This window comes from Pseudomonas sp. PSPC2-3, assembly GCF_049898265.1.
GTDB lineage: Bacteria > Pseudomonadota > Gammaproteobacteria > Pseudomonadales > Pseudomonadaceae > Aquipseudomonas > Aquipseudomonas veronii.
Genome location: NZ_JAFCXJ010000004.1, coordinates 1 through 112,331, shown reverse-complemented (window position 1 = coordinate 112,331; position 112,331 = coordinate 1). Strand labels below are relative to the sequence as shown.

Below are 112,331 nucleotides of genomic sequence, written 5' to 3'. Positions count from 1 at the left end.
CGGTGCAGACCCTGCTGCCCAAATCCGCCTCGCAAAGCAGCGAAGCCTCCTGGGACGATGTGCAGTTGGTCGACACCCTGAGCCTGCGCGTCGGCCATCGCCTGATCCAGCTGGTGGATGCGCGCCAGCAAGGCGAGCTGATCACCCGGATCAAAAGCCTGCGCAAAAAATTCGCCCAGGACGTGGGCTTTCTGCCGCCGGTGGTGCATGTGCGCGACAAGTTGGAACTGGCCGCCAACACCTACATCATCAGCCTCAAGGGCGTGGAAATCGGCCGCGGCGAAGTGTTCCCCGGCAAGTGGCTGGCGATCAACCCCGGCAAGGTCACCCATGAGCTGGAAGGCACGGCGGCGGTGGACCCGGCGTTCGGGTTGCCGGCGATCTGGATCGAGCCGAACCTGCGCGAGCACGGGCAGATCTATGGCTACACCGTGGTCGACGCCAGCACCGTGACCGCCACGCACCTCAACCACCTGCTGCATCAGCACGCCAAGGACATGCTGGGCCGTGGCGAAGTGCAGAAGCTGCTGGACAAGCTCGGCCCCGACAGCAAGGGCCTGGTCGACGAAGTGGTGCCCAAGCTGGTGTCGCTGACGGTGTTGCAGCGCGTGCTGCAGAACCTGCTCGAAGAAAACGTCTCGATCCGCGACATGCGGACCATCCTCGACGCCCTGGCCGAACACGGTGGCGTGCAACAACCGCCGGATGTGCAAGAGCTGACGGCTGTCGTGCGCGTGGCCTTGGGACGCTCCATCGTCAATCAGCTGTTTGGCAACAAAACCGAACTGAAAGTGATCGGCCTGGACTTCAACCTGGAGCAGGTCTTGATGCAGGCGGTGGGCAACGGCGGCGCGCTGGAGCCGAGCCTGGCGGACAACCTGATGCAGCAAACCACCTTGACCCTCAAGCGCCAGGAAAACAGCACCGAGCCGCCGGTGCTGGTGGTGCCCAACAAGCTGCGCCCGGTGTTGTCGCGTTTCCTGCGGCGGCGTCTGCGCCAGCTCACGGTGATTGCCCTGAGCGAAATACCCGACGACCGCACCCTGCGCATGACTAACGTGATCGGAGGCAAACCCAAGTGAGCGCTCAACGATTTATCGGCGCCAACAGCCGCGAAGCCATGAACCAGGTGCGCCTGGCCCTGGGTGAAGACGCGCTGATCCTGTCGAGCCGCATGACCGATGTCGGGGTGGAAATCCTGGCGCTGGCCGAAGCGCCGCCCACGCCCGCCACGGCGGATTTCGCCGCGTTGAGTGAACGCCTGCTGAGTGAAATCCAGGCTATGCGCCAGTTGATCGATGGCCGGGGGAAACCCTCGCCCTTGCTCAAATGGCTGCTCGACGCCGGTTTCAGCGCCAGCCTCAGCCAGGAGCTGCTCGACCACAGCCCGCCCCCGCTGCCCGATGCCACACCGGCGCGGCTCAAGGCCTGGCTGACGCAACGGCTGGACAGCCAACTGATCCAACTGGCCGATGAAGCCGAGCTGTTCAGCGCCCCCACGATCATTGCCCTGGTCGGCCCCACCGGCGTGGGCAAGACCACCAGCACCGCCAAGCTGGCGGCGCGTTATGTCATGCGCCACGGTCCCGGCCCGGTGGCGCTGGTCAGCACCGACAGTTTTCGCATCGGCGCCCACGAACAACTGAACATTTACGCGCAATTGCTCGGGGTTGAGCTGCACGCCCTGGGGCCGGATGCCGCGCTCGGGCCGCTGCTGGACAGGCTGGCCGACAAACGCCTGGTGATCATCGACACCGTGGGCATGAGCCAGCGCGACCAACGCCTGCTCACCCAAATCAACCAGTTGGGCGCCAGCGGCCGGGCGCTGCGCCTGATGCTGGTGCTCAACGCTGCCAGCCATGGCGACACGCTCGATGAAGTGGTCCACACCTACCGGGACGCCGCGCATGCCGCCGGTTGCTGCCTGGACGATTGCATCATCAGTAAATGCGACGAGGCTGCCAGGCTGGGCCCGGTGCTCGATACGTTGATTCGACACGGCTTGCGATTGAACTACCTGTCGGCGGGCCAGCAAGTGCCGGAAGACTTGCAACTGCCCGGCGCTTCGAACTTTTTGCAGCAAGCGCTGGATACGTCCCGGCCTTCGCGGTTCGTCTCGGCCCCCGGCAAGCCGACGAGCCAACGCCTGAATGCGCTGGTGCGCGGGTTGGTGGGGCAGCGCAAGGCGATGCTGGCATTGCGCGACAGTCTGATCGCACACGTCGACGGCTTCGGCCCATTGCTCGACGCCTGGCCGTTGATGGCGTTACCGACGGCGCAGCAGCCTGCGCGCTGGGACGCCTTTGTCAGCGCGCAAGCACCGTGCGCGCCCGTTACAGCGGCGAAAGCCGCCGCGACCCAGGGCAACCAGCACGTGGTGTATCGAGGTGAACGCCAACGCCTGGGCAACCTGGCCGGGCACGCTGAAGCCTTCGGCCTCCGCGAGTTGCGCTACCGCAACCGCACTGCGCGGTTGACCTTGAGTCATCTGCCGGTGGAGCTCAAAGACGGGGTGGTTCGCGCCTGGTTCGGCACCCTGCAGGACAGCCACAGCGGCCAACGCCTGGGGCAACGCTATTGGCTGGCCCGGGAACCCCATGGGTTGCATGAACAGGTCAGCGACCTCGTGCAGCAGTTGAAACATGATGAACTGGCCAGCCTGGCTGCGCGCGGCAAGACGCTGTTGCTCGACATGCACCCGCACCTGCACGCCGAACTGCAGCGGTACCTGGCCGCCGGCATCGCCGCCAGTGCCGTGCTCCTGAGCAATGCCAGTGATGACTGGGCCTTCCAGGCCCGTGCCCAACTATTGGGGCTGTTGCCGAAAAAACCCAGGGGCCATGCCGCTGAAATCCTCGAAGGCGTGCTGCACTTTTGCGCCATCACGGAAAGCCTCTGACCATGCACGATCAAGCCGCCGGCCTGCGCCATTGGGCCAGTCAGCGCCCGCTCCCCGTCGTGGATCGCACCTTGATGCTGTTCGGCGCGGCGCAGGCGGCTGTCCAGGCACACAACACCCTGGAGCGCTGGCACCGCCAAGGTCATCGCTGGGTGGGCGACCCCGCGCGCTGGCGCGTTCAGGCTGTGGATAACTATCACCGCGACCTGCCCGAACGCTGGGGCGTGTGGGTCGACAGCGACCTCGGCGCCTTCCGCCGCACGTTCGACACCTTGAGCCAGCTCCGCGAACAGAATGGCCCCCGGCAGGTATTGGCGCTGCACAGCGGGTTTTCCCAACACGGCCTGCTCAACAATTTGCGCGAAGCGGCGCAGCGGTATCTGGGGACACGATTGTTGTTGATCGACGAGACCTGCGCGCACCGCCAATCAAGCCGACCCCCACATAGCATCGGTGTCGGCCCGGCTTAAAGGGCGAACACGTCACCTGGCGTACAGCTGTTCCGCGCTTAAGCGGCCAGGGCGAGCGGTAATAATCCCGTGGATTTTCTGTCTTTCGCAGGCGCGCACGATGTATACGGCACAGGGCAAGATTAACCAGCAGGAAGTCCTCCAGCAGTACCTCCCCATGGTCCGGCGCCAGGCACTGGGATTGAAGACCCGGCTGCCTTCCAATATTGAACTGGACGACTTGATTCAAGCCGGCAGCATCGGCCTGCTCGATGCCATGACGCGCTACGACGTGAGTGTGGGCGCAACCTTCGCCACCTTTGCTTCGCAACGCATTCGCGGGGCGATGATCGACGAGCTGCGCACCCGCGATTGGGTGCCCCGCAGCGTGCGCCGTAACGCGCGGGCGGTGGAGGATGCCATGCACCGCGTGGAGCAGAATCTCGGGCGGCCGGCGCGGGAGCGGGAAGTCGCTTCGGCCATGGGCCTGACGCTGGAGCAGTACCAGAAGGTGCTCGATGACACCAACGGCAGCCAGATGCTGCCCTTTGACGATGTGGACGAAGAGCACAGCGAGGGCTCCAGTTCGCGGCTGCGCACGCCGTTTGCCGAACTGATCAACGACCGCAACCGCGCCAACCTCACCCGCGCCATCGACGCCCTGCCGGCGCGCGAACGCCTGCTGCTTGCGCTCTGTCACCACGAAAAGCTCAACCTGCGCGAGATTGGCGTGGTGCTGGAGGTGAGCGAATCACGCGTGTGTCAATTGCATGCCCAGGCGATCGCGCGACTGCAGGTCAGAATGAAGGAATAGCGCCGACGATCCAAGGTGGGGGCAGGCACGCCAGCGCCCGCCTCTAATCGACGGCGTTCCCGAGCCTGCCTTGCATCAGGGCAGGTCTTCCCCCTCGGCGTAAGCCACTTCATTGAAACTGGCGATCAGCCAGGTCAGTTCCTCACGCGGCAGGTGCGTCAGCGGCTGCAGATCGAACCGCGCCATGCGCCCGACAAACGCGGTCGGGGCCAACAACCGTTCGACCACATGGTAGTGTCGGCGGTCCAGATAATCGTCGAACAACACGATGACTGGCTTGGTCGCCCGCAGGTACGCGGTGACAAAGCAGGCAATGCGAAATCGCCCATCGATCAGGATTACATCGGGCTGCTCGAAGAACGGCTCATCCCAGACCCTCAGCGGGTAGGTGTGGAATTTCTTCCAGTGCCGGGCGTTCTTCGGCCGTGCCCATTTACCGGTCTCGCCCACATCCACCGGGTAAATCATCGGCCGTGAGGGCAGCACCGCATTGGCGATCCAGGCTTGCATGTCCTGCGCCCAACGGGCGTCGTTTTCCACCGAGATCACGGTTTTGTCCGGCATGTTGGCGGCCAGTAGGGTGGAACCGCCGCTGCCATATTCCAGAATCACCGAGGCCTGGGTGTAGAGTTTTTTCACATAGGCGGCCACTTCTGCCGGAAAGGTCACCTGGGGGGCCTGCATCGGCGCCCGCGGCAGTTCGAGCGGTTGCGGCATGGCGCTCGGGTTCCGGCAGTGCTTGAGGTACTGCGCGGCCAGGTCGCTATCGATTGTGTTGAGCAGTTGCGTCGCCACGTCAAAGGCGGCGTAGACCGTGTGCAGTAAAAAGGCCAGCTTCAGGCGCTGGTTATCGGACAGTGCTGCCATACGTGTTGCGTCCGGCAAAAACAGCGCATCGGCACACACCAGGTGAGAAGCGCGCAATTGATCCAGGCTTTGCCCTTCGGCCGGATGGCTGATGTGCTGCAGGTTATTGAGCCGGTAAAAACTGAACCCGCGCCGCGCCAGGCAGCGGCTGATCAAGCCCACATCGGCCTGCTGATCATGCGTCGGCGCGAAGTTGACCCGCGCTTGCACCAACAGCGTATCGGCGAGGGTACGTTGGCCATGTTCGATCACGGCCAGGCTGTCGTTGAGGTTGTCGAGCAACAGCCAGTCCACCGACGGCAAGCCGTTGATCGCATCCAGCTTGAGGGTGGGCACCGCCAGTTTGGCCAGTACCGCGGATGCCGCCAGCGGTGCCAATGTGGCGCTCATGGCCGGATCGAGGCAGGCGTAGAGCGTGGCGGGCTGGCCATTGCCCAGCGCCGCATGGGGGTAGTAATGCAACTCACCCAGTTGCGCCAGTTGTCGGGCATTGTCGATACGGCTGGCGGGATCAAAGGCCACCGTGGAAAACGCCGCCATTTTTTGCAACGCAACAAACTGCGCCGATGCGATCAGCGTGCCGCCGTGGTCCAGGGTCACTACTTTGCCCTGGAACTTGAAACCAAAACCCTCGTCCCTGGCCGGTGCCGCCGGGTGCTGAAGCACGACAGCGGTGGCCTCCCCCTCGAACCTGGCCAGCCCTTGCGGGTTCAATGTCAGGGCGGCAGCCGGCTGGCCCGCGCAGTAGCGCTGCCAGATAGCACGCATGGCGGTGCCGAAGTGGTTGGCGAAACGCTGGCTGTCGCACACCGGCGAGCCCATCAGTACCTCGCGCAGGTGGCTGCGGATGCGCGCCAGGCTGTCCAGGTCGTTGGCCAATTCAATGACGCGTTGCTGGTAGTGCGCCCAACTGTGCGCCACCAACTCCGGCAGACCGGCGTTGACCAAGTGGGTGGCCGAGTGGCGCCCGGCAAAGGTCGGCCCGGGGAAGGTGACCACCGGCACGCCCATCAACAGGGCTTCGCAGGTGGTCAGGCCGCCGGAATAAGGCCAAGGGTCCAGCGCGATGTCGATGCGGTTGTAGGTTTCCAGCAGGGTCTTGTGCCCCACCGGCCCTTCGATCAGCACCCGCTCCCGGGCGATACCGTGGGCAGCCATGATGCCGTGTACATGGGCGCGCAACTCGTCATTGCCAAAGGCTCCGCCCTTGAGCAACAGGCGCGAATCAGGTGCGGCCCGCAGCAATTCGGCCCAGCGCCCGAGCAGCACATCGTTGACCTTGCTCGGGTTGTTGAAGCAGCCAAAGGTGACAAAGCCGTTTGCCAGCGCGGGCAAGGGCTTGATGTCCGGTGTGTAGGGCGGCGGGTCGTAGCAAATGTAGTCGTCGGGCAGGCGGATGAGCTTTTCGGTGTAGAACGCGTCTTCCCCCTCCGGTGACTCGATGCGGTCGGTGAGCAGGTAATCGATGGCATCCAACCCGGTGGTGTTGATCAGGCCGCCGACCCACTTCACCAGCAAGGGCGCCGGCTGCAACGCCATGGTGCCCATGCGGTTGCCGGCATTATGGCCACAGAGGTCAATCAGGATATCGATGCGATCGTCGCGGACGCGCTGGGCCAACGTGACGTCGTCCATATGCTTGATCGCCAGCCATTGCTGCACCGACGCCTGGATGCGCCGGGTCAGGTGATCGCACACCTGACTGGTGCTGTAGGCGAACAACTGGAACTGATGACGCGGCAGTTTTTCCAGCACGCCCACGATCATGTTGCCCACCGGGTGCTGGCGCAGGCCGTCGGATACCAGGCCGATGCGCAAGCAACGGTCGGGCGCGCGATCGAGCACTTCGGGGCGCGGCGGCACGGCTTTGGGGCCAAAGCGCGATTGCCATTCCTTGCACACCTCGAAGATAAACTCGCGGCTGCGCTCGGGGTCGTAGTGCAGCGAGGTCAGCCGGTTGGAATACGGCAGCACGTCCTTGCGCTTGGCCAGCGCCACAGCCTTTTGATAATAGGTGTCGGCGGTGGCCAGTTGGCCGATGTCCTTGTACAGGTTGGCCGCGTTGTTCCAGTGGCTGTAATCCCCGGGTTCGCGTTCGATCAGCTTGTCGAACACCTTAATGGCTTCGCCATGGCGTTCCAGGCGATTGAGGATCAAGCCTTTGCGCGAGAGCATATGACAGTCATGGGGCGCCAACGCCAGTGCCTGATCGATATGCGACAGGGCGTTGGCGAACTGGCCTTTTTCAAAATACAGCGTGGCTAGGCGGTGATGTCCGACGGCGAAATCCGGGTCGATGCCCAGCGCCTTGTGGACGAGTTCAAGGGCACGATCCGCCTGGCCGAGCTTTTGCGCGGCCTTGGCCACCCACTCCAATGCCTGAGGCTCATCGGGCAGCAACTGCAATGCACGCTCGAAACTGGCCAGCGCTTGCTCGGGGTCGCTGTGCAGTTGCTGATTGCCCAGGTCTTTCCATGCCTGTGGGTCACGGGGGCGTTGCTCGGTGCGTCGTCGCGCCTGGGCAAGCGTATGGGCAGCAATATGGCTGGGCGCGCCGTGGCGCGGGGATCTTGGCATTCAGGAGCAGCCTTGTGCAGAGAGATACTAGGCGAAATGCTATCGCGCCACCCTCCCCACCAAAGCCCGGATAAACCCACCTCAATGCCACGATTACCAAAGATGGCGCAGCGAACGCGCACAAAAAAAGGGGCTCAGCGTGCGCTGGCCCCTTCGTACCGCACCGTCGCGATTATTGCAGCAGCGACAGCATTTGCTGCGGCATGGAGTTGGCTTGGGCCAATACCGAGGTACCTGCCTGTTGCAGGATCTGGGCGCTGGTCATGGCCGACACTTCCGTGGCGTAGTCCACGTCCTGGATACCCGAACGGGCGGAAGTCAGGTTGGTGGTAGTGGTCGAAATATTGGTGATCGCCGAGTCGAAACGGTTTTGCACCGCACCCAGGTCCGAACGCATCGAGTCCACCGTGTTCAAGGCGTTGTCGAGGGTGGTCAGGGTGCTGGTGGACTTCTTGGTCACCTCGTTTTCGGTGTCGATGCTGACGCTGGCCGTGGTGGTGGTGCCGCTGGTGGTCAGGGTCACTTCGGCCGCGTAGGTCTTGCCGCCCACGGTCAGGAAGTAGTCGCCGTCGGCGTCGGTGGACAGCGTGCCACCGGTGACCGTGGTACCGGACTTGTCGACATAGCTGGTGTTGGTCGACGTGATCGCAGTGCCCGAGGAATCCGACAGGGTGCTGGCAGTCAGGGTGGTGTCGTAGCCGTTCACGTTGAAGCTGCTCAGGCCCAGGGTCTTGGCATTGATTTCGCTGAGCTTGATGTCGATGGTTTCACCATCGTTGGCGCCGACCTGGATGGTGATGGTCTGGTCTTTGGACAGCACGTCCACGCCGTTGAACGCGGTTTGCGAGGAGATACGGTCGATCTCGTCCAGACGCTGGGTGATCTCGTCCTGGATCGATTGCAGGTCGGACTGGGAGTTGGTGCCGTTGGACGCTTGCACCGACAGCTCACGGATGCGCTGCAGGTTGTCGTTCACCTGGTCCAGCGCGCCTTCGGTGGTCTGCGCCAGAGAGATGCCGTCGCTGGCGTTACTGCTCGCCTGCGACAGGCCGGTGATCTGCGAAGTCATGCGGTTGGCAATTGCCTGGCCCGCGGCGTCATCGGATGCGCTGTTGATTTTCAGGCCCGACGACAGGCGTTCGATCGAGGTGCTCAGGCTGTTCTCCGAGGAGTTCAGGTTTTGTTGAGCGATCATGGACGTGATGTTGGTATTGATAACTGACATGGTGCAGTTCCTTTTCGTGGGTGAGCCGCTTGAACAGATGAGAGGCCCGGCGTTGATGCCATCACCGCCGTTGCCGTACAGACAAAGCGAACATCGGCGATCCGATCAGGCGTCTTTAGGCAGCCCCCAAAAAAATTTGCGCAGCCGTCCGATTTCGCCACGCAAAGTGCCTGTATTAGCCGATTTGAATCAGCACCCACCGCGTTATAAAGCCTGCCTTGGCCCACAACAGGAGTGCTGCATGAACCCCTCAACCCTGATCGGCATGCTCGCCAGCCTGCTACTGCTGACGGTGCTGCTCATGTTCAGCGCGCAACAACCCGGCTTGTTCATTGACCTGCCGGCCCTCGGCATTGTGGTGGTCGGCACGTTTGCCGCGACCTTCATCAGCTACCCGCTGCGCGAAGTGCTGCACGTCTTCAGCCTGATCAAGACCGTGGTGCGTCACGAGCGCGAATACACCCAGGAAGACATCGACGAACTGGTGAGCCTGTCGCGCCTGTGGATCGACGGCGACCTGCGCGCGGTGGAGGACGTCCTCGACCGGGTGAAAAACCCTTTCCTGCGCTCCGGCGTGCAACTGGTGATCGACAAGACACCGCTGGACGACATCCTCGACCTGCTGCAATGGCGTATCGCGCGGCTGCGTGCCAAGGAACATGCCGAGGCCCAGCTGTTCCGGGTCATGGCCAGCTATGCGCCGGCCTTCGGTATGCTCGGTACCCTGGTGGGGCTGGTGAACCTGATGTTCGTGCTGGGCGACGGCGACATGGTGACCATCGGCCGACAAATGGCCGTGGGCCTGATGACCACGCTCTACGGCGTGTTGCTGGCCAACCTGCTGTGCAAACCGGTGGCGGTGAAACTGGAACGCCGCACCGAACAGCGCGTGGTGGTGATGAACATGGTGTTGCAGGGCGTGGCGATGATGGCCAACAAACGCAGCCCAGGGCTGATGCGTGAAACCTTGAAGTCGTTCGTGGCCCATTACCAGAACGACTTGCGCGACGAACCGTTGCGCCCGGCGCGCGCCCTGATTGCATTGAAGTGGAAAACCCGGGCATGACGACCATCACCCGCAACCAGGCGGCCGCGATCGCCAGCGGCACGCCGGCCGTCGAAGACCCCGGTGGCGAAACGTGGATGATGACCTACCTGGACATGATGACCCTGCTGCTGGTGGTGACCATGGCCATGCTGGCGTTGGCCGGCAAGAGCCATGAGCTTGCACGGCACAGTGCCAAGTCCAATGGCCCCGCCGTTTTCAGCGTAAAACGCCTGACCACGCTGGACCCGCCGGGTGCGTTGTTGCTGGTGCCTCAGGCGCCGGCCCCCATTGTGGAACCTGAACCTGAGCCCGAACCCGAGCCAGAACCCGTCGCTGTCGTTGAGCCCGAGCCGCCCAAGCCCACGACGCAAGACCTGCTCAACGAACTGCCACTGGACAAGCTGGGCAATGACATCGAAGTGGTCACCAACGACAGCAGCGTGAGCTTTCGGATCAGCAGCGAAATCCTGTTCCCTTCCGGCCAGTCCGACCTCAGCCTGGGCGGCCTCGCCGTGCTGCGCCATCTGATCCCTGTACTCGACAGCGTGCCGCACAAAATCATCGTCGCCGGCCATACCGATACTCAAGACATCCGCAACTCGCGCTTCCCCTCCAACTGGGAACTCTCCGGCGCCCGCGCCGGCAGCGTAGTCCGCTACTTGCAAAGCAACGGCATCCAGCCCAACCGTCTCGCCGCCATCGGCTACGCCGACACCCGGCCCCTGGCCGACAACGCCGTCGCCGAAGGCCGCGCCCGCAACCGCCGCGTGGAGCTGATCCTGGAGCGCTGACGCGTGGGTCTTTTTTTTCCGGCGCAGAACAGTGATCATCGCCCTCCCCACCAAACCCCGAGGAAGCGAGACCATGGAATTGACGCTGGAAGCGGTTGCGCTCTTCGCACTGAAACTGGTGTACGAGACCGACGGCGGCAGCCCGGTCTTGCGTGACGATCTGGTGATGGACGGGTACGAGCGGGAAGTGTTTGGGTTACTGGTACGGCAGCGGGATTTGGCTGCGATTCAACGCAAGATCGAGGAATGCGTGGTGCAGGCGCTGGAGGCATTGGGCGGCGCCCACACGGTGCTGGGGCGGGAGTTGCGGCGGTTGGCGACTGACGTGCAAAACGTCCATCAACTCGACGCACTGCCCACGCCGCTAACCACCCTCAAGGACTATTTGAAAGACATCCTGTGAATCGGTGATCAGCGTGCCGGCCGCGGCCAAAAGCGCATGCCCGGTTAGCGCCGCCCTTCAACCGCCATCCGCACGGCCAAGCCCATCAGCACCGAGCCCATCAGCCAGCGCTGCACCACCTGCCAACCGGGCCGGGTGACGAAAAACACCGCGATGGAGCCCGCCATCATGGCAATCATTGCGTTGACGCTCACGCTGATGAAAATCTGCGTGAAGCCCAGCACCAGGGATTGCGTCAGCACACTGCCGTGGCCGTTCGGGTCGATGAACTGAGGCAGCAACGACAGGTACATCACCGCGACTTTAGGATTCAGCAGGTTGGTCACAAAGCCCATCATGAACAGCTTGCGCGGGCTATCCAGGGGCAGGTCCCGCACCTGAAAAGGCGAACGACCACCCGGCTTGACCGCCTGCCAGGCCAGGTAGACCAGGTACAACGCACCGCCGAGCCGCAGCGCGTCATACGCCAAGGGAACCGCCATCACCAATGCGGTGATACCCAATGCCGCGCACAGCATGTAAACGATAAACCCCAACGCCACCCCGCCCAGGGAGATCATCCCGGCCATGCGTCCCTGGCAAATCGAGCGGGAAATGAGGTAAATCATGTTCGGCCCGGGCGTCAGCACCATGCCGAGTGAGATCAGCGCGTAGGCAAGCAAGCTGGACATATCGGGCATTGTTTAGCTCCTGGATTTTTATTCTGCCGGCGTGAAATCCTTCGCCGACGTTGCAGTGTCAGGCGCCATGGTAGGGCGTTGAAAAGCAGGGCGTTAGATACAGATCCACGAGCAAAACGTCATACACCGGCTGGCGATTACCGACTCACTCACCCAGGACAGGCACATGATCGACTTCAACAACAAAGGCTTCTTCAAACTCAAACAAAACAACGAATACGCCGAACGCGTCGCCGCCCTGCTGCTGGACGGCGAAGAAGTGATCGATGCCTACAAAGCCATGCGCGACGGCGTGGTCTTCACCACCAAGCGCATCATCGCGGTGAACGTGCAGGGGATTACCGGCAGCAAGAAGGACTTCACCTCGCTGCCGTACAAAAACATCGTGGCGTATTCGGTGGAAACCTCCGGGACGTTCGATCTGGATTCGGAGTTGGAGATTTACTTCTCGTCGCTGGGGAAAGTGAAATTCGAGTTCACGGGGAAGACTTCGATTGTTGAAATCTCGCGGATCATTTCCAAGCACCTGCTGGCGTGATCAGCGGGCAAAAAAAACCTTGGCGTTCCAAGGTCTTTTTTATTGCCGGCCAGGGGTGTAAGGGCTTCAGAACGACGCAGGTTTTATGTGGGAGTTGTCGAGCCCCAGCGAGGCTGCGATGCAGGCGCTGCGGTCTGGCAGGTGTCACGCGGTGATCCCATCGCAGCCTCGCCGGGGCTCGACAACTCCCACATGGGGTCAGGCGATCACTCAGGTTGAAACGTCGCCAGGTAGGCCAGGATGTTGTCGATCTTTTCCTGATCGCTGATGCCCCAGAAGATCATGCGCGTGCCGCTCACCACCTTCTTCGGCGCCTCGATATAGGCCGCGAGTTTTTCCCGGGTCCAGACCACCCCGGAGTTTTTCATCGCATCTGAATACTGATAGTCGGGAGTGGTGCCGGCTGGCCTGCCGATGATGCCATTGAGTTCGGGGCCAAAGCCGCCGCGCGCGCCCTCGCCGATGCTATGGCAGCCGCCGCAGGTTTTGGCGAAGAGCTTGCCACCCGCGTCGGCATCGCCGGCGGCGCAGGCTGCGCCGGTGTTGAGGATCAGGACGAAGGTCAGTAACGCGCGGTACTTCATAAGGGCTCCACATCGGGTGATACGGGTAATTATGCCGGTTTGTCAGGAACGCATGCCCATCCAGATCACCGCTTCGGTCCACGCCGTCACCACCGGCGCCAGCGCCCTGAACCACGGGTCGTCCCGCTCGATCTGCGCGGCAGAGTGATCATGGTGGTGCTGTTCCTCCTCGACGATCGTGGCAATCGCGGCCACGGCCAGCGGGTCGATGTCACGCAATGTGTGGAGTTGATGGGCCAGGTGCCTGAGGACCACACTCTCGACCGCAACCGTGGTGGCAACAATCGCTTTGCGGCCGCACAGGCCGGTGATCAGCCCCAGTACCAGGCCGCCGAGACCGCATAGCCAGTAACTGCGGCAGCGGCGGTAACCCCGTCGTCGCAATTCGGCCTCAAGCAAGCGGACCGGGAGTGGGTGGAAAAGCGCCCGTATCGTGCAGCAGCACCCGGCAAATGCGCAACCTAGACGCGCAAAACGACCATCCATCGCTCAGCGCATATCGGATCGAACCTAATCCGCTCCGCCCCACTCCACCCTACTGAACCCTGATGGTGGAGTAAGGATCATGGCTCAGCCATCGATTTTAGTGCTGGAAGACGACGAAATCATTCGCGCGTTAATGGTGGACGTGTTGGAGGATTTCGGCGCACATGTCACCTCGTTTCCTTCGGCGGATGAAGGCATGATCTACCTGGAGCGGGCCGATGACCCGGTGGACCTGATTGTGAGTGATATCCAGATGCCTGGTTTACTCAACGGCTATGACCTGAGTCGAGTGGTGGCCCATCGCTGGCCGTCGGTGCCGGTGCTGCTGACGTCCGGTAACACCGGGCTGGCGGCGCAGCTGGGGGGATCGGTACGCTTCCTGCCCAAGCCGTGGAGCACCGAACACCTGCTCGAATGCGTACAAACCGCACTGACCCGGCAGGGCGCGTCGATGCATTGATAGCTTCGCGATATCGCTTTGCTCAACGTCACGACGGGCTGGCAGTGGGCTCCGATTTACGGTGCCCACGGTGAATGACGATTCCCACTCCTGAGTAGTCTCGTTTTGACTCAATAGGTTTATAGCGACTGCCTTCTTACCCGCTGTAAGTTCGGTTCGCGTCGACAGTGTTCGCCGCGAACCGAACTTACAGAGGAAACCGTGATGAATATTTTCTACAGCCATCTGAACTTCGAAAATTCGTTTCTGCCGACCTACTTGAACACACAGGTAGACCACCACTCCCCCTCAAAAACGCCTCCTCAGGGAGCGGCCATTGACGTCAATGGCGAGCAGTCGCCTAAAAAAGACCGCGCCGTGAGCGGGCTGGACAGCCTGGGTCGGGGAAACATCATCTGAGGCGCCCAACCAGAGGCTGCCGACCTGCAGCCTCTTCCTCCTTTCGATCCGCCCGGCCTTAACACAATACTGACATCCGCCGGGTTAACCTTCGTGATCATCCTGCGCGGAGCTTTCAACCCTATGCCTCACGCCGGCACCCTGCCCGACGTCCTCGCCGGCCCGCTGCTGCGGCGCCTTGAACCCCAGCGCCTGGTAATGTGGCTGGTGGGGACGCGGCAACTGCCTTTGACCCTCAGGCTGCACGTCGCCGAACAGAGCCGCGACATCGTGCTGGACCAAGGCCAGTGCCAAATCGTGCCGGTGGGGCGCCAGGCCTTTATCCACTTGATCGACATCCCGTTGGACGAGGCCCTGCCCCAGGACGCGCTGATCGGCTACGACTTGCTGATCGACGGGCGCGGCATCGCCCACTGGGCAGCGCACCTGCTCTATTGCGACGCGCAATCGCCGAGTTTCGTGCTGCATAGCCGTATTCATCAACTGGTCCACGGCTCCTGCCGCAAGCCCCATCACCCGGCGGACGAAGGCTTGCTGTGCGTCGATCGCCTGCTGGCCGACGCCCAGACCCCGGCCCAACGCCCGGCATTGTTGATGATGAGCGGCGACCAGGTGTACGCCGACGATGTCGCCGGGCCGATGCTGCGGGCGATTCATGGGCTGATCGCGCGCCTGGGGCTGTTCGACGAATACCTGGAAGGCGCCGTGGTGGACGACAGCGCCAGCCTCTACGGGCATCACGCCAGTTATTACCAACGGGCCGAACTGCTCCCCGCGCTGGACAGCAACGAGACCTTGCGCGAGCGTTTTTTCGGCGGCGTGAAGAAGCCGATTTTCACCAGCAGCACCGCCGACAATCATCTGGTGACCTTCGCCGAAGCGATGGCCATGTATTTGTTGGTCTGGTCCCCCACCCCCTGGACGCTGATCGCGCCACAGCCGCCGCAACTGAGCGCCGACGCGCAACAGCGTTATGCCCGCGAACAGGTGCAGATCGATCGCTTCCGCAACGGCCTGCCCGGCGCCGCGCGGGTGTTTGCCCATCTGTCCACGCTGATGATCTTCGACGATCACGACATCACCGACGACTGGAACCTCAGCGCGCAGTGGGAAGAAACCGCCTACGGCCATCCGTTCTCCAAACGCATCATCGGTAACGCGCTGCTGGCTTACCTGCTGTGCCAAGGCTGGGGCAACCAGCCGCAGGTATTTGGCCCGCTGATCAACCAGACCCAGGCGCTTGTCGCCCAGGCACCGCACAACCACCTGAACGCGGGTGCGCAGGATCAACTGATCGACACGCTGCTGGCCTTCCAACAGTGGCATTACGTGCTGCCGACCACCCCCGCGCTGGTGGTGCTCGACACCCGCACCCGCCGCTGGCGCAGCGAATTCAACCTCAAGCAACCGTCCGGCCTGCTGGACTGGGAAGCCTTGAGCGAACTGCAACAAGCGCTGCTGGACCACCCGTCGGCGATCATCGTCTCCCCCGCGCCGATCTTTGGCGTCAAGCTGATCGAGACCGTGCAAAAAGTGTTCAGTTGGTGCGGCTACCCGCTGCTGGTCGACGCCGAAAACTGGATGGCGCATCGCGGCGCCGCCCAGGTGATCCTGAATATCTTCCGCCACTCCCGCACACCGGGTAACTACGTCATCCTCTCGGGCGACGTGCATTACTCGTTCGTCTACGAAGTGCTGATCCGCCATCGCAACGCCGGCCCCAAGCTCTGGCAGATCACCAGCAGCGGCATCAAGAACGAATTCCCGCCGCGCCTGCTGGAATGGTTCGACCGCCTCAACCGCTGGCTCTACTCGCCGCGCTCCCCACTCAACTGGTTCACCCGCCGCCGCACCATGCAGGTGGTGCCGCATATCCCGGAACACGCCGAAGCCGGTGAACGCTTGTGGAACTCGGCGGGGATCGGCCAGGTATTTTTCAACGAGCAAGGCCAGCCCGAGGCCATTTACCAGCACAACGCCAACGGGAAGGCACCGACGAGGATGCGGGCGCCGAAATAATGGCCCATCGCCACACCTCGACAACCGCACAGTCGCTCTATTCAAAGCGTGCAAGCCCCGTTGTACAGTAGCGCCAGCCACGGAGTATCGGCGTCAATTTGACCGGCCTTGGGGCCCACGCAGGAAGCGCGCACATGGACGATACAGCCGGCAACAAACCGTCAACTGACCTCAATGCGGACATGTTGCATGCCGTCATGGAGCTGGTCAGCGACGGGGTCTGGGACTGGAACGCGAATACGGGGTTCGTTTACCGCAACCCGGGCTGGTACGAAATGCTCGGTTACCCCCGCCACTCCCTGGAGAACAGCGTGTTCACCTGGGAGAACATCATCCACCCCGACGACTACTCCCGCGTGATGACGGTGTTCGATGACTATATCAACCGTCGCTCGCCCTATTACCAAATCGAATACCGTTGCCGCAAAAAAGACGGCAGCTACCTGTGGATCGAAGACCGCGGCTATGTGGTTGCGCGTAACCTCGACGGCTCGGTAGCGCGCATGGTCGGCGCCCATCGCGACATCAATACGCGCAAGTGCGCGATCGAACAGCTCGAACGGCGCAACCAATCCCTTGAAGCCTTGGTTGCCGAACGCACACGCGAGTTGTCGCGGGTCAACCAGCAACTGCAGTTGCAACTGGACGAGAACCGCTCCCTGGCCGAGCGTGACGCCCTGACCCGCGTGGCCAACCGTTATCGCCTGGAGAAAGTGCTGCTGGAAGAATGTGAGCGCGCCCAACGCTTTCGCCTGCCGTTGGCCCTGGTCGCCATGGATATCGATGACTTCAAGCCGATCAATGATCGACACGGCCACGGCGTCGGCGACCAGACCCTGATGAGCGTCGTGGAGAGCCTGGAGGCCTGCGTGCGCCCCGGTGACTTGCTCGCGCGCTGGGGTGGCGATGAGTTCGTGGTGGTGCTGCCCAAAAGCACCCTGGAGAGCGCAAAAAACCTGGCCGAGCGCATTCGCCAAAGCATGAGCGAAGTCCCCACCGTGGGCGACTTCAAAATCACCCTGAGCCTGGGGGTGGTGGAGCGTCATGCGGGTGAAGGCCCCGACGCCCTGATGGCGCGGGCCGATCAGGCGTTGTATCGCTCCAAGGCGGCGGGGAAGGACATCGTCTCGGAATGAACGCGCGGGTTTGTGGCCCCGAACGGCTGTTTGGCAAGCGCTCCTTCCGATTTGGAATGACCCGGCGACTTTATTTCGTTTGCGGCCCGGCCCGGCTCACGGCTTAGATAAAAAGACGCCCGCCATTGCCGAGTCCGAGATTCATGAGCCGCGAAACCATCAGCCAGTCGATTTCCATCGTCCACCCCATCAGCCTCAGCCACGGCAAGAACGCCGAAGTCTGGGACACCGCGGGCAAGCGCTACATCGATTTTGTCGGCGGCATCGGCGTGCTCAACCTCGGGCACTGCCACCCGGCGGTGGTCGAGGCGATTCGCCAGCAGGCGACCCAACTGACCCACTACGCCTTCAACGCCGCTCCGCACAGGCCTTACATCGAGCTGATGGATCGTCTGAGTGCATTTATCCCGGTGGACTACCCGGTCAGCGGGATGCTCACCAACAGCGGTGCGGAAGCCGCGGAAAACGCCCTGAAGATCGTGCGCGGCGCCACCGGCCGCACCGCGGTGATCGCCTTCGACGGCGCCTTCCACGGCCGCACCCTCGCCACCCTCAACCTGAATGGCAAGGTCGCGCCCTACAAGCAAAAAGTCGGTGTCCTGCCGGGCCCGGTGTATCACCTGCCCTACCCCAGCGCCGACAACGGCGTGACCTGCGCCGAAGCGCTGAAGGCCATGGACCGCTTGTTCAGCGTGGAAATCGACGTCAACGATGTAGCCTGCTTCATCATTGAGCCGGTGCAGGGTGAAGGCGGCTTCCTCGCGCTGGATATCGCGTTCGCCCAGGCCCTCCGCCGCTTCTGCGATGAGAAAAACATCCTGCTGATCGTCGATGAAATCCAGTCCGGTTTCGGCCGCACCGGGCAACGTTTTGCCTTCTCGCGCCTGGGCATAACGCCGGACTTGATCCTGCTCGGCAAAAGCATCGCCGGCGGTGTGCCGTTGGGTGCTGTGGTGGGGCGCAAGGCATTACTCGACAACCTGCCCAAAGGCGGGCTGGGCGGCACATATTCGGGCAATCCCATCGCCTGCGCGGCGGCGTTGGCCACCCTGGAGGTGATGACGGATGCACAGTTGCAGGCCTGGGGCACGCGACAGGAAGAGGCCATCCTGCGCCGCTACGAAACCTGGCGCGCGCAACGCCTGTCGCCTTACCTGGGCCGACTGACCGGCGTCGGCGCCATGCGTGGCATCGAGTTGGCCCACGCCGACGGCACGCCCGCGCCCCAGCAACTGAGCCAGTTGCTGAGCCTGGCGCGGGACGCCGGCTTGCTGCTGATGCCCAGCGGCAAGTCGCGGCACATCGTCCGCTTACTGGCACCGCTGACCATTGAGCCGGCGGTGTTGGAGGAAGGCCTGGACATCCTCCAGGCGTGCCTCAAGCAACTGGACTAGTAACGCGCATCCACCGGCTTGCCGCCGTTGGGCCAGTCTTTGACCTTGTCCGGGAAGTCCGGGCGAGGTTGCCCCGAGAAATACGCCGCGACGTCCACCGCTTCCTGGTCGGACAAACCGCCCTGGCCCAACGGGAATTGCTCGTGGAAGCCGATCGGCATGTTGCGTTTGACGAACGCCGCCGCCGTGTAGGTGCGTGCCATGCCGGCGCCGATATTGAACGACTGGTCGCCCCACAGCGGCGGGTACACCCGCTCGCCGTCGGCACGCGCCAGGCCCTCACCGTTGTCGCCATGGCACACCGCGCATTGCTTGGCGTAGACCGCCTTGCCATTGGCCAGGTCCGGTTTGATCGCCGGGTCGACCTTGCCTACACCGCGCCCGGCCACCTTGTCTTCGGGGCGGGTGTTGTTCTTCATCCAGTCGAAGTACGCGACCATCGCCTGCATATCCGCCGATTGCGGCGGCAACGGTTTGCCGTTCATCGAGCGCCGGAAGCAGCCGTTGATGCGTTCTTCCAGGCTCACCACCTTGCCCGCGCGCGGTGCATAGCTGGGGAAGAAGGCCGACACGCCGACGAAGGGCGAACCGTCCGCCACGGTGCCGGCGTTGAGGTGGCAACTGGTGCAATTGAGCGCGTTGCCGACGTTGTCGGGCAGCAATGCCTTGGTTTGCAGGTGCAGGCGCATGCCGCGCACCACCTGGTCGGCGTTCGGCGCCGCGAGCAGGTCGGCCAGGCGCGGGGTTTCGAAAGTGGAGGAGTAGGTCGTGGCCGGGTTGAGCTGATCGCGCAATGTCTTGACCTGCGCGGCGCTGATCGACGTGCCCTGGTTGCCCCAGCGCGTGCGAACGAAACTGAGGATTTCAGCGACCTCCTGGTCCGCCAGCCGGGCAAACCCGGGCATGGTGTAGACCCGTGGGTGAGTGGCCGTTTGTGCGGTCTCCCAACCGGTGAGGGTGATGTGCAGCAGGGATGTCGGGTCGTTCGAGACGATGCTCGGGTTGCCGGCCAACGGCGGGAACAAGCCTTTCACCCCCGCGCCATCACTGCGGTGGCAGTCGCTGCAGAACTGCATATAACCCAGGCCGCCACGGCTGGTGAACAGGTCGGCGGGTGGCGCGGCCGGTGCGCGGGCCACCGACGGCATCGGCAGATCGTCCGGGCCGGGCGGCAGGGATTTCAGATAGCGGGCAATCGCGGTCAGGTCGTCGTCGCTAAAATGCTGGGTGCTGTGGTGAATCACATCGGCCATGTTGCCGGCGACGGTGGCAAAGCGGTTCTGCCCGGTCTTGAGCAGTTGCACGGTGTCTTCCACGGTCCACAGGTTGCGCAGGCTCAGGGCGCGCCAATGCTCGACGGTTTCGCCGGCCAGGTAATGCTGGCCGCCGCGCCCGTCATCGCTCATGGCCTTTTCCTGGAAGGCGATGCCCCGCGGGGTATGACAGGAGCCGCAGTGGCCCAGGCCCTGGACCAGATACGCGCCACGGTTGAGCTGCGCGTCACGGCCGGGGTCGGGCTGGAACGCTTGCTTGTCGAGAAAGGCGAAGTTCCACAAGGCCAGGCCCCAGCGCTGGTTGAACGGGAAGCCCATGTCCGCCTCGAGGTTGGCCTGCCGCACGGGTTCCACGCCCTGCATCAGGTAGGCGTACAAGGCGCGCATGTCCTCCTCGCTCATCTTGGCGTAGGACGGATACGGCATCGCCGGGTACAGGTTCATACCCGCAGGTGTGACACCTTCACGCATGACCCGGTCGAACTGTTCGAAGCTGTAGGCGCCAATACCGGTCTCGCGGTCCGGCGTGATATTGCTCGAATAGATCGTGCCCATCGGCGTGCTCAGCTCCAGCCCGCCGGCCATCGTGTTGCCTGGCTTGGCGGTGTGGCAGGCAATGCAGTCGCCCAATTGCGCGACATATTTGCCGTGTTCGATCAGTGCGGTATCGGCGGAATTGGCGTGCAGGGGTAGCGTCAGACCAAACGTCGCTCCCAGCAAGGCCAGGCGTGACAGAGAAAGCGCCATTGCATTAGTCCTTTAATGACCTCGCGTGGGGAAGCCCCCTCGGCGCAGGTCCGTTGTCGTTTTTATGGGTTCATCAGACCTTTGTGTTGTAACGGGTTTGGCGCTGCGGGGTTTTGATGTGGGTCAGGCTCAAACCGTAAGGGTGCCACCCATTGACCGTTGATAAGGAAACCCTTGAACACATGTACGTATTTCTGGACGTTTCGTACCATCAAGCGAGGACATACCCATGGAAACAATCAACTACACCAATGCCCGTGCCCATCTCTCCGAGACAATGGATCGGGTCAATGACGATCACATCCCGTTGCTGCTCACCCGGCAAAAAGGTGAGCCCGTGGTGATGATCTCGCTATCGGAATTCAATGCCCTTGAAGAGACGGCCCCGAACCACTCAAATACAACCTCAGTGGCTTCTGGTCTCGGCGAATCACCGCCGAACATCGCTTGGTCTATGGCATAGAGGATGATGAGACTCAGGTCTTGATGTGTCGTTATCACTATTAACGGGGAATACCTGTTGAAGCCGACTGCCCTGGTCCGCGCCTGAAAACATCCGACGCTTTTCTGCAGGGAAGCACACTGGCGCTGGCACCGTCGATACTGTCGAGCGGCGCCTGGGCGGGCGGCATGGTCATCGGCAGCCTGTTGAGCATGCGGGTTGACCGTAGGTCTGTTTTGCGGGCGCTGGCCGCGTTGCGTCGCAATAAGGGCATTGTGCTGCCTTGACCTGCCCCCCCTCCCCGCCGAAAATGCCCGACGCTTTTTTGTCCCTGTTTACTGAAGTAGTGAAATTTCAATGCCCGATTCCTACACCGCTGAATCCGCCGAAGAATCCGTAGTCGCCTTGCAATCCAAAGCTGAATACGAAAACGCCATCAATCTTTCACAGCATGTGCCAGCGGCCAAGATCATCAGCGAGATGGTGCTGGACGCGTTCCACACCTCCAAGGAAAGCGACCAGATCCGCGAGTTGCGCGTGGCCATCCGCCAGGCCCACGATGCCTTCGACGACGACAAGGCCTACGACCTGATGGGCCAGCTCAAGCAGCTCAAGGACGCCGAAGCCGCCGACAACATCGCCCTGGAAGACCTGAGCAGCAAGTTCTCGATCAGCCGCATCCTGTCCAGCTTCAAGGACGACCCGGCGTTTCAGGAGCTGGTCTACGGCCTGGCCCTCAAGGTGTTGAACCAGTCCCACCAGGCCATCAGCAACCCGAGCGCCGGCAAGGGCAAGGCCGCGCGGCCGAAGAAAGACGCCGAAGTGTTTGTGATCAGCAAGGATGGCATCAGCGTCACCCTGCCGCTGCGCACGCCGCGCTCGAAGCTCAATGTCGACCGTGAAGCGTTCGAGTTCCTGGGTTTCAGCTTCGTGGGTGAAGGCGATGACGCCGAGCTGGAAGTCGAGAGCTTTGTGGATAACGCCGGCGCCGAACAGCCGTTGAGCCGCAAGAGCGTGATCACGGCGTTGCAGCAGCAGACCGCGTTCGATGGGTACAGCATCGCGCAGCAGTAGTACCGCAGAACCCAATGTAGGAGGGGGATTGCTCCCTCCCACATTGGTTTTGTATTGGGTTAAACGCTGCGCTGGACCTGCGCCGCAAACACCTCGCGAAACCGCTCCATCTCGTGCTTGTTCCCCACCGTCACCCGCACCCACTGCGGCCAACTCTTCCATACGCGGCCGATCATCACACCTTGCGCGGCCAGTTTCTCGATCACTTGCTCCGCCGGTTGCTTCACGTCGATCATGAAGCAGTTGCTCTGCGACAGCGTGCAGGTGAACCCGCGGGCCTTGAGCCAGGCGACGGTCTCCTCGCGCAGTTGCGCGTTCAGGGCCTTGCGTTGCGGCAACAGGTTGACGTCTTCGAGGCTGGCCTGCGCGCCGAGCAAGCCGCTGCCGGCAGGGACGTTGTCGCCCCCGAACACCGCGAGGCGCGCCAGCAACGCCGGGGCGCCGATCGCCAGGCCCACGCGCGCGCCGGCCATGCCGTAGATTTTCGAGAAGGTGCGCAACACCAGCAGGTCGTCGTGTTCCTTGACCCAACTGACACAGCTGGGAGCGTCGGCGAAGTCGATGTACGCCTCGTCCACCACCAGCACGCTGCCTTGGGGTTTGTTCGCCAGCGCGTGCCGGATGGCCTCGGTGGACGTCAGGGTACCGGTGGGGTTATTCGGGTTGCACAGGTAGAGCATGCCCGCCTGGGGATCGGCGGCGAGCATCGCGGGGATGTCGTGGGCGTGCTCGGCCGTGAGGCTCACTTCCTGCACCGGCGCCCGGCTCGCCTCGGCCGCCTGGCGCGGCACCTCGTAGGACGGCGTGGCCATCACCAGGCCGCGGTTTTCGCCGGTAAACGCCAACACCGCATAGCGCAGCGCCGCCATGGAGCCGGAAAACACCGCCACCTGTGCTTCGGCAATCCCCTGCTGCCGGGCAAACAACGCGGCCAGAGCGTACATGTGGCCGTAGGGATAACGCCCGGCCGTAGCAATCGCGTCCTGCATCGCCTCGCGGGCGGCGCCCGAGGGGCCGTAGGGGCTTTCGTTGTAGTTGAGCCGCACCTTCTCAGCCTTTGCCGGTGGTGGGCTGGCGACTGCCCAGTCCAGGCGCCCCAGCAAGGGCAAGGCCGCGCCCAAGGCGAGAAGGGACCGACGACTAACGCTGACCATGGTGACAACTCCTTGTACGCGGGTAATGGATTCGCACAGCTCGTACAGTGAGGTATGACGAGAAAGGCGCCGGCCGATTTAATCCCGCGCCCAAGAAAAAGCCCCGCGCTTCTCACGAAGGCGGGGCTTGTTCACTGCTTGGAACCACTCAGGGCGCGTAGGTCAGCAACAGCTCTCTCGGCACCTGGAAATCCAGGGACATCATCACGCTGAGCGCGGTGATGGTGAAGATCGAGAACACGAACAGCTTGCGTGCCCAGACGGTGTCGTCCACCGCCTTGTAACCGGTCCAGGCCATGTACAACCAGTACATGCCCATGGCGGCGGCGACGGCAAGGTAGCTCATGCCGGCGTAGCCACTGAAGGTCAACATCAAGGTCGCCACGAGGAAGGCCAGGATGTACAGCAGGATGTGTTTCTTGGCCACCTGGATGCCGCGCTTGACCGGCAGAACCGGAATCGACGCAGCCAGGTAGTCGTTGAAACGGAAGATCGCGATGGCATAGGAATGCGGCATCTGCCACAGGCTGAACATCACCAGCAGCACCAGCGCGGCCATGTCGAAGCTATTGGTCACAGCCACATAACCAATCACCGGCGGCATCGCCCCCGACAGACTGCCCACCAGCGTGCCGTGAACCGACTTGCGCTTGAGGTACAGGCTGTAGAGGCCGACGTAGATGACAAAGCCGATCACGGCAAACAGCGCCGCCAACGGGTTGGCCACCTTGTACAACAACACCACGCCGGCAACACCCAGGACGGTCGCGAACAGCAGTGCCAGTTTCAGGGAGATAAGGCCCTGGACCAGCACGCGATTCTTGGTGCGTTCCATCTTGATATCGATGTCGCGGTCGATGCAGTTGTTGAACACACAACCGGAAGCTACCACCAGGGACGTGCCGATCATGGCGGCCAGGAAGATGGCCAGATCGACATGTCCCTTGGAGGCCAGGAAGAAGCCGCCTGCCACAGAAAGCACGTTACCGAAAATGATCCCCGGTTTGGTGATTTGGATAAAGTGCTTAAGCGACATCGGGTCTTACCTCACTTCGCCATCATGTAGGTGTGGATGCTGAACATGATCCACAGCGACAGACCAACCAGCAGAACGATCACCAGGCCTGCGAACACGAACGCAATCACGTTCTCGCGCTGGGCCTCGGAGCGGTCCAGGTGCAGGAAGTACACCAGGTGAACCAGGACCTGAATCACCGCGAACGCCAGGACGATCATCAAGGTGATCGACTTCGGCAAGGTTGGGTACATCACCAGGCCGAACGGGATCAGGGTCAGGATGACCGACAGGATGAAGCCGATAGCGTAAGTCTTTACGCTGCCGTGACTCGCATCATGGCTGTCATGGGAGTGTGCATTAGCCATTACAGGGTCCCCATCAAGTAGACGACGGTGAATACGCAGATCCAGACCACATCCAGGAAGTGCCAGAACAGGCTCAGGCAGTTCAGGCGAGTCTTGTTGGTGTTGGTCAGGCCGTGTTTATTGACCTGATACATCATCATCGCCATCCAGATCAGGCCAGATGTCACGTGCAGACCGTGGGTCCCCACCAGCGTGAAGAACGCCGACAGGAAGCCGCTGCGGCTAGGGCCGTAGCCTTCGGAGATCAGCAGGTGGAACTCGTTGATCTCCATGCCGATGAAGCCCAGGCCGAACAGGAAGGTCAGGCCCAACCAGGTCAGTACGCCCTGCTTGTTGCCCTTGTAGAAGGACAACATGGCGAAGCCGTAGGTGATCGAACTGAACAACAGCAAGGCGGTTTCGCCGAGCACGTAAGGCAGTTCGAAGATGTCGTGGCCCGCCGGGCCACCCGCTACGTTGTTTACCAGTACCGCGTACACCGCGAAGATCGACGCAAACAAGATGCAGTCGGTCATCAGGTAGAGCCAGAAACCGTAGACGGTTACCGGGCCCGAGTCGTGGTGATGGTCATCGTGCCCATGGTCATCGACATGGGCGTGTCCAGCATTGGTCACTAAGTTCGACATGGTTTAAGCCTGTTCCAACGAGGTTTCTACACGGTTGGCCGGGATCTTCTTCTCGGCCACCAGGCGAGCGTGCTGCTCGGCTTCGATGCGCTCGATCGTTTCGACCGGCACCATGTAGCCTTGATCATCACGTGCAGCGTGGACAATGAAGTAGCCGATGGTGCCCACCAGGCTCACGATTGCCAGCCACCAGATGTGCCAGATCATCGCGAAACCGAACACGGTCAACAGCGCACCCATCACCACGCCAGTGGCGGTGTTGTTTGGCATGTGGATCGGTTCGTAGTGCTTAGGCCGCTGGTACGCAGTACCGTCTTCCTTGGCTTCGGTGAACGCATCGATGGTGTTCGCGGTAGGAATCACGGCGAAGTTGTAGAACGGAGGTGGCGACGAAGTCGACCATTCCAGGGTGTGGCCGTTCCATGGGTCGCCCGATTCGCACATGTTCTGCTTGCGATCACGCACGCTGACATACAGCTGGATCAGTTGGCAGGCGATACCCACCGCAATCAGCACCGCACCGATCATGGCGACGTACAGGTACGGCACCCACTCAGGGTTGGTGGTGGCGTTCAGACGACGGGTCATGCCCATGAAGCCCAGTGCATAGAGCGGCATGAACGCGACGAAGAAGCCCGAGATCCAGAACCAGAATGCAGCCTTGCCCCAACCCTCGTGCAGCTTGAAGCCGAACGCTTTCGGGAAGAAGAAGCTGAAACCAGCGATGTAACCGAATACCGCACCGCCGATGATCACGTTGTGGAAGTGAGCGATCACGAACAAGCTGTTGTGCAGCACGAAGTCAGCACCCGGGATGGCCAGCAGTACGCCGGTCATACCGCCGATGGCGAAGGTCACCATGAAGCCCAGTGTCCACACGACCTGGCTGGTCATACGCAGACGGCCGTGGTAGATGGTGAACAGCCAGTTGAATAGCTTCACCCCCGTCGGGATCGAAATCAGCATCGTCGCCAGGCCGAAGAAGGCGTTGACGCTGGCCCCCGAACCCATGGTGAAGAAGTGGTGCAGCCACACCATGAAGCCCAGTACCGAGATCGCACCGGAGGCGTAGACCATCGAGTGGTGACCGAACAGGCGCTTGCCGGTAAAGGTCGAGATCACTTCGGAGAAGATACCGAACGCTGGCAGGATCAGGATGTACACCTCAGGGTGACCCCATGCCCAGAACAGGTTCACGTACATCATTGGATTGCCACCAAGTTCGTTGGTGAAAATGTGGAAATCCAGGTAACGGTCAAGCGACAGCAGTACCAGCGTAGCGGTGAGGATCGGGAACGAAGCCACGATCAGCACGTTGGCCCAGGTGCAGGTCCAGGTGAAGATCGGCATGTCCATCATCTTCATGCCAGGGGCGCGCATTTTCAGCACGGTGGCCAGGAAGTTGACCCCCGTCAGCGTCGTCCCGAGCCCTGATAACTGTAGCGCCCAGATGTAGTAGTCCACACCCACGCCCGGACTGTATTTCAGGCCCGACAATGGCGGATACGCAACCCAACCGGTCTTGGCGAATTCGCCGACGCCCAGGGACACGTTGATCAGCACCACGCCAGACACCAGCAGCCAGAAGCTCAGGGAGTTCAGGAACGGGTAGGCAACGTCGCGGGCACCGATCTGCAGCGGCACTGCAAGGTTCATCAGGCCGGTGAAGAAAGGCATCGCCATGAAGATGATCATGATCACACCGTGAGCGGTGAAGATCTGGTCATAGTGTTCAGGCGGCAGGTAGCCTGGCGCGCCCTCAGTGGCCATGGCCAACTGGGTACGCATCATGATGGCGTCGGCAAAACCACGCAGCAGCATGACCATGGCAACGACGATGTACATCACACCGATTTTCTTGTGGTCGACCGAAGTCAGCCACTCAGTCCACAAGTAGGTCCACTTCTTGAAGTAAGTGATACCCCCAACCAGTGCCAGACCACCCAGCGCGATCATGGCGATGGTAATCATCACAATCGGCTCGTGGAACGGGACCGCATCCCAACTTAATTTACCAAACATCGTTTACTCCTCTGCCCCAGCAGTTGAATGCGAGCCCGTGTCAGAACCTTCAACCGCAGCCACTTCTTTCTTCTCGTGCTTGACCGGCTTGCCTGGTTTCATGCCTTCGTACTTGTCGACGACTTTCTGAAACAGGTCAGGCGTGTAAGTGGAGTACAGCGCGACTGGGTTGTTCTGGCTTGGTTTGGCAAGGGCTTCGTATTCAGCTTGATCAAGCTGTTTAGGTGCGGCCTTGACTTCGGCTACCCAGGCGTCGAATTCTTCCTGGCTCGTCGAGATCGCTTTGAATTTCATGCCGGTGAAACCTGCGCCGCTATAGTTGGCGGAGATGCCGTCCATTTCAGCTTTCTGGTTGGCGATCAGGTGCAGCTTGGTCTGCATGCCGGCCATCGCGTAGATCTGGCCACCCAGGCCTGGGATGAAGAACGAGTTCATCACAGTGTCGGAGGTGATCTTGAAGTTAACCGGGGTATGTTCCGGGAACACGATCTTGTTGACGGTGGCGATACCCAGGTCCGGGTAGATGAACAGCCACTTCCAGTCCAGCGCGACCACTTCGATATTGATCGGCTTGACCTCGGAGTCCAGCGGACGGTACGGGTCCAGCGCGTGGGTGGACTTGTAGGTCACATAACCCAGGGCAATGATGATGAGGATCGGAACCAGCCACACCGCGATTTCAATCTTGGTGGAGTGCGACCACTTCGGCGCGTAAGTCGCCTTGGTGTTCGACGCGCGGTATTTCCAGGCGAAGGCGAAGGTCATGATGATCACAGGGACCACGACCAGCAACATCAGCAGGGTGGCAGTGATGATCAGGTTGCGTTCATCCAGACCGACCTGTCCTTTTGGGTCGAGCAAGGACCACTTGCAGCCTCCCAGCATTAACATCATGCCAAGCAGCGGCAAAAAGCCTAGTAATCGGGGGTACCTGTTTTTACTCATCTCACGACCTCTAAAGCAGCTTGCGCAATGCAGTTGGGTTTTGATCGCCAACACTTCACCCTGCCAAGGGTTGGCATTTCTCTTCGATTGAATAAGAGCCTGCCCGTGCGCCCTAATTGGACGGTTCGCGGACCTGCGGTGAGTTCTTATTCGATTTCGTGGTTAAAGGCCTTGTTACAGACCAATTCCATTTGGTGCGGATAGTTGAAAGGCTGCCGGAACCTGGGGTCGCACAGAGCCATCCATCTGCCCCTCGACCGCTCCAATGCTCAAATATTGAACAGCACCGGACATTCAGTGCGGGCGATTGTAGTTAGCTAGCGATGTATAAACCATGTCTTATAAAGAAATAATTTTTATCGATTCCAGCAATAATCCTTCACCTATTTTGCAAAGGTTCGCGATCTTATCGCGTTGGATTCTCAACAAAAACCACAAAAAATGCCGTGTTATAGGGCAAACTGCCACACCCCTTACCCGCCGTAAGGGCCTGAAAAAGCGCTCCAAGCCCCCATAAAACAGGGCACTCGCTGACCACCGAAAGCCGCGAACGGCGCGCTATTCGCGGTGTTGCTCAAACGATGAACTGACAGCACACATTAACGGCCATGGGCAAATTCACGCGGCGTTGCGAGGGCTCGGAAACGCCCTGCGACAGCGCCTATGTGACAACATGTCGCACACTGCGCGCCGTCAAAATTGTCCCGCGTCACTGTCCCTTCAAAAATCCCTACAAACAAAAACGCCCCGGTTTTCCTTTAAGAAAGGCCGGGGCGTTTCAATGAATGGCTCAGGCTTTGCGTTGGCGATTGCGATTGCGATAGATACCCAGGGGCACCAGGATCACCGTCAGCACGAACGCCACCAGCGCCCATTGCGCCAGCGACAGGCCGAGCACCGGCGGGTACGGCGTGCTGCAGAAGCCGTCGACCTGGAATACCAGCGGAAACACCTTGGCCAGGGGCAGGCCGTCAACGATCGGTTGCAGCACATCCACGCCGCAACTGACCTCAGGGAAGAACTGGGTGTACACATGGTGACCGGCAGCCGCCACACCGCCCAAGGCACTGAGCACCACCAACCCTTCAAACAGCGTGATCGCCCCTTTGTTGCGCATAGCCGCACCAATAAACGCAAAAACGGCAATCAACAGCAAGGCATAGCGCTGCAGGATACACAGCGGGCACGGCGCTTCGCCCAACACCACCTGCATGTACAGCGCACCGCCGATCAGCGCCAGGCAGATGATGCCCAGCAACACCAGAAAGCGCCGCTCCCTGCCTAAACGCAATTCGTCACTCATCTCCGTATCCCTTTGTTTGGTTGTGCCTGTGGCGGCAAGTTTACACACAGAGAGTGGTTTAAACAGAAGGGGGTTAACGGCGGATTAATACGCCACTTGTAGGAGCGAGCTTGCTCGCTCCTACAGGTGTATGGGTGTGGGTGTGTGGGGGGACCGAAGAAGTCGTAGCGGCTTTGTTTTTCGGGTACGCCCAAGGCTTTGAGGTGGCGTTTAATATGCCACTTGTAGGAGCGAGCTTGCTCGCGAAAAACTCAAAGACGCTGCGGTCATCCAGGATGCAGGCGTTATCGTTGACGTTCTTCGCGAGCAAGCTCGCTCCTACAGGTGTGTGGGTGTGGGGGGGTTATTCGAGGGCGGCGGCCGGGCCGAAGAAGTCGTAGCGGCTTTGTTTTTCGGGTACGCCCATGGCCTTGAGGTGGCGTTTAATATGCCACTTGTAGGAGCGAGCTTGCTCGCGAAAAACTCAAAGACGCTGCGGTCATCCAGGATGCACGCGTTATCGTTGACGTTCTTCGCGAGCAAGCTCGCTCCTACAGGTGTATGGGTGTGTGGGCGGGCCGAAGAATTCGTAGCGGCTTTGTTTTTCGGGTACGCCCAAGGCTTTGAGGTGGCGTTTAATATGCCACTTGTAGGAGCGAGCTTGCTCGCGAAGAACTTAAAGACGCTGCGGTCATCCAGGATGCACGCGTTATCGTTGACGTTCTTCGCGAGCAAGCTCGCTCCTACAGGTGTATGGGTGTGTGGGTGTGGGGGGGTTATTCGAGGGCGGCGGCCGGGCCGAAGAATTCGTAGCGGCTTTGTTTTTCGGGTACGCCCAAGGCCTTGAGGTGGCGCTTGACTGCGGCCATGAAGCCTTTAGGGCCGAGGAAGTACGCATCCAGGTCGCGCTGCTCAGGCAACCACGCCGCCAGTTGTTCCTGGCTCAGCAGGCCCACGGTGTCGCCTGCCGGGCTCACGCCATCGTCCTCGTCATAGCAGTAGAAGCGCTTGAGCTGCGGATGCTTGGCCGCCAGGGCGTCGACCCATTCCCGAAACGCATGCACCCCGCCGTTACGCGCGCAGTGGATAAAATGCACCGGACGCTGGGTGGCCAGGGCCGCTTCGAGCATCGGCAGTGTTGGCGTGATGCCCACCCCGCCGCTGATCAGCACCAGCGGTTTATCGCTGGCGGCCAGGGTGAACTCGCCCGCTGGCGGGAACAGGTCGATCGTCGCGCCGACCTGCAATTGATCATGCAGGTAGTTGGACACCCGCCCACCGGCTTCACGCTTGACGCTGATGCGGTATTGGCCGGCATCGCTGAGGGCCGACAAGGAATAGTTGCGGCGCACTTCTTCGCCATCGAGCAGCAGCGTCATACCAATGTACTGACCGGGCTCGGCGGCGAGGATCGGGCCGTTGTCCAGCGGAGCGAAATAGAAGGACGTGATTTCGGCACTTTCCTCCACGCGCTTGACCAGCTTGAACGGCCGCGCACCCCGCCAGCCGCCCGGCGCCTGGGCTTTCTCATCATAGATCGCAGCTTCGGCGCCGATCAGGATGTCCGCCAACTGACCGTAGGCCGCGCCCCAGGCGCTCATCACCTCGGGAGTGGCAATCTCGCTGCCCAACACTTCGGAAATCGCACGCAGCAGGCAGGCTCCCACGATCGGGTAATGTTCCGGCAGGATCTGCAAGGCCACGTGTTTGTTGATGATCTTCGCCACCAGATCACCCAGTTGATCCAACTGGTCGATATGTCGTGCATACATCAACACACCATTGGCCAGGGCACGGGGCTGGTCGCCGCTGACCTGGTGCGCCTGGTTGAACAGCGGGCGCACCTCCGGGTACTCGGAGAGCATCATGCGGTAGAAATGGGTGATCAGCGCTTCGCCGCCGCTTTCCAGCAGGGGCACGGTGGATTTGATGATGGCACGGTCTTGGGCACTAAGCATGGAGCCTCCTGGGCTTCTTTACTGATTGCCTTGGAGTACTCAGTATTCATGCCAACTAATAAATCGTTTGATTTCAATCAGTTAAATTACCAGTAGTCAGTATGACCTCCTACGTCTTATAGTCATAAGGACTACAAGGAGTCATTATGACTGCGCAATCGCTGCTCACCACCCTGCTCCCCCTGGTCGCCGACCTGTCCCGCGAACTGCCCGAAGGCGAGCGTTACCGCCGCCTGTTGCAAGCCATGCGCGCCCTGCTGCCGTGCGACGCCGCCGCGCTGTTGCGCCTGGACGGTGAGTCGCTGGTGCCGCTGGCAGTGGACGGCTTGAGCGCCGATACCCTGGGCCGACGCTTCAAGGTCAGCGAACACCCGCGTTTCGCCGTGCTGCTCGGCAGCCCCGGCCCGACGCGTTTCGACAGCGACAGTGAATTGCCCGACCCCTACGACGGCCTGGTGGACGGCCTGCACGGGCACCTCGAAATTCACGACTGCATGGGCTGCCCGCTGTATGTCGATGACAAACCGTGGGGCCTGCTGACCCTGGACGCCCTCGACACCGAGCGCTTCGAACGGGTCGAGCTGGATGCCCTGCAAGCCTTCGCCAGCCTCGCCGCCGCCACGGTCAACGTCGCCGAACGCATCGAACACCTGGCATTGCGCGCCGAAGACGAACGCCAGCGTGCCGAGATCTACCGCCAGGCCAGCGGCCAGCAGCACAAAGAGATGATCGGCCAGAGCAAGCCCCACAAGCGCCTGGTCGAAGAGATCAACCTGGTGGGCGGCAGCGACCTCACCGTGTTGATCACCGGCGAAACCGGGGTCGGCAAGGAACTGGTGGCCCAGGCGATCCACGCCGCGTCGTCCCGCGCGGACAAGCCGCTGATCAGCCTCAACTGCGCCGCCCTGCCGGAAACCCTGGTGGAAAGCGAGCTGTTCGGCCACGTGCGCGGTGCCTTCACCGGCGCGCTGAACGAGCGCCGGGGCAAATTCGAACTGGCCAACGGCGGCACGTTGTTTCTGGACGAAGTCGGCGAGCTGTCGTTGACGGTGCAGGCCAAGCTGCTGCGCGTCCTGCAAAGCGGCCAGTTGCAGCGCCTGGGCTCGGACAAGGAACATCAAGTGGACGTGCGCCTGATCGCCGCCACCAACCGCGACCTGGCCGAAGAAGTGCGCAACGGCCGCTACCGTGCCGACTTCTACCACCGCCTCAGCGTCTACCCGCTGCAAGTGCCGGCGCTGCGCGAGCGCGGGCGCGATGTGTTGCTACTGGCCGGGTTCTTTCTCGAACAGAACCGTTCGCGCATGGGCCTGGGCAGCCTGCGCCTGACCAGCGACGCCCAAGCCGCGTTGCTGGCCTACAACTGGCCGGGCAATGTGCGCGAGCTGGAACATTTGATCGGACGCAGCGCACTGAAAGCCCTGGGAAACTGTCGCGAACGTCCGAAGATTCTCAGCCTGAGCGCCCAAGACCTGGACCTGCCCGACGTCAGCGCAGCGCCGATCGCCCCACCACCCGAAGTCACCGCCATCGCCGGCGGCGACCTGCGCCAGGCCACCGAACACTACCAGCGCCAAGTCATCAACGCCTGCCTGGAACGCCACCAACACAACTGGGCCAGCACCGCCCGCGAACTAGGCCTGGACCGCGCCAACCTAGGCCGCATGGCCAAACGCCTAGGCCTCAAATAACCCAGATCCCCCAATCAAACCCAATAAATACTGAAATACTGAAATGCTGAAATGCTGAAATGCTGAAAATGTGGGAGGGGGCTTGCCCCCGATAGCGGTGGGTCAGTCACTTATTTGTAGCTGACCCACTGCTATCGGGGGCAAGCCCCCTCCCACCTAAAGCAACACCCTCCCACCTAAAGCAATCCCCTCCCACCTTAACCCCCCTTCCCACCTCAGACTTGCTTCGCCCTGAACACCGCCTCCCCCGCCTGAACCACCCTAACCCTACGAAACACCAACACATTCCCCACCATCACCAACACCAACCCCACCAACGCCGGCGCAGTCCACTGATACCCCTCGGCAAACGCCGACACATTCAGCGCCACCACCGGAAACAACACCGTGCAATACGCCGCCCGCTCAGGCCCCATACGCCCGACCAGCGTCAGATACGCCGTAAACCCAATCACCGACCCCGGAATCACCAAATACCCCAACGCCCCGACATACCGCGCACTCCAGTCCATCTCGAACGGAATACCGCGCACCACGCAATAGGTCGCCAACATCACCGCACCATATGCCATGCCCCAGGCATTGGTAGTCAACGGCCGCAACCCCGCCTTCTGCTGCAGGCTCGAAAGCATATTGCCAGCCGAAAAACACATCGTCCCCAACAGCGCCAAACCCAGCCCGAGCAAGGTCTGCGGGCTCGCGGTGTGCCCCGCCAGCTCCGGCCAGAACAACAGGCCCAAGCCCAGCAAGCCAAGGCCGCCGCCCATCAACACATTGCGCGCGACCCGCTGGCCAAAAAACACCCGCGCATTCAGGGCATTCCACAGCGTCGCCGTAGAAAACACCACCGCCACCAGCCCGCTGGGAATCCACTGGCTGGCCGTGAGAAAACACATGAAGTTCACACAGAACAGGCACAACCCCTGGGCCAGGCAGATCAGATGCCCGCGCCGGTTCATCACCTGCAACTTGCGGCTGAGCAGCAACAGCACAAACAACACCAACGCCGCCAGGGCGAAGCGATAGACGATCGACACGGGAATCGCCACCACGCCCAGTTGCCACTTGAGGGCGATCCAGGTGGTGCCCCAGATCAGCACGGTGAGTAAATACAGGAAAAGGTTCATAACAGGCTCCGCTGGTTGAGCCACAGTGTCGCCTTCAAGCCATGGCCGGCGCTTGCAGATTCTTGCGCTTTTGTCGCACGGCGGGCTCACAGCGCCAGCGGCTCGGAGTAGGATGCAAGGCGTCGGAGAGTACACATCATGTCAGCGTTGGAATCCCTGCAAGTCTTTCAAGCCCTCAACCGCTCGCCCCACGCTCGCCTCGAAGCCTGCGCCGAGCTCGGTGACGGCTTGTCTGCGGCGTTGTGGAGCAACCACCACGATTCCCAGGACTACCAGGCGCCCGGCCATCACACCTTGTCCTGCTACATCGGCGGCGGCACCGGCACGTTTCGTCGCGACCAGCCGGGCACCAAGGGCGGGCCCGACAAGTTGTGCATCCTGCCGGCCGAGCATCAGTCGGCCTGGGTGATCAACGGCGACATCCGCCTGGCCCATGTGTATTTCAGCCAGGCGCAATTCGCCCTGGGCTGCATCACCCTGCTCGACCGCGAACCGCGCGCGCTGCAACTGCAGGAAAGCACCTTCCTCGAAGACCCCAGCCAGGCGCAACGCTTTCACCAGTTGATCGCCCTCAACTGGCACGAGCCCGCCGAACGCCTGCTGACCAGCAGCCTGGCCCATGAAATGCTCAGCCACACCTTGCTCAGCCAAGTCGGCGCGCGCGACGGGCTGCGTTTGAAAGGCGGGCTGGCGGCGCATCAGCGGCGGTTGTTGGTGGACTACATCGACCAGCACTTGGATGACCCCATCAGCCTCGGGCAATTGGCCGGGATGTGTGCGCTGTCGGAATACCATTTTGCGCGGATGTTCCGCCAAAGCTTCGGCCTGCCGCCCCATCAATACCTGCTGGCCCGGCGCCTGGCCCGCGCGCAGAACCTGCTGCGCAGCGGCAGCCTGCCCGTGGGTGACATCGCGTTGATGTGCGGCTTCTCCAGCGCCAGCCACTTCACCCATCGCTTTCGCCAGGCCATGGGCGCGACGCCCGGCGAATACCGTCAGGCGTTCTGCGCTTAAACCATCAAGCCCAACGTCTTGGCCTTGGCCACCGCCTGGGTGCGTCGCTCCACGCCGAGCTTGCTGTGGATGCGCCGCGCGTGGGTCTTGACGGTGTGCAGCGAGATAAACAAGCGGCCGGCGATTTCCAGGTTGGAGTTGCCCAGGGCGATCAGTTGCAGCACCTCCAGCTCGCGTTGGCTCAGCGGGTTGTCCGCCGTGCCGGTCGGCGAGGCCTGCGGTTCCAGGCCCAGCTCACTCAACAGCCCGGGCGAGCGTAAACGCAGCTCGCGGATCGCTTGCTGCACCTGGCAACGCCCTGCCAGTTCCAGGCCGTGTTGCAGTGAACGACGCGCCATCGCCGGTTCGCCCAGTTGCCAGGCCACCTCTCCAAGCACCAGGTGCAATTCGGCCTCCAGGCACAGCATGCCGCGTTGGCGGGAAGCGTCCAGCAGTGCGTTGAGCCGCGCCAGCGGTTGATCGGCGACGCCCAGTTTGACCTCGGCCAACACCAGCAGGTATTCAAGACGCGGGATCAATTCCAGCGTGGCCGGCGGCGCCTGCTTGGCGTCGGGCCCTCGGAAATGGCGGAGCACCCGGCGCAGCGCTGCCACCGTCAATTCGGCGCGACCCTGTTGCAACCAGAAGTGCCCGCTGACCAGCAGCAACACCGCGCGGTACACCGTGTCCGGCACCTGGCGCTGCTGCATCAGGCGCTCGGCCTCGCGCAACTGGATAAAGGCCTGGGCGTAATCACCGTGATTGGCCGCCAACAGCGCAAGGCCCAGGTAGCCATACAACACGCGCTTGTCCTGGCTGTGCAGGCACATGTTCAAACCCGTCTCGAAGCACTCGGCAGCCAACGCGTCCTGCCCCTGGCGCAGGGCCAGATGCCCACGCCGCAAGGCGATGCGTCCGACCAGCGGCCCAGCCTTCAGCCGCTGTTTGAGCAACATCGCCTGCACCTGCTCCAACAGGTTTTGCGCGCGGTACGGCGCGCCGCGCTGTTCGAGCAATTGCGCGTGATCCAGCTCCAGCAGGGCTTCGAGCAACAGCGAACCATGGGCCCGCGCCAGGCACAGCGCTTCGCGGTTCAGGGTCTGGGCCACCTCCAGCTCACCGCGCAGCAAGGCTTGCTGGGTCAACCCCGACAGGCACATCAGACGTGATGTCCACGCACTGTCGGGCAACGCCTGCAAGGCCTCGAGGAAATGCTCGCGAGAACGTTGCGCATCACCCGCCAGATGCAGCAACCACCCCCACTGCGCCTGCCAGCGCGCCAACAACAGGCGTTGCTGCGGCGCCGACGGTTGCGGGGCGAAACGCGCCAGTTGGCCGATGCACAACGCGGCCTGCTCGAAGCGCCCGGCGAACAGCAACGCGGCCGTGACCAGCCCCACCAACTGCGCGGAACACAGCATCAGCTCGTCACCGTGTTGTTCATGCAGGCGCAACAACAGCACGGCATTCTGCTGGCGGAACAGGTCTTCGAAGCTGAAGTGCTGCAACAGGCTGACGGCCACTTCGTATTCTTCGGCCAGCAGCGCCTGCTCGAACGCGGCTTGCCAGTCGCCCTCGGCGCTGAACCATTGGCAGGCCCGTCGGTGCCAGGAGCGTTTGGCCGGCCAGGGCTCATCCCGTATCAACTGCGCAAGCGGCGCGAAGACTTGCAGCCAGTCGGCGGCATCGTCCCAGGACTGGATAAATGCGCCGAGCGCCTGCAAGTCCCGCAGGTACTGAGCGCCATCGCCAAAGCCGAACAGGTGCTCGCACAAGCCCGCATTGAAACGCGGCAAATGCGCCAGCACCCGCCAGGCTTCCTCCAGTTCCGCCGGCAAGGTGCTGAACAGCTCGTGTTGCAGGTAGTCGAGCAAGGTCTTGTCGGGATGGCCGTCGCCGAGCAAGGCGATGCGAACCCCGGCGCACCAACCGGCGCTGAACCGCATCACGCGCTCGATGCTGTGACCCGGCGTCTCGCCGAGCAGGGCCTGGACTTCCTCGGCGCTGAAGATCAACTCGGCCGCGCTGCATTCCAGCAGCTCATCGTCGAGCAGCAGCCGCGGCCAGTTGCACCCAGGGCGCCGCCGCGCACCCAGCCACCAGGTCAGCGCCGGGTGGCTGGCGCTGAGCAGGCGGTCGAGCAAGGCGTCCAGCTCGGGCGCGGGCAGCCGGCTGAAATCATCGAGAAACAGCCACGCCGACGTCTGCCAGCGGCTGAGATCCTGCAACAGCGTGGCTTCATCGGTAAACGCCAGGCCCAGGTTGTGCGCCAGGCGCCGGCACAAATCCAGCGGGCTTAGCGGCACGCCATTGAGCGGTAGCCAGTACACCTGACAACCCGCCGGCGCCTGCAAGGCGCACTCGGCGAGCAACGCGCTCTTGCCACTGCCGCCCGGGGCACAGAGCAACTTGACCCGCGCCTGCGCCGCCAACAACGGCTCGGCCAGGCGCGGGCGCAACAGATGATGGGCGGACAGCCGTGGCATGAATCCAGGACGGTCCAGGCAGCGTGTCATGGCGGTCATTGCTGCATCCTGCGTTTTTATTGTTATGCAACCTGACACCTACCCTAGCCCCGTGCTCAGCGAATATTGAAGAAGTATTCAACGCAGTGATTAATAGCCATGCACAAAACCCAATGTGGGAGGGGGCTTGCCCCCGATGGCGGTGGATCAGTCAGCTCTCTGTAGCTGATCCACCGCTATCGGGGGCAAGCCCCCTCCCACATTAAGATTGCATTTCAAACAGGCATCAACGCACGCCCGAAGCCCTCAACGCCGCCGGCGTGTAGTCCGCCGCCTTGGCCGCAAACCCGAACACAAAACTGCTCTTCTCCTCATTCTTCATGCCCAGGGCGATGTAGCGTCCGGCGATGAGGTCGTACAGGGTTTCCACGGTGTAGGCCGGCACCTGATGGTCGTAGTAGAACTGTGCATGACCTTCGGCGACACGCCACAGTTGGCCGCGGCCGTCATAGTGATCCACCAACGCGACCTGCCAGCTGTCTTCGTCGATGTACATGTGGCGCTTGGCATAGATGTGCCGTTCGCTCGGCTTGACGGTGCCGACCACTTCCCACACGCGGTGCAGCTCATAGCGGGTCAGGTCCTGGTTGATATGCCCGGCCTTGATGATGTCGTCGTACTTGAGGTTCGGCGAATCGAGCTTGTAGCTGTTGTAGGGGATGTACATCTCTTTCTTGCCCACCAGCTTCCAGTCATAGCGATCGGGGGCGCCGGAGAACATGTCGAAGTTATCCGTGGTACGCAGGCCGTCGGACGCGGTGCCCGGGCCGTCGTAGGACACTTGCGGCGCCCGGCGCACACGGCGCTGGCCGGCGTTGTAGATCCAGGCCAGGCGCGGTTCCTTGACCTGGTCGAGGGTCTCGTGGACCAGCAGCACGTTGCCCGCCAGCCGCGCCGGGGCCGTTACCGATTGCTTGAAGAAACTCAGCACGTTGGCGGCCTTGGCGGCGTCGATATCCGGGATCGCCTGCGGCACCGCGACTTCTTCTTCAAAGCGGATCGGCGTGTAGCTGCCGTTCGTCTGCGGGGTGGCCTGGGTGATGATGCGCCGCAGGTTGCCGCCGTGGTAACGGGTGATGTGGTTCCACAGCACCTCCACGCCATTCTTGGGGATCGGGAACGCGTAGTAGCGGTTGCCGGTGAAGTTCTCCAGGCCGTTGCCGTCGTTGATCGCATGCACGTTCAGCGCGCTGCGCTTGATCGACTCGTAGATATCCGGCGGCAGGTTGACCGTGCGGTGGCTCGGGTACACCGGGATCTTGTAGGTCTCCGGGTAACGCTTGAACATCGCCACCTGGCCGTCGGAGAGTTTGTCCTTGTATTTGTCGACGGTCGCGGCGGTGATCACGAACAGCGGTTTTTCATTGGCGAACGGGTCGGCGAGGAAGCCCTTGCTGTCCACCGCACCGGCATTTTTTGGAATGCCGCCGGTCCAGGCCGGGATCGAGCCATCGGCGTTGCCGGCCTTTTCGGCGCCGACCGGGGTCAGGCTGGTGCCGAGCTTGGCGGCTTCTTCGGGCGACACGGCCGCCATGACGTTGGCGGCCAACACACTCAGGGCCATCACAGCAATTAACTTACGCATAGAGTCTTGTCCTTCTTTAAGCCAAATCAGAAGTTCACGCCGAAGCTGAGGGCGAGGAAGTCGCGGTCGGTCAGGGTGTTGTAGTCGCCACCAAAAAAGTCGGTGTAACTCAGGCTGGCGGTGTAGGTGTTGCGGTAGTCCGCATCGACGCCGACGCTGATCGCCTTGGCGCCCTGGTTGAACAGGCCGTTGGGGCCGTAGCCGTTGACGTCGTGGGACCAGGACAGGTTGGGCTTGAGGTTCACCCCGGCAAACACGTTGTTGTAGTCGAGGATGGCGCGGGCACGATACCCCCAGGAATTGGCCGTGACGAAACCGTCGGTGTCGCCACCGTAACCATAGGCGCCGTATACCGAGTCGCGGCCGTAGCGCAGTTTGCTTTTCGCTTCCAGCCCGCCGACGTGGACGAAGGCGGCCTCTCCCACCAGGGTCAGGCGTTCGGCCCCCAGTACCTGGTCGAAGAACTGAGTCATGGTGCTCTGGATCTGGGTGATTTCCTTGCGCCGGTAACCGGCGTTGTCAGCGCCGAACGAGCTGTGGATCGGCGAGGCGGTGTTGCCGGCAATCGGGTTGATCAGGGCCAGGGTCAGGTCGGTGGTGTTGAGTTGCACCGGCGCATTCGGGCGGTAGCTGATTTCCCCGGTCCAGGCCGTGCCGGTGGGCAGGGTGGTGGAGAAGCTGGCGCCGTACAGGCGAATGTCTTCCGGGTAATCGAGATAGTACTGGCCACGGCCGAGCATGGTGCTCTGGGCCAGGGCCGAGCCGGTGCCTGGCGCAATGGCGTTGGCAGCGTTGACGATGCGCCCGATGGTGGCCAGGTTGGTGTTGGCGGTGAGGGTGCCGACGGTCGGCGTGCGGCTGTGGTAGTTCATGAAGTACAGGCCGTACTCGGTGTCGTCGCCCAGCCAGCGCAAGGCCGCGCCGAATTGGCCGCCATCGCGGGCATCACGGTCCTTGGCGCGCTGCACCACGACGCCTTCACGCGTGACCTCAAAGCCCTGGCCGAACGCTGCGGCCACCGGTTGCAACGGCGCAATCGCCGGGCTGCCGACCGTGTAGTTACCGTTGCAACCGTGGGCCGCCACGTCGCCACCAAAGAACGTGCCGCAGTTATCCAGCACGGTGTTTTCCCAGTTCAACTGGTAGAAGCCTTCTACCGTCAGTTGGTTGGTCAGGCTTTGGGAGGCGAACAGCATATTGACCGGTATCAGCCCTTCCTTGATCTCGGCGCCGGGGCGGCGGAAGGCCGATACGTCGATGGGGTTGATGCTGTTGATGGAGTTACCGATAAACGTACTCTCGCCCCAACTCACCACCTGCTTGCCGACGCGCACGTTGCCCGGCAGGTCGGCGATGGAATAGTTGTGATAGACGAACGCATCCAGCAGCTCGTAACCGGAGGAGCGCGCACCTTCGTCGCGATGGTGATTGCTGATCTGCTTGAACTCGCGGTCTTCGTCCTGCAGTTCGAAGTCGTACCAGTACTTGCCGCGCACGAACACGCCGCTGTCGCCGTACTTGAGTTCCAGGTCGTGGATGCCTTTGAAGATCTTGGAGAAGGTCTCGCCCTTCTTGAAGTTCAGTCGCCCGTCATCCCCGGTGGAAGCCTGCCCCGTGCCGCCATTGGACACGCCCACCAGTTTCTTGTCGGCATCGCGCATGCCCCAGCTGGCGCCGACCGACAGCGAGGAATCGAATTGCCCTTCGATCTCGCCGATGTTGAACGAAACAGCCTGTGCCTGGGCACAGCATCCCAACGCAACCGCGGCGGCCAGCGCCTGCGGCGTGAAGATGGCGCGCATTGTTGTTTTTGTCATGCGTCTTCCCCGGTGAGTGACAGAAGGCCCCACCCTACTGCCGCCCTTCGGGAGCGATAAGCGCACCAAGGAGGTATTCGTGTTGTCGCCCGAAAGGATTAACGCCGCTCTGGCGCGGCTCTGCGCGGGGGCATGCGCCCCATGGATGGCGGGTTATCAGGCCGGTGGATGGCGCCAGGGGGTGACTGTTGTCATATCCGTAACAGTCCTTGTCCTGAAGCGCTATTACTCATTTTGTTACAACCCTCTATTCTTGCCTGGCTTTCAGGGCAAACGGCCCGCTCCCACCTTCGGGAGAACAGCTGAAATTCGACGGATTGGCTACTGTATTCAATCTGTTACCGGTGTTCACTGACGTTGAGTCTGTCGCTCCTTGATCCAACGTCTTACTTCGGCCGCTGCTTTGCAGCGGCCTTTTTTATGCCTGAAAAAAAGCGGGGCGCCGTCAGCGCCCCGCAGTATTGAAGGTGTATCCGGCAATGATCAGAGGCTGAACTTCTGCAAATTGGCCATCATCTCCTTCAAAGCCTCGATAGTGTCCTTGGGATGCACCGCGCCTTCGAAGTCACAGATCTGTTGCCAGTGCGCGGCCACGTCGTCCGGCGAGAACCCGGCTTCCGGGTCGAAGCCCACACCCAGGCTGCGTTCCCAGCGGGTCTTGCCGATCCAGCCGCCGCCCACTTCGAACAAGCCTGAGGTTTCCTGGCACGCCTCGCTACCCAGGTACACCACCAGCGGGCTGACCAGTTCCGGCTTGAGGCGCTCGAACACCTGCGGCGGGATCAGGCCTTCGGTCATGCGCGTGCCGCCGGTGGGGGCGATGGCGTTGACCAGGATGTTGTTCTTGCGCCCTTCCAGCGCCAGGGTGCGGGTCAAGCCATACAGGCCGAGCTTGGCCATGCCGTAGTTGGACTGCCCGAAATTGCCGTAGATGCCCGACGTGGACGCAGTAAAAATCACCCGCCCATAGCTTTGTTCACGCAGATGAGGCCAGGCGGCGCGGGTAACTTTGTAGGCACCTTCGACATGCACCCGGTAAACCAGGTCCCAGTCGCTGTCGTCCATTTTGTGGAAGGTCTTGTCGCGCAGGATGCCGGCGTTGTTCACCACCACGTCGATACGGCCGAAGGCATCCAGGGCGTTCTGTACGATTTTCTCGCCGTCGGTGACGGAATCATGGTTGGCTTCGGCGATACCGCCGGCTTCGCGGATTTGTGCGACCACACGGTCGGCCGCCGACGCATTGGCGCCCTCGCCCTGGGTGGAACCGCCGAGATCGTTGACCAGCACTTTGGCCCCGTGCCTGGCGAACAGCAGCGCATGGGCCCGGCCCAACCCGCCGCCGGCACCGGTGACGATCACGACCTTATCCTGGAACTGCACTGACTCACTCATACCGAACTCCAATGGCGACGATGGGAATGGCTCGAGTGTCAGGCACGGCGCCTGCGGTCACAATAAATACGGCCACGGCTGAATGGTGCGCGATAAGGCAGCAGGATGATCGCCTGTTTCAGGAATAGGCCATGCGCGGCGGCGCGTGCGCGATCTGCTGTCGAAACTCCAGGTAATGCTTGAGCACCTGCACCGGCGCTTCGATCTGCGGGTAGTGGCCGATATTGGCCAGCAATACCGTGTCGGCGTGGGGCACCAACTGGCGGTAACGCTCGACCATGTGCGCGCCGGAAATCGGGTCGAACTCGCCGTCGATCACCCGCAGCGGCACGTCGCCACGTTGCAGGGCGCCCACCCAACGCTCACGCAGGCGACGGCGCTGGGGAATGTAGTTGATCAGTTTATGCAGGATGCGCGGCCCGTCATTGCAGTCGATCAGGCTCCAGAAATCATCGAGGGCGCTCTCACTGGGGCGGGTCTGTGCGCCGAAGATCTGGCTGAAGCTGTCGGACAAGGCATTGCGCCCAAATGTGCGACCGATCATCCAGCCCAAGGGGCTGAGCAGCAGTTTCTGCACCAGGGCCAGGCGATGGGTTTCGGGGAACAACCCGCCATTGAGGAACACGCAACTGGCCATCTGGAAGCGGCCTTCGTGATGCCGCGCCAATAACTCCTGGGCGACGCTGTCCCCGTAATCATGGGCCAGCACATGCACCGGTTGTCGCACATGCAGGTGGTCGAGCAGCGCCTGTTGCAGATCCGCCTGTTCCAACAGGCAATAGTCGTGATCCAGCGGCTTGGCCGAATCGCCAAACCCGAGCATGTCGCAGGCGATCACCAGGTTGCGCTGGGCCAGGGGCTGCCACAGGTAATGCCAGTCCCAACTGGCGGTCGGGAAGCCATGGATCAGCAGCAGCGGCTCACCCTGCCCGGCCACCCAATAGCGAATGGTGTGGCCACGAAAAACAAAACTCTGGCCGCACTTGCGCCAGGCTCTGAGCGGAATTTCGGCGAGAGGCATCAACTTTTATACCCTGGATCTTGCAGGTCCAATTTACGCAGCAGCGCCGGCCAGGCCAGCGCGCCCCCCATACCTTGGGCGCTCTTTGTGACAGCCGCCACCATCGCCCTGGCCCCGGCGAGAATCTGCGGGTCGATGGCGATCAATTCAACCCCGCCGTTGCGCGCAAGCACTTGGATATCACAGGCGCGCTGAAAGGTGAACATCATCAAGAAGGTGTCGGCGATGGTCGCGCCGCAGGTCAGCAGGCCATGGTTGTGCAGCATCAGGAAATTGTTGTCGCCGAGGTCGGCCTGCAAACGGGCTTTTTCCTCGTGGTTCAGCGCCACGCCTTCGTATGCGTGATAGGCCAGGCTGGACAACACAAACAAGGACTGCTGGCTGATCGGCAGTACGCCCTGCTTCTGCGCAGACACCGCAACCCCCGCCGCCGTATGGGTATGCAACACGCACTCCACGTCGTGGCGCACTTCGTGGATCGCGCTGTGGATGGTGTAGCCGGCCGGGTTGATGTCGTAGGGGCTGTCCATCCGTTTGTTGCCGGCCTGGTCGACCTTGATCAGGCTCGACGCCGTGATCTCGTGAAACATCATCCCATAGGGGTTGATCAGGAAATCATCGGTGCCCGGCACCTTGGCCGAGATATGCGTGAAAATCAGATCATCCCAGTCGTGCAGGGCGACCAGGCGATAGCACGCAGCCAGATCGACGCGCGTCTGCCATTCGGCGGCGCTGACCTGATCTTTGACACTCTGTGGCGATACAACGGGGGCTAGGCTCACGGCAACGACCTCCTTGACGCACTTTCTTATTATTTTTTAAGTGAAGGGTCAGTGTAGTCAGACGTCGTGGCGCAGGTAGTTGCCTTCGCAGCCAGCTTGATGGCCGCACGAGTCAGCCATGAGAATAGTTTAAATCTGTCCAAGTCGCGTCAGAGAAGTGCCGCCAACAAAGGCGCGGCAAACAGGTTGAGCAGCCCCGTCAACACCATCATCAGGCCTGCGACAGAGCCCTCTTCGCCCCCCACTTCATGGGCCCGGCTCACGCCCGCGCCGTGCGCGCCCACCCCAAACAATGCCCCGCGTGCCAAAGGCGTGCGCAGCGGCAGCCACTTGAGCAGCACACCCCCGAGCATGGCGCCGAACACGCCGGTGAACATCACGAACACCGCCGTCAGTTCCGGCACGCCGCCGAGGTCAGAAGACATCGGCATGGCAAACGGTGTGGTGATCGAACGCGGCACCAGCGACATCGTCACCGCACTGTCCAGCGCCAGCGCCTTGGCCAGGCCGAACGAGGTGCCGATGGACGCCGCGCTGCCGGCCAGCATCCCCAGCAGCAAGGCCGACCAATACCGCGCCAGCAAACGTCGCTGCTGCCAGATCGGCACCGCGAACGCCACCGTCACTGGGCCCAGCACCAGCATCAGCCAATGGGTGTCGCTGGCGTATTCGGCATAGGCGGTGTGCATCGGCACGGCCACCGCGAGCAGCAGCGCGGGCACCAGGATCAGCGGCGACAACAGGTAGCGCCCGGTCCGACGGTAGATCCAGCGACTGAAGAAATACGCGCCCAGGGTCAGGGCAAGCCAGAACACTGGCATCAGTTCAAGCTTCATGGCGCAGCTTCCAGCGACACACCAGTTCCACGGTGAAGGCCGTCACCAGCATGACCGCCAGGGTGCTGAAGCCGATCACCAGCAGAATCCGCCAACCGTCATTGCGCACCAGGCCGCCGTAGTCCAGCAGGCTCATCAAGGCCGGAATAAAGAACAACAACATTTCCGCCATCAACACGCCCGCCCCCAGTTGCAGGGCCGCCGGCTTGACCAGACCGGTGGCGAAAGCCGCCAGCAACAGGCCCAGGCCCATCACCCCACCGGGGATGGGCCACGCCAACCAGGCCACCAGTTGCGTACCGAGCAGGTAGATGGCCAGCAGCACGACCAATTCAGTCAGCAGACGGCCGACGTGTTTGAAGCTTAAACGTTTCATGGGCTTTGGGTCCTCGTAGGCCTCCATTTTAGAGAGACCGCTTCCATCCCCACAGCGAATTGTTAGACTGCCAACTATTCCAAACTGGAATCGTACCCATGGAATTCAAACAGCTGCGCAGTTTTGTCGAAGTCATCCACCGCGGCGGTTTTACCCAGGCCGGGAAAACCCTGCACATCAGCCAGTCCGCCGTGAGCAAACAGGTCGCACAGCTGGAACACAGCCTGGGCACGCCGTTGCTCGACCGCATCGGCTCGCAGATCCGCCTGACTGCCGCCGGCCAGGTTGTGCTGCAACGCGCCGAAGCCATGCTGCGCCTGCAGAATGAGTTGCTCAGCGAGCTGGACGACATGCAGCACCTGACCCGTGGCGAGTTGCGCCTGGGCTTGCCGCAGTTGGGCGGCGATACGCTGTTTGCCGACTTGTTCGCCGAGTACCGCCGGCGCTATCCGAACGTCACCATCCAGTTGCTGGAGGGCGGCAGCCGCAGTATCGAGCAGGCGATTTTGAGCGGCGAGCTGGAAGTGGGCGGCAGCTTGAAACCCAGCGACCCGGCATTCGCCTGGCAAGACTTCTGCGATGAACCGCTGGATGCCTTGCTGCCGATGAACCACCCCTTGGCACAGAACGCCCAGGTGCGCCTGGAAGAATTGGCAGACACACCGTTCCTGATGTATCAGCGCAGCTTTGTCTTGAACGACCGCTTGACGCAGGCGTGTCAGCGAGTGGGCTTTACGCCGAAGGAAGGAGGCCGCAGCGGCCAGGCGGATTTTCTCGCCGCCCTGGTCGCGGCCGGTCAAGGCGTGGTGCTGTTGCCCAGCGTGGTCGCTCGCGGGCTGGTGCGGCCCGGGGTGGTGCGCCTCACGCTGAAGGCGCCCGACTTCCTGCGCTGGGACATCGCGTTTGTCTGGCGTGAGGGCGCCTATCTGTCGAAAGCCGCCCAGGCCTGGCTGGCGTTGTTGCGGGAGTTCCCAGTCAGCCGCGCAGGGCAGTGATCAACTTGGCCAGCCAGGGCTCGGCGTCGGTTTCCGGGGTGACGCTTTCGCTGGCGTCCAGGCGCAGCATCGGCTGCACTTCGCGCACGCCCAACTCACTGAACAGCTCACGCATGTGCTCGCCGCCAGCGCAGAAGGTATCGCCATAGCTGGCGTCGCCCAGGCCGATGACCGCGCCCGGCAAACCGCGCCAGGCTGCGGGCAACTGGTCGCGAATGCTCGAATACAGCGGTTGCAGGTTGTCCGGCAGTTCGCCCATGCCGGTGGTGGACGTCACCGCCAGCAACGCCTGCGGGGCAAAGGCCAACACGTCCGCCAGGGTCGCGCGCGGGTTGTGCCAGGCCTCGAAGCCGGCCGATGTAAGGATGCCGGCAGCGTGGCGGGCGACTTCTTCAGCCGTGCCGTACACCGAGCCGGAAAGAATGGCGACTCTCATCAATACTGATCCTGTCATTGAGCGAAAGCCTGGGATATTACCAGCTGGGGCAAATATTTCGGCGCGTGCCGTGCAACATTCAAGACTTGCCATAAACTGGCAGTTCAAGCACACGCCAGGGACCGCGCAATGATTAACGCCAAGCTGCTGCAAATGGTCGTCAACGCTTCCAACGACGGGATTGTCGTGGCCGAGCGGGAAGGCCGGGACAAACCGCTGATCTACGTCAACCCGGCATTCGAGCGCCTGACCGGTTACACCCTGGACGACGTCCTGTATCAGGACTGCCGCTTCCTGCAGTCTGGCGACCGTGACCAACCGGCGCTGATGGCCATTCGCGAAGCACTGGACAGCGGCGGCGCCTGCCGGGAAATCCTGCGCAACTATCGCAAGGACGGCAGCCACTTCTGGAACGAGCTGTCGCTTTCAACGGTGTACAACCATGCCGACAAGCAGACCTATTTCGTCGGCGTGCAAAAGGACGTGACCTTGCAGGTCAAGGCCCAGCAGCGCGTCGCGCAATTGGAGGCGGAGTTGGCGCAGGTCAAGGCCGAGCTGGCAGCGATCAAGGCGACGAGCGGATCTAACAAAACTTAGAAAATGATGTCTTTAGAGCGGATAATGGCGTTTTAACACTCTCCCCCTTGAGCAAGATCAATGCAACGCGACGCGCTTCTGACTCAGGACGAGTTGGATTTCATTCAGGACATGCAGCACAACCCCCAACTCAACCTGCGGGATGCATCGTCGAGCCTGACCGTCAACGGCGCTGCGCAGCTTCGCGATTTGCTCACTCGGCTGGCCGCCCACGATCACGTCACCCTCCAGGCGCAATTCGACAACCAGCAACTCACCTTCCCGCTGCAGTTGGTGGAAGACGAGTTTCATGCCGTGCATTTACGCCTGGGCGTACCGAGCATTTTTGAAGACGGGCCGATGATTCGTCCGTGGCGCCTGGCTCTTGAAACGCCAGTGGCGCTGGAAAATGTCAGGGGCAACCCGAGTGCGCTGTGGGTGCATGAGGTTTCGTTCAAGGGTGTGCTGGTGGAGATCCGTGGCCGGATCAAGACGCCGAAGACCTTTGCCCTGTGGTTCAGCCCTTCCGGCTATGAACGCATTGCACTGCGCGGCACGCTGGAGCGAGAAACCGCACGGGGACTGTTTGCCTATCGCCTGGGCCAGAACAACCCGGATGAGACCGAGCGCCTGCGCCAATTCATCCTGCACCAGCACCGCCTGGTACATCCGCAGATGCACGCCTGATCTTCAGGTATCCAGGTTACCGCTGAGAAATTGCTGCAAGCGCCGTTGCATCAAGCGTCCTTCATTGCCCAGGCAGCCAACGGCGGAGCCCGTCAGATCGGCCTGGGCCAGGTCTGACGCGGCACCGGCAAGAAACAGCGGGCAATCGAGGGTCAACGCCAGGCGGTTCAAACGCCCGGCCAACGCTTGGGTGTGTGAGTAATTGGAGAAGAGGACCAGCGCCTCGGGTTGCGTCTTTTCACACACCAGCGTCAATTCATCGAAAGGCTGCCCCATCCCCAGCACCTTCACGGCCAGATCGTCTCGACCGATCAACAGCCCCGCCACCAGCAATTCCAATTTACGGCACTCGCCGGGAATGGCCGCGAGCAACACCCGTGGCGCCGCTGACGCACACGCCAGTTGCAAACGCTGCAACACCCGCACCCGCAGGAAGTTGTCGAAGAACAGCCATTCACTGGCTTGGCCGAAGCGCCCCTGATGACGCAACAGGTCGTTCCAAAGAGGCATCAGGATGTCCTGGAACGCGACGTTGAGCGGGTAGGTGGCGATCACCTGGTTGTACAGTTGCTCCAGTTGACGATCATCGAACGCGCCCACGGCCAGCACCAGGCGCGCCTGCCATTGCGGCCATTCGCCTAGCTCGACCGTGTCGTGCTCGACACGCACGGCGGCGGCCTGCTGATCGTCACGCGCAAGGATCTTGCCCACTTTGCTCACGGCCACGCCACGCTCGATCCAATCGACAATGCGATGAACCGTTTGAATATCGGCCCTGGAGTACAGACGATGCCCGCTTTCGGTGCGCGTGGGTTGAATCAGGCCGTAACGCCGCTCCCAGGCACGCAGGGTGACCGGGTTGATGCCCGTCAATCTCGACACGTCACGAATCGGAAACAACTCATCGGAATCGGCAGGGCTGGGGGCGGTAGATTCGCGAACAGGAGCAATGATTTCGGGCATCAGAGGTCATGAACGTCCGTTTGAAAGTGAGTCCCATTTAACGCCTTTACCGCGATGTATATCAAGGTGTGTACCTAATGGACCAATGCTGCTGGTGTATTTCTGCAAAACAGGAATAATCCTTGCTTACCGATAAAGCGTCGCTGCAACACCCCCGCAGCGTCGTCTGTGTGCCACCTACCCGGTTCAGCGCACCCGTTCTATTTGGAGATACACAATGTCTACCTCACCCGTCACCCTGATGGTTGCGCGCCGCGTGGCCAAGGGCCGCTACGAAGAGTTGATGGCCTGGCTGCGCGAAGGCGAGCGACTGGCCACTGACTTCCCCGGCTACCTGGGCTCCGGCGTCCTCGCACCACCGCCCCTTGATGATGAATTTCAGATTATTTTCCGCTTCGCCGACGAAAAAACCCTGCATGCCTGGGAATTTTCCGCCTCACGCAGCGCGTGGCTGAGCCGGGGCAGCGAGCTGTTTGCCGACCCGTCCGAGCATCGCGTGCGTGGCATCGATGGCTGGTTCGGGGCTGCGGGTACACGGCCGCCGCGCTGGAAACAGGCGGTGGCGATCTGGCTGGCGTTTTTCCCGGTGTCGTTGCTGTTCAACTTCGGCCTGGGGCCATTGCTCGGCGGGCTGGACCTGTTCAGCCGCGTGCTGGTCAGCACCTTGGCGCTCACTCCGCTGATGGTCTACTTGTTCATTCCACTCTCGACCCACCTGCTGGCCAACTGGTTGCACCCTTCGCCGCCACGCGCCAAGGCCAGCGAAGCCGCGGCGTGAGTACAGGGGGGCTCGTCACTGGTATGATTTGACCCTGCCAGCGACTTGAGCCTCCCATGACTGCAACGAACGCCCCGATCCTGATCACCGGCGCCGGCCAGCGCGTCGGCCTGCATTGTGCCGAACGCCTGCTCGACGAGGGCCACTCGGTGCTTTTCAGCTACCGCAGCGAACGCCCCGGCGTGCAGGCGCTACGCGAGCGTGGTGCGATCGGCGTGTTTGCCGACTTCTCCAGCGAAGCCGGGATTCTTGCGTTTATCGCCGAGTTGAAGCGTCATACCCAAAGCCTGCGCGCGATCATCCACAACGCTTCGGCCTGGATCGCGGAAACCCCAGGCGACGAAAGCCGTGCCTTTACCGACATGTTCAGCGTACACATGCTTGCGCCGTACCTGATCAACCTGCATTGTTCACCCTTGCTGCATCGCTCTTCACCCGCCGACATCGTGCATATCAGCGATGATGTGGTGCGCAAGGGCAGCCGCCAGCACATCGCCTACTGCGCCACCAAGGCCGGGCTCGACAGCCTCACGCTGTCGTTTGCCGCGCAGTTTGCGCCGCTGATCAAAGTCAACGGCATCGCCCCGGCGATGGTGATGTTCAACGAAGGCGACGACGCGGCCTACCGTACCCAAGTACTGGCCAAGTCGGCACTGGGCATCGAGCCCGGGCCCGAGGTGATTTACCAGAGCGTGCGTTACCTGCTGGACAACCCCTACGTCACCGGTACCACCCTGACCGTCAACGGTGGGCGGCATATCAAGTAAGCCGTTTGTGAGGATGTTGTATGACCTTATCCCTGCCCCACCACTATCGCGAGATCCTTAAAGGCCTGGGTGAAGACCCGGAACGCGAAGGCCTGCTCGACACCCCCAAGCGTGCCGCCAAAGCCATGCAATACCTGTGTCATGGCTACGAGCAAAACCTCGAAGAGATCGTCAACGGTGCGCTGTTCGCCTCCGACAATGACGAGATGGTGATCCTCAAGGACATCGAACTGTACTCGCTCTGCGAGCACCACCTGCTGCCCTTTATCGGCAAGGCTCATGTGGCCTATATTCCGACCGGCAGAGTGCTGGGCCTGTCGAAGCTGGCGCGCATCGTCGACATGTTCGCGCGGCGCCTGCAGATCCAGGAAAACCTCACGCGGCAAATCGCCGACGCCATCCAGGACGTGACCCAGGCCTCCGGCGTGGCGGTGGTGATCGAAGCCAAGCACATGTGCATGATGATGCGCGGCGTGGAAAAACAGAATTCAACCATGAACACCTCGGTGATGCTCGGCGCGTTCCGCGAGTCGAACACCACGCGCATGGAGTTCCTGCAACTGATTGGACGGAGCAAGTAGCAATGCCACAACTTCAACCAGGCATGGCGCGCATCCGGGTCAAGGACCTGTGCCTGCGCACCTATATCGGCATCAACGAGGATGAAATCCTCAACAAGCAGGATGTGCTGATCAACCTGACCATCCTGTATGCCGCCCAGGACGCCGTGCGCGACAACGATATCGACCACGCGTTGAATTACCGCACCATCACCAAGGCGATCATTGCCCACGTCGAAGGCAACCGCTTCGCCCTGCTGGAGCGCCTGACCCAGGAACTGCTGGACCTGGTGATGAGCAACGAGTCGGTGCTGTATGCCGAAGTCGAAGTGGACAAGCCCCACGCGCTGCGCTTTGCCGAGTCGGTGTCGATTACCCTGGCGGCCAGCCGCTAACCCCTGGATTTACGTGAGCCCTATGACCGATCAACAACGCCTCGAACTCGAAGCCGCCGCCTTTCGGCGGCTGGTCGCACACCTGGACAGCCGCAAGGATGTGCAGAATATCGACCTGATGAACCTCGCCGGCTTCTGCCGCAACTGCCTGTCCAAGTGGTACAAGGCCGAGGCCGACGAGCGCCAGATCGCGCTGAGCCTCGATGACGCGCGTGAAGTGGTGTACGGCATGCCGTATGCCGAGTGGAAAGCCCAATACCAGCAAGAAGCCAGCGCCGAACAACAGGCGGCGTTCGCCAAAGGAAAACCCCATGACTGACCTGAACACCCTGCGCGCCAGCCTCGACAGCGGAGAACATCTCTTCGCCGACACCTTGGCCTTCGTTGCCGCCGGTTACGACTACCAGCCGCAAGCCTTCACCAACGGCACCGTGGAAAACGCCGCCGGGCAGAACGAAGGTTCGTGCAAAACCCTGGGCCTGGCCTTGCTGGAAGGGTTGAGCGACCAGCACGCCTTGTTGGCGTTTGGCGAGCATTACCGTTCGGTGGTCGCCACGCCTGAGGGCAGTGACCATGGCAATATTCGGGCGTTGATCGCGCATGGGTTGGCGGGGGTGAAGTTTGACCAGCAACCTCTGACTCGCCGCTGATCCAACGTGCAAACCCGATTTAATGTGGGAGCTGGCTTGCCTGCGATGGCGGCGGTAAATCCTGCATAGACGTTGGCTGATACACCGCTATCGCAGGCAAGCCAGCTCCCACAGTGATTGGATTACCAAATTGAGATAGCGATGGATCATCAAATCCCGCGCATAAAAAACCGGCTTTCGCCGGTTTTTTCATTTCAGCGGGTTCAGACCTAAGCGTTCTGCAAACCGTCGAGGTAACGCTCGGCATCCAGGGCCGCCATGCAACCGGCGCCGGCCGAGGTGATGGCCTGGCGGTACACGTGGTCAGCCACGTCACCGGCGGCGAAGATGCCTTCGATGTTGGTCGCCGTGGCATTGCCTTCGCGACCGCCCTGCACCACCAGGTAACCGTCTTTGGCGTCCAGCACGCCTTCGAACAACGAAGTGTTCGGCGTGTGGCCGATGGCGATGAACACGCCGTCGACTGTCAGCTCGTCGAAGCTGCCGTCGTTGTTTTTCAGGCGCGCACCGGTCACGCCCATGTTGTCGCCGAGGACTTCATCCAGGGTGGCGTTGAGCTTGAGGATGATCTTGCCTTCTGCGACACGCGCGTGCAGCTTGTCGATCAGGATCTTCTCGGCGCGGAAGGTTTCGCGACGGTGAATCAGGGTCACGGTGCTGGCGATGTTGGCCAGGTACAGCGCCTCTTCCACGGCCGTGTTGCCACCGCCGACCACAGCGACCGGCTTGTTGCGGTAGAAGAAACCGTCGCACGTCGCGCAGGCGGACACGCCCTTGCCCATGAACGCTTCTTCCGACGGCAGGCCCAGGTAACGGGCGCTGGCGCCGGTCGCGATGATCAGCGCGTCACAGGTGTAGACGCCGCTGTCGCCGGTCAGGCTGTAAGGCTTTTTCGAGAAGTCGACCTGGTTGATGTGGTCAAACACGATCTCGGTTTCGAAGCGCTCGGCGTGCTCTTTCATACGCTCCATCAGCACCGGGCCGGTCAGACCGTGGACGTCGCCCGGCCAGTTGTCGACTTCAGTGGTGGTGGTCAACTGACCGCCCGCTTGCATGCCGGTGATCAGCAGTGGCTTGAGGTTGGCTCGGGCAGCGTAGACGGCAGCGCTGTAACCGGCAGGGCCGGAACCGAGAATAATCACTCGCGAATGACGGGTATCAGACATGACTCGCTCCTGTCGACCGCCCGGACAACAAGGCGGCTGGAATAAAAAAGGACCGCGAAGCACTTGGGGAAGGCTTGAACTCGCAGATCCTGAAAATAATGGGTGCAGCGTATAGAGGGGGGCAAGATTAAGGAAATACGGAATAACAATCCAGCTCATAGGCAGTATCTATGCAGCAGGCCCAGCTGATCGACGCGTTTGTTTCTGCTGATGTCCTGGCATTGCGCGTGCTTTCGTCCTGAAGGCAAAGCCGGTAAGGTCGGCGCGTTCGTCATTCTGCTCGGAGTTCTCCATGCCCGCCCCTGTTCTTTCCGGTCCGCAATACCTGCGTGAAGGCCTCAAACTGGTGTTGAGCCCCGGCCTGCGCCTGTTTGTGCTGCTGCCGCTGGCGATCAACCTGGTGCTGTTCGTCGGCCTGATCTATTTCGCCGGCCATCAGTTCAGCCTGTGGGTCGACGCGTTGATGCCGACGCTGCCCGGCTGGCTGAGTTTCCTCAGCTATATCCTGTGGCCGCTGTTCGTGGTGCTGGTGGTGTTGATGGTGTTTTTCACCTTCACCATGCTCGCCAATGTCATCGCTGCGCCGTTCAACGGTTTTCTCGCGGAGAAAGTTGAGGTGGTGGTGCGTGGCACCGACGATTTCCCGCCGTTCAGTTGGGCCGAGCTGGTGGCGATGGTCCCGCGCACCCTGGCGCGGGAGATGCGCAAGCTGGGCTACTTCCTGCCGCGGGCCATCGGCCTGTTTATCCTGTCGTTCATTCCGGTGGTCAACCTGATCGCCGCGCCGTTGTGGCTGCTGTTCGGCGTGTGGATGATGGCGATTCAATACATCGACTACCCGGCCGACAACCACAAGCTGGGCTGGAACGAAATGCTCGCCTGGCTGCGCCAGAAACGCTGGCAGAGCATGAGCTTCGGCGGCAGCGTCTACCTGGTGCTGCTGGTGCCGGTGGTCAACCTGCTGATGATGCCGGCGGCGGTGGCCGGGGCGACGTTGTTCTGGGTGCGCGAGCAAGGTGCCGAGACGGCGTTGAACACACCGCGATAACGGTACGCTGGCCGGTCGACCGTTGCCGGAACTGATTGTTTTTTGAGGCCACACAACCTGAGCCGACCTTGGGGCAACCGAGGTCGGCAACCAAACCCGTGACAACAGGAGCCTCATAATGATCAGCACGCTTCCCAACCTGCCAACAAACACAGGACTCAGGATCGACCCGTCTCCCATCGGGCCATCCCGCACCCCACCCAGCGTCCCGCCATCAAAACCAGGACCCAGGTTCGGGCCAATGCTTCCCGACTTTCCATTCAGGGACCAGAATACAAAACCACCAGGCCTGCCCGGCCCGCTTCCCGACTTTCCATCCAGGGACCAGAATCCAAAACCACCAGGCAGGCCCGGCCCGCTTCCCGACTTTCCATCCAGGGACCAGAATCCAAAACCACCAGGCAGGCCCCGCCCGCTTCCCGACTTTCCATCCAGGGACCAGAATCCAAAACCACCAGGCAGGCCCGGCCCGCGTCCCGACTTTCCATTCAGGGACCAGAATACAAAACCACCAGGCCTGCCCGGCCCGCTTCCCGACTATCCATCCAGGGACCAGAATACAAAACCACCAGGCAGGCCCGGCCCGCTTCCCGACTTTCCATTCAGGGACCAGAATACAAAACCACCAGGCCTGCCCGGCCCGCTTCCCGACTTTCAATCCAGGGACCAGAATACAAAACCAACAGACAGTAGCTCGATCAGCGTGCCCCCAAACGCGAACGGGACTCTGAACCCTGGCGACCGTGAATTCGGCCCGCAAAATAAAGTGCTCGGTGTGCAAGATACGAGCTATGTCACGCCGTCTAAAATCACCTTCTGAGCCCCCCAGGCCAGCGATCTGCACAGAGCCGAAGGGCTCTGTGCTTAAAGGATTGGCGCATTGCCGCCTGCCGCCAATGCCCGTCATAAATCCATCATCTGTATGACACATCGGCGACACAGCCCACAGCGACACTGTGGGTCATGACGACAGCTTCGCTTCACATCACTCTGATTACCGAAACCTTCCCGCCAGAGATCAACGGGGTGGCCAATACATTGGGTCGCCTGTGCGAGGGTTTGCGCGCGCGCGGCCATCAGGTCGAACTGGTGCGCCCGCGCCAAGGCATTGACCAAAGCCGCCCCAGCGACAACGAATTGCTGCTGTGCCGCGGTTGGCCGCTGCCCGGCTATCCAGGCCTGCAATGGGGCCAGTCGTCGATGCACAAGCTGCTGCGCCGCTGGACACGCCAACGCCCGGACGTGCTGTATATCGCCACAGAAGGACCGCTCGGGTTGTCGGCACTACGTGCAGCGCGTCGCTTGGGGATCAGCGTGGTCAGCGGTTTTCACACCAATTTCCAGCAGTACTCGAACCAGTACGGCCTGAGCATGTTGAGCCGCGTGGTCACGCACTACCTGCGCTGGTTTCATAACCGCTCGACCTTGACCCTGGTACCCAGCGCCAGCCAACGCCTGGAGCTGGAGCGCCGCCACTTCGAACGCCTGGGGATGTTGTCGCGCGGGGTCGACAGCCAGTTGTTCCACCCGGCCAAGCGCGATAACGCCTTGCGCGAAAGCTGGGGCCTGGGCAATGACGATATTGCAGTGCTGCACGTCGGGCGCCTGGCGCAGGAAAAGAACCTGGGCATGCTCAAGCGCTGCTTCGATGCCTTGCGCAGTACTTATCCACAGCGTCGCCTGCAACTGATCGTGGTCGGCGACGGACCGCAACGCGCGTTGCTCGAGCACGACCTGCCGCACGCCATATTCTGCGGCACCCAGCGCGGCGAAGAACTGGCGCGACACTACGCCTCGGGAGACCTGTTCCTGTTTCCCAGCCTGACCGAAACCTTCGGCAACGTGGTGTTGGAAGCCATGGCCTCCGGGCTCGCGGTGGTGGCATATGACCAGGCGGCCGCGACCCAGCATATCCGCCACGGTTACAACGGCGTGCTGGCGATGCCCGGCGATGAGGAAGCGTTCTGCGACGCGGCCAATTGGCTGCTGGAAGATCGCGAGCATTTGCGCAGGGCCCGCCTCAATGCGCGCCATCATGCCAGTCACCAGGGCTGGCCGGCGATCATCGAGCAGTTCGAGAACCAGTTACGCGATGTGTGCGCAGAACCGTTGGCTGCTCCAACGCAGCCTTATGTTCGTTGAACGATCTGCGAATAACGTCAGTTAGTTCGCCTTCCCTCCAGCCTTCCCCCTGAATAACGGCTTCAACATTAGGATTTTTTACCTGAAGCCATCGGAGTCGGCGCGCCACAACAGGATATTTCCGGAACGTCGCGCGATTTATCGCCACCTACATGACACCTGCCAAGGAAGAGGTGTCTGTCTCTGGACGCACTCAAAAAAGGCAGGTCATTCATGATGACACATTAATTAGAGAGCACTATGTCGACACTGATAAATGGATCAATGGCGCTGCGATTCCAACCGTTCAACACGCCCACTCAAGGGCCGACAGACACCTGCCCATCCAACAGCGCCCAGAACGATCACGGACGACCGTCACACCCACAACCCTATAACGCGAACCACGGCTGGAACCGCCCGCAGCCGGCACGTCCGGGCAACCAGTGGCAACGCCCGCAACCGTCGCGCCCTGGAAACGATTGGCAGCCGCCACAGAACGACTGGCAGCGCCCGCCACAGAACGGCGGCTATCGCCCGCAACCCACACACCCTGGAAACAACTGGCAGCCGCCGCAGAATGACTGGCAGCGTCCGCCGCACAACGACGGCTATCGCCCGCAACCCACACGCCCGGAAAACAACTGGCAGCCGCCGCAGAATCAATGGGAACGTCCGCACAACGGCGGCGGCTATCGCCCACAGTTCACTGACCGCCCGTCAACGCATGACGGTCAAGCATCCTACGCCACCACGCAATATGCAGCGGTCCATTCCGAACGGGCGGAAGATGCCTACTACGGTTAATCCGGATAGGCCAACAACAAGACAATAGGCCTTGAAAAACCCAACGCGCTGAAAACCGGCGGGAGGCCGGGCGCTGTCTACCCGGCCTCCCGCCCGAGCTAGCGGACCGTGTTGCACACCGATTGCCATAGGTTGCGCAAGGTTTACTCGATATTTCCCCCTGGAACGGCGAACGGTGGATGACCAATCATTGATACCTGCTGCTAACGCAGGTCCCTTAGATCAATGGAGACCCTGAGATATGGCAATTTACGGAATGGGAGTGCGCAATGGCATCAACATGCCAACCGCAGAGTGGACGCGTCAGCAACAATGGCTGGATCAGTCTCGAGCAGCACCGCCCACTTATGACCAGGCTGCGCGCCAAGACGGGCACAAGACCGATCACCGCCAGGAGCTGCGCAAGTCAGTAGAGTATTGACCGCTCCAACTGAACAGCTCCCGGTGGCAACCACCGGGAGCCCGGCCCGTTACACCAGGGTCGTCAACGCCTCTCGACTGAACGGCAGGATGTCGCCCTCGCGGTGTTCGCGGACCTTCACCGCCCAATCCGGGTCCACCAGCAGGGCACGGCCGACGGCGACCAGGTCAAACTCATCGTTGTTCAAACGCTCCAGCAGCTTCTCCAGGCTGGCCGGTCGCGCAACCTTGTCAGTGTTGACCATAAACTGCAGGAACTCGCCATCCAGGCCGACGCTGCCGACAGTGATGGTCGGCTTGCCGGTGAGCTGGCGGGTCCAGCCGGCCAGGTTGAGGTTGGAACCTTCGAACTCCGGCTCCCAGAAGCGCCGGGTGGAGCAGTGGAAAATATCCACGCCGGCGTCGGACAGCGGCTTGAGAAACTCGCCCAAAGCCTCGGGGGTTTGCACCAGGCGCGCGGTGTAGTCCTGCTGCTTCCACTGGGAAAAACGCAGGATGATCGGAAAATCCGGGCCGACGGCGGCACGGATGGCCTGGATCAGTTCGATGGCAAAACGCGAACGGTTGGCCAGGCTGCCGCCGTATTCGTCGCTGCGCTGGTTGCTGCCTTCCCAGAAGAACTGGTCCACCAGGTAACCATGGGCGCCGTGGATCTCCACGCCGTCCATGCCGATGCGCTGGGCGTCCCTGGCCGCCTGGGCGAAGGCGGCAATCACGTCCTTGATGTCCTGATGGGTCATGCCGTGGACAACCACGTTGCCATCCTTGAGTTTTTCCATCGGTCCGTAGGCCGGTACGCTGGCATCCGGCTCGGTACCGATGCGGCGCACGCTGCCCACATGCCACAACTGCGGGACGATCTTGCCGCCTTCGGCATGCACGGCATCGACCACTTTCTTCCAGCCCGCCAGCGCCGCTTCACCATAGAAGTGCGGGACATTGGGATAGCCGTTGGACGCCGGGTGATCGACCACGGTGCCTTCGGTGATGATCAGGCCCACACCCGCCGCGGCGCGGCGGCGGTAGTACTCGATGACTTTGGAATTGGGGACACCGCCCGGGGAAAACGAACGGGTCATCGGCGCCATTACCACACGACTCGACAGTTGCAGCGTTCCGAGGTGGAACGGTTTGAACAAGGCTTGGACAGGCATGGCAACACTCCACGAAAGACGGTTTTTATGATGCCGATAATATGGCGCGTGCAGCGTGCTGAGTAGCACTATTGATCAGGGTGATTAAGGCTTAGAAATGCCGGACACCTGTAGGAGCGAGCTGGCTCGCGAAAATCGTCAACGATAACGCGTTCATACTGGATCAACGCGGTGCGCCTGGATTTTTCGCGAGCACGCTCACGCCTACAGGTCAGGGGATCAGCTCAGGGCTTTTTCGATGGCCTGGACGACGGCCGGATCATCCGGTGCCGTTCGCGGCGAGAAACGCGCAAGCACCCGCCCGTCTTTGCCCAGCAGGAATTTCTCGAAGTTCCAGGTGATGTCCCCAGGAAACTCGGCGCCCTCGCCCGCCAACAAGCGGTACAACTGGTGACGCTCAGGGCCGTTCACATCGAGTTTGCTGCCCAGCGGAAAGCTCACCCCGTAATTGAGGCTGCAGAATTCCTGGATGTCTTTCTCGGTCCCCGGTTCCTGGCCCGCAAACTGGTTGCAGGGCAGGCCGAGTACGGTAAACCCCTGGTCCTTGTACTGCTGATAGAGGTTTTCCAACGCCGCGTATTGCGGGGTCAAGCCACATTTGGAGGCCACGTTGACCACCAGCACAACTTTGCCCTTGAAGGGCGCCAGTGGCAGCTCTTGTCCGTCCAACGCTTTGAGTTTCAGGTCGTGGAAAGCACTCATGACGAACTCCAGATATCCCATGTTCTTTGCATTGCGGCTCTTCGAGATTACAACCCGCAAGCCTGCAATCATAGACGCCGATTACAAAACTCGCCTGCGGATCACTGCGCGGTCGGCCACGGCAAAATCGGAATCGCGGTAACGGCGTTCTGCGGGCTGCCTTCGATCAGGCGGTCGCTGTAGACCAGGTACACCAGGGTATTGCGCTTCTTGTCGAGGAAGCGCACCACCTGCATGGTCTTGAACACCAGCGACGTGCGTTCCTTGAACACTTCGTCGCCATCCTTGAGTTCTCCCTTGAAGCGGATCGGCCCGACCTGGCGACAGGCAATCGACGCCTCGGAGCGGTCTTCGGCCAGGCCCAGGCCGCCTTTGACGCCGCCGGTCTTGGCGCGGGACAGGTAGCAGGTCACGCCATCGACCTTGGGGTCGTCGAAGGCTTCGACCACGATCCGGTCGTTGGGGCCGACAAACTTGAACACCGTCGACACCTGGCCGATCTCTTCGGCCGACGCCAGCAACGGCATGGCCAACAGCAGGCCGAGCAATCCCTTCATCACACGCATCGTGTATTCCTTTCGTTTAAACCAGAATCAGGTTGTCGCGGTGGACCAGTTCCGGTTCCGCCATGTAACCCAACAGACCGACAATCGCCTCAGACGACTGCCCGATGATTTTCTGCGCTTCCAGCGCGCTGTAGTTGGCCAGGCCGCGGGCGATCTCACGACCGTCCGGCGCCACGCACACCACCATCTCGCCACGGCGGAAGCTGCCCTGCACCAACTTGACGCCCACCGGCAGCAGGCTCTTGTGACCCAGGGACAACGCCGCCACGGCACCATCGTCGAGTACCAGGGTGCCGCGGGTCTGCAAATGCCCGGCCAGCCACTGCTTGCGCGCGGCCAGCATGCCGCGTTCCGGCGACAGCAGCGTACCGATGCGCTCACCGGCCTTGAGGCGGTCGAGCACGCGCTCCAGGCGCCCGCCGACGATGATCGTGTGGGCTCCCGAACGCGCCGCCAGGCGCGCCGCACGCAGTTTGGTCTGCATGCCGCCACGGCCCAGCGCGCCGCCGACGCTGCCGGCCACGGCGTCCAGCGCCGGGTCATCGGCGCGGGCTTCGTAGATCAATTTGGCGTCGGGGTTGGTGCGCGGGTCGGCGTCGAACATGCCGTCGCGGTCGGTGAGGATCACCAACAGGTCGGCTTCCACCAGGTTGGCCACCAGAGCGGCCAGGGTGTCGTTGTCGCCGAAACGGATTTCGTCGGTGACCACCGTGTCGTTTTCGTTGATCACCGGGATCGCCTTGAGCTCCACCAGCGCGCGCAACGTACTGCGGGCGTTGAGGTAGCGCTTGCGGTCGGACAGGTCGTCATGGGTCAGCAGGATCTGCGCGGTGTGAAGGCCGTGCTCGGCGAAGCTGGATTCCCAGGCTTGCACCAGGCCCATCTGACCGATGGCGGCAGCGGCTTGCAGTTCGTGCATCGCGCTGGGTCGCGCGGTCCAGCCGAGGCGGCTCATCCCGGCGGCAACCGCTCCGGACGAGACCAGCACCAACTCGACGCCGGCCTCATGCAAGGCCACCATCTGCTCGACCCACACGCTCATGGCTGCGCGATCCAGCCCTTTGCCATCCGCCGTCAGCAACGCACTTCCGATCTTTACGACCCAGCGCTGCGCACCTGTCACTTTGCTCCGCATCATCTTCAACCTTAGTTAGAGGGCGGGACGCGACCCAGCGCCGCCCATAACGTTATTCGTGACTACATTCGTGACTGCAGGTATCCCCAGATACCAAAACGCCGCTCGAGTGAGCGGCGCTTAAGTTTACTGCAACGAATCAGTCGCGCACGTAAATGATTTCCGGACCGTCTTCATCATCCACGTCTTCTTCGTCCCAATCATCGTCGCCGATGTCATGGACCGACTTCACGCCGCTGCGGCGCAAGGCACGCTGGTCGTCCAGGGCTTGCAGCTGGGCGCGGGCTTCGTCTTCGATGCGCTGGTCGAGCTCGGCGAGTTCGGCCTTGAACACCGGGTCGGCCGCCAGGCGGTCGGCGCGGTCTTCCAGGTAACGCATGATGTCGCGGGTCAGGCGTTCGGTGCCTTCTTTGGCGATGGCCGAGATCACGTAGACCGGACCGGTCCACTCCAGGCGATCGACGATTTCCTTGACGCGCTCCTCGTGCTCTTCCTCGAGGATCTGGTCGCACTTGTTCAGCACCAGCCAGCGATCACGCTCAGCCAGGGACGGGCTGAACTTGGTCAGTTCGTTGACGATCACTTCGGCGGCGTCCGGTGCGCTGGTGTCATCCAGCGGCGCCATGTCGACGAGGTGCAGCAGCAAACGGGTACGCGACAAGTGCTTGAGGAAACGGATACCCAGGCCCGCACCTTCGGAAGCCCCTTCGATCAGGCCGGGAATGTCGGCGATCACGAAGCTTTTCCAACGGTCGACGCTGACCACGCCCAGGTTTGGCACCAGGGTGGTGAACGGGTAGTCGGCGACTTTCGGCTTGGCGGCCGAGACCGAGCGGATGAAGGTACTTTTGCCGGCGTTCGGCAGGCCCAACAGGCCCACGTCGGCCAGTACTTTCATTTCCAGTTTGAGGTCACGCTGCTCGCCCGGCTTGCCTGGCGTGGTCTGGCGTGGCGCACGGTTGGTACTGGACTTGAAACGGGTGTTACCCAGACCGTGCCAGCCGCCCTGCACAACCATCAGCTTCTGGCCGGCCTTGGTCAGGTCGCCGATCACTTCCTGGGTCGCGGAGTCGATGATCGTGGTGCCGACCGGTACGCGCAGCACCATGTCTTCACCTTTTTTACCGGTGCAATCGGTGCTGCCGCCGTTGGAACCACGCTCGGCATCGAAGTGCCGGGTGTAACGGTAGTCCACCAGGGTGTTGAGGTTTTCGTCGGCCATCATGTAGATGGAACCGCCGTCACCGCCGTCACCGCCGTTGGGGCCACCGTTTTCGATGAATTTTTCGCGACGGAAACTCATGCAACCGTTACCGCCGTCGCCTGCTTTTACTCGGATGGAAACTTCATCAACGAACTTCATAACAAAACGCCTCTCGCCGCACGGACGAGCTTAAGAAACCAAGACATAAGACTCTTGCAAAAATGAGCGCAGCGACCTCAATCAACGACCGCGAATCCAGCGCTTGAGCTCATTACAAACAGCTTTGCAAGAGACTCACTCCACAAACGAAAAAGCCCCGTCGCGAGACAGGGCTTTTCCAGCAACTACGTAATTATGCCGCGACGACGTCAGTCTTCGGGACGATGCTCACGTAACGGCGACCGAAGGCGCCTTTTACTTCGAACTTGATCACGCCGTCGATTTTAGCGAACAGAGTGTGATCTTTACCCATGCCAACACCGTAACCGGCGTGGAATTGGGTGCCGCGCTGACGCACGATGATGTTGCCCGGAATGATAACCTGGCCGCCATACATCTTCACGCCAAGGCGTTTGGCTTCTGAGTCGCGACCGTTACGGGTACTACCACCAGCTTTTTTGTGTGCCATGAGTCAATTCTCCTAGTGAGGAATTAGGCTGAAATTAAGCCTGAATACCGGTGATTTTGATCTCGGTGTACCACTGGCGGTGGCCCATACGCTTCATGTGGTGCTTACGACGACGGAACTTGATGATGCGGACTTTATCGTGACGACCTTGGGAGATCACTTCAGCCACAACGGTAGCGCCAGCAACAACTGGAGCGCCAATGTTCACGTCATCGCCATTGGCGACCAACAGAACGCGATCAAAAGTCACGGAGTCGCCGGTAGCGAGTTCCAGTTTTTCGATCTTCAGGTATTCACCTGGGGCGACCTTGTATTGCTTGCCACCAGTAACAATTACTGCGTACGACATGGTATTTCTCCGATAATCCTGCTCACCCAGCGCTTTATAAGAAGAGGTATTGGCTGGCATGGCTGCATGGGATGGACGTCCCGAATGCAATTGCGTAAGGCAGGTGCTGCCCAGGAAGTTCAGGGTGCGCGATTGTACGCAAGGCGCGGATACGTTGCAAGAGGCCGTCTATCGCGCCTTGACACTGCGGGGTCAGGGTCCTAGCATGCCGCGCAACCCTTCTGGAGCGACTGTCGCTGATGCAACCCCAAGCTTTCTACCGCGCGGTCGCGGACGATTTTAGCGCCGTCGACGGCATCATCAAGCAGCAGCTGACGTCTAAAGTGCCGCTGGTCTCCAAAATTGGCGACTACATTACGTCGGCGGGCGGTAAACGCCTGCGTCCTTTATTAGTGTTGCTGTGCGGCAAGGCCCTGGGCCGCGAAGGCGATGACCTGCGCCTGCTGGCCGCCACCATCGAGTTCCTGCACACCGCGACCCTGCTGCACGACGACGTGGTCGACATGTCCGGCATGCGCCGTGGTCGCGAGACCGCCAACGCGATGTGGGGCAACGCCCCGAGCGTGCTGGTCGGCGACTTCCTGTACTCGCGCTCGTTCGAAATGATGGTCGAACTGGGCTCGATGCCAGTGATGAAGATTCTTTCACAGGCCACGCGCATCATCGCCGAAGGCGAAGTGTTGCAGTTGTCGAAGGTGCGTGACGCCAGCACCACCGAAGAAACCTACATGGAAGTGATTCGCGGCAAAACCGCGATGCTCTTCGAAGCCTCGACCCACAGCGCCGCCGCCCTGTGCCAAGCCACGGCCGAGCAGGCCGAAGCCCTGCGCACCTTCGGCGACCACCTGGGCGTGGCGTTCCAACTGGTGGACGACCTGCTCGACTACCGTGGCGACGCCGAGACCCTGGGCAAGAACGTCGGCGACGACCTGGCCGAGGGCAAGCCGACCTTGCCGCTGATCTACACCATGCGCGAAGGCACGCCGGAACAGGCGGCCCTGGTACGCAAGGCGATCCAGAAAGGCGGGATCGAAGACCTGGAAAGCATCCGCGCCGCCGTGGAAGCCTCCGGCGCCCTGGACTACACCGCCCACCTGGCGCGTGACTACGTGGCCCGTGCGATCAAGTGCCTGGACGCCCTCCCCGCCAGCGAATACCGGGACGCCCTGGTCGAGCTGAGCGAGTTCGCGGTCGCGCGCACGCACTAGAAATACCAAATGTGGGAGGGGGCTTGCCCCCGATAGCGGTGGATCAGTCAACTTATGCTTAGACTGAAATACCGCCATCGGGGGCAAGCCCCCTCCCACATTTAGTTTGTATTACCAATCCAAGACCGCGCCCTGTCTTCCTACAATTCCCTATATAATGTGCGACTTTAGCCATCCTGACCTTTAAGGAGCTTTAGTGAGCACGTTGCCACCCTGCCCGAAATGCAATTCCGAATTCACCTACGAAGACGGCGCCCAACTGATCTGCCCGGAATGCGCCCATGAGTGGTCCGCCACTGGCGAGGCCGAAGTGGCCAGCGATGAAACCGTGAAGAAAGACTCTGTAGGCAACGTCCTGCAGGACGGCGACACCATCACCGTGATCAAAGACCTCAAGGTCAAGGGCACCTCCCTGGTGGTCAAGGTCGGCACCAAGGTCAAGAACATCCGCCTGTGCGACGGCGACCACGATATCGACTGCAAGATCGACGGTATCGGCCCGATGAAACTCAAGTCCGAGTTCGTCCGCAAGGTCTGATCCTGCTGCTTCCATCCCGCGCCCGCCGCGGGATGGCGTTTCGCCCTGGCTGTTGATCCCTCGCACGACCCACGCAGAAAAATCCGCAAACCGCCAATAGGCACTTGCTATTCTACGAATAAGAATTATTCTCATTGAAACCCATCAAGGAGAACGACATGACTTATTTGATAGATGCCTGGCTGGACCGCCCACACCCTTACCTGCGCATCCTCCATCGGGAAACCGGGGAAGTCTGTGCGGTGCTGGAGGAAGAAGCGCTGAACGAACTGCAGGACCAGGGCGACCTGGACGTGAATGGCCTGAGTTCCAGTGAACCCGGTGTACTGAAGGAAGTGGTGCGCAACCTGTTTCTGTTCTGCTATGCCCGAGCATTGCGCCCGGCGACGGAACTCAATGGCAAGTTTCACCCATGAGCGACCGCGCAAAACCCTGTAGGAGCGAGCTTGCTCGCGAAGAACGCACAAGCAACGCGTTCATCCAGGATGCTCGCGTCATCGTTGACGTTTGTCGCAAGCAAGCTCGTTCCTACAGGTAATCAAAAGCAGGTCTTACAGAACGTCGAGCAGCTCGACGTCGAATACCAGAACGCTGTGCGGCGGAATGCTGCCAACGCCTTGAGCGCCGTAAGCCAGTTCGCTCGGCACGAACAGGCGCCATTTGCTGCCGGCATTCATCAGTTGCAGGGCTTCGGTCCAGCCGGCGATCACGCCGCCAACCGGGAATTCCGCAGGCTGGCCGCGCTCGTAGGAGCTGTCGAACACCGTGCCGTCGATCAGGGTGCCGTGGTAGTGAGTACGCACTTGGTCTTCACGGGTCGGCTTGGCGCCTTCACCGGCAGTCAGCACTTCGAATTGCAGGCCGGAAGCCAGAGTGGTGATGCCGTCACGCTTGGCGTTTTCCGCCAGGAACGCCAGGCCCTCGCCTGCAGCCGCTTCCGCCTTGGCAGCCGCTTCGGCTTGCATGATTTCGCGGATGACCTTGAAGCTCGCGGCCATTTGCTCTTGATCAACACGGCTTGGCTTGCCGGCGAACGCGTCGGTCAGGCCGGCCAGGATTGCGTCCAGGCTCACGCCCGGTGGCGGGTTGTCGCGCAGTTGGTCGCCCAACTGACGGCCGATACCGTAGCTGACGCGGGTTTCGTCGGTGGACAGATTAACTTCGGACATGAAGAGGCTCCGCTGTAGGGCAGCGCTGAAAACACGGTTTTCCCGCACCGCCCAGAACTAAAAGGGCCAGCAGACTAGCACAGAATGCGCGTGCGGAATGAGCCCCGCCCACGTCATGCCTGCCTGGCGCCGATGCTCGGTGATGCAGGGCCCCGTACATCGCGCGGACTAATTAATCGTTTCAGTTTCCCCTGCGCCCGCCGATATGGCCTAAACACCTTGGCTGGCTCAAACAACAACACCGTCCAGCAGACAAACATCATTTTTGCGGAGCACTCGATGAACAGCTGGTTCGGTAACATCAGCGTCAACCTCAAACTGGGCCTGGGCTTCGGCCTGGTGCTTGTCCTCACCTCGATCCTGGCGCTGACCGGCTGGACCAGCCTCGGCGGCCTGATCGACCGTAGCAACTGGATGAGCGACATCACCCAGCTCAACGCCTCCCTGACCAAGCTGCGCATCGTGCGCCTGCAATACATGCTGGCCAACGGCGATGAAAGCGTGGCGCAGAACGTACAAACCAGCCTGGATGCCTTCGCCGCCCAGCAGCAAACACTCCTGGACAGCTTCAAGAGCCCGGACAACGTCAAACTGCTCAACGAGCAGAAAGCCGTCATCACGGCGTATCAGCAATCGCTGAACAAAATGCGTGAGGCCTACCGTACCGGCAATGCTGCGCGCCAGGTCATGGGCGATAAGGCCGACATCGCCAACGCCCAGATCGACGCACTGGACAGCAGTGTGCAGCAGACGCCCGACAACCCCGAGCGCTTCACCCAGTACCAGGCCGTGACTCATGCCAAACAAGAGTTCCAGTTGGCCCGCTACGAAGTGCGCGGCTACACCGGCAACGTCAACGCCGACACCGAAGCCCGCGCCGCCGCCCAGATCGAAAAAGCCATCAACGGCTTGAAAGGCCTCGGCGCGGCGTTCGGCGGCAGCCAACAGGTCGCGCTCAGCGCCCTGGAAAGCGCGCTCGGCGCCTATCGCAGTGCAGTGCAGAACTACAAGGCGGCTAACGCCAATATCGTCGCCGCGCGCGCCGAAATGACCACCCAAGGGGCGGATATCGTCACCATCAGCGATAAGCTCTACGACATCCAGCTCGCCCGCCGCGACGCCGAAAGCGCCCAAGCCCGCAGCCTGCAATTGATCAGCACGCTGCTCGCGTTACTGGTCGGCATCGTCGCGGCACTGGTGATCACCCGCCAGATCACACGCCCGATCCAGGAAACCCTGGCCGTGGTCGAACGCATTGCCTCCGGCGACCTGAGCCACAATATCCAGGTCACCCGCCGCGATGAGCTGGGCGTACTGCAACAAGGCATCCAGCGCATGGGCACGACCCTGCGCGAGTTGATCAGCGGTATTCGCGATGGCGTAACCCAGATCGCCAGCGCCGCCGAAGAGTTGTCGGCCGTGACCGAACAAACCAGCGCCGGGGTGAACAGCCAGAAGATCGAAACCGATCAAGTCGCCACCGCCATGCACGAAATGACCGCCACCGTGCAGGAAGTCGCACGCAACGCCGAGCAAGCCTCCCGGGCCGCTGCCGATGCCGATGGCCAAGCCCGCGCAGGCGACAAGGTGGTGGCCGAAGCCATCGCCCAGATCGAACGCCTGGCCGCCGAAGTGGCGCGCTCCACCGACGCCATGAGCCATCTGCAACAAGAGAGCAACAAAATCGGCAGCGTGATGGACGTGATCAAGGCCGTGGCCGAGCAGACCAACCTGCTCGCGCTCAACGCCGCGATTGAAGCAGCGCGTGCCGGTGAAGCCGGTCGCGGCTTTGCCGTCGTCGCCGACGAAGTGCGTGGCCTGGCCCAGCGCACGCAGAAATCCACCGAAGAAATCGAAGGCCTGGTGGCCGGCTTGCAGAACGGCACCCAGCAGGTGGCCGCGGTGATGAACAACAGCCGCAGCCTCACCGACAGCAGCGTCGAACTGACGCGCAAGGCCGGCGTATCCCTGGAAAACATCACCCGCACGGTGTCGAACATCCAGTCGATGAACCAGCAGATCGCAGCGGCAGCCGAAGAGCAAAGCGCCGTGGCCGAAGAAATCAGCCGCAGCATCATCAACGTGCGTGACGTGTCGGAACAGACCGCCACCGCGAGTGACGAGACGGCCAAGTCGAGTGTGGAACTGGCGCGCTTGGGCAGCCAGTTGCAGCAGATGGTCAGCCACTTCCGGGTGTAAAAACCAAAAAGCCGCCTCGGTCTGCACCGGGGCGGCTCCACTTCTCAGACCTTAGCGGTCATCGAAGCTGTCTCGCAGGAATGTCCATGCGTGATAAACACGCAAGGCATTCATGACGAGGTTCCACGCACGTCGTGCAAACTTAGACATACTCGGCCCTCCATGAGTTGGGCCTTACCTCCAGCGCACTTACCGGAACATGTGAGCCTTTGGATGCACGTCAGTGCTCCTGTGAGGCGGCTGGGTTTATGGTCCTCTTGCATGAATCCGGCACGGATTACTAGCCCGTGGCAGTCGGTCCAAAATTTGCGCGCGAACCCAGCCAACCTACCTCACGATGAACGCAGAACGAGGGCGATACTAGCTCAGTCCCCTACGCCAAGGTGTGACAAGCAACGGCCAATTCCCCTTAAAAGTTGTTGCTGTTTTTTGCGGGGCTCAAGTAAAAGACCACCTATCGTCAGGCCTTGCATAAAGCCCCGAAGCGGCAGTAGTATCGCCAACACGTCAGTGCTTCCTGTGAGATCGCAACCCCAGCCGCAAACCGGGTTTGCACAAAAAAACCGCCCTACTAAGGCGGTTTTTTATTGCCTGCGATTTACCCCTCAGCCCTCGCCTTCCTCGACAAACACCAGCCGATTGCCAAACGGATCGTGGATGCTCATCTCCCGCGAACCCCAGGGCATTTCTTCAACGCCTGGCTTGGCAAAACGATAGTCCTTGCCCTGCAATTGCTGCTGATAGGCGTCTACACCCTGCGCCTGAATCCGCACCGCCGCACCCGGCGATGCATCGCCATGGTGCTCGGACAAATGCAGCACGCACTCACCCAACGACACCTGCAGGTACAACGGAAAATTCGCCTCGAAGCGATGCTGCCAATCGACCTTGAACCCAAGGAAGTCGACATAAAACTCCAACGCCTTGGCCTCGTCGAAAATCCGCAGGATGGGGGTGACTTTTCCTAAGTGCATGGCAACCGCTCCGTGTGTAAGAGCGCCCACTATAGAGTCGAAAACCCAGCCCGCAAATCCCCACTGCGCGCCAGGAACCGCCCCGGCCGCTGACCATTCGGCTGCCCGTCGCTGTAGCTCAACACGCCGTTGACCCACACGCCATCAATCCCTTCTGCCGCCTGCTGCGGCGCCTTGAAATCCGCCACATCGCGCACGCGCAGCGGATCGAACAGCACCAAGTCGGCCCAGTGCCCTACACAGATTTCGCCCCGCTCCGACAAGCCGAATCGCGCCGCCGACAAGCCGGTCATCTTATGCACCGCCGTGTGCAGCGGGAACAGCCCGACGTCCCGACTGAAGTGGCCCAACACCCGTGGAAACGCGCCCCACAAGCGCGGATGCGGGAACGGATCTTCGGGCAACCCATCCGACCCGACCATCGACAGCGGATGCGCGAGGATACGGCGCACATCCGCTTCGTCCATGCCGTAATACACCGCCCCCGCCGGTTGCAGGCGACGGGCCGCGTCCATCAGCGAAACATCCCACTCGGCGGCGATCGCCTGCAAGTCGCGCCCGCCCATTTCCGGGTGCGCTGTCGACCAGGTGATGGTGATGCGAAATGCATCGGTGACTTGCTTGAGATCCAGGGTCGAAGAACTCGCCGCATAGGGGTAACAATCACACCCCACCGGATGGGTTTTCGCCGCCTGCTCCAGCGCCGCCAACAGCTGCGGACTACGCCCCCAGTTACCCGCACCGGCACATTTGAGGTGGGAAATGATCACCGGCACCTGAGCATGCCGACCGATCAGAAACGCCTCGTCCATGGCCGCCAGCACCGGCTCGAACTCACTGCGCAGATGGGTGGTGTACACCGCGCCGAACGCCGTCAGTTCTTCGCTCAGTTGCAGCACTTCATCGGTCTCGGCATTGAACGCGCTGGCGTAGGCCAGGCCGGTGGATAAGCCAAGGGCGCCATCCTCCAGGCTTTCGCGCAACTGCGCGCGCATCGCGGCGATTTCATCGAAAGTGGCGCTGCGATGCAGGTCGTCCATATGGTTGCTGCGCAGCGCCGTGTGGCCGATCAGCGCCGCGACGTTGACCGCCGGCTGGGCGCGTTCCACGGCGGCGCGGTAATCGGCAAAACGCGGATAGGTGAACGCTTCACGCGGGCCCAGCAGGTTCATCGGGTCCGGCGGCTCACCGCGCAAACTCACCGGCGAGGCGCTGATGCCGCAGTTGCCGACAATCACCGTGGTCACCCCCTGGCTGAGCTTGGGCAGCATCTGCGGCTGACGGATCACCACCGTGTCATCGTGGGTGTGTACATCGATAAACCCCGGCGCCAACACCCGGCCGCGGGCGTCGATCACCTGCGTGGCCAGCGCGGCCGACAAGTCGCCGATCGCCTCGATACGCCCGTCGCGCAGCCCCACATCGGCGACATACCCAGGCGTGTTGCGGCCATCCATGACCAGCGCCTGGCGGATCAGCGTGTCGTACTGCATATCAGTCTCCCAGTGGCAGGCTGTCGGGCCCACCGCGATAGTCGTCGAGGGCCAGCTTGATGCGGCGCAGGCGTTCCTGGTTGTCGTCCGGCATGGCCAGCGCCAGCTCGGTGGCGAGCAGGTCGATGGCCAGCAGCATGCCGTAGCGCGCCGCCGTGGGTTTGTAGATGAAGCTGGTTTCGGCCGGTTGCAGCGCCAGCACCACATCCGCCAGCCCGGCCAGGGGTGAAGCGGCCAGGGTGATGGCGACGATGGGCGTGTCGTAGTTGCGCGCCAGGGCCACCACGTCCAGCAACTCCGGGGTGAGGCCGCTGAGCGAACAGACGATCAGCGCCTGCTCGGGCCCCAGCGTCGCCGCCGTGACGCGCATCATCACCGGGTCATGGCAGGCGGCAATCGGATAGCCCAGGCGCACCAGACGCACTTGCAACTCCTCGCTGCACAGGCTCGACGGGCCGCCCATGCCGAACGCGTGGATCATCCGCGCCTTGCCCAGCAGGCTGACCGCATCGACGAAGCCGGCCTGATCGAACCCCGACAGGTGCCGGCGCAACGTCGCTTCGATATCGCCGAGAATCTGCCGATGAAACCCCGACTGCTCAGGCTTGCCCGCCGGGTCGAGGAAGCGGCTGCCCACGCCACTGGCCTGGGCCAGTTGCAGGCGCAAGTCGCGCAAATCCCGGCACCCGACGCTGCGCGCAAACCGCGACAACGTGGCGGTGCTGACCTCGGCGCGTTGGGACAACGCCTCCAGGCTGGCCGACGCGGCAAAGCCCACGTCATCGAGCATCAGCTTGGCGATACGCCCTTCGCCGGCACTGAAAGACGCCTGGCGGGCGCGGATCTGGTAGAGGATGTCCATGGAGGCTCCGGGTTACAGGACGCAGGACAGACCATACGTCAGACCGAAGGCGACCAGCGAAATCAGGGTCTCCAACACGGTCCAGGTCTTGAAGGTCTGGATCACAGTCATATTGAAGTATTCCTTGATCAGCCAGAAGCCGCCGTCGTTGACGTGGGAAAAGATCACCGAACCCGCCCCGGTCGCCAGCACCAGCAATTCAGGGTGTGGATAACCCAGGCCCAGCGCAACCGGCGCAACCACCCCGGAAGCGGTGGTCATGGCCACGGTGGCCGAGCCGGTGGCGATACGCATCAACGCGGCGAACAACCAGCCCATCACCAGCGGCGACAGGTTGAACGCGTGGGCCAGGCCGAGGATTTCGTTGGTCACGCCGGCGTCCACCAGAATCCGGTTCAACCCGCCGCCCGCGCCCACCAGCAAGGTGATACTCGCGGTCGGCGCCAGGCATTCGTTGGTGAACTTGAGGATCGACTCGCGGTTGAAACCCTGCGCCAGGCCGAGGGTCCAGAAACTCACCAGGGTCGCCACCAGCAGCGCGATCACCGAGTTGCCGATAAACAACAGGAACTGGTTGAAACCGCTGCCGGGCGTGGAAATCAGATTGGCCCAGCCGCCGATCATCATCAGCACCACCGGTAACAGAATGGTGCCCATGGTCAGGGCGAAACTCGGCAAACGGCTGCGTGGCTCGCGCTCGATGAACTGGCGCTCCAGCGGGTTTTCCGCCGGCAGGTGAATGCGCGGCACGATGAACTTGGCGTACAGCGGGCCGGCGATGATCGCCGTGGGAATGCCGATCAAAATCGCATAGAGCACGGTCTGCCCGACCGAGGCGTTATACGCCAGCACCGCCATCATCGCCGCTGGGTGCGGCGGCACCAGCGCATGCACCACCGACAGGCCGGCAACCATCGGCAAGCCGACCATCAGGATCGACACCCCCACACGCCGCGCCACGGTAAAGGCGATCGGCACCAGCAACACAAAACCGACCTCGAAAAACAGCGGCAGCCCCACCAGAAAGGCAATGCACACCATCGCCCAATGGGCGTTGCGCTCGCCGAACCGGTTGATCAGCGTGCGCGCCACCTGCTCGGCGCCGCCGGATTCAGCCATCATCTTGCCGAGCATGGTGCCCAGCGCGACCACCAGGGCGATATGCCCCAGGGTTTTGCCGACGCCCGCTTCGTAAGAGCCCATGATGGTGTCCGCCGGCATCCCGGCCATCAGCGCCAGGCCGATGGACACCAGGGTGATGACGATAAACGGGTTGAGTCGGTAACGTGCAATCAGCACGATCAAAGCAATGATGGCGATGGCGGCGTATGCCAATAGCCCGAAGCCCGGTGATGCGGCCATGCGGTACTCCTCGGAAAGGGTCACGTCGAATTGGTTGTGAAACTCATAAATCATTACCGAGGAGCATTTTCAATTTTTATGAAAGTAATTTTCGCCCACAGATAAGCGCTGTCGCGTTGGGACATGCCCAACGGCCGCGCATGAAAATTCGGGGGGTGTTCTTACATCAAATTCAGAAAAGACCGGAAACTCAACGCGCACGCTTGAGTCTTAAAATGCGCCCCCACGAACATCCAGGACACTCGATCATGACCCGCACCTCTCTCACCGCCTGCGCCCTGCTGCTCGCCCTGTGCGGCAGCGCGTCGGCCGCCGACAACGCCGCACTGAAGAAATGCATGGACAGCGCCAACACGACCGTGGACATGGTCAAGTGCAACACCCAGCAGGCCAAGGTGCAGGACAAACGCCTGAACACCGCCTACCAGACCGCCCTCGCCGCCCAGGAAGGCGCGCGCAAGCAGCAATTGCAGGACGTGCAGCGCCTGTGGATCAAATACCGCGACGCCAATTGCGCCTTTGCCGGCAGTGCCACCGGCGGCAGCATCGATCAGGTCAACGGCTCCGCCTGTGTGCTGGACATGACCCAGACCCGCGCCCAGGAACTGGAAGACCTGGTCGGGCCGTAATGAATGAAAACCCTCGCCCTCCCGTAGGAGCGAACTTGCTCGCGAAAATCGTCAACGATGACGCGTGTTGCCTGGATAGACGTGGCGCTCTCGGGTTTTTCGCGAGCAAGCTCGCTCCTACAGGGGTTGCGGTCAGTCGTGATGGACCTTGGCGCGCTTGAGCAGCTTCTTGCAGCGCTCGGACAAATGCAGCACGCGCAGATGCTTGCCGGCCTTGCTGTAACGCTCGCGCAAGGTCATCAGCGCGGCAATCGCGGAGTAGTCGACAACGCTCAGGTGGCGGCAATCCAGCGTCACCGCGGCCGGGTCGTTGGCCGGGTCGAATTGATTCAAAAACGGCGTGGTCGAGGCAAAGAACAACGTGCCATGCACGCGGTAGAGTTTGCTGCCGTCCGCTTCCAGATATTCATCGGCGTACAGTTCACGCGCCTGTTGCCAGGCGAAGTTCAGCGCCGCGATCACGATCCCGCAGAGCACCGCCGTGGCCAGGTCGGTGAACACGGTGATCACGGTCACCGCAATGATCACCAGCACGTCATTGAGCGGCACCTTGTTGATCACCCGCAGCGACGCCCAGGCGAAGGTCTGCTGCGACACCACGAACATCACCCCGACCAGCGCCGCCAGCGGGATGCGCTCGATCAGCGGTGACAGAAACAGAATGAACAACAGGATCATCACCCCAGCCAAGACCCCGGACAAACGCCCGCGCCCGCCGGAGCTGAGGTTGATCACGGTTTGCCCGATCATCGCGCAACCGCCCATGCCGCCGAACAGGCCCGAGACCATATTCGCCGCGCCCAGGGCCATGCTTTCGCGGTCGGGGTAGCCGCGGCTCTCGGTGATTTCGTCGGTGAGGTTGAGGGTCAACAGGGTTTCCAGCAGGCCGACCATTGCCATCAGAAACGCGTAGGGCGCGATGATGCCGAGGGTATCCAGGCTCCAGGGGATCTGCGGCAGTGCGAAGCTCGGCAGGCCACCGGCGATGTGGGCCATGTCGCCCAGCGTGCGCGTCGGCAAGCCCAGCAGGTACACCGCCAGGCCCACGCCGAGGATCGCCACCAGGGCGGGCGGCACGGCACGGGTCAGGCGCGGCAACAGGTAGACAATGGCCATGGTCACCAGCACCAGGCCGCTCATCACATACAGCGGCGTGCCGCTGAGCCAGGTATCACCGCTCTTGAAATGCTCCAACTGCGCCAGGGCGATGATGATCGCCAGGCCGTTGACGAACCCCAGCATCACCGGGTGCGGCACCATCCGCACCAGCTTGCCCAGGCGCAGCAGGCCGAAGACCAGCATGATCAGCCCGCCCAGCAGCACCGTCGCGAGCAAATACTCCACCCCGTGTTGCACCACCAGCGCGACGATCACCACCGCCATCGACCCTGCGGCGCCAGAGACCATCCCCGGCCGCCCGCCGAACAATGCCGTGAGGGTGCAGATGATGAACGCGCCGTAGAGCCCCATCAGCGGGTTGAGATGCGCCACCAGGGCAAAGGCGATGCACTCGGGCAGCAAGGCAAAAGACGTGGTGAGGCCGGCCAGGGCGTCGGCGCGAAGACGGGTGAGGTTCATGAGGTACCGGGCATTGCGGGGAATAAGGCAGGGAATGGTACGGAAATGCGGGCGGTGGGGCCAGTGAAGCGTCAGGGCAGATTGACCGGGATGCCCCGTTCGCGGGCAAGCCCACTCCCATGGTTTGATCGGTGCACCCGTTATCGAGGTGTGAACACCGTCAAATGTGGGAGTGGGCTTGCCCGCGAAGGGTGCACCACGGTCTCACGCCGACATCAGACCATTTCGCGGCGAATCCACTCCACCACCGATGTGCGCTTGGGCGCCCACCCCAACAATTCACGGGCATGCTTGCCGCGCACCCGGCTGTTGGAACCCAGGCCGTAGTTGGCCATTTCATAGCCCCATTCGGCTTCTGCGGCGGCCAACGGCCAGTCCTGCGGCTTGCCCAGGTTCAGGGCTTCGGCGATGGCGGTGGTCATGTCGATGAACGCCGCTTCACCGCTTTCCACGAAGTAGAACGTGCCCGGCACATTCTTCTCCAGCGCCAGCAGATAGAGCGCGACCACGTCCTCGATATGCACATTGGACCAGATGTTCTGCCCCGTGCCGACATGGCGCACCACCCCGCTCTTGCGCGCCTGCTTGAGCAAGCGCGGCAGTTGCACGCTGTCGCGCTTCACGCCCAGGCTGTGGCCGTAGATCAGGGTGTTGCAGATCACCGCCGAGTTCACCCCGTCTTGGGCGGCTGCCAGGATCAGGTTGTCGATGGCGACACGTGCGGCCTTGTCGACGGTCGGTTCCGGCAGGTGGTCTTCGACGTAGATGACATCGCTGGCCTTGCCGCCCGATGCATCGCCGACGATGCTCGAACCACTGGTGTGCAGGAACGGTTTGTTCGAACCTTTCAAGGCGGCCAACAGCGTTTCCACCGCCGCGCGATGGTCGCTGCTGGCGGCGTTGATCACCGCGTCGGCCTGCCTGGCCTGTTCGGTCAACACCGCACGGTCATCCAGGGTGCCGATGACCGGGGTGATGCCCAGGGCCGTCATCTCGGCGGCTTGCTCGGCGCTGCGCACCAGGCCCGTCACATGGTGGCCGGCCTTGACCAGGCCGGTGGCGATGGAGCCGCCGATAAATCCGGCGGCGCCGGTAACGAATACGTTCATGGAGGTCTCTCCTGACTGAGTAAGTGATGGGCCCAGTATCAAGCCCCCATCCCTGGCGAATAAGACCGTGTTGCCCAATTCAATCTTGCGCGCAGGTCACGAATCAGCAGGCGTACCGCGCCAGCTTGGCCTGGATAAAGTCCAGGAAGCATTGGATGCGCAAGGCCAGTTGCGAGTTGCGGTAAAACACCGCGTGGATCGGCTGGCGATAACCGCTGTTGAAGGCTTCCAGCAGCGGCACCAGGCGCCCGGCGTCGATGTCGTCGCTGGTCATGAAGTTCGACAGGCAGCCAATGCCCTGCCCTTCGAGCGCCAGTTGGCGCACGGTTTCACCGCTGGACGCGGCAATGCCGGGCTCGATCAGCCAGCGGTCACCCGCCACGTGGCGCAACGGCCAGTGGTTGAGCGTCTCGGTCTGGGTGAAGCCGAGCAAGGTGTGCTCGGCCAACTCGGCGACCGTGGTCGGCGTGCCGTACTGCTTGAGGTAAGCGGGGCTGGCGAGGATATGCAGCGGGGTGCAGCCCAGGGACCGCGCATGCAGGGTGGAATCGGCCAGCGCGCCGATGCGAATCGCAATGTCGGTGCTCTGCTCCAACAGGTCGATGATCAAGTCATCGCTGTTCAACTCCAGCTGGATCTCTGGGTACAGCCCGCGAAACTCGGCGATGTACGGCACGATCCCATGCAGCATGAACGGCACCGCGGCGTTGATGCGCAAGCGCCCCGCCGGTTTCTTCTGGCGCGACGACAAGCGCTCCTCCAGATCATCCATCTGCGCCAGGATCACCTTGGCCTGTTCGAAGAAGTACTTGCCCTCCTCGGTCAGGTCCATGCGCCGCGTGGTGCGGTTGATCAGCGTGGTGTCGAGCTTGGCTTCCAGGCGCGACAAGGTGCGGCTGACCGCCGACGGCGTCTGCCCGACCTGCTCCGCCGCCGCCGAAATCGAGCCGCACTCAATCACGTTGACGAAGATCTGTAGCTCATCGGATCGGGCTTTCACAGGCTGTCCTCTTTCTCGGTTCAGCGCAGCTTACACCGAGAGGTCGAACACCTGCGCCAGATGCTGCTCGTAGCGCGCCACATCGGCGTCGATGGCCGGGCGCTTCATGACGTCCACGCAGAGGAACGTCGGCAAGGCCGTCATGCCGAGGAACTCATTGGCCTTGTGAAACGCGAAGTACACCGCGTCCACGCCTTTGCCTTCAAAGAAATCGCTCGGGTCGTCGAAGGCTTGCTGCGGGGCGTTCCAGGTCAGCGACAACATGTATTGCTTGCCGTGGATCAGGCCGCCGCTGCCGTATTTCTGCGAGGCGTCGGAACGGGTACGGCCATCGCTGGCGTAGAGGCTGCCGTGGCCTTCGGTGAAGACTTCGTCGATGTACTTCTTCACGATCCACGGCGCGCCCATCCACCAGCCGGGCATCTGGTAGATGATCACGTCGGCCCAGAGGAATTTGGCGACTTCTTCGGCGACGTCGTAGCCTTCATCGATATGCGTGACCTTGACGTCGATACCGCCACGGTCGAGCACAGCCACGGCGGCGTCATGCAGGGTGCTGTTGTAGCGACCGTCGGAGTGGGCGAATTTTTTACCGCCGTTGAGCAGCAGGACTTTTTTCATGGAGGGAGCGCCTTGAGATTAAAAATGTCTGAAGGCAGGGTATCGATGTGCCTTGCGCGGAATAAGCCTTGGCGCGGCAAAATACATTTGACTAAAAGTCACGAATCAAACTCTATTGTTGCCTTTATCCACTGATCAACAGATGCGCGCCCAACAGCGCCATGCCGATAAAAAACACCCGCTTGAACAACACGGCACTGATCCGTTGGCGCAACGCCTGCCCCAGCCACATGCCCAACAAGGCCGGCGCCAGCGCCAACAACGAGGCATTGATCTCGCCGCCGCCGAGGCTGCCGCTCCAGGCCAACCCGGCCGCCAGCGCCAGTGTCGACACGCTGAACGACAGCCCCAACGCCTGCACCAACTGATCGCGATTCAACCCCAGCGCTTGCAGATACGGCACCGCCGGAATCACGAAGACGCCGGTGGCCGCGGTGATCAGGCCGGTGACCAGCCCACACACCGGCGCCAACCAACGCTCGGTCGCGGGCGTCACCTTGAATGCGGGCAGGAACAGCCCACTCAACGCATACACCAGCAAGGCCGCGCCCAACGCGCGCACCACCCCGGCGCCACTGCCCATTCCCAGCCACAGCGTGCCCAACCCGGTGCCGAGGACAATCAACAGCAACAGCGGCCACAAGCGCTTGAGCAACACGCTCAAGTGGCCGCCGAAGGCCAGTTGCCAAAGGTTGGTCACCGTCGAAGGGATGATCAGCAACGCCGCAGCCTGCGCCGGCAACATAGCCAGGCCGAGCAAGCCCATGGCGACGGTGGGCAGGCCCAGGCCGATCACACCTTTGACGGTGCCGGCCAGCAGGAAGGTGCCGATCACCAGCAGGGTCAGGGCGGGGCCGAGGTTTTGGTAGAACGCGAGGAAGGTTGTCATCGGCCGAGTGTGGGGCTTTTCGCTGGGCGCGAAAATTCACCATATACTGAGGCAGCCTCTTGTTTTGCATGAGGCTGATGCCGCCATCGCGGGCAAGCCCCCTCCCACTGTTGAAATGCATTCCAAGTGTGGGAGCGGGCTTGCTCGCGATAGCGCCAGTCCAGCGAAAGGAAATCTTCCAGCCATGCACTTTGACCTGATCGACCTGCGCCTCTACCTGCACGTCCTCGATGCCGGCAACATCACCGCCGGCGCTGGCCGCAGCCACTTGTCCCTGGCCGCCGCCAGCGCGCGCATCCGCGCGATGGAAGCTGCGCTCGGGGTTGAATGCCTTGAACGCGGCCGCCGTGGCGTCACGCCGACGGCTGCGGGCCAGGCCTTGGCGCGTCATGCCCGGCTGTTGCTGCAACAGGCCGAGCACCTGCAACAGGACCTGGCGGAATACGCCAACGGCGTCAAAGGCCAGGTGCGCCTGCTGTGCAACACCACCGCCCTCAGCGAATACCTGCCGGAACTGCTGGCGGATTTCCTGCGCGACCACCCCAACCTGGACATCGACCTGCAGGAACTGCCCAGCCTGCGCATCACCCAGGCCTTGCGCCAGGGCACCGCAGACCTCGGGATCATCTCCGACGCGGTGGACACCCACGGCTTGCAGACCCTGGCGTTTCGCGACGATCCGCTGGTGCTGGTCATGCCGCTGGAGCATCCGTTGGCGGCAAGTACGGTGAGTTTTATCGACAGTCTGCATTACGACTATGTGGGCCTGGCCGCCCACAGCGCGCTGGCGGTGTACCTGGAAGAACAGGCGTTGCACGCGGGGTTTCGCTTGCACACGCGGATCCGCGCCGAGGGTTTTGACGGCGTGCTGCGCATGGTCGCACGCGGTGCGGGCCTGGGGATCGTGCCCCAGGCGGCGCTGGCGCGCTGGCCGTGGGCGCAGCGCGTCAAGGCCCAGCCGTTGCGAGAAGCTTGGGCCTGTCGAACGCTGCTGTTATGCGCGCGCTCGTTCGAACACCTGCCGGGTTATGCCAAGGCCTTGCTCGACGCCTTGGCCCTGCCCTTGCGGAAAAACCCGTAATACACCGCCGACAGAATCAGCAGGAACGGCACGCCGAACACCAAGGTCATCTTGAACGCATCGGTGAAATACGTAGTGATCATCACCGCGCCCATCAGCACCAGGCCCAGCAGCGTGCTGTAGGGAAACAGGCGCAGCTGGAACGACAACTTCGCCCCACCATGACGCTTGCGATAACGGCGGAAGAACAGGTGCGTCAGGAAGATCATGAACCAGGTGAAGATCGCGCCGAACATCGAGATCGCCATCATCAGCGTGAACGAGCTTTCCGGGTAGACCACGTTAAGCAAGGTCGCCAGGCCGATGCCCGAGCTGGACAGCAACAAGGCGTTCAGCGGGATGCCGCTCTTGCTCAACGCACCCATGGACGCGGGCGCAAAGCCGGCGCGGGACAGGCTGAACATCATGCGTGTGGTGATGTAGAGCTGGCTGTTCATCGCTGACAGCGCCGCGATCAGGATCACGAAATTCATCACCCCGGTGGCGCCGGGAATGCCGAGGGTCTGCATCACTGTGACGAACGGGCTCTGCGTCTGCCCGGCCTGGTTCCACGGCACGATGGCCAGCATCAGCGCCAGGGTCAGCAGGTAAAACACCACCAGGCGCACGATGGTCGCGCGAAAGGCTTTCTTCACCGCCTGCTCCGGGTCGGCCGCTTCACCGGCGGCGACGGCGATCATCTCTACGCTCAAGTAGCTGAAGATCGAGACGATCACTGCGATCCACATACCGCTCAAGCCATGCGGGAAAAAGCCGTCGTGGGCCGTGTAGTTCTGCACCCCGTACTGCGGGTTGCCGGAGCCGAACACCACGTACACCGCGAGGAGGATGAAACCGACGATGGCGCTGATCTTGATCGTCGAAAACCAGTATTCGAAGTTGCCGAAGGTTTTCACGCTGATGGCATTGAGCAGGATCAGCACGCTGGAGAACGACACGATCCACACCCACTCCGGCACGTTGGCGAACCAGTACTTCATGTACATCGCCACCGCCGTGACCTCGGCGCCCACCGCCAGCACAATCGCCGCCCAATAGGCGTAGCGCACCAGGAACCCGGCCAGCGGGCTAATGTAGAACTCGGCGTAGGCCCCGAAGGAGCCGGAGGTGGAATGGGCCACCGTCATCTCCGCCAGGCAGCCCATCAGCAGCAAGGTGATCAACGCTCCAATGGCGTAACTCAGCAGCACGCTGGGCCCGGCATAACCGATGGCATAGGCGCTGCCCATGAACAGCCCGGTGCCGATGGCGCCACCGATGGCGATCATGCTCATCTGGCCGGAAGTGAGCTGGCGCCTCAGGCCCAGTTCGCGGTGGGTGATTTCTGCAAAGCCGTCGTTTGGCGTGGTCACGTGGTGTGCCCCTTATTGTTGTGATTGCACGATTTGTCTGTTGCCGCAGATCCCCTGTGGGAGGGGGCTTGCTGGTGATAGCAGTCTTTCAGTTGATACCTAGGTGACTGATCCGCCGCCATCGGGGGCAAGCCCCCTCCCACATTGAGCCTGCGTCAGGCACTCAGTGGATGAACACTGCAGACCCCATATAGCAGTCTTTCAGTCGATACCTCGGTGACTGATCCGCCGCCATCGGGGGCAAGCCCCCTCCCACATTGAGCCTGCGTCAGGCACTCAGTGGATGAACACCGCAGACCCCATGTGGGAGGGGGCTTGCCCCCGATGGCGGTGTGTCGGTCGCCGGATTCACACGCTGATACAGCGCTATCGGGAGCAAGCTCCCTCCCCCCATTGTTGTCTGTGTTTATTCAAGTGACGCTGTTACGGACCTTGAATTGCGCCTGGTCCCAGGTGCGGTTGTCGAGGATCTCACCGAGGATTTCCACGGCGTCCCACACTTCGGTAAAGCAGGTGTACAGCGGCGTAAAACCAAAACGCATGATGCGCGGCTCGCGGTAGTCGCCAATCACTCCACGGGCAATCAGTGCCTGGATCACCGCATAACCTTCAGGGTGTTCAAAACTCACATGGCTGCCGCGTCTGGCGTGCTCGCGCGGGGTGATCAACACCAGGCCATGGGCGGCGCAGCGGGCTTCGACCAATGCGATAAACAGGTCGGTCAAGGCCAGGGATTTACTGCGCAGGCTGGCCATGTCGGTCTGTTCGAAAATCTCCAGGCCGCACTCCACCATGGCCAGCGAGGTGATCGGCTGGGTGCCGCACAGGTAACGGGCGATGCCGGCACTCGGTGCATAACGCGTCTCCATGGCGAACTGCCGGGTATGCCCGAACCAGCCCGACAACGGCTGGCGCACCACGTCCACCAGCGCCGGGTTGACCCACACGAACGCCTGGGAACCAGGGCCGCCATTGAGGTATTTGTAGGTGCAACCGATCGCATAATCGGCGCCGGCCCGATGCAGGTCGATGGGCACCGCACCTGCCGAATGCGCCAGGTCCCAGAGGCTCAGCGCGCCGCACTCGTGGCTCAACGTGGTGAGCGCGTGCATGTCGTACATGTAGCCGGTCTTGTAGTTGACGTGGGTGAGCATCACCACCGCCACGTCCGGGTCGATGGCCTGGGGCAGTTCGTCCGGGCTGTTGACCAGGCGCAGCGAATAGCCCTGTTGCAGCAGTTCGGCGAGGCCTTCGGCGATGTACAGGTCGGTGGGGAAGTTGCTCGCTTCGCTGACGATCACCTTGCGCTGCGGCGCGCGTTGGCGCTGCACGCTCAAGGCGGCGCTGAGCACCTTGAACAGGTTGATGGAAGTGGTATCGGTGATCACCACTTCGCCCTCCCCCGCGCCGATCAACGGTGCCAGGCGATTGCCCAGGCGCTGGGACAAGTCCGCCCAACCCGCGCTGTTCCAGCTGCGAATCAAGCCATTGCCCCACTCCTCGGCGATCACCTGCTGCGCCCGCGCAAGCGCGGCCACCGGACGTGCGCCGAGGGAGTTGCCGTCGAGGTAGATCACCCCCTGCGGCAAGGCGAACTGGTGACGCAGCGGCGCCAACCGGTCCTGGTCGTCAAGGGCTTGGCAATGGCTTCGAGTGATCATGGGCTGTCCTGGTTTTTATAAGTGAAGATGCCGTAAATAATGAGCGAAGTTTTAGAGAATTTTCGTGCAAAGTTGTGGGCAACAGGCTAATTAAGCTGTAGGAAATTCGAAGTTCAACCGAAAACACGCGGATTTATTCTAAGCATGATTCTCGACGCCACCGACCTGCGCCTCCTGCATTTCCTGCAACAGGACGGCCGTATCAGCAACCAGGAACTCGCGGAAAAAGTCGCGCTGTCGCCCTCCGCCTGCCTGCGCCGTCTGCGCCTGTTGGAAAGCGAAGGCATCATCAGCGGCTATCGGGCGGTGTTGAATGCCGAGCGGTTGGGGATCGAACTCGAGGCCATCGTCCACCTATCGGTGCGCCAGGACGTGGAGGACTGGCACGAGACGTTTATCCAGAAGGTGCAAGGCTGGCCGGAAGTGGCCAGCGCCTACGTGATCACCGGCGCCAGCAACTACGTGCTGCGGGTGCAGGCGCGCAACCTCAAGCACTTTTCGGACTTTATCGTGAACCACCTGAACCGCACGGCGGGGGTGATGGATATCCGTTCGGAGATCGTGTTGCAGAAGATCAAGGATCGCGATGAAGTGTTGGACCTGGTGCTGCGCAAATAGTCAGCCACACCACAAAACAATGTGGGAGGGTGGCTTGCCCCCGATAGCCGTGTGTCAGTCACTTAAATGCTTACTGATCCGCCGCTATCGGGAGCAAGCTCCCTCCCACATTTTTTGACCGCGTTGATCAATCTTCCAATGCACGCACGCGCTGCATGCGCTTTTGCTCCAGCGGCGCATCGGCAAGCTGCACCTCGAAGTCAAAATCGATCTGCGCAAAACGCCCTTCCACACCCAGTTCCCGCGCCAGGTGCTGATCGTCGCTGAAGCGAATTTCGGCAATCAATTCATCCCGTGTCGCGTAGGCAAAATCATCGTGCAGGTACGGGTCGTCCGACAGGTTGATCTGCGTGGTCAGGTGCCGATGCCCCGGCGCCGAGATGAAGAAGTGAATATGCGCCGGCCGCTGCCCGTGGCGTCCCAGTTGATCGAGCAACTGCTGGGTCGGCCCGGTCGGCGGGCAGCCATAACCCGACGGCACGATGCTGCGAAAACGGAAGTTGCCGTGGGCATCGGTCTCGATGCGGCGGCGCAGGTTGAATTCCGACTGCGCGGTGTCGAACCAGGAGTAAGTGCCGCCGGTATTGGCCTGCCACACATCGACAATCGCCCCGGCCAACGGTTTGCCCTGCGTGTCCCGTACCTGGCCGCGCATGAACAGCGGCACGCCCGGGTCCTGGCCGTCGTCCAGGCGCGCTTCGTATTTCGACAGCGGCGCCCCCGCCACATACAGCGGGCCTTCGATGGTGCGCGGGGTGCCGCCGGTTTTGCCGGTTTCTTCGTCGGCGGCGTCCATCAACAGGTCCAGGTAATGCTCCAGGCCAAGCCCGGCGGCGAGCAAACCGGCTTCCTGGTGTTGACCCAATTCGTTGAGGTAGTTGACCGCCGCCCAGAACTCTTCGGGGGTGACTTCCAGGTCTTCGATGATGTTCACCGTGTCCCGCAGGATCCGGTAGATCAGCGTCTTGGTGCGCGGGTTGCCGCTTTCGCTGCGGTGGCCGCTGGCTTCTTCGAGAAACTGTTGGGCATGGGCAGTCTGGGACAGTCGGATGGACATGGTGCAATCCTCATCTTGTAATTATTGGGGATAAAACAGGCTCAGCGGTCGTCCGCGTGGATCGACGACGGGTGCCGGCACAGCGCATTCACTTCGATGGCCATGTAGGGATAAAGCGGCAGTTGCATCAGCAGGTCGTGCAGTTCCTGCACGCTGTCGACATCGAACACGCTGTAGTTGGCGTAGAGCCCGGCGATGCGCCACAGATGGCGCCATTTGCCCTCTTGCTGCAGGCGCTGCGCCAGGGCTTTTTCGTCGGCCTTGAGGCTGGCGGCACGTTCGGGGTTCATGTCGACGGGCAGGTGTACGCTCATTTTTACGTGGAACAACATGGCAGGCGCCTCTTAGTGGTTGTCACGACGGAAGAACGCCAGGCGCTCTTCATCGATGGCCAGGCCCAGGCCCGGTGCGGTGCTGACATGCAGCTGGAAATCGCGGTACACCAGCGGCTCGGTGAGGATGTCTTCGGTGAGCAGCAGCGGGCCGAACAGCTCGGTGCCCCACGCCAGTGTGTCCAGGGTGAGAAACGCATGGGCCGAGGCCAGGGTGCCGAGGCCGCCTTCGAGCATGGTGCCGCCGTATAGGCCGATCCCGGCCGCTTCGGCAATCGCGGCCGTGCGCAACACCGCGCGCGGGCCACCGTTCTTGGCGATCTTGAGGGCGAACACCGAAGCCGCGCCTTCGCGGGCCAGGTTGAAGGCGTCCTCGACACATTCGATGGATTCGTCGGCCATGATCGGCGCCGGGCTCGACAGCTGAAGCCGGGCCATGCCAGCGCGGTTGTTGCGCGAGATCGGCTGTTCGATCAGGTCGATAGCGTTGTCGCCGAGCACCTTGCAGGCGCGCAGGGCAACGGCTTCATCCCAGGCCTGGTTGACATCGACGCGCACGCTGGCGCGCTCGCCCAGGGCTTTTTTGATCGCTATCACATGGGCCAGGTCGGCACTGACCTCACCGGCGCCGATCTTCAATTTGAAGACGCGGTGACGGCGCAGGTCGAGCATCTTCTCGGCTTCGGCAATGTCCTGCTCGGTGTTGCCGCTGGCCAGGGTCCAGGCCACCGGCAACGCATCGCGCACGCGGCCGCCGAGCAGTTCGCTGACCGGCAGGTGCAGGCGTTTGCCCAGCGCATCGAGCAACGCGCTTTCGATGGCGGACTTGGCGAAGGTGTTGCCGCGAATGCTGCGCGCCAGGCGCAACATGGCGGCATTGATGTTGTTCGCGTCCTGGCCGATCAGCAGCGGGGCGAAGTGGCGGTCGATGTTGATCTTGATGCTGTCGGGGCTTTCGTTGCCGTAGCTCAGGCCGCCGATGGTGGTGGCTTCGCCGAGGCCTTCGATGCCGTCGGCGCAACGCAGGCGGACGATCACCAGGGTCTGGTTCTGCATCGTGTGCATCGCCAGCTTGTGCGGGCGGATAGTGGGGAGGTCGACGATGATGGTTTCGATCGACTCGATGGCACAAATCGGCATGGCTATACCCGTTGGGTTCTTTATAGATTTGAGCCGATTCTGTGCCGCATTTTTCGTGGCTTCCAATATAGAATTGGTCTCGCACAATACCTTCAAGGTATCAAAGGAGCTGTCATGGAACTGCGACATCTGCGCTATTTCCAGGTGCTGGGCGAAACCCTCAACTTCACCCGCGCCGCCGAACGCCTGCACATCGCCCAGCCGCCGTTGAGCCGGCAGATCCAGCAATTGGAGGATGAATTGGGCGTGATACTGCTCGAGCGCGGCCGACCGCTGCGGCTGACCGAGGCCGGGCGGTTTTTCTATGAACACGCCACTGTGCTGCTGGAGCAGTTGGGCAAAGTCTGCGACACCACCCGGCGTATCGGCCAGGGCGAGAAGACCTGGCTGGGCATCGGCTTTGCGCCGTCGACCTTGTATGGCGTGCTGCCCGAGCTGATTCGGCGGCTGCGCAACCACGACGCGCTGGAACTGGAACTGGGGCTGTCGGAAATGACCACCCTGCAGCAGGTTGAAGCGCTCAAGGCCGGGCGGATCGACGTGGGCTTCGGGCGGATTCGCATCGATGACCCGGCCATCGTCCAGCGGGTGCTGGTCGAGGACCGTCTGGTTGCGGTGTTGCCCGCCGGCCACGCCTTGCTGGGCGCGCCCGCCACCCTCGCCCAATTGGCCGCCGAGCCGTTTGTGCTGTACCCCGGCAACCCGCGGCCCAGTTATGCCGACCATGTGATCGCGCTGTTCGACGCCCACGGATTGAGCCTCAAGGTGGCGCAGTGGACCAACGAGTTGCAGACCGCCATCGGCCTGGTCGGCGCGGGCATGGGCGTGACGCTGGTGCCGGCGTCGGTGCAGGTGCTGCATCGCGCGGACATCGGCTACACGCCGGTGGTGGAAGCCACCGCGACCTCGCCGATTATTCTCAGCCAGCGGGTGAATGATCAGTCGCCGGGGCTGAATCATTGTTTGCAGTTGGTTGAAGAACTGATCTGAAATCTCCCAGGCACTGCAAATCTAATGTGGGAGGGGGCTTGCCCCCGATAGCGGTGTGACAGCCCACACATCTACTGACTGACACACCGCCATCGGGGGCAAGCCCCCTCCTACATTTGATCTGCGGTGTTTTTTAGACAGTGCGCAGGCGCTTGCGCTGCAAAGTTTGGCTCGGCGACTCATCGAACAGCTTGCGATACTCCGCCGAGAACCGCCCCAGGTGGGTGAAGCCCCAGCCCAGGGCAATCTCGGAGATGGTGCGGGTGGAGCCGTGTTCGAGGATCTCCTGGCGCACCGCCCCCAGCCGATACTTTTTCAGGTAAGCCATCGGCGACAGCGCGAAGTATTTGCGAAACGCATCGAACAGCTTGAACCGCGAGACCCCGGCGGCGGCTTCCAGGTCTTCCAGATGCACCGCTTCGCGGGCGTTGTCGTGAATGTGCTGGCGGGCGCGGATCAAGTAGTGCGGCAGCTTCACGCCAAGCACGTCGCGCAATTCCTCTGAATAATTATTCGGCTGGGCAAGGATCAGGCCCTTGATCAACGAGCTTTCCAGGTCGCGGGTAAACGCCGCCTGCTCGTACAACTCGCTGCTGCGCGCAAGCTCTGCGATGAAATAACGCGCCATGCGCCACCACGAGGCCGGGGCGCCGTCCACCGCGTCCATCACCGGTTCGAAACGCAGCGGCGCCTCGATCGGCCGTTGCAGCAAGCCTTCCAGCGACTCGCTCATCGCCGCCCGCGTAATCACCACCTGCAACTTGCGGCAATCGCCGGAAATCGCCAGCACCTGGTGCTCGTTGGGCGAGATGATCACGCCTTGATCGCGGTTGGAACTCAAGCGCTCGCCGTTCTTGCTCAACTCCTGCTCGCCCACCAGAGGCAGGCTCAGGCTGTAGCTGCTGAAGTGTTCGGCGTCCTCGATGTCGATGGTCACGTCGGTGCCGTATTCGATCACGCCCAAGGTGGTGGCGCGGGACTTGAACACGTTGGCGCTGTGATGGAAACGCAGGCGTTCGGGCGTGGCCGTCGCCAGGCGGTGCGGCCCGCAGATGCCGGACATCCAGCTGCGGGCGCCCTCCAGGTCGAAGCGTTCGATACGGATATCGCGTGTATGGCTACTCATCAGGCTGCACCCACGGCGGTTAGGCGGTTGCGCGCTCTGGCGGCGCGTCGTGACAGATCGACAGCAAGTTCTGCGCCACGGCGGCAGTCTCACTGCTGGGTGGATAACAACGCTCGACTATGTGGATAAACCACCGACTTCTGCGCGCACCGCCCTGCATGACAGTAGCGCATCGCGTCACCGCCCTGCACCGGCGTGGGTATTTCATGCCCAACTATCCGGCCCGCCTTCGCCCATTAAGCGGATAGCTTGCCGTCTCGGCGCAGTCGCTTAATGGCTGACCCGTTCAGCCATTATCAAAAGGTGCGTCCCATGAGTGGTGCAAGAAGCGTCGAGCAATGGAAAAGCTTCATCGACAGCTGCCTGGATTTCCGCCCCGCCGATGAAGTGTTCCGCATCGCCCGCGACATGTTCACCGAGCCGCAATTGTTCGACCTGGAGATGGAACTGATCTTCGAGAAGAACTGGATCTACGCCTGCCACGAAAGCGAACTGGCGAACAACCACGATTTCGTGACGATGCGCGCCGGGCGCCAGCCGATGATCATCACCCGCGACGGCGACGGCCAGCTCAACGCGCTGGTCAACGCCTGCCAACATCGCGGCACCACCCTCACCCGCGTCGGCAAGGGCAACCAGTCGACCTTCACCTGCCCGTTCCACGCCTGGTGCTACAAGAGCGACGGCCGGCTGGTGAAGGTCAAGGCGCCGGGGGAATACCCGGAAGGTTTCGACAAGGCCACGCGCGGCCTGAAAAAGGCGCGCATCGACAGCTACAAAGGCTTTGTGTTCATCAGCCTGGACGTGAACGGCACCGACAGCCTGGAAGACTTCCTCGGCGACGCCAAAGTGTTTTTCGACATGATGGTCGCCCAGTCCGCCACCGGTGAGCTGGAGGTGCTGCCGGGCAAGTCCGCCTACACCTACGACGGCAACTGGAAGCTGCAGAACGAAAACGGCCTGGACGGTTATCACGTCAGCACCGTCCACTACAACTATGTGGCCACGGTGCAGCACCGCCAGCAGGTCAATACCGCGAATGGCACCGCGGCCGGCACGACGCTGGACTACAGCAAACTCGGCGCCGGCGACGCGAATACCGACGACGGCTGGTTCGCCTTCAACAATGGCCACAGCCTGTTGTTCAGCGACATGCCCAACCCCACGGTACGCTCCGGCTACGCCACCATCATGCCGCGCCTGGTGGCAGAACACGGCCAGCCAAAAGCCGAGTGGATGATGCATCGCCTGCGCAACCTGAACATCTACCCGAGCCTGTTCTTCCTCGACCAGATCAGCTCGCAGTTGCGCATCATCCGCCCGTTGGCGTGGAACAAGACCGAGATCATCAGCCAGTGCCTGGGGGTGAAGCACGAGTCCGACGCCGACCGGGAAAACCGCATCCGCCAGTTCGAGGACTTCTTCAACGTCTCGGGCATGGGCACGCCGGACGATCTGGTGGAGTTTCGCGAGGCCCAGCGCGGTTTCCAGGGCCGCCTGGAGCGTTGGAGCGATATATCACGCGGCAGCCACCGCTGGGCCACCGGGCCGACGCCGAACAGCGAAGCCCTCGGCATCCAGCCCGCCATGACCGGCACCGAATTCACCCACGAAGGCTTGTACGTCAACCAGCACCGCAACTGGCAGCAGTTCCTGCTCAACGGCCTCGACCAACGCGCGCTGAAGCTGCGGGAGGTGGAATGATGAATGCGCCATTGCAGTACCGGATCGAGCAATTTTTCTATCGCAAATCCGAGCTGTGCGACGCCCAGGACTGGGACGCCTACGTGCAGCTGTTCGACCCGCAGAGCGAATTCCACCTGCCGCAATGGGACTCCGAACACGTCTACACCCGCGACCCCAAGCGCGAAATGTCGCTGATCTATTACGCCAACCGCTCGGGCCTGGAAGACCGCGTGTTCCGCCTGCGCACCGGCAAGGCGGCGTCGGCCACGCCGATGCCGCGCACCTTGCACCTGATCCACAACGTGCGTATCGCCGAGCAGGCGGACGGCACGCTGGAGGTGCGCTTGAACTGGCACACGCTGTTCTATCGCCTGGCCACGTCGGAGCAGTTCTACGGCCACGCGACCTATCGCCTCAAGCCCCATGGCGACAGCTGGCTGATCACCCGCAAGCACGCGTTGTTGCTCAACGACACCATCAACTCGGTGCTGGATTTCTATCACCTGTAACGCTGGCGAACGCCCCTTGTAGGAGCGAGCTTGCTCGCGAAGGACGTCAACGATGACGCGGGCATCCTGAATGTACGCGGCGTCCTTGAGTTTTTCGCGAGCAAGCTCGCTCCTACAGGGGTTCACACATGAACCCACGGAGTACTGGGGATGAATCACAAAGTGGCCTTCAGTTTTGCCGACGGCAAGACGCTGTTTTTCCCGGTGGGCGCGCATGAAATCCTGCTGGATGCGGCCCTGCGCAATGGCATCAAGATTCCGCTGGATTGCCGCGAAGGCGTGTGCGGCACCTGCCAGGGCCGCTGCGAGAGCGGCGAATACAGCCAGGACTATGTGGACGAGGACGCCCTCTCCAGCCGCGACCTGCAACAGCGCAAGATGCTCAGTTGCCAGACCCGGGTGAAGTCGGATGCGACGTTCTACTTCGACTTCGATTCCAGCCTGTGCAACGCGCCGGGGCCGGTGCAGGTGCGCGGCACGGTGAGCGAGGTGCGGCAGGTCTCGACCGGCACCGCGATCCTGCAAGTGCAGCTGGACCAGGCGCTGGACTTTCTGCCGGGCCAATACGCCCGCCTGGCGGTTCCGGGCACCGACAGCTGGCGCGCATATTCCTTCGCCAACCGGCCGGGCAATCAGCTGCGGTTTCTGATCCGCCTGCTGCCCGACGGGGTGATGAGCAACTACCTGCGCGAACGTTGCCAGGTCGGCGATCCGCTGCTGATGGAGGCGCCGCTGGGTGCGTTCTACCTGCGCCATGTCAGCCGACCGCTGGTGCTGGTCGCCGGCGGCACCGGGTTGTCGGCGTTGCTGGGCATGCTCGATGAACTGGCGGCCAACGCCTGCGAACGGCCGGTCCACCTGTACTACGGCGTGCGCGGCGCCGAGGACCTGTGCGAAGCGGCGCGCATCGAGGGTTACGCGTCCACGCTCGCGGATTTTCGCTACACCGAAGTACTGAGCGACCCGCCGCCCGCATGGTCCGGCAAGCGTGGCTACCTCACCGAGCATTTCGACCTGGCCGAATGGCGGGACAGTTCGGCCGATATGTACGTGTGCGGGCCCCCTCCGATGGTCGAATCCATCCAACAATGGCTGGTGGATCAGGCACTTGATGGCGTTCAGTTGTATTACGAAAAGTTCACGCAGAGTAATATCTGACCCCTCAGCACTTCTGAGGGGTTGGGCGCGGCGTGCAATCAACCCCGAGAAAAACAAGTAGAAGGGAATGTTAATGGCGGATGACATGATTAACCCGGTAGGCCTCAAGCGTGGCCTGAAGAACCGGCATATTCAGCTGATTGCCTTGGGCGGCGCGATCGGTACGGGGCTGTTCCTCGGCTCGGCCGGCGTGCTCAAGTCGGCGGGGCCGTCGATGATCCTCGGCTACGCGATTGCCGGTTTTATCGCGTTCCTGATCATGCGCCAGCTCGGCGAGATGATCGTCGAGGAACCGGTGGCCGGTTCGTTCAGCCACTTTGCCCACAAGTACTGGGGCGGTTACGCGGGCTTCCTGGCGGGCTGGAACTACTGGGTACTCTACGTGCTGGTGGGCATGGCCGAACTGACGGCCGTGGGCAAGTACATCCAGTTCTGGTGGCCGGAGATTCCGACCTGGGTCAGCGCGCTGGTGTTCTTTGTCGCGGTGAACCTGATCAACACCCTGAACGTGAAGTTCTTCGGTGAGACCGAGTTCTGGTTCGCGATCATCAAGGTGGTGGCGATTGTCGGCATGATCGTGCTCGGCTGCTACCTGTTGTTCAGCGGCACCGGCGGCCCGCAAGCGTCGATCAGCAACCTGTGGAGCCACGGCGGTTTCTTCCCCAATGGCGGCATGGGGTTGTTGATGTCCATGGCGTTCATCATGTTCTCGTTCGGTGGCCTGGAGCTGGTGGGCATCACCGCCGCCGAGGCCAACGAGCCGCGTAAAGTGATCCCGAAAGCGATCAACCAGGTGGTGTACCGCATCCTGATTTTCTACGTCGGCGCGCTGACCGTGCTGCTCTCGCTGTACCCGTGGGATCAACTGCTGCAGACCCTCGGCGCGTCGGGCGATGCCTACAGCGGCAGCCCGTTTGTGCAGATCTTCTCGCTGATCGGTAACGACACCGCCGCGCACATCCTCAACTTTGTGGTGCTGACCGCGGCGCTGTCGGTGTACAACAGCGGCGTGTACTGCAACAGCCGCATGCTGTTCGGCCTGGCCGAGCAAGGCGACGCGCCGAAAGCGCTGATGAAACTCAACAAACAAGGCGTGCCGCTGCGGGCCCTGGCGATTTCGGCGCTGGTGACGCTGCTGTGCGTGGTGGTCAACTACGTCGCGCCGCACAGCGCGCTGGAGTTGCTGTTCGCGCTGGTGGTCGCCTCGCTGATGATCAACTGGGCGCTGATCAGCCTGACCCACATCAAGTTCCGCAAGGCCATGGCCGAGCAAGGCGTGGTGCCGTCGTTCAAGACCTTCTGGTTCCCGTTCAGCAACTACCTGTGCCTGGCGTTCATGCTGATGATCATCAGCGTGATGCTGGCGATTCCGGGCGTTCGCGATTCGGTGTATGCGATGCCGGTTTGGGTGGGGGTGATCTACATTGCCTACCGCTTGCGGATCAAAAACGCGAAAGTGGCAGTGACGCAATAACCTAGGTGGGAGGGAGCTTGCTCCCGATGGCGGTGTGTCAGTCAGTGGATGTGTTGGCTGTCACACCGCTATCGGGGGCAAGCCCCCTCCCACATTTGGTTGCATTCCAAATGAAAAGCCCCGGTGATCCGGGGCTTTTTGTTTAGAGCGTGGAACGTACTCGCCACAGCTCGGGGAACAGCACCGTGTCGAGCATCTTGCGCAGGTAACCCACGCCCTCGGTGCCGCCGGTGCCGGGCTGGAAGCCGATGATCCGTTCCACCGTGGTCACATGGCGAAAGCGCCATTGGCGGAAGGAGTCTTCCAGGTCGATAAACTTTTCGGCCAACTGGTACAGGTCCCAATAACGGCTCGGGTCGCGGTAGACCTCGCGCCACGCCGCTTCCACGGAGGCATCGTGAACCGTCGCCGCCGTCGGGTCGCGTTCGGCGCGTTGCGGGTCGATCGTCAGGCCGGCCTTGACCATCAGGTTGATCGCCTCGTCGTACAGCGACGGCGTGGCGATCGCCACTTGCAGTTCTTGCAACAATTGCGGGCGATGGGCGTGGGGCCGCAACAGCGCCGGGCTTTTGTTGCCGAGGATGAATTCAATCTCACGGTACTGGAACGACTGGAACCCGGACGATTGGCCGAGGAACGGGCGAATCGCCTTGTACTCCGACGGGGTCATGGTCGCCAGCACCGCCCAGGCGTGTACCAGTTGATCGAAGATCCGCGAGACCCGCGCCAGCATCTTGAACGCCGGCGGCAACTCGCCCAGGCGCAGGTGTTCGCGGGCGGCCTTGAGTTCGTGGAGCATCAGTTTCATCCACAGCTCGGAGGTCTGGTGCTGGATGATAAAGAGCATCTCGTTGTGGTCCGGCGACAGCGGGTGCTGGGCGCTGAGGACTTTGCCCAGGTCCAGGTAGTCGCCGTAGCTCATGGACTCGGAAAAATTCAACTCGGCGTTATGCCATTCTTCCGGCGGCTGGTAATCCTCTGAGAAGGGACATTGGCTCATCGTGCGGGCTCCACAAGCGGGCGCAGGATTGCGCGGACAGGGCTGGCATCGAGGTGGGCAAACCGCAGCGGCAGCGCGATCAGTTCATAGTCGCCCTCCGGTACGTCATCGAGCACGATGCCTTCGAGTATCGCCATGCCATGGCGGGCCACGGCGTTGTGGGCATCCATGGTCTTGGACTGTTGCGGGTCCAGGGACGGCGTGTCGATACCAATCAGGCGCACGCCCAGGCTGGCGAGCAGCTCGATGGTCTGCGGGGCGATGGCGGTGAAGTTCGCATCCCATTCGGTCAGCGGCGCCTGTGGATAAGTGCGCAGCAACACACGTTCCGGCAAGTTATCCACACGCCCTTGCAACTGCTGCGGCTGCACCAGCGCGCCGCTGTCCAGGCAATGCAACACGCGGCACGGGCCCATGTACACGTCCAGCGACACCTCGCCGATCGGCGCGCCGTCCGCGCTGTAATGCAGCGGCGCATCGACATGGGCGCCGGTGTGCGGCGACAAGGTAACGCGCCCGACATTCACCGGGCACTCCGGGCCGAACTGCCACACGCGCTCTTCCTGGAACGGCGTATCCCCCGGCCAGGTCGGGGTCGCCGTACTCAAGGGCGGGCTGATGTCCCACCACGTTTTTATTGGGTTCATATCAAGGCTCTCGGTCGTGACTGAAGTGAATGATACGAGGGCCAGCCGTGAATTTTCTTGCGAATTCCTGCGACAAGCGGGAAATCTTTCGCACTTAATGCGAGGAAATGGCTTATCTACGCTCGAAAGTGTCGCCGAGCCACAGTGACGCTGCCACCGAGGGTTAATGTGGGAGGGGGCTTGCCCCCGATGGCAGTGTGTCAGTTGACACATGTGCTAGCTGATCCGCAGCCATCGGGGGCAAGCCCCCTCCCACATGAACTGCACTTGGCCTGAGCAGTGGTATTCGCCTGCGCTTCTGGGCATCCCGATGTCGAGTTCAGACCATTGACCCTGCCTGCGACGCTATAGGGTTCGACTCTCGTTCACTTGCCTCGGAGTCATCATGTCCAAGCCCATCACCGTACTGCGCGACACCCACCCCTTGCCGGTCCTGGATGCCTGCAAATGGGAAAAGCTCGAAGGCGACCCGCACACCGTCAACCTCAACGCCTACACCAGCGAAGACGGCAGCAAGATCATGGGCACCTGGATCTGCACACCGGGCAAGTGGTACGTGGAATACGTGAAGTGGGAATACTGCCATTTCCAGGAAGGCTACTGCGTGATCACCCCAGAAGGCCTGGAGCCGATCCATTTGCGCGCGGGAGATATTTTTGTGGTGGAGCCGGGGATGAAGGGAACGTGGGAAGTGGTCGAGACGGTGCGTAAGTATTTTGTGTTTGCCTGAACCGCAATAAATAGTGGCGAGGGAGCAAGCGCCCTCGCCACAGGCGGTGTCTATTTGGGCTTGCGGTAGCTGTTGATGATCGCCGAGAAGTCCTTGCCCCCTTCCCCGCGCTGGCTCATCGATTGATACAACTGCTGGGCCACAGCGCCGAGGATCACCGGCTGGTGCGCCTGGCGCGCAGCTTCGGTGGCCAGCCCCAGGTCCTTGAGCATCAGGTCGGCACCGAAACCACCGGTATAACCCCGCGATGACGGCGCGGTTTCGATCACGCCCGGCCACGGATTGTACGTGTCGGAACTCCAGCAGCGCCCGGTGGAGCTGTTGATGATGCCAGCCAGCACCTGAGTGTCGATGCCCAGCGCATCGCCCAGGGCCATCGCTTCGCTGACGCCGACCATGCTGATGCCCAGCAGCAGGTTGTTGCAGATCTTGGCGATCTGGCCGGTGCCGACCTCGCCGCAACGCACAATGTTGCGGCCCATCTGCGCCAGCACCGGTTGCAGGGTGGCGAACAAGTCCGCGCTGGCGCCAACCATGAAGGTCAGCGTCCCGGCTTGCGCGCCGCCAGTGCCGCCGGAGACCGGCGCATCGGCGACGGCCACGCCTTGCTTGGCTGCCGCCGCCGCGACATCGCGGATGGTCTGCGGGTCGATGGTGCTGCAATCCACCGCCGGCACGCCTTGGCCGATGCCGGCCAAAACGCCGTCTTCACCCAGCCAGACACTGCGCACATGGGCAGCGGCCGGCAGCATGGTAATCACCAACTCGGCACCGGTGGCCGCATCGCGCGGTGAACCGCTGATGCTGCCGCCCAGTTCGGCCAGTTCCTTGAGTACCGCCTGGTTCAGGTCGAACAGGTTCAGCGCGTGGCCGGCCTTGATCAGGTTGCGGGCCATGGGCGCGCCCATGTTGCCCAAGCCGATAAATGCAATCTTCATGCTCGTCTCCCGGAATCAGCGCAGGTTGATGGTGGTGTTGACGCCATCGTTGACCGTGTCGTCATCGAACCAGCGGCTGGTGACGGTTTTGGTCTGAGTGTAGAACTGCACCACTTGCTTGCCATACGGGCCGAGGTCGCCGAGCTTGGAACCGCGCGAACCGGTGAAGCTGAAGAACGGCACCGGCACCGGGATCGGGATGTTGATGCCGACCTGGCCGACGTCGATTTCGCTCTGGAACTTACGCGCCGCCGCCCCGCTCTGGGTGAACAGGCCGGTGCCGTTGCCGAATGGGTTGGCGTTGACCAGCGCGATGGCTTCATCGAGGGTGTCGACTTCCAGCACCACCAGCACCGGGCCGAAAATTTCCTGGGTGTAGATCTGCATGTCGGTGGTCACGCCCGAGAACAGCGTTGGGCCGACGAAATTGCCTTGCTCGAAGCCCGGCACCTGGATGTCACGCCCGTCCAGCTCCAGCTTGGCGCCTTCTTTCACGCCGCTTTCGATCAGTTCCAGAATGCGCGCCTTGGCACGCTTGGAAATCACCGGGCCGACATCCGTGCCGGCTTCGCTGCCGGCATTGACCTTGAGCTTCTGCGCCAGCGCCTTCAGATCGGGCAGCCATTGCTTGGAAGCGCCCACCAGCACCACCACCGAAGTGGCCATGCAACGCTGGCCCGCCGCGCCGAAACCGGCACCGACCAAGGCGTTGAGGGTGTGTTCGCGGTTGGCATCCGGCAGCACCACCGCATGGTTCTTGGCGCCCATCATCGATTGCACGCGCTTGCCGTGTTTGCCGGCCAGGTCGTACACATGGGTGCCCACGGCGGTCGAACCGACGAACGACACTGCCTTGATGTCTTTATGCGTGCAGAGCGCATCCACCACGTCCTTGCCGCCGTGTACCACGTTGAGCACGCCGGCCGGCACACCGGCTTCCAGCGCCAGCTCCACCAGCAGCATCGTGGACAGCGGGTCTTGCTCGGAAGGCTTGAGGACGAAGGTGTTACCGCAGGCAATCGCCATCGGGAACATCCACAGCGGAATCATCGCCGGGAAGTTGAACGGAGTAATCCCGGCGCACACGCCGATGGGTTGGCGCAGGGTGTAGGTATCGACACCACCGGCGACGTTTTCAGCAAACTCGCCCATTTGCAGGGTGCCGATGGAGCAGGCGTGCTCCACCACTTCCAGGCCACGGAAAATATCGCCCTCGGCATCGGCAATGGTCTTGCCCTGCTCGGCGCTGAGGACCACGGCGATGCGCTTGGAGTGCTCGCGGATCAAGGCTTGCAGCTTGAGCATGATACGCATGCGTGCGCCGATCGGAGTCAGCTTCCAGGTCTGGAAGGCACGATGGGCGGCGTCGATGGCAGCGTTGACTTCTTCAGCGGTGGCAAACGGGACTTTGGCCAGCACTTGCTGGGTCGCCGGGTTGACGATGTCTTGCCAGTGGGTGGTCTTGGACTCGACCCATTCACCGTTGATCAACAACTTGACCTGTTGCACGGAAATATCGGCAGATGCGTTCATGTGGTCTCCAATTTGTATTTATAGGCAGAGAACCAAGGCGTTGAATCGCCTTGAGGATGAGGCGTTCGGACTGTTTTTGGAGTATAGATGTGCAAACTTCTAATAAGAACGCACATAAAAGCCGGTCCAATATGCAAAAAAACATCACATCACTGGGTTCCCTGAACTGGGACGACCTGAAGTTTTTCCTCGAAGTGGCCCGCACCCGCAAGGCCAGCGTCGCTGCCAAGCGCCTGGCGGTGGACTACACCACCGTGTCGCGGCGCATCAGTTCACTGGAAGTATCACTCGGCACCCTGCTGTTCGAAAAATCCCGGACCAGCGGTTTCGTCCTCACCAACGAAGGCCAGCGCTTGCTCGGCTACGCCGAATCCATCGAAAGCACCTTGCACATGGCCTGCGAACAAGTCTCCGGCTCCGGCGTGGCGCTGTCCGGGCATGTCCGCATGGGCTGCACCGAAGGCTTCGGCAGCTTCTTCGTCACTCCGCAGTTGAGCCACTTCGTCGACACCTACCCGGCGATCTCGGTCGACATCCTGCCCCTGCCCCACTTCATCAGCCTGTCCAAGCGCGAAGCCGACATCGTCATCGCCCTGGAACGCCCGGAACACGGGCCGTATGTGTGCTGCAAACTGTGCGACTACAAGTTGCAGCTGTACGCGACCCAAGACTACCTCGACCAACACCCACCCATCCACCGCCCGACGGATCTGGCCGAGCATCCATTCATCAGCTACGTCGACGACCTGGCCTTCAGCTCGGAGCTGTTGTACCTGGCCAACGTAGTCCCCGGCGCCAGCGCCAGCCTGCGCAGCACCAGCGTGATCGCGCAGTACGTGGCGGCGCAGCAAGGACGGTCGATGGCGATTCTGCCGTGCTTTTTGGCGGCGCAGGATCCACGGCTATTGCCGGTGCTCGGGGAGCAGATTGCGGTTACGCGGCAGTTTTGGATGTATTGCCGGGAGGACTTGAGGAAGTTGAAACGGATTACGTTGTTGTGGGACTACATCAGGGAAGTGACGGAGCAGAATCGGGGGTTGTTGATGGGGGAGACGCGGGAGATGCGGTTTGCGGATTAAAGGGCCAGCAACGACGATTCGCTTTAAATTGCAGGACGATTCCTAGAGAATCTCCACCCTATTGCGCCTTAGGGTTCGAGTCACTAGCCTCCGTACTTCGCTGAAATCAGCGAACGGGTTTAGCGACCCGAACCCGGACACAGCCCCCAACGGCAGGAGCTTTGTGCTCTTCGTTCTCGTGTTATGGCGGCTGTGCGTGGGAGATCTTCGGGTCTGCCGGGTCCTGGGTCCGGTTCGCTAACCTGCGTACAGCTGCCACCCTTTCATGTTTAGCGACATGAATGGGTGGTTCCTAAAACTCCCAGGTATAGATCATGACCAAAATCGTCCCCGACCCACCGCTTTCTGCCTTCACCACCCTCGGCGTCGTCACCTTCGGCGACTACGGCGAAAACGAAAAACCACTGTTCCGCGTCAACGCGGGCATGCCGCTCGGCGAGGCGCTGGAACACGCCTCTACCCTGCTTTACTACGCCAAGAAACTCGCGATGGAAGCCGCCATGGATGTGCGCGGCGAGCGATACGCCTGGGCGGCGCATTATCTGTGTGAGATGGGCAAGGCGGTGGTGGATGACTTGACGCAGGCGCTGACGCCGAGCAGTTAAGCGAACACTGTACAAATGTGGGAGGGGGCTTGCCCCCGATAGCGGTCGGTCAGACAGATGCATGCTGACTGACACACCGCTATCGGGGGCAAGCCCCCTCCCACATTTGATTGCATTTCACGCATTGGAATGGGCGAAGTCGCTTAGTCGGTACTTACCACAATCGACACCCGCCGATTCTCGGTGCGCCCTGCGGCGGTGTCGTTGGCGGCCACCGGCTGGCTGCTGCCCAGGCCGCGCAGTTGGATATTTTCCTCCTTCATCCCCACGCGGGTCAGCACCGTGGCCACGCTTTTGGCGCGGCGCAGAGACAGTTGCTGGTTATAGCTCTCTTTGCCCGAGGCGTCGGTGTGGCCGTCTACCCGCACGCGGTCGATGCCCACGCCCAGCAACGCCTTGCCGATGCGCTCGACGATTTCCGTGCTGGGGGCGTTGAGGCTTTCGACGTCGCTGCCGAACAGCACTTTGCCCGACAGGCCGAACGCCCAGCCGTCGTCGGTCAGTTCGAAGCCTTGCTGCTTGAGGACCGCGACTTGCGCCGGGCTCAGGCCTTTGGGAGGGGGTGTCTGGCAGCCGCTCAGGGCCAGCAGGGCCACAAATAAGGTGATAAACACAACGCGTGCAGTCGAGAACAAGGGATCAACTCCTGTGGTGAACGTTGACGACGGGGAGCTCCGCCTCCGCCGTTTGCTGGCCGCCCAGTGACAACCGTTTGGCCTGGTACATCGCCGCATCGGCGGCGTTGAGCAGGGCGCCGGGGGTGACGCCATGATCGGGGTAGATGGCGATGCCGATACTCAGGGAGGTCAACACGTGGGTGTCGCCCGGCACCGGGATCGGTATGTCCATGCTGGCAATGATCTTGTCGGCGATGCGCTGGGCATCTTCCACCTTGTGCAGCGGCGAGAGCAGGATGGCGAACTCGTCGCCGCCCAGGCGTGCCACCAGGTCGTCTTCGCGCAATTGCGCGCGCACGCGCGTGGCAACCGCCACCAGCACCGCATCGCCGGCGGCGTGACCGAAGTTGTCGTTGATGTCTTTGAAGCGGTCACTGTCGAGAAACAGCACCGCCACCCGCTCGTTGGCCTTGGCGGCGCTGCGCAGGGCACGGATCAGGCGGCCTTCGAAGAACGCGCGGTTGGGCAGGCCGGTCAGGCTGTCGTGATTGGCCTGGTGGGCAAGGCTTTCGTTTTCGCTTTGCAGGTGGTTTTGCCAGGCTTGCATTTCTTCCAGCAGGGCATTGAAGTCGTTGCCCAGGCTGTCGAGTTCGGCGATTTGTGCCCGTGGCACGCGGCGGTCGAAGTCGCGCTCGATGCGCGCGGCGTGGGCCACCGCCGCGAGGCTGTGCAACGGCCCGGTAATCCCCTGCAACAGGCGCCGCGCCAAATGCACGGCGACCCAGGCGCTGAGGACGGTGCAGATCAGAATCCCGGCCAGGCCGCTGAGCAAAAAGCGCAACAGGCTGCCGCCGTGACCGGTCAGGTGAATGCTGCCGATGGTGCGCCCCTGGTGAACGATCGGCTGGCTGATCGGCTGTTCGAGCAGCGAATGGGCCAGTTGCAGCTCGACCCGGGACAACATCCCGGTGTCCGGCCGCAGCCACTGCGCCAGCAGCCGGCCGTTGGCGTCGAAGACTTGGGCCTGGGCCACTTCTTCGGTGGAGGCGATCAGGCTGAGGGCTTCGGTGGCCGCCGCACGGTCGTTGAACACCACCGCCGCTTCCACGGTGTAATTGATGGAGCGTGCGATCAGGTGCAGGTTGTGCTCGGCATACACGCGCAGCGCCAGCACCCCGAGCAAGGTCAGGGACACACTGGCCAGCGTCACCGCCACCAACGCCAGGATCAAGTGCCCGCGGCCGATGACCGAGCGCAGGGTCGGTTGCGCTTTCGTCCATCTCATGACGCAGGCGCTCGACGGCGCGACAGCTGCAACACGCTGGGGTGAATACGCACGCCGCTGCGGGCCACGGAGTCGAGGTTGACCTCGAACGACACCTGCTCATCGCCCACCCGCAGGCAGAACAGACTGCCGACGGTGCATTGGTCGCCGCCTTCGCTGATGCTCAGCACCGGGTGGCCCATCAATGACGCAAACAAGCGGCTGCGCTCATCGGTATTGAGTTCGCCGATGTACACAGCGTCGCAGGCATTGACGATATCGGGGTTGTCGGCCAGCAGGCGCTGCACCACCACCGGGCGACCGGTGGCTTGGGTGGTGCCTTTGACCAGGTCGTCGGTGTATTGGGTCGGCCCGACGACGCACAGGCGCAGTTGCGCCGGTTCCACCGGCCAGCGCGCATAACTGAGGATACCCAGCACCACCTGGGTCACCGCCTGGGCACGGGAGTCGGCCATGCCCACGGGGCTGGCCGTCTGGGCAAAAGCACGCGGCGCGAGCAGGCACAGCACGGCCACCAGTAACATGCGTCTCCAGCTCAAGCGATGCTCTGTGGACGAGACAGCCACGTTCATGCAGCGATTCTCTCAGGTGTCAACGAGGGGTGATGCCGCAACGATAGCACAGCGGCGGAAAGCCCCGCGAGGCTACGCCTCGAAGGGTCCCGCTATTTTTTCAGAAAAATATGACACTCAAATCCGAAATACCAAATGACCGATCAGTCAGGTTTCCCGGGCTCATGCCCCAACTCCAGCATCAACCCGCTCAAGCGCTTGACCTTGCGCCGCACGGCTTCTTCGAACACCCCGCCGCGTGGCTCGATCAGGCTGAACCAGCGCTTGGCGCGGGTGATGCCGGTGTAGATCAGTTCTTTGGTGAGCACCGGGTTCAGCGCGTCCGGCAGGATCAACGCGGTGTGGGTGAACTCGGAGCCCTGGGATTTGTGCACGGTCATGGCGTACACGGTTTCCACATCGTTGAGCCGGCTGGGCAGCACAAAGCGCACGCCGCCCTGGCCGTCGTTACGCGGGAAGGCCACGCGCAACACGTGGGGGCCGCCGGCGCTTTCGGGCAATTTCAGGGCGATGCCGATGTCGCCGTTCATCAGGCCCAGGCCGTAATCGTTGCGGGTCATCAGCACCGGGCGGCCTTCGTACCACTGCTCGTCGCCGTCGATCAGCCGCGCTTTGCGCAAGGCGGCGGTGATGCGCAGGTTCAGCCCTTCCACGCCCCAAGGTCCCTTGCGCACGGCGCAGAGCAGTTGGAAGGCGTCGAAGGCGTGCAGCAGTTGTTGCGCCCAATGGGTCCAGGCGGGGTCGTCACGCGGGGTGTCGAGAGACGGGCGCGCGGCGTGCAGCAGGTTCAGGTAGGCACGGTAGCCCTCGGCACCATCGCCCGGCCCGTCCAGCACCAGGCGTTCCAATGCGTGGTCGTGTTCGCCCTTGAGGCTGACGCAGAACAAGTCGCGGTGGCTGCCCGCGGCCAGTAACCGTCGGGCTTCTTCGGCGTTCTGCTGGTTGACCCAACGCGCCAGTTGGCCGATGCCGCTGCCTTCGCCGAAGCGCCGCGAGTAGCGCAGCATCACCACTTGTTGGGCCAGCGGGTGGCTGCCATCGAGGTCCTCCTGCAGGCCGCTGTTGCCCAGGTCTTCACCGCTGACCGCTTGCAGCCATCGGCGGGTGTCGGCGCTGTACCAGCCGGCCTCGGCGTCGCGGCACAGGTCGCCGAGTACGGCGCCGGCCTCGACCGAGGCGAGTTGGTCCTTGTCGCCCAGCAGCACCAAGCGTGCGTGGGGCGGCAAGGCGTCGAGCAGGTTGGCCATCATTTCCAGGTCGATCATCGAGGCTTCATCCACCACCAGCACATCCAGCGGCAATGGATTGCCCAGGTGATGACGGAAGTGGCGGGTGCCCGGGCGGCTGCCGAGCAGGCGGTGGACGGTGGTGACCTGGGTCGGGATTTTTTCCCGCACGTTGTCAGGCACATTCAGCGACAGCACTTGCTGGCTGATGGACTCGGTAAGCCGTGCGGCGGCTTTACCAGTGGGCGCCGCCAGACGAATGCGCAACGGGCTGCCGGCTTCCACGGCCGGCGCCTGCAACAGCGCGAGCAAGCGCACCACGGTGGTGGTCTTGCCGGTGCCGGGGCCGCCGGTGACGATACTGAACGCCCCGCGAGTGGCCAGGGCGCAGGCGAGTTTCTGCCAGTCGATCACGCCATCGGGCGGCGCTTGGTCGAACAGGCCGTTCAGGCGCTGGGGCAGATCGGCGGCGAGGCTTTCTGCTGTGGCCAGGCGCAGGCGCAAGGCCGTGTCGATGCGCCGTTCGTAGGTCCAATAGCGGCGCAGGTACAAGCGTTTGCCAGACAGCACCAACGGGCGACTTTGCGCGGCCTCGCTGCCGTCGACGGCCAACGCGACCAAGGGGCTGGCGGCCAGGGCGTGGCACCAATGCGCGCCGTCCAGGCCCGCGAGCAGTTGCGACGGCAGCAGCATGGTGCCGGTTTGCAGGTCGCCTTCCGGCGGCAGGGACAGGGCGAAATCCGGTGCCTTGAGGGTCTCGAACAGGTCCAGGCACACATGGCCGTGGCCCAGTTGATGGCTGGTCAGGGCCGCGGCCAGCAACACCAAGGGGTCGGCCTGCGGGTCGAGTTCGTGCAGAAAGCCGACGAACGCCTTATCCAGCGCGCGCAGCCAGCCACGCTCGACCCAACGCTCGAACAGTTGCACCAGATCGGCGGCGCGGCTGAGGGGCATCAGTGCCTCCAGCGGTAACGGCGACAGGCTCATAGCAACACTCCTTGTTCCCAGGCGGGCTCAGCCTTGGGCGGTAACGATTGGCCTTGGAACATCAGGTCCAGGCTCTCGATCAGCGCCCGTGGCGGCCGCGTGAAGTACGCCCCCTGGCTGGCGGCCCGAGTGCCGCGCAGGAACAGATAGAGCGCGCCGCCGACATGGCGGTCGTAGTCGTAATCCGGCAGGCGCGCCTTGAGTTGGCGATGCAGGGCCAGCAGGTAAAGCACGTATTGCAGGTCGTACCGATGCTCAAGGATCGACTGTTCCATGGCGTCCTGGGTGTAGGCCGAATCATCGGGGCCGAGCCAGTTGGATTTGTAGTCGGCCACGTAGTAACGGCCGTCGTGCTCGAAGGTCAGGTCGATGAAGCCCTTGAACATGCCGTTGAGCAACACCGGTTCCGCTGCGACGCGGGAGACGCCGTTGTGGGTGTACTGGCACACCAGCTTGTCGAGGGCGAGCACGTCGACTTTATGGCTGGCGAACCAGAACTCCATTTCGATCTGGTAGTGCTGCAGGCCACTGAGCGTGACCTGATCGTTATCCAGCGGCAGCGGTGTTTGCAGCAGATGGCCGAGCCAACCGCTGAGGGCGATGATCCAGCCTTCCCAGTTGCGGCGGTTGCAGCGCGCGCCCACGGCCTTTTCGATAGCCTGCGGGGTCACGTCGAAGCCGTCTTCGCCCGCCCACTCCAGCAGACCATGGAGGAAGGTGCCGGGGTTAGGGCCGCGTGGGAAACGGTGAATATCGCTGCCGGACGCAGCCGCTTCACGCGGTGCGTCAGGGTCGAGGCGTTCGTCGTCGAACAGCTTCTGGGCTTGTGGGCTTTCCGGCGCTTCAAGGTTGGCGGCGCTCATGCTGTCGCCGATGCGCAAGGCGCTGTAGGACGCGATCCACCAGTTTTCCGCAGCCTTGCGTTTGGGCAGCAAGGGCGCGAGCAGCGTGGCTTCGTTACGCGGCGGGTGGAAAACGCTGGCGTGGGCTTCGGGCATCGGCGCGTAATGCACGGCGGCACAGCCTGCCTGCAGGTCCAGCAACCAGCGCGCCAGGCCGGCGGACTCCGCCAACGCGGCGCCGGCACCGAGCAAATAGCCCAGCGCCGACAGGTGCAGCACCGAGCTGCTGTTGTTGCCGCGCTTGAGGTCGGCAATGCCCAGCCAGCACGCATGTTTGGCGCGGGTCAGGGCGACGTAGAACAGACGCAGGTCTTCCGCCAGGCGCTCGTCATCGGCCTGGGCGATCAACTCGGTGGTCGGGCGCAGGCTCACCTGCGACTTGCCGTTGGCATCGTGGTAATGCAGCGGCAAGCGGCTGCCATCCACCGGTTTGGCCGAGCAGATGAAGGGCAGGAACACCAGGTCGTATTCCAGGCCCTTGGATTTGTGGATGGTCACCACCTTGACCAGTTGCTCGTCGCTTTCCAGGCGCAGGATCTGTTCTTCACCGGCCTGCCCCGACAGCGCGAGGTGTTCGGCCAGGTGGCGGATCAAGGCCTGTTCGCCGTCCAGTTCGGAGGCCGCCTGTTGCAGCAGTTCGCTGAGGTGCAACAGGTTGGTCAGCACGCGCTCGCCATCGCTGCGGGCGATCAGGGTTTGCGGCAGTTTGAAGTCGTGAAGCAGGCGACGCAGCATCGGCAGCACGCCTTGGCTGCGCCAGATCGCGCGGTAGCCACGGAACTGCATCACGCGGCTTTCCCACGCCAGTTCGTCCTGGTTCAGACGCTCAAGTTCCGGCAGTGACAGGTTCAAGGTGACGCAAGCCAGCGCGGCGCGCAGCGGGCGTTCGACGTCCGGTTCGGCACAGGCCTTGAGCCAGGCCAGCAGGTCGTGCGCCTCTTGGGCGGCGAACACCGAGTCCTTGTCCGACAGGTACACGCTGCGCACGCCACGGGCGGCCAACTCACCGCGCACGGCTTGGGCTTCCTTACCGTCGCGCACGAGGATGGCGATGTCCGACGGCAACACGCCATCGAAGCTGCCGTCGGCGTGTAGGAAACCAGCGCGGCCTTGCTGCCCGCCGTTGAGCAATTCGACAATCTGTGTGGCGCAGGCAGCCGCCAGTTGCTGGCGATAAACCGCGTTGGAAATCGGCTGATCGGTGGGCAGGTGCCAGAGGTTCAGCGCGGGCAGCGTCTGACCATCGACCTGCAGTTGCTCCTTGCGGCCTTGGGACAGCACCGGCTGGAACGGCACCGGGTTTTCGCCACTCGGCTTACGGAACAGAAACGCGCCACGCCCGGTTTCCGCACGCTGGAACACATGGTTGACCGCCTCGACCATCGCGTGGCTGGAGCGGAAGTTGGTGCCCAGGGTGTGATGCCGGCCGGTGGTGGATTGGCGCGCGCGCAGGTAGGTGTAGATGTCGGCGCCACGGAAGGCGTAGATCGCCTGCTTGGGGTCGCCGATCAGGAACAGGCCGCTGTCGAGGTGGTTTTCTTCGATGCGGTAGATGCTGTCGAAGATGCTGTATTGCACCGGGTCGGTGTCCTGGAACTCGTCGATCAGGGCGACCGGGAACTGTTCGCGGATCACGCTCGCCAGACGCTCGCCGCCGTCGCTTTGCAGGGCGGCGTTGAGGCGGATCAGCATGTCGTCGAAGCCCATTTCGGCGCGCCGGCGTTTTTCATCTTCGAAGCGTTTGCCGACCCACGCGGCGGCGTGTTGCAACACGGCGGCGTCGGGGGTGGGCAGCGCATCCAGGCTGGCCTTGAGGCTGGCCATGGCGTCAATGCCCGGGTGGTGCGGCGGCTCGCCCTTCCAGGCTTCGGCCATGCCGTCCGGGGTCAGGCGGGTGAAGCCGGTGCCGATGTCCAGTTGTTCGAGGGATTCGTCTGCGGCCCAAGCACTGATCTTTTCGAACCAGGGTTCGAAGTAACGCGCTTGCATCTTGCGCCCATCGACGGCTTTGGCGGCGACGGCTTGCAGGCAGATCTCGCGCAACTCGTCGGCCCATTGCTGCCACGGCGCCTTGAGGGCGACCAGGGCGGCGCGGCGTTCTTGCAGGCACGCAGTGATCAACTCGGCCGGTTCGCGGCTTTCGCCGCTGGGCCGTTCGCTGCCGAACAGCGCGCGCACCCGTGGCATCAGCGCGGCCGGGCCACCCCAGTTGTTGCGCACCCAGTTGAGCGCATCGTCGTGCATCGGGTAGCAAAACAGCCGCCAGTAGTCGCGCAGCACTTCGCCGAGCAGGTCGCTGTGGTCGGTTTCCAGGGTCTGGGTGAACAGGCTGCCGCTGTCGAAGGCGTGTTCGCGCAGCATGCGCTGGCACCAACTGTGGATGGTCGAAACGGCGGCTTCGTCCATCCATTGCGCGGCGATGTCCAGACGGTTGGCACAGGCCGGCCATTGCGCAGGCGGGTATTGATCGCGCAGTTCGGCGATCAGGGCGTCGGGCTGTTGGATCTCATCGCGAAAGAACCGCGCGGCTTCGGCCAGGCGGATGCGGATGCGTTCGCGCAGTTCCTTGGTGGCGGCGTCGGTGAAGGTCACCACGAGGATCTGCGGCGGCAGCAGTTCGCGGCCGAAGCCGGCGTCATCGCCACCGTGGCCGAGCACCAGGCGCAGGTACAGGGCGGAAATGGTGAAGGTCTTGCCGGTGCCGGCGCTGGCTTCAATCAGCTGGCTGCCTTTGAGCGGGAAGGCCAGGGCCAAGGGTTTGCTGCTCATGCGCCGGCCTCCTCGCCAGTGAGTGATCGCCAGGCGGCGTTGATCAGGGGCCGGTACAAGGTTTCGCACCAACCTTCGAATGCTTCGCTGGCCACCAGGGCCGCATAGTCGGGGAATTGCCGGGTCAGCGCGGGGCTTTCGCGGCGTTCGCCATCGGTGTTGATGCCATCACCTTCGTAGGCTTTGCTCGCGGCCGCCGCGGCTTTGGCCGGGTCGGTCTGACCGAGCCAGGCGAACGCAGTTTTAACCGCGACGGGCAGCGGTTTGGCCATGCCGACGTGCCAGGCCAGCAGCAGGTCGCCGAGGATGTCCTGGGCGCTGGAGGGTTCCAACGGGGCCAGCAACAAGGTGTCGTCGCTGGCCACCAGCGCGGTACTCAACGGCAGGCCGCAGGCGCAGGCCACCAAGTGGTTGACCCACGGGCGAATCAGCCGATGCCACTTGCGGGTCTTGATCGAGCCGATGCTGTTGGGGATGGTGGTGACGCTCAACAATCCGCCATCACTGCGCCGATGCAGGCCGCTGATCCAGCCTTCGAGCTGAATGCCTTGATGCTCGAAACTGATCGGTTCCGCGCCGGTGTGCGGAGTGGGCCAGAGGGCCAGCAGTTGTTGATAGCGTTGCAGCAGGCCGGGCAAGGGCTCGATCAGTTCGTTGCGCAGACACTCGCCGAAACCGACCATCGGCAGCAGGCCGCTGCCTTGCAGGCGACGGGCCTGGGCGGTGAGCGCCTGGTCGACATGATCGGGCTGGCTCAGCGCGGCGTTCAGCAGGCTGTCGCTCAGGCTGTAGCGTTGCAGGGCGTCGAGGACAAAGGGTTCCTCATCGGCCAGCGGCACTTCGGCAGCCTCGAAGAATACTTTCAGACGCTGGCTGAAGAAGTGTTTGACCGGGTTGCGCAGGAAGTCCTGCAACTGACCGAGGCTCAGGGGTTCTTCCTGTCGATGGGCCGCCAGTTCGGTGTTGTCTGGCGGCGCATCCGTGACTTCGTGCAGCAACTGCCATTCGCGGGCGTAGCTGAACAGCGGGTCACCGGCGTGGAAATAGCGCGCACTGAAGGGTTGGAGCGGGTGTTCCTGGGTCATCGCGTCAAGCAGCGGTGCGTCGCTTTGGCTTGGCTGCCAGCCGCTGGCGAGATGATCGCGCAGTTGGCCGATCAATACCGATGCCGGGCGCTCGCTGTTGTCGCGAATGCTGCGGCCGACCCAGCTGATGTAGAGCTGGTCGCGGGCTGACAACAGGGCTTCGAGCAGCAGGTAGCGGTCGTCTTCGCGGCGTGAGCGGTCGCCGGGGCGGTAGTCGCTGCCCATCAGGTCGAAATCCAGCGGTGGTTGGGCGCGTGGGTAGTCGCCGTCATTCATGCCGAGCAGGCAGACCAGCTTGAACGGGATCGCGCGCATCGGCATCAGGGTGCAGAAATTGACAGCTCCGGCGAGGAAGCGCTGGGACAGGCGCCCTTGGTCCAGACCGGCTAGCCATGCCTCGCGGACTACGGTGAGCGGTAACTCGTCCTGCAGGCCGACGGATTCGCAGGTTTCCAGCCAGGTTTCGCGGAGCTGTTCGAGCTGGCCCAACAGGTAGTCGTCGTGTTCGCTGCTGGGCAGGAAAAACAGCTGCATCAAGCGTTGCAGGCGCTCGCCCCATTCTTGCGGAGCCGCAGGTTGCGACAAGGCTTGGTGGGCGTCGCTGAGTGCGTCGAGCAACGCGACCAGCGGGCCGATCAAGGCGGCGTCGAGGCCGCCGATTTCGTCGTAGGGCTCGATGCCGTCACAGGCGACACCCGTGCCCACGGCATAACCGAGCAGCATACGGCGCAAACCAAATCGCCAGCTGTTTTGCTCCAACTCGTGGGGTAGACCGAGACCGGCGCGCTGTTCGGCATTGAGGCCCCAGCGGATGCCGGCGCCTTCGATCCAGCGATGCAGCGTCGGCAGGTCGCGCTCCTTGATGGCGAAGCGTTCGCGCAGGGCCGGGACGTCGAGCAGGTCGAGGATTTCACTGACCGGGAAGCGGCTGTCGGGGAGCTTGAGCAGGTGTTCGACGGCGATCAACAGCGGGTCGCGCCCGCGTTGGCCCTGGTCGGTGAGGGTGAAGGGGATGAAGCGCGGATCATTGCGGTCCAACTGGCCGAACACCGCGCGAATGTGCGGCGCGTAACTGTCGACGTCGGGGACCATGACGATGATGTCGCGGGGACGCAACGCAAGATCGGCGCTGAAGCGTTGGAGCAATTGGTCGTGGAGGATTTCCACTTCGCGTTGGGCGCTGTGGGCGATGTGAAAGCGGATCGAGGTATCGCGCTGCAGATCGACGGCGGGCCAGAGGTCGCGGGTTTCGTTAAGCGGGCGCAGTTCGAGGATATCGTCCTGGAGCTGGTTGAGCAGTGTGGTCGGCTCGCTGTCGCTGAACAGGTCGATGCGGCCGTCGCGGAAGGCTGCGCGGTAGCTGTTGGGATCGTCGTAGCTGTCGAGCAGGCTGATGTAGTCGCGACCTTGTTTGCCCCAGGCGGCAAGCAACGGGTGAGCATGCTGGTGCAGGGTTTGCGGGTCGATGGTGACCGGCATGCCGGCTTTGCGTGCCTGGCGTTTGTATTCGTTACGCAGCAAGTCCTTGTCGGCCACGATGTCGGACCAATGGTGGCGACAGGGGTTGTGGACGCAGAGCAGGACCTGACTGAAGCGCGCCAGGCCGGCGAGCGCTTCGAGTGCTTGGGCGGGCAATGAGGAAATGCCGAAAACAATCACACGGGAAGGCAGCCCTGGCGGCGCTTGCTCAAGGCTATTGATCCGTTCGATAAAGCGCTGATGCACACCGGCACGGCTTTGCGCCATGCCGGCTTCGCCCACATCCAGCAGCAGGGCGCGCCATAACTCGGCTTGCCAGCAGTTGGCGGGGTCGAGGGGTTTGGATTCGCCGCGGCCGTTACGCAGTTGATGGCGGCCGGCGGCCCAATCTTCCAGCCAGTCGGCGCGGTAGACCTGGTATTGGTCGAACAGGTCGGCCAATCGCTCGGCGAGTTGGTAGCGTTTGCGCAGGTCGGAGTCGTCCGTGAGGAAGCGCTGCAGCGGCTCGAAGTGCGGTTGATTGATCAGCTCGGGGAGCAGGCGCATCAGGCGCCAGGTCAGCGGGGCTTTATCGAGCAGGGATTTGGGCGGGATCTCGTCGCGCCCCAGGACCATGCGATAGAGCTGCCACATGAAGCTGCCCGGCAGTTGCACGTCGATCGCCGCAGCAATGCCGCAGCCACCCATGTCGTCATCTTCCGGATCTTCGGCCAGGGCCAGCTTGAGCCATTGGGCGATGCCGTTGCTCTGGACCAGGGCGATTTCATTTTCCAGAGGGGCCAGGGGATAACGACGCATCCAACTGACCACCAGGCTGCGCAGTTCGTCCAGGCGGTTACCGTGAACCACCATGAATCCTGCGCTGAGAGGCATCGCATCCGGCATAACGGCTTCCTTGGCAAAAGCAAAATCGAGGCATGGACTTTAGCACTGAAGGCCGTCCGATGAGCCACTTGACCCTTTCCGACCGCCCAAAACAAAACCCCTGTCTGCGCGAGCAAACAGGGGTTCTGGAATTTAATCTTGACGATGACCTACTCTCACATGGGGAAACCCCACACTACCATCGGCGATGCATCGTTTCACTGCTGAGTTCGGGATGGGATCAGGTGGTTCCAATGCTCTATGGTC

At 62.2% G+C, this 112,331-nt stretch carries 105 protein-coding genes, 1 rRNA gene and 2 pseudogenes (1 of these 108 running past the window's edge); 48 read left to right on the top strand and 60 right to left on the bottom strand.

Annotated features, from left to right (window positions below; translation table 11 throughout):
* From flhA to ACP7E3_RS10430, 4 genes are all read left to right on the top strand, one after another.
* Positions 1–1,082 carry the 3' portion of a flagellar biosynthesis protein FlhA gene (gene flhA, locus ACP7E3_RS10445; RefSeq protein ID WP_046382123.1) on the top strand. The gene continues 1,015 nt to the left of window position 1, outside the view, so only the last 1,082 of its 2,097 coding nucleotides appear in the window; its start codon lies off the left edge, out of view; the stop codon is at positions 1,080–1,082.
* The gene (locus tag ACP7E3_RS10440) at positions 1,079–2,899 is read left to right on the top strand and encodes a flagellar biosynthesis protein FlhF (protein ID WP_426123057.1); all 1,821 of its coding nucleotides are present in this window, start codon (positions 1,079–1,081) and stop codon (positions 2,897–2,899) included. Before flhA ends, ACP7E3_RS10440 begins: the two co-directional genes overlap by 4 nt.
* A gap of 2 nt (positions 2,900–2,901) precedes the next feature.
* Positions 2,902–3,369 (top strand): hypothetical protein, encoded by a 468-nt coding sequence (locus tag ACP7E3_RS10435; RefSeq protein ID WP_108524560.1) that lies wholly within the window; start codon positions 2,902–2,904, stop codon positions 3,367–3,369.
* A gap of 100 nt (positions 3,370–3,469) precedes the next feature.
* Positions 3,470–4,162, top strand: a complete 693-nt coding sequence (locus ACP7E3_RS10430; protein WP_046382120.1) for an RNA polymerase sigma factor FliA — start codon at positions 3,470–3,472, stop codon at positions 4,160–4,162.
* 75 nt (positions 4,163–4,237) lie between these two features.
* On the opposite strand, the gene ACP7E3_RS10425 is transcribed toward ACP7E3_RS10430, so the two are convergent.
* Together ACP7E3_RS10425 and ACP7E3_RS10420 are read right to left on the bottom strand one after the other, a co-directional pair.
* Positions 4,238–7,606: a tetratricopeptide repeat protein gene (locus ACP7E3_RS10425; protein ID WP_079444665.1), complete on the bottom strand. Its 3,369-nt coding sequence runs from the start codon at positions 7,604–7,606 to the stop codon at positions 4,238–4,240.
* 172 nt (positions 7,607–7,778) lie between these two features.
* Complete coding sequence (locus ACP7E3_RS10420) at positions 7,779–8,831, bottom strand: flagellin (RefSeq protein WP_046382119.1); 1,053 nt, start codon at positions 8,829–8,831, stop codon at positions 7,779–7,781.
* 241 nt (positions 8,832–9,072) lie between these two features.
* Between ACP7E3_RS10420 and ACP7E3_RS10415 the strand changes: the two genes are divergently transcribed.
* From ACP7E3_RS10415 to ACP7E3_RS10405, 3 genes are all read left to right on the top strand, one after another.
* Positions 9,073–9,897 carry a motility protein A gene (locus ACP7E3_RS10415; protein WP_046382118.1) on the top strand — a complete coding sequence of 275 codons (825 nt, stop codon included), beginning with the start codon at positions 9,073–9,075 and terminating at the stop codon, positions 9,895–9,897.
* Positions 9,894–10,670, top strand: coding sequence for an OmpA/MotB family protein (locus ACP7E3_RS10410; RefSeq protein WP_261755591.1), 777 nt, complete (start codon positions 9,894–9,896; stop codon positions 10,668–10,670). Before ACP7E3_RS10415 ends, ACP7E3_RS10410 begins: the two co-directional genes overlap by 4 nt.
* 73 nt (positions 10,671–10,743) lie before the next feature.
* Positions 10,744–11,073: a hypothetical protein gene (locus ACP7E3_RS10405; RefSeq protein ID WP_017846741.1), complete on the top strand. Its 330-nt coding sequence runs from the start codon at positions 10,744–10,746 to the stop codon at positions 11,071–11,073.
* Between the two features lie 44 nt (positions 11,074–11,117).
* Here ACP7E3_RS10405 and ACP7E3_RS10400 read toward each other — a convergent pair whose 3' ends face one another.
* Entirely contained in the window at positions 11,118–11,753 is a 636-nt protein-coding gene (locus ACP7E3_RS10400) for a LysE family translocator (RefSeq protein WP_046382117.1), read from the bottom strand.
* A 166-nt stretch (positions 11,754–11,919) separates the two neighbouring features.
* Here ACP7E3_RS10400 and ACP7E3_RS10395 point away from each other — a divergent pair, with 166 nt between their 5' ends.
* Positions 11,920–12,291, top strand: coding sequence for a PH domain-containing protein (locus ACP7E3_RS10395; protein ID WP_017846739.1), 372 nt, complete (start codon positions 11,920–11,922; stop codon positions 12,289–12,291).
* 206 nt (positions 12,292–12,497) lie between these two features.
* On the opposite strand, the gene ACP7E3_RS10390 is transcribed toward ACP7E3_RS10395, so the two are convergent.
* Both ACP7E3_RS10390 and ACP7E3_RS10385 read right to left on the bottom strand, forming a co-directional pair.
* Positions 12,498–12,875: a c-type cytochrome gene (locus ACP7E3_RS10390; protein WP_057005269.1), complete on the bottom strand. Its 378-nt coding sequence runs from the start codon at positions 12,873–12,875 to the stop codon at positions 12,498–12,500.
* A 42-nt stretch (positions 12,876–12,917) separates the two neighbouring features.
* A complete protein-coding gene (locus tag ACP7E3_RS10385) occupies positions 12,918–13,259 on the bottom strand; it encodes a demethoxyubiquinone hydroxylase family protein (RefSeq protein WP_236255062.1) in 342 nt (113 codons plus the stop codon).
* Between the two features lie 181 nt (positions 13,260–13,440).
* On the opposite strand from ACP7E3_RS10385, the gene ACP7E3_RS10380 reads away from it, so the two are divergent.
* The 5 genes from ACP7E3_RS10380 to ACP7E3_RS10360 all read left to right on the top strand — a co-directional run bounded on the left by ACP7E3_RS10380 (position 13,441) and on the right by ACP7E3_RS10360 (position 18,769).
* Positions 13,441–13,821: a response regulator gene (locus ACP7E3_RS10380; RefSeq protein WP_017846735.1), complete on the top strand. Its 381-nt coding sequence runs from the start codon at positions 13,441–13,443 to the stop codon at positions 13,819–13,821.
* Between the two features lie 204 nt (positions 13,822–14,025).
* Complete coding sequence (locus tag ACP7E3_RS10375; protein WP_046382114.1) at positions 14,026–14,220, top strand: hypothetical protein; 195 nt, start codon at positions 14,026–14,028, stop codon at positions 14,218–14,220.
* Between the two features lie 123 nt (positions 14,221–14,343).
* Positions 14,344–16,239: an alkaline phosphatase D family protein gene (locus ACP7E3_RS10370; protein WP_426123051.1), complete on the top strand. Its 1,896-nt coding sequence runs from the start codon at positions 14,344–14,346 to the stop codon at positions 16,237–16,239.
* Between the two features lie 134 nt (positions 16,240–16,373).
* A complete protein-coding gene (locus tag ACP7E3_RS10365) occupies positions 16,374–17,375 on the top strand; it encodes a sensor domain-containing diguanylate cyclase (RefSeq protein WP_046382112.1) in 1,002 nt (333 codons plus the stop codon).
* Between the two features lie 143 nt (positions 17,376–17,518).
* Positions 17,519–18,769, top strand: a complete 1,251-nt coding sequence (locus ACP7E3_RS10360) for a 2-aminoadipate transaminase (RefSeq protein ID WP_169866047.1) — start codon at positions 17,519–17,521, stop codon at positions 18,767–18,769.
* On the opposite strand, the gene ACP7E3_RS10355 is transcribed toward ACP7E3_RS10360, so the two are convergent.
* Entirely contained in the window at positions 18,766–20,790 is a 2,025-nt protein-coding gene (locus tag ACP7E3_RS10355; protein ID WP_426123048.1) for a c-type cytochrome, read from the bottom strand. The genes ACP7E3_RS10360 and ACP7E3_RS10355 overlap by 4 nt on opposite strands.
* Positions 20,791–21,019: 229 nt before the next feature.
* Between ACP7E3_RS10355 and ACP7E3_RS10350 the strand changes: the two genes are divergently transcribed.
* The 3 genes from ACP7E3_RS10350 to ACP7E3_RS10340 all read left to right on the top strand — a co-directional run bounded on the left by ACP7E3_RS10350 (position 21,020) and on the right by ACP7E3_RS10340 (position 22,306).
* Positions 21,020–21,253: a type II toxin-antitoxin system Phd/YefM family antitoxin gene (locus tag ACP7E3_RS10350; RefSeq protein WP_227778728.1), complete on the top strand. Its 234-nt coding sequence runs from the start codon at positions 21,020–21,022 to the stop codon at positions 21,251–21,253.
* Positions 21,220–21,297, top strand: a complete 78-nt coding sequence (locus ACP7E3_RS10345) for a type II toxin-antitoxin system YoeB family toxin (protein ID WP_141123716.1) — start codon at positions 21,220–21,222, stop codon at positions 21,295–21,297. The genes ACP7E3_RS10350 and ACP7E3_RS10345 overlap by 34 nt, the downstream gene beginning before the upstream one ends.
* A gap of 292 nt (positions 21,298–21,589) precedes the next feature.
* The gene (locus tag ACP7E3_RS10340) at positions 21,590–22,306 is read left to right on the top strand and encodes a hypothetical protein (RefSeq protein ID WP_046382109.1); all 717 of its coding nucleotides are present in this window, start codon (positions 21,590–21,592) and stop codon (positions 22,304–22,306) included.
* A gap of 59 nt (positions 22,307–22,365) precedes the next feature.
* On the opposite strand, the gene ACP7E3_RS10335 is transcribed toward ACP7E3_RS10340, so the two are convergent.
* From ACP7E3_RS10335 to cyoA, 6 genes are all read right to left on the bottom strand, one after another.
* Positions 22,366–23,460: a pyridoxal phosphate-dependent aminotransferase gene (locus tag ACP7E3_RS10335; RefSeq protein ID WP_169881800.1), complete on the bottom strand. Its 1,095-nt coding sequence runs from the start codon at positions 23,458–23,460 to the stop codon at positions 22,366–22,368.
* A gap of 148 nt (positions 23,461–23,608) precedes the next feature.
* Positions 23,609–24,496 carry a heme o synthase gene (gene cyoE, locus ACP7E3_RS10330; RefSeq protein WP_017846726.1) on the bottom strand — a complete coding sequence of 296 codons (888 nt, stop codon included), beginning with the start codon at positions 24,494–24,496 and terminating at the stop codon, positions 23,609–23,611.
* A gap of 11 nt (positions 24,497–24,507) precedes the next feature.
* Positions 24,508–24,843, bottom strand: a complete 336-nt coding sequence (gene cyoD / locus ACP7E3_RS10325) for a cytochrome o ubiquinol oxidase subunit IV (RefSeq protein WP_017846725.1) — start codon at positions 24,841–24,843, stop codon at positions 24,508–24,510.
* Positions 24,843–25,469 (bottom strand): cytochrome o ubiquinol oxidase subunit III, encoded by a 627-nt coding sequence (locus tag ACP7E3_RS10320; RefSeq protein WP_017846724.1) that lies wholly within the window; start codon positions 25,467–25,469, stop codon positions 24,843–24,845. The genes cyoD and ACP7E3_RS10320 overlap by 1 nt, the downstream gene beginning before the upstream one ends.
* A gap of 3 nt (positions 25,470–25,472) precedes the next feature.
* Positions 25,473–27,491, bottom strand: coding sequence for a cytochrome o ubiquinol oxidase subunit I (cyoB, locus tag ACP7E3_RS10315; RefSeq protein WP_126588798.1), 2,019 nt, complete (start codon positions 27,489–27,491; stop codon positions 25,473–25,475).
* Positions 27,492–27,494: 3 nt separating this feature from the next.
* Complete coding sequence (gene cyoA, locus ACP7E3_RS10310) at positions 27,495–28,436, bottom strand: ubiquinol oxidase subunit II (RefSeq protein WP_026139992.1); 942 nt, start codon at positions 28,434–28,436, stop codon at positions 27,495–27,497.
* A 27-nt stretch (positions 28,437–28,463) separates the two neighbouring features.
* Between cyoA and ACP7E3_RS10305 the strand changes: the two are divergent.
* Positions 28,464–28,753 (top strand): annotated as a pseudogene (locus ACP7E3_RS10305) (hypothetical protein).
* 473 nt (positions 28,754–29,226) lie between these two features.
* On the opposite strand, the gene ACP7E3_RS10300 reads toward ACP7E3_RS10305, so the two are convergent.
* Both ACP7E3_RS10300 and hmpA read right to left on the bottom strand, forming a co-directional pair.
* Entirely contained in the window at positions 29,227–29,739 is a 513-nt protein-coding gene (locus ACP7E3_RS10300) for a disulfide bond formation protein B (RefSeq protein ID WP_426123046.1), read from the bottom strand.
* Positions 29,740–30,494: 755 nt separating this feature from the next.
* A complete protein-coding gene (hmpA, locus tag ACP7E3_RS10295; RefSeq protein WP_017846720.1) occupies positions 30,495–31,676 on the bottom strand; it encodes an NO-inducible flavohemoprotein in 1,182 nt (393 codons plus the stop codon).
* Between the two features lie 146 nt (positions 31,677–31,822).
* Between hmpA and norR the strand changes: the two genes are divergently transcribed.
* Positions 31,823–33,367, top strand: a complete 1,545-nt coding sequence (gene norR, locus ACP7E3_RS10290) for a nitric oxide reductase transcriptional regulator NorR (protein ID WP_057005278.1) — start codon at positions 31,823–31,825, stop codon at positions 33,365–33,367.
* 215 nt (positions 33,368–33,582) lie between these two features.
* Here norR and ACP7E3_RS10285 read toward each other — a convergent pair whose 3' ends face one another.
* On the bottom strand, positions 33,583–34,494 hold the full coding sequence (locus ACP7E3_RS10285; RefSeq protein ID WP_057005279.1) for a DMT family transporter: 912 nt from the start codon (positions 34,492–34,494) through the stop codon (positions 33,583–33,585).
* Between the two features lie 138 nt (positions 34,495–34,632).
* Here ACP7E3_RS10285 and ACP7E3_RS10280 point away from each other — a divergent pair, with 138 nt between their 5' ends.
* A complete protein-coding gene (locus ACP7E3_RS10280; protein WP_177030646.1) occupies positions 34,633–35,508 on the top strand; it encodes a helix-turn-helix domain-containing protein in 876 nt (291 codons plus the stop codon).
* Here ACP7E3_RS10280 and ACP7E3_RS10275 read toward each other — a convergent pair.
* From ACP7E3_RS10275 to ACP7E3_RS10240, 8 genes are all read right to left on the bottom strand, one after another.
* Positions 35,505–38,012: a LuxR C-terminal-related transcriptional regulator gene (locus ACP7E3_RS10275; RefSeq protein ID WP_426123043.1), complete on the bottom strand. Its 2,508-nt coding sequence runs from the start codon at positions 38,010–38,012 to the stop codon at positions 35,505–35,507. The genes ACP7E3_RS10280 and ACP7E3_RS10275 overlap by 4 nt on opposite strands.
* Positions 38,013–38,238: 226 nt before the next feature.
* Complete coding sequence (locus tag ACP7E3_RS10270) at positions 38,239–39,597, bottom strand: DUF1329 domain-containing protein (protein WP_046382101.1); 1,359 nt, start codon at positions 39,595–39,597, stop codon at positions 38,239–38,241.
* A gap of 26 nt (positions 39,598–39,623) precedes the next feature.
* The gene (locus ACP7E3_RS10265) at positions 39,624–41,414 is read right to left on the bottom strand and encodes a DUF1302 domain-containing protein (RefSeq protein WP_177033826.1); all 1,791 of its coding nucleotides are present in this window, start codon (positions 41,412–41,414) and stop codon (positions 39,624–39,626) included.
* A 483-nt stretch (positions 41,415–41,897) separates the two neighbouring features.
* The gene (locus ACP7E3_RS10260) at positions 41,898–42,809 is read right to left on the bottom strand and encodes an SDR family oxidoreductase (protein ID WP_017847774.1); all 912 of its coding nucleotides are present in this window, start codon (positions 42,807–42,809) and stop codon (positions 41,898–41,900) included.
* A gap of 118 nt (positions 42,810–42,927) precedes the next feature.
* A complete protein-coding gene (locus ACP7E3_RS10255) occupies positions 42,928–43,830 on the bottom strand; it encodes an alpha/beta fold hydrolase (RefSeq protein ID WP_057005282.1) in 903 nt (300 codons plus the stop codon).
* The gene (locus tag ACP7E3_RS10250) at positions 43,830–44,612 is read right to left on the bottom strand and encodes a class II aldolase/adducin family protein (protein WP_426123042.1); all 783 of its coding nucleotides are present in this window, start codon (positions 44,610–44,612) and stop codon (positions 43,830–43,832) included. The genes ACP7E3_RS10255 and ACP7E3_RS10250 overlap by 1 nt, the downstream gene beginning before the upstream one ends.
* Positions 44,613–44,761: 149 nt before the next feature.
* Entirely contained in the window at positions 44,762–45,448 is a 687-nt protein-coding gene (locus ACP7E3_RS10245) for an LrgB family protein (RefSeq protein ID WP_017847771.1), read from the bottom strand.
* A complete protein-coding gene (locus tag ACP7E3_RS10240; RefSeq protein ID WP_046488242.1) occupies positions 45,438–45,824 on the bottom strand; it encodes a CidA/LrgA family protein in 387 nt (128 codons plus the stop codon). The genes ACP7E3_RS10245 and ACP7E3_RS10240 overlap by 11 nt, the downstream gene beginning before the upstream one ends.
* Before the next feature lie 98 nt (positions 45,825–45,922).
* Here ACP7E3_RS10240 and ACP7E3_RS10235 point away from each other — a divergent pair, with 98 nt between their 5' ends.
* Complete coding sequence (locus ACP7E3_RS10235; RefSeq protein ID WP_046382098.1) at positions 45,923–46,819, top strand: LysR family transcriptional regulator; 897 nt, start codon at positions 45,923–45,925, stop codon at positions 46,817–46,819.
* Here the strand turns inward: ACP7E3_RS10235 and ACP7E3_RS10230 are convergent.
* On the bottom strand, positions 46,800–47,255 hold the full coding sequence (locus tag ACP7E3_RS10230) for a flavodoxin (RefSeq protein WP_169866124.1): 456 nt from the start codon (positions 47,253–47,255) through the stop codon (positions 46,800–46,802). The two genes, ACP7E3_RS10235 and ACP7E3_RS10230, sit on opposite strands and share 20 nt — an antisense overlap.
* A gap of 129 nt (positions 47,256–47,384) precedes the next feature.
* Between ACP7E3_RS10230 and ACP7E3_RS10225 the strand changes: the two genes are divergently transcribed.
* Both ACP7E3_RS10225 and ACP7E3_RS10220 read left to right on the top strand, forming a co-directional pair.
* Positions 47,385–47,852: a PAS domain S-box protein gene (locus tag ACP7E3_RS10225; RefSeq protein ID WP_017847767.1), complete on the top strand. Its 468-nt coding sequence runs from the start codon at positions 47,385–47,387 to the stop codon at positions 47,850–47,852.
* Positions 47,853–47,912: 60 nt separating this feature from the next.
* Positions 47,913–48,518 carry a hypothetical protein gene (locus ACP7E3_RS10220; protein ID WP_017847766.1) on the top strand — a complete coding sequence of 202 codons (606 nt, stop codon included), beginning with the start codon at positions 47,913–47,915 and terminating at the stop codon, positions 48,516–48,518.
* A 3-nt stretch (positions 48,519–48,521) separates the two neighbouring features.
* Here the strand turns inward: ACP7E3_RS10220 and ACP7E3_RS10215 are convergent, their stop codons facing one another.
* Positions 48,522–49,481, bottom strand: a complete 960-nt coding sequence (locus tag ACP7E3_RS10215) for a MerR family transcriptional regulator (RefSeq protein WP_177033829.1) — start codon at positions 49,479–49,481, stop codon at positions 48,522–48,524.
* Between the two features lie 217 nt (positions 49,482–49,698).
* Between ACP7E3_RS10215 and ACP7E3_RS10210 the strand changes: the two genes are divergently transcribed.
* Genes ACP7E3_RS10210 through ACP7E3_RS10185 form a run of 6 tightly spaced genes read left to right on the top strand, consistent with a single transcriptional unit; the run spans position 49,699 to position 52,631 of the window.
* Positions 49,699–50,259: an antibiotic biosynthesis monooxygenase gene (locus tag ACP7E3_RS10210; protein ID WP_046382095.1), complete on the top strand. Its 561-nt coding sequence runs from the start codon at positions 49,699–49,701 to the stop codon at positions 50,257–50,259.
* 56 nt (positions 50,260–50,315) lie between these two features.
* On the top strand, positions 50,316–51,026 hold the full coding sequence (folM, locus tag ACP7E3_RS10205; RefSeq protein ID WP_046382094.1) for a dihydromonapterin reductase: 711 nt from the start codon (positions 50,316–50,318) through the stop codon (positions 51,024–51,026).
* A 20-nt stretch (positions 51,027–51,046) separates the two neighbouring features.
* Positions 51,047–51,607, top strand: a complete 561-nt coding sequence (folE, locus tag ACP7E3_RS10200; RefSeq protein WP_017847762.1) for a GTP cyclohydrolase I FolE — start codon at positions 51,047–51,049, stop codon at positions 51,605–51,607.
* Between the two features lie 2 nt (positions 51,608–51,609).
* Positions 51,610–51,981, top strand: coding sequence for a dihydroneopterin triphosphate 2'-epimerase (folX, locus tag ACP7E3_RS10195; RefSeq protein WP_026140129.1), 372 nt, complete (start codon positions 51,610–51,612; stop codon positions 51,979–51,981).
* 22 nt (positions 51,982–52,003) lie between these two features.
* On the top strand, positions 52,004–52,300 hold the full coding sequence (locus tag ACP7E3_RS10190) for a DUF1244 domain-containing protein (protein ID WP_017847760.1): 297 nt from the start codon (positions 52,004–52,006) through the stop codon (positions 52,298–52,300).
* The gene (locus ACP7E3_RS10185; RefSeq protein WP_017847759.1) at positions 52,293–52,631 is read left to right on the top strand and encodes a HopJ type III effector protein; all 339 of its coding nucleotides are present in this window, start codon (positions 52,293–52,295) and stop codon (positions 52,629–52,631) included. Before ACP7E3_RS10190 ends, ACP7E3_RS10185 begins: the two co-directional genes overlap by 8 nt.
* Before the next feature lie 209 nt (positions 52,632–52,840).
* Here ACP7E3_RS10185 and trxB read toward each other — a convergent pair whose 3' ends face one another.
* A complete protein-coding gene (gene trxB, locus ACP7E3_RS10180; RefSeq protein WP_017847758.1) occupies positions 52,841–53,797 on the bottom strand; it encodes a thioredoxin-disulfide reductase in 957 nt (318 codons plus the stop codon).
* A gap of 292 nt (positions 53,798–54,089) precedes the next feature.
* Here trxB and cysZ point away from each other — a divergent pair, with 292 nt between their 5' ends.
* The 4 genes from cysZ to ACP7E3_RS10160 all read left to right on the top strand — a co-directional run bounded on the left by cysZ (position 54,090) and on the right by ACP7E3_RS10160 (position 58,194).
* A complete protein-coding gene (gene cysZ / locus ACP7E3_RS10175; RefSeq protein WP_017847757.1) occupies positions 54,090–54,845 on the top strand; it encodes a sulfate transporter CysZ in 756 nt (251 codons plus the stop codon).
* 963 nt (positions 54,846–55,808) lie between these two features.
* The gene (locus ACP7E3_RS10170; protein ID WP_017847755.1) at positions 55,809–56,987 is read left to right on the top strand and encodes a glycosyltransferase family 4 protein; all 1,179 of its coding nucleotides are present in this window, start codon (positions 55,809–55,811) and stop codon (positions 56,985–56,987) included.
* A 264-nt stretch (positions 56,988–57,251) separates the two neighbouring features.
* Positions 57,252–57,773 carry a hypothetical protein gene (locus ACP7E3_RS10165; RefSeq protein ID WP_426123033.1) on the top strand — a complete coding sequence of 174 codons (522 nt, stop codon included), beginning with the start codon at positions 57,252–57,254 and terminating at the stop codon, positions 57,771–57,773.
* A gap of 241 nt (positions 57,774–58,014) precedes the next feature.
* On the top strand, positions 58,015–58,194 hold the full coding sequence (locus tag ACP7E3_RS10160; RefSeq protein ID WP_032804636.1) for a hypothetical protein: 180 nt from the start codon (positions 58,015–58,017) through the stop codon (positions 58,192–58,194).
* A 49-nt stretch (positions 58,195–58,243) separates the two neighbouring features.
* Here the strand turns inward: ACP7E3_RS10160 and ACP7E3_RS10155 are convergent, their stop codons facing one another.
* The 7 genes from ACP7E3_RS10155 to rplU form a co-directional block, all read right to left on the bottom strand.
* A complete protein-coding gene (locus tag ACP7E3_RS10155) occupies positions 58,244–59,347 on the bottom strand; it encodes an NADH:flavin oxidoreductase (protein ID WP_426123031.1) in 1,104 nt (367 codons plus the stop codon).
* 219 nt (positions 59,348–59,566) lie between these two features.
* On the bottom strand, positions 59,567–60,049 hold the full coding sequence (locus ACP7E3_RS10150; protein WP_017847752.1) for a glutathione peroxidase: 483 nt from the start codon (positions 60,047–60,049) through the stop codon (positions 59,567–59,569).
* Between the two features lie 101 nt (positions 60,050–60,150).
* On the bottom strand, positions 60,151–60,615 hold the full coding sequence (locus tag ACP7E3_RS10145) for a CreA family protein (protein WP_017847751.1): 465 nt from the start codon (positions 60,613–60,615) through the stop codon (positions 60,151–60,153).
* Between the two features lie 16 nt (positions 60,616–60,631).
* On the bottom strand, positions 60,632–61,750 hold the full coding sequence (gene proB, locus ACP7E3_RS10140) for a glutamate 5-kinase (RefSeq protein WP_057005288.1): 1,119 nt from the start codon (positions 61,748–61,750) through the stop codon (positions 60,632–60,634).
* Between the two features lie 139 nt (positions 61,751–61,889).
* Entirely contained in the window at positions 61,890–63,113 is a 1,224-nt protein-coding gene (gene cgtA, locus ACP7E3_RS10135) for an Obg family GTPase CgtA (RefSeq protein ID WP_017847749.1), read from the bottom strand.
* A 193-nt stretch (positions 63,114–63,306) separates the two neighbouring features.
* Entirely contained in the window at positions 63,307–63,582 is a 276-nt protein-coding gene (gene rpmA / locus ACP7E3_RS10130) for a 50S ribosomal protein L27 (protein ID WP_007901871.1), read from the bottom strand.
* A 34-nt stretch (positions 63,583–63,616) separates the two neighbouring features.
* On the bottom strand, positions 63,617–63,931 hold the full coding sequence (gene rplU, locus ACP7E3_RS10125; protein ID WP_017847748.1) for a 50S ribosomal protein L21: 315 nt from the start codon (positions 63,929–63,931) through the stop codon (positions 63,617–63,619).
* A gap of 239 nt (positions 63,932–64,170) precedes the next feature.
* Here rplU and ACP7E3_RS10120 point away from each other — a divergent pair, with 239 nt between their 5' ends.
* From ACP7E3_RS10120 to ACP7E3_RS10110, 3 genes are all read left to right on the top strand, one after another.
* Entirely contained in the window at positions 64,171–65,139 is a 969-nt protein-coding gene (locus ACP7E3_RS10120; protein WP_017847747.1) for a polyprenyl synthetase family protein, read from the top strand.
* Positions 65,140–65,335: 196 nt separating this feature from the next.
* A complete protein-coding gene (locus tag ACP7E3_RS10115; RefSeq protein ID WP_017847746.1) occupies positions 65,336–65,677 on the top strand; it encodes a zinc ribbon domain-containing protein YjdM in 342 nt (113 codons plus the stop codon).
* A 158-nt stretch (positions 65,678–65,835) separates the two neighbouring features.
* Complete coding sequence (locus ACP7E3_RS10110) at positions 65,836–66,093, top strand: hypothetical protein (protein WP_003194088.1); 258 nt, start codon at positions 65,836–65,838, stop codon at positions 66,091–66,093.
* Between the two features lie 135 nt (positions 66,094–66,228).
* On the opposite strand, the gene ACP7E3_RS10105 is transcribed toward ACP7E3_RS10110, so the two are convergent.
* The gene (locus ACP7E3_RS10105; RefSeq protein WP_017847745.1) at positions 66,229–66,846 is read right to left on the bottom strand and encodes an FKBP-type peptidyl-prolyl cis-trans isomerase; all 618 of its coding nucleotides are present in this window, start codon (positions 66,844–66,846) and stop codon (positions 66,229–66,231) included.
* 84 nt (positions 66,847–66,930) lie between these two features.
* Here ACP7E3_RS10105 and ACP7E3_RS10100 point away from each other — a divergent pair.
* Positions 66,931–68,190, top strand: a pseudogene (locus tag ACP7E3_RS10100) (methyl-accepting chemotaxis protein); the annotation flags it as partial.
* Positions 68,182–69,045 carry a methyl-accepting chemotaxis protein gene (locus ACP7E3_RS10095; protein WP_372340286.1) on the top strand — a complete coding sequence of 288 codons (864 nt, stop codon included), beginning with the start codon at positions 68,182–68,184 and terminating at the stop codon, positions 69,043–69,045. The pseudogene ACP7E3_RS10100 and the gene ACP7E3_RS10095, both read left to right, overlap by 9 nt.
* Before the next feature lie 605 nt (positions 69,046–69,650).
* Here ACP7E3_RS10095 and ACP7E3_RS10090 read toward each other — a convergent pair.
* From ACP7E3_RS10090 to ACP7E3_RS10075, 4 genes are read right to left on the bottom strand one after another with little or no spacing between them, the layout of a single operon-like run.
* The gene (locus ACP7E3_RS10090) at positions 69,651–70,019 is read right to left on the bottom strand and encodes a glyoxalase superfamily protein (RefSeq protein ID WP_017847743.1); all 369 of its coding nucleotides are present in this window, start codon (positions 70,017–70,019) and stop codon (positions 69,651–69,653) included.
* A gap of 29 nt (positions 70,020–70,048) precedes the next feature.
* Positions 70,049–71,512: an N-acyl-D-amino-acid deacylase family protein gene (locus ACP7E3_RS10085; RefSeq protein WP_426123025.1), complete on the bottom strand. Its 1,464-nt coding sequence runs from the start codon at positions 71,510–71,512 to the stop codon at positions 70,049–70,051.
* A 1-nt stretch (position 71,513) separates the two neighbouring features.
* The gene (locus tag ACP7E3_RS10080) at positions 71,514–72,374 is read right to left on the bottom strand and encodes a MurR/RpiR family transcriptional regulator (RefSeq protein WP_426123023.1); all 861 of its coding nucleotides are present in this window, start codon (positions 72,372–72,374) and stop codon (positions 71,514–71,516) included.
* Between the two features lie 12 nt (positions 72,375–72,386).
* Positions 72,387–73,736 (bottom strand): gluconate:H+ symporter, encoded by a 1,350-nt coding sequence (locus ACP7E3_RS10075; protein WP_198718519.1) that lies wholly within the window; start codon positions 73,734–73,736, stop codon positions 72,387–72,389.
* Positions 73,737–73,984: 248 nt separating this feature from the next.
* On the opposite strand from ACP7E3_RS10075, the gene ACP7E3_RS10070 reads away from it, so the two are divergent.
* A complete protein-coding gene (locus ACP7E3_RS10070) occupies positions 73,985–74,365 on the top strand; it encodes a lysozyme inhibitor LprI family protein (protein ID WP_017847739.1) in 381 nt (126 codons plus the stop codon).
* A gap of 132 nt (positions 74,366–74,497) precedes the next feature.
* Here the strand turns inward: ACP7E3_RS10070 and ACP7E3_RS10065 are convergent, their stop codons facing one another.
* From ACP7E3_RS10065 to ACP7E3_RS10045, 5 genes are all read right to left on the bottom strand, one after another.
* Positions 74,498–75,943, bottom strand: a complete 1,446-nt coding sequence (locus ACP7E3_RS10065; protein WP_046382084.1) for a SulP family inorganic anion transporter — start codon at positions 75,941–75,943, stop codon at positions 74,498–74,500.
* 215 nt (positions 75,944–76,158) lie between these two features.
* Positions 76,159–77,052 carry an NAD-dependent epimerase/dehydratase family protein gene (locus tag ACP7E3_RS10060; RefSeq protein ID WP_426123020.1) on the bottom strand — a complete coding sequence of 298 codons (894 nt, stop codon included), beginning with the start codon at positions 77,050–77,052 and terminating at the stop codon, positions 76,159–76,161.
* A 103-nt stretch (positions 77,053–77,155) separates the two neighbouring features.
* The gene (locus ACP7E3_RS10055; RefSeq protein WP_017847736.1) at positions 77,156–78,052 is read right to left on the bottom strand and encodes a LysR family transcriptional regulator; all 897 of its coding nucleotides are present in this window, start codon (positions 78,050–78,052) and stop codon (positions 77,156–77,158) included.
* Positions 78,053–78,082: 30 nt separating this feature from the next.
* Positions 78,083–78,673: an NAD(P)H-dependent oxidoreductase gene (locus ACP7E3_RS10050; protein WP_046382082.1), complete on the bottom strand. Its 591-nt coding sequence runs from the start codon at positions 78,671–78,673 to the stop codon at positions 78,083–78,085.
* Positions 78,674–78,797: 124 nt separating this feature from the next.
* The gene (locus ACP7E3_RS10045) at positions 78,798–79,562 is read right to left on the bottom strand and encodes a sulfite exporter TauE/SafE family protein (RefSeq protein WP_169881793.1); all 765 of its coding nucleotides are present in this window, start codon (positions 79,560–79,562) and stop codon (positions 78,798–78,800) included.
* Positions 79,563–79,746: 184 nt separating this feature from the next.
* Between ACP7E3_RS10045 and ACP7E3_RS10040 the strand changes: the two genes are divergently transcribed.
* Positions 79,747–80,643 (top strand): LysR substrate-binding domain-containing protein, encoded by an 897-nt coding sequence (locus ACP7E3_RS10040; protein ID WP_426123017.1) that lies wholly within the window; start codon positions 79,747–79,749, stop codon positions 80,641–80,643.
* On the opposite strand, the gene ACP7E3_RS10035 is transcribed toward ACP7E3_RS10040, so the two are convergent.
* The gene (locus tag ACP7E3_RS10035) at positions 80,589–81,995 is read right to left on the bottom strand and encodes an amino acid permease (RefSeq protein WP_426123015.1); all 1,407 of its coding nucleotides are present in this window, start codon (positions 81,993–81,995) and stop codon (positions 80,589–80,591) included. The two genes, ACP7E3_RS10040 and ACP7E3_RS10035, sit on opposite strands and share 55 nt — an antisense overlap.
* A 410-nt stretch (positions 81,996–82,405) precedes the next feature.
* A complete protein-coding gene (gene kynU, locus ACP7E3_RS10030) occupies positions 82,406–83,656 on the bottom strand; it encodes a kynureninase (RefSeq protein WP_017849465.1) in 1,251 nt (416 codons plus the stop codon).
* Between the two features lie 144 nt (positions 83,657–83,800).
* Between kynU and ACP7E3_RS10025 the strand changes: the two genes are divergently transcribed.
* Positions 83,801–84,274: an Lrp/AsnC family transcriptional regulator gene (locus tag ACP7E3_RS10025; protein ID WP_017849466.1), complete on the top strand. Its 474-nt coding sequence runs from the start codon at positions 83,801–83,803 to the stop codon at positions 84,272–84,274.
* Positions 84,275–84,401: 127 nt separating this feature from the next.
* Here ACP7E3_RS10025 and catA read toward each other — a convergent pair whose 3' ends face one another.
* The 3 genes from catA to ACP7E3_RS10010 are packed head-to-tail and all read right to left on the bottom strand — an operon-like array spanning position 84,402 to position 86,803.
* Positions 84,402–85,331: a catechol 1,2-dioxygenase gene (gene catA, locus ACP7E3_RS10020; protein ID WP_201021536.1), complete on the bottom strand. Its 930-nt coding sequence runs from the start codon at positions 85,329–85,331 to the stop codon at positions 84,402–84,404.
* A gap of 41 nt (positions 85,332–85,372) precedes the next feature.
* Entirely contained in the window at positions 85,373–85,663 is a 291-nt protein-coding gene (catC, locus tag ACP7E3_RS10015; RefSeq protein WP_017849468.1) for a muconolactone Delta-isomerase, read from the bottom strand.
* A gap of 12 nt (positions 85,664–85,675) precedes the next feature.
* Complete coding sequence (locus ACP7E3_RS10010; RefSeq protein WP_102618620.1) at positions 85,676–86,803, bottom strand: muconate cycloisomerase family protein; 1,128 nt, start codon at positions 86,801–86,803, stop codon at positions 85,676–85,678.
* A 114-nt stretch (positions 86,804–86,917) separates the two neighbouring features.
* Between ACP7E3_RS10010 and ACP7E3_RS10005 the strand changes: the two genes are divergently transcribed.
* Positions 86,918–87,793: a LysR family transcriptional regulator gene (locus ACP7E3_RS10005; RefSeq protein ID WP_411220591.1), complete on the top strand. Its 876-nt coding sequence runs from the start codon at positions 86,918–86,920 to the stop codon at positions 87,791–87,793.
* A 133-nt stretch (positions 87,794–87,926) separates the two neighbouring features.
* On the opposite strand, the gene ACP7E3_RS10000 is transcribed toward ACP7E3_RS10005, so the two are convergent.
* Complete coding sequence (locus ACP7E3_RS10000) at positions 87,927–88,919, bottom strand: AraC family transcriptional regulator (protein WP_046382074.1); 993 nt, start codon at positions 88,917–88,919, stop codon at positions 87,927–87,929.
* 312 nt (positions 88,920–89,231) lie between these two features.
* On the opposite strand from ACP7E3_RS10000, the gene antA reads away from it, so the two are divergent.
* The 4 genes from antA to ACP7E3_RS09980 all read left to right on the top strand — a co-directional run bounded on the left by antA (position 89,232) and on the right by ACP7E3_RS09980 (position 93,746).
* Complete coding sequence (gene antA, locus ACP7E3_RS09995; RefSeq protein WP_046382073.1) at positions 89,232–90,623, top strand: anthranilate 1,2-dioxygenase large subunit; 1,392 nt, start codon at positions 89,232–89,234, stop codon at positions 90,621–90,623.
* Entirely contained in the window at positions 90,623–91,114 is a 492-nt protein-coding gene (gene antB, locus ACP7E3_RS09990; RefSeq protein WP_017849473.1) for an anthranilate 1,2-dioxygenase small subunit, read from the top strand. Before antA ends, antB begins: the two co-directional genes overlap by 1 nt.
* 150 nt (positions 91,115–91,264) lie before the next feature.
* A complete protein-coding gene (gene antC, locus ACP7E3_RS09985; protein WP_046488223.1) occupies positions 91,265–92,272 on the top strand; it encodes an anthranilate 1,2-dioxygenase electron transfer component AntC in 1,008 nt (335 codons plus the stop codon).
* Positions 92,273–92,345: 73 nt separating this feature from the next.
* Complete coding sequence (locus ACP7E3_RS09980) at positions 92,346–93,746, top strand: amino acid permease (protein ID WP_426123009.1); 1,401 nt, start codon at positions 92,346–92,348, stop codon at positions 93,744–93,746.
* Between the two features lie 142 nt (positions 93,747–93,888).
* Here ACP7E3_RS09980 and kynA read toward each other — a convergent pair whose 3' ends face one another.
* Together kynA and kynB are read right to left on the bottom strand one after the other, a co-directional pair.
* Positions 93,889–94,746: a tryptophan 2,3-dioxygenase gene (kynA, locus tag ACP7E3_RS09975; RefSeq protein WP_046488227.1), complete on the bottom strand. Its 858-nt coding sequence runs from the start codon at positions 94,744–94,746 to the stop codon at positions 93,889–93,891.
* Entirely contained in the window at positions 94,743–95,393 is a 651-nt protein-coding gene (kynB, locus tag ACP7E3_RS09970; RefSeq protein ID WP_046382069.1) for an arylformamidase, read from the bottom strand. The genes kynA and kynB overlap by 4 nt, the downstream gene beginning before the upstream one ends.
* A 385-nt stretch (positions 95,394–95,778) precedes the next feature.
* Here kynB and ACP7E3_RS09965 point away from each other — a divergent pair, with 385 nt between their 5' ends.
* Entirely contained in the window at positions 95,779–96,123 is a 345-nt protein-coding gene (locus ACP7E3_RS09965) for a cupin domain-containing protein (RefSeq protein WP_010566207.1), read from the top strand.
* 50 nt (positions 96,124–96,173) lie between these two features.
* Here the strand turns inward: ACP7E3_RS09965 and mmsB are convergent, their stop codons facing one another.
* The gene (mmsB, locus tag ACP7E3_RS09960; protein ID WP_046382068.1) at positions 96,174–97,061 is read right to left on the bottom strand and encodes a 3-hydroxyisobutyrate dehydrogenase; all 888 of its coding nucleotides are present in this window, start codon (positions 97,059–97,061) and stop codon (positions 96,174–96,176) included.
* A 15-nt stretch (positions 97,062–97,076) separates the two neighbouring features.
* On the bottom strand, positions 97,077–98,594 hold the full coding sequence (locus ACP7E3_RS09955; RefSeq protein ID WP_057005303.1) for a CoA-acylating methylmalonate-semialdehyde dehydrogenase: 1,518 nt from the start codon (positions 98,592–98,594) through the stop codon (positions 97,077–97,079).
* 131 nt (positions 98,595–98,725) lie between these two features.
* Between ACP7E3_RS09955 and ACP7E3_RS09950 the strand changes: the two genes are divergently transcribed.
* Positions 98,726–99,673 (top strand): LysR family transcriptional regulator, encoded by a 948-nt coding sequence (locus tag ACP7E3_RS09950; RefSeq protein WP_046382067.1) that lies wholly within the window; start codon positions 98,726–98,728, stop codon positions 99,671–99,673.
* Between the two features lie 314 nt (positions 99,674–99,987).
* A complete protein-coding gene (locus ACP7E3_RS09945; RefSeq protein ID WP_426123005.1) occupies positions 99,988–100,278 on the top strand; it encodes a DUF3077 domain-containing protein in 291 nt (96 codons plus the stop codon).
* 143 nt (positions 100,279–100,421) lie between these two features.
* Here ACP7E3_RS09945 and ACP7E3_RS09940 read toward each other — a convergent pair whose 3' ends face one another.
* The 7 genes from ACP7E3_RS09940 to rrf form a co-directional block, all read right to left on the bottom strand.
* Positions 100,422–100,913, bottom strand: coding sequence for an OmpA family protein (locus ACP7E3_RS09940; protein WP_046382065.1), 492 nt, complete (start codon positions 100,911–100,913; stop codon positions 100,422–100,424).
* 4 nt (positions 100,914–100,917) lie between these two features.
* Entirely contained in the window at positions 100,918–102,180 is a 1,263-nt protein-coding gene (locus tag ACP7E3_RS09935) for a diguanylate cyclase domain-containing protein (RefSeq protein ID WP_046488234.1), read from the bottom strand.
* A complete protein-coding gene (locus ACP7E3_RS09930) occupies positions 102,177–102,752 on the bottom strand; it encodes a YfiR family protein (protein ID WP_046382063.1) in 576 nt (191 codons plus the stop codon). The genes ACP7E3_RS09935 and ACP7E3_RS09930 overlap by 4 nt, the downstream gene beginning before the upstream one ends.
* A gap of 143 nt (positions 102,753–102,895) precedes the next feature.
* Positions 102,896–104,965: an exodeoxyribonuclease V subunit alpha gene (gene recD / locus ACP7E3_RS09925; RefSeq protein ID WP_046382062.1), complete on the bottom strand. Its 2,070-nt coding sequence runs from the start codon at positions 104,963–104,965 to the stop codon at positions 102,896–102,898.
* Entirely contained in the window at positions 104,962–108,636 is a 3,675-nt protein-coding gene (gene recB, locus ACP7E3_RS09920) for an exodeoxyribonuclease V subunit beta (protein ID WP_232566002.1), read from the bottom strand. Before recB ends, recD begins: the two co-directional genes overlap by 4 nt.
* On the bottom strand, positions 108,633–112,085 hold the full coding sequence (recC, locus tag ACP7E3_RS09915) for an exodeoxyribonuclease V subunit gamma (RefSeq protein ID WP_426123001.1): 3,453 nt from the start codon (positions 112,083–112,085) through the stop codon (positions 108,633–108,635). Before recC ends, recB begins: the two co-directional genes overlap by 4 nt.
* Before the next feature lie 136 nt (positions 112,086–112,221).
* Positions 112,222–112,331, bottom strand: a 5S ribosomal RNA gene (gene rrf, locus ACP7E3_RS09910); the annotation flags it as partial.

What these genes read in the sequence shown, in the direction of transcription:
- ACP7E3_RS10390 (WP_057005269.1), bottom strand. Translation starts at nt 12,875, where the DNA reads ATGAAGTACCGCGCGTTACTGACCTTCGTCCTGATCCTCAACACCGGC.
- ACP7E3_RS10335 (WP_169881800.1), bottom strand. Translation starts at nt 23,460, where the DNA reads ATGGTCAGCGTTAGTCGTCGGTCCCTTCTCGCCTTGGGCGCGGCCTTG.
- mmsB (WP_046382068.1), bottom strand. Translation starts at nt 97,061, where the DNA reads ATGAAGATTGCATTTATCGGCTTGGGCAACATGGGCGCGCCCATGGCC.
- antA (WP_046382073.1), top strand. Translation starts at nt 89,232, where the DNA reads ATGAGTGGTGCAAGAAGCGTCGAGCAATGGAAAAGCTTCATCGACAGC.
- ACP7E3_RS10105 (WP_017847745.1), bottom strand. Translation starts at nt 66,846, where the DNA reads ATGTCCGAAGTTAATCTGTCCACCGACGAAACCCGCGTCAGCTACGGT.
- folE (WP_017847762.1), top strand. Translation starts at nt 51,047, where the DNA reads ATGACCTTATCCCTGCCCCACCACTATCGCGAGATCCTTAAAGGCCTG.
- ACP7E3_RS10230 (WP_169866124.1), bottom strand. Translation starts at nt 47,255, where the DNA reads ATGAGAGTCGCCATTCTTTCCGGCTCGGTGTACGGCACGGCTGAAGAA.
- ACP7E3_RS10165 (WP_426123033.1), top strand. Translation starts at nt 57,252, where the DNA reads ATGGCGCTGCGATTCCAACCGTTCAACACGCCCACTCAAGGGCCGACA.
- ACP7E3_RS10005 (WP_411220591.1), top strand. Translation starts at nt 86,918, where the DNA reads ATGGAACTGCGACATCTGCGCTATTTCCAGGTGCTGGGCGAAACCCTC.
- ACP7E3_RS10260 (WP_017847774.1), bottom strand. Translation starts at nt 42,809, where the DNA reads ATGAGTGAGTCAGTGCAGTTCCAGGATAAGGTCGTGATCGTCACCGGT.
- ACP7E3_RS10245 (WP_017847771.1), bottom strand. Translation starts at nt 45,448, where the DNA reads ATGAAGCTTGAACTGATGCCAGTGTTCTGGCTTGCCCTGACCCTGGGC.
- ACP7E3_RS10040 (WP_426123017.1), top strand. Translation starts at nt 79,747, where the DNA reads ATGCACTTTGACCTGATCGACCTGCGCCTCTACCTGCACGTCCTCGAT.
- ACP7E3_RS10405 (WP_017846741.1), top strand. Translation starts at nt 10,744, where the DNA reads ATGGAATTGACGCTGGAAGCGGTTGCGCTCTTCGCACTGAAACTGGTG.
- cgtA (WP_017847749.1), bottom strand. Translation starts at nt 63,113, where the DNA reads ATGAAGTTCGTTGATGAAGTTTCCATCCGAGTAAAAGCAGGCGACGGC.
- recB (WP_232566002.1), bottom strand. Translation starts at nt 108,636, where the DNA reads ATGAGCAGCAAACCCTTGGCCCTGGCCTTCCCGCTCAAAGGCAGCCAG.
- ACP7E3_RS10280 (WP_177030646.1), top strand. Translation starts at nt 34,633, where the DNA reads ATGTCAGCGTTGGAATCCCTGCAAGTCTTTCAAGCCCTCAACCGCTCG.
- ACP7E3_RS10270 (WP_046382101.1), bottom strand. Translation starts at nt 39,597, where the DNA reads ATGCGTAAGTTAATTGCTGTGATGGCCCTGAGTGTGTTGGCCGCCAAC.
- ACP7E3_RS10170 (WP_017847755.1), top strand. Translation starts at nt 55,809, where the DNA reads ATGACGACAGCTTCGCTTCACATCACTCTGATTACCGAAACCTTCCCG.
- ACP7E3_RS10120 (WP_017847747.1), top strand. Translation starts at nt 64,171, where the DNA reads ATGCAACCCCAAGCTTTCTACCGCGCGGTCGCGGACGATTTTAGCGCC.
- ACP7E3_RS09955 (WP_057005303.1), bottom strand. Translation starts at nt 98,594, where the DNA reads ATGAACGCATCTGCCGATATTTCCGTGCAACAGGTCAAGTTGTTGATC.
- ACP7E3_RS10430 (WP_046382120.1), top strand. Translation starts at nt 3,470, where the DNA reads ATGTATACGGCACAGGGCAAGATTAACCAGCAGGAAGTCCTCCAGCAG.
- antC (WP_046488223.1), top strand. Translation starts at nt 91,265, where the DNA reads ATGAATCACAAAGTGGCCTTCAGTTTTGCCGACGGCAAGACGCTGTTT.
- ACP7E3_RS10110 (WP_003194088.1), top strand. Translation starts at nt 65,836, where the DNA reads ATGACTTATTTGATAGATGCCTGGCTGGACCGCCCACACCCTTACCTG.
- ACP7E3_RS10265 (WP_177033826.1), bottom strand. Translation starts at nt 41,414, where the DNA reads ATGACAAAAACAACAATGCGCGCCATCTTCACGCCGCAGGCGCTGGCC.
- cyoB (WP_126588798.1), bottom strand. Translation starts at nt 27,491, where the DNA reads ATGTTTGGTAAATTAAGTTGGGATGCGGTCCCGTTCCACGAGCCGATT.
- ACP7E3_RS10400 (WP_046382117.1), bottom strand. Translation starts at nt 11,753, where the DNA reads ATGCCCGATATGTCCAGCTTGCTTGCCTACGCGCTGATCTCACTCGGC.
- ACP7E3_RS10360 (WP_169866047.1), top strand. Translation starts at nt 17,519, where the DNA reads ATGAGCCGCGAAACCATCAGCCAGTCGATTTCCATCGTCCACCCCATC.
- ACP7E3_RS10010 (WP_102618620.1), bottom strand. Translation starts at nt 86,803, where the DNA reads ATGCCGATTTGTGCCATCGAGTCGATCGAAACCATCATCGTCGACCTC.
- ACP7E3_RS10395 (WP_017846739.1), top strand. Translation starts at nt 11,920, where the DNA reads ATGATCGACTTCAACAACAAAGGCTTCTTCAAACTCAAACAAAACAAC.
- ACP7E3_RS10415 (WP_046382118.1), top strand. Translation starts at nt 9,073, where the DNA reads ATGAACCCCTCAACCCTGATCGGCATGCTCGCCAGCCTGCTACTGCTG.
- cyoA (WP_026139992.1), bottom strand. Translation starts at nt 28,436, where the DNA reads ATGAGTAAAAACAGGTACCCCCGATTACTAGGCTTTTTGCCGCTGCTT.
- ACP7E3_RS10380 (WP_017846735.1), top strand. Translation starts at nt 13,441, where the DNA reads ATGGCTCAGCCATCGATTTTAGTGCTGGAAGACGACGAAATCATTCGC.
- ACP7E3_RS10255 (WP_057005282.1), bottom strand. Translation starts at nt 43,830, where the DNA reads ATGCCTCTCGCCGAAATTCCGCTCAGAGCCTGGCGCAAGTGCGGCCAG.
- ACP7E3_RS10410 (WP_261755591.1), top strand. Translation starts at nt 9,894, where the DNA reads ATGACGACCATCACCCGCAACCAGGCGGCCGCGATCGCCAGCGGCACG.
- ACP7E3_RS10220 (WP_017847766.1), top strand. Translation starts at nt 47,913, where the DNA reads ATGCAACGCGACGCGCTTCTGACTCAGGACGAGTTGGATTTCATTCAG.
- ACP7E3_RS10075 (WP_198718519.1), bottom strand. Translation starts at nt 73,736, where the DNA reads ATGGCCGCATCACCGGGCTTCGGGCTATTGGCATACGCCGCCATCGCC.
- ACP7E3_RS10215 (WP_177033829.1), bottom strand. Translation starts at nt 49,481, where the DNA reads ATGCCCGAAATCATTGCTCCTGTTCGCGAATCTACCGCCCCCAGCCCT.
- cyoE (WP_017846726.1), bottom strand. Translation starts at nt 24,496, where the DNA reads ATGTCGCTTAAGCACTTTATCCAAATCACCAAACCGGGGATCATTTTC.
- catC (WP_017849468.1), bottom strand. Translation starts at nt 85,663, where the DNA reads ATGTTGTTCCACGTAAAAATGAGCGTACACCTGCCCGTCGACATGAAC.
- ACP7E3_RS10085 (WP_426123025.1), bottom strand. Translation starts at nt 71,512, where the DNA reads ATGCAGTACGACACGCTGATCCGCCAGGCGCTGGTCATGGATGGCCGC.
- ACP7E3_RS09930 (WP_046382063.1), bottom strand. Translation starts at nt 102,752, where the DNA reads ATGAACGTGGCTGTCTCGTCCACAGAGCATCGCTTGAGCTGGAGACGC.
- cyoD (WP_017846725.1), bottom strand. Translation starts at nt 24,843, where the DNA reads ATGGCTAATGCACACTCCCATGACAGCCATGATGCGAGTCACGGCAGC.
- kynA (WP_046488227.1), bottom strand. Translation starts at nt 94,746, where the DNA reads ATGAGCCAATGTCCCTTCTCAGAGGATTACCAGCCGCCGGAAGAATGG.
- ACP7E3_RS10155 (WP_426123031.1), bottom strand. Translation starts at nt 59,347, where the DNA reads ATGCCTGTCCAAGCCTTGTTCAAACCGTTCCACCTCGGAACGCTGCAA.
- ACP7E3_RS10065 (WP_046382084.1), bottom strand. Translation starts at nt 75,943, where the DNA reads ATGAACCTCACCCGTCTTCGCGCCGACGCCCTGGCCGGCCTCACCACG.
- antB (WP_017849473.1), top strand. Translation starts at nt 90,623, where the DNA reads ATGAATGCGCCATTGCAGTACCGGATCGAGCAATTTTTCTATCGCAAA.
- ACP7E3_RS10090 (WP_017847743.1), bottom strand. Translation starts at nt 70,019, where the DNA reads ATGCACTTAGGAAAAGTCACCCCCATCCTGCGGATTTTCGACGAGGCC.
- ACP7E3_RS10375 (WP_046382114.1), top strand. Translation starts at nt 14,026, where the DNA reads ATGAATATTTTCTACAGCCATCTGAACTTCGAAAATTCGTTTCTGCCG.
- recD (WP_046382062.1), bottom strand. Translation starts at nt 104,965, where the DNA reads ATGAGCCTGTCGCCGTTACCGCTGGAGGCACTGATGCCCCTCAGCCGC.
- kynB (WP_046382069.1), bottom strand. Translation starts at nt 95,393, where the DNA reads ATGAACCCAATAAAAACGTGGTGGGACATCAGCCCGCCCTTGAGTACG.
- ACP7E3_RS10025 (WP_017849466.1), top strand. Translation starts at nt 83,801, where the DNA reads ATGATTCTCGACGCCACCGACCTGCGCCTCCTGCATTTCCTGCAACAG.
- rplU (WP_017847748.1), bottom strand. Translation starts at nt 63,931, where the DNA reads ATGTCGTACGCAGTAATTGTTACTGGTGGCAAGCAATACAAGGTCGCC.
- trxB (WP_017847758.1), bottom strand. Translation starts at nt 53,797, where the DNA reads ATGTCTGATACCCGTCATTCGCGAGTGATTATTCTCGGTTCCGGCCCT.
- ACP7E3_RS10420 (WP_046382119.1), bottom strand. Translation starts at nt 8,831, where the DNA reads ATGTCAGTTATCAATACCAACATCACGTCCATGATCGCTCAACAAAAC.
- folX (WP_026140129.1), top strand. Translation starts at nt 51,610, where the DNA reads ATGCCACAACTTCAACCAGGCATGGCGCGCATCCGGGTCAAGGACCTG.
- ACP7E3_RS10240 (WP_046488242.1), bottom strand. Translation starts at nt 45,824, where the DNA reads ATGAAACGTTTAAGCTTCAAACACGTCGGCCGTCTGCTGACTGAATTG.
- hmpA (WP_017846720.1), bottom strand. Translation starts at nt 31,676, where the DNA reads ATGCTTAGTGCCCAAGACCGTGCCATCATCAAATCCACCGTGCCCCTG.
- cysZ (WP_017847757.1), top strand. Translation starts at nt 54,090, where the DNA reads ATGCCCGCCCCTGTTCTTTCCGGTCCGCAATACCTGCGTGAAGGCCTC.
- ACP7E3_RS10285 (WP_057005279.1), bottom strand. Translation starts at nt 34,494, where the DNA reads ATGAACCTTTTCCTGTATTTACTCACCGTGCTGATCTGGGGCACCACC.
- ACP7E3_RS09965 (WP_010566207.1), top strand. Translation starts at nt 95,779, where the DNA reads ATGTCCAAGCCCATCACCGTACTGCGCGACACCCACCCCTTGCCGGTC.
- ACP7E3_RS10080 (WP_426123023.1), bottom strand. Translation starts at nt 72,374, where the DNA reads ATGGACATCCTCTACCAGATCCGCGCCCGCCAGGCGTCTTTCAGTGCC.
- ACP7E3_RS10350 (WP_227778728.1), top strand. Translation starts at nt 21,020, where the DNA reads ATGGAAACAATCAACTACACCAATGCCCGTGCCCATCTCTCCGAGACA.
- ACP7E3_RS10000 (WP_046382074.1), bottom strand. Translation starts at nt 88,919, where the DNA reads ATGAGTAGCCATACACGCGATATCCGTATCGAACGCTTCGACCTGGAG.
- ACP7E3_RS10045 (WP_169881793.1), bottom strand. Translation starts at nt 79,562, where the DNA reads ATGACAACCTTCCTCGCGTTCTACCAAAACCTCGGCCCCGCCCTGACC.
- ACP7E3_RS10060 (WP_426123020.1), bottom strand. Translation starts at nt 77,052, where the DNA reads ATGAACGTATTCGTTACCGGCGCCGCCGGATTTATCGGCGGCTCCATC.
- ACP7E3_RS10370 (WP_426123051.1), top strand. Translation starts at nt 14,344, where the DNA reads ATGCCTCACGCCGGCACCCTGCCCGACGTCCTCGCCGGCCCGCTGCTG.
- ACP7E3_RS10210 (WP_046382095.1), top strand. Translation starts at nt 49,699, where the DNA reads ATGTCTACCTCACCCGTCACCCTGATGGTTGCGCGCCGCGTGGCCAAG.
- ACP7E3_RS10320 (WP_017846724.1), bottom strand. Translation starts at nt 25,469, where the DNA reads ATGTCGAACTTAGTGACCAATGCTGGACACGCCCATGTCGATGACCAT.
- ACP7E3_RS10150 (WP_017847752.1), bottom strand. Translation starts at nt 60,049, where the DNA reads ATGAGTGCTTTCCACGACCTGAAACTCAAAGCGTTGGACGGACAAGAG.
- ACP7E3_RS09980 (WP_426123009.1), top strand. Translation starts at nt 92,346, where the DNA reads ATGGCGGATGACATGATTAACCCGGTAGGCCTCAAGCGTGGCCTGAAG.
- ACP7E3_RS10190 (WP_017847760.1), top strand. Translation starts at nt 52,004, where the DNA reads ATGACCGATCAACAACGCCTCGAACTCGAAGCCGCCGCCTTTCGGCGG.
- ACP7E3_RS10435 (WP_108524560.1), top strand. Translation starts at nt 2,902, where the DNA reads ATGCACGATCAAGCCGCCGGCCTGCGCCATTGGGCCAGTCAGCGCCCG.
- norR (WP_057005278.1), top strand. Translation starts at nt 31,823, where the DNA reads ATGACTGCGCAATCGCTGCTCACCACCCTGCTCCCCCTGGTCGCCGAC.
- ACP7E3_RS09950 (WP_046382067.1), top strand. Translation starts at nt 98,726, where the DNA reads ATGCAAAAAAACATCACATCACTGGGTTCCCTGAACTGGGACGACCTG.
- recC (WP_426123001.1), bottom strand. Translation starts at nt 112,085, where the DNA reads ATGCCGGATGCGATGCCTCTCAGCGCAGGATTCATGGTGGTTCACGGT.
- ACP7E3_RS10275 (WP_426123043.1), bottom strand. Translation starts at nt 38,012, where the DNA reads ATGACCGCCATGACACGCTGCCTGGACCGTCCTGGATTCATGCCACGG.
- ACP7E3_RS10300 (WP_426123046.1), bottom strand. Translation starts at nt 29,739, where the DNA reads ATGAGTGACGAATTGCGTTTAGGCAGGGAGCGGCGCTTTCTGGTGTTG.
- ACP7E3_RS10425 (WP_079444665.1), bottom strand. Translation starts at nt 7,606, where the DNA reads ATGCCAAGATCCCCGCGCCACGGCGCGCCCAGCCATATTGCTGCCCAT.
- ACP7E3_RS10145 (WP_017847751.1), bottom strand. Translation starts at nt 60,615, where the DNA reads ATGCGTGTGATGAAGGGATTGCTCGGCCTGCTGTTGGCCATGCCGTTG.
- ACP7E3_RS10340 (WP_046382109.1), top strand. Translation starts at nt 21,590, where the DNA reads ATGCCCGATTCCTACACCGCTGAATCCGCCGAAGAATCCGTAGTCGCC.
- catA (WP_201021536.1), bottom strand. Translation starts at nt 85,331, where the DNA reads ATGTCCATCCGACTGTCCCAGACTGCCCATGCCCAACAGTTTCTCGAA.
- rpmA (WP_007901871.1), bottom strand. Translation starts at nt 63,582, where the DNA reads ATGGCACACAAAAAAGCTGGTGGTAGTACCCGTAACGGTCGCGACTCA.
- ACP7E3_RS10355 (WP_426123048.1), bottom strand. Translation starts at nt 20,790, where the DNA reads ATGGCGCTTTCTCTGTCACGCCTGGCCTTGCTGGGAGCGACGTTTGGT.
- ACP7E3_RS10365 (WP_046382112.1), top strand. Translation starts at nt 16,374, where the DNA reads ATGGACGATACAGCCGGCAACAAACCGTCAACTGACCTCAATGCGGAC.
- kynU (WP_017849465.1), bottom strand. Translation starts at nt 83,656, where the DNA reads ATGATCACTCGAAGCCATTGCCAAGCCCTTGACGACCAGGACCGGTTG.
- ACP7E3_RS10050 (WP_046382082.1), bottom strand. Translation starts at nt 78,673, where the DNA reads ATGAAAAAAGTCCTGCTGCTCAACGGCGGTAAAAAATTCGCCCACTCC.
- ACP7E3_RS10185 (WP_017847759.1), top strand. Translation starts at nt 52,293, where the DNA reads ATGACTGACCTGAACACCCTGCGCGCCAGCCTCGACAGCGGAGAACAT.
- proB (WP_057005288.1), bottom strand. Translation starts at nt 61,750, where the DNA reads ATGCGGAGCAAAGTGACAGGTGCGCAGCGCTGGGTCGTAAAGATCGGA.
- ACP7E3_RS10095 (WP_372340286.1), top strand. Translation starts at nt 68,182, where the DNA reads ATGGGCACGACCCTGCGCGAGTTGATCAGCGGTATTCGCGATGGCGTA.
- ACP7E3_RS10225 (WP_017847767.1), top strand. Translation starts at nt 47,385, where the DNA reads ATGATTAACGCCAAGCTGCTGCAAATGGTCGTCAACGCTTCCAACGAC.
- ACP7E3_RS10160 (WP_032804636.1), top strand. Translation starts at nt 58,015, where the DNA reads ATGGCAATTTACGGAATGGGAGTGCGCAATGGCATCAACATGCCAACC.
- ACP7E3_RS10235 (WP_046382098.1), top strand. Translation starts at nt 45,923, where the DNA reads ATGGAATTCAAACAGCTGCGCAGTTTTGTCGAAGTCATCCACCGCGGC.
- ACP7E3_RS10070 (WP_017847739.1), top strand. Translation starts at nt 73,985, where the DNA reads ATGACCCGCACCTCTCTCACCGCCTGCGCCCTGCTGCTCGCCCTGTGC.
- ACP7E3_RS09935 (WP_046488234.1), bottom strand. Translation starts at nt 102,180, where the DNA reads ATGAGATGGACGAAAGCGCAACCGACCCTGCGCTCGGTCATCGGCCGC.
- ACP7E3_RS09945 (WP_426123005.1), top strand. Translation starts at nt 99,988, where the DNA reads ATGACCAAAATCGTCCCCGACCCACCGCTTTCTGCCTTCACCACCCTC.
- folM (WP_046382094.1), top strand. Translation starts at nt 50,316, where the DNA reads ATGACTGCAACGAACGCCCCGATCCTGATCACCGGCGCCGGCCAGCGC.